Origin of the sequence: Vibrio sp. T20 (assembly GCF_007858795.1) — a bacterium.
In the GTDB taxonomy this organism is placed as follows: Bacteria; Pseudomonadota; Gammaproteobacteria; order Enterobacterales; family Vibrionaceae; genus Vibrio; species Vibrio satsumensis.
This window is the reverse complement of the sequence record NZ_VFEB01000061.1, coordinates 115,344-230,686: the sequence shown is the minus strand read 5'-3', so window position 1 is coordinate 230,686 and position 115,343 is coordinate 115,344. Positions and strand designations below refer to the sequence as shown.

Sequence of the window (115,343 nt, the reverse complement as noted above, 5' to 3'; positions counted from 1 at the left end):
TCTCACGTTTGGAAAGTGGGTGGGAAAGTGTTTGCGATTGGTGGTTGGGGGCCGAACGACGAGCCTGCATTTATCTTCAAGGCGTCCGATCAGAATTTCGATTTTCTCAAAGAAGAGCCAGGCTATAAACCTGCGCCCTACTTTGCTTCACGTGGTATGAAATGGATTCAACTTTTTGAAAGCACACCAGAAAGGGACGAGGAGCTGAGATACTACCTCACGGAGTCACACCGAATTGTCTCTTTAGGACTAACCAAAAAGAAACAAGCAGAACTCGGGCTCAATCAGTAGCCAAAATTTCTGCTTGTTAAACGCTTACTTCAGATTCAAATGCGGCTTAAGAGCGAAGCAGATATTAAAAACACTGCTCTTTGAACTTAGGTCGATCTTAAGAACTTAGGCAATAAAGGCTCGATTTTCTGCGTTGGAACCACTGGCACCAATAGATAGATAAGACCAGCAAAGGCGATAGACGCCGCCAAGTCTTCAGGTCGATGCATGCCAAGCCAAACTCGGCTATAAGCAACGCCACCAGCCCAAACCAGCAAACCGCCCACTAAGTAAAAACGTTTCGCTTCTAGGAACAAGCCGCCAAAGAACACCAGACACACGCCAACGAAAATCATGTGCCCAGATGGGAAAGAATAGTCAGTTTCACCCAACCAGTGACGCGTTCGCCACTCACTCACCTTATCTTGCACAGATGCAATCGCTGCGTTCTTTTCTACCAATGGCAGTTCGTAAAACAGCTCTGGCATTTCAACAACTTCTTGCGTCACCAAATACTCAGAATAAGGACGGGGGCTTTCTGTAGAATGCTTTAAGAAGGTTTTTGCTGCAAAGCTGAGAACCAACAACAAGCCGAGCTGCAAACAAAGGCTGATCAGCTTAGCTTTGGAAAATTTCATCGTGAGCAAAACTAAAGACAAAACAGCTAGCGTTACCAAGAACCCTTGATTACCTGCTGAGTAAGTCACGAACGTCATAAAGGCGCCATAGAAAGGCAAAACCGCACTTCCAAGGTCGAAGTCGGATCCAAAGATCAAAAAGGGTACGAGGGAATACAAGCTTAGAACAAGCAGTAATAAGCCTTTGGATTTGTTAGAGAACAGAGAAGTCATGGCTAAAATCTTTTAGATGAAGTGGTCGGATGCTATCGCAGCTTAGCATCGTCAATATCAATTTTATGTCAAAACGGTCAGTAAGCCGTCATGGTGTAACGATATTCGATTAATAGACCTATCGAGTATTGATTCGGTGAACAGCCACGCCAACACCAATAACATTCAACATCCACTTATGTTCATAGAGAAAGCAAAGGCCACTGAAACCAGACGAGACAAAGGCATCACCCCACTAAAGACTGCCTGACGCGTTCTGCTGATAAAGTGAACACTTACCGGGTTATACGGCCAGAATCTTAAAAACTTTGCTGTCAGTCCTTTAAATCCACTATTGAAAGGATTACCATCTGGTCTGCTTTCAAAAGCAAAACAGATTATTAATTTTTATTCTCAGGGCGGGGCGAAATTCCCCACCGGCGGTATGTCCTTAGCAAAATCTAAAGATAAGCCCGCGAGCGCTCGATTCGTCGAGGTCAGCAGATCTGGTGAGATGCCAGAGCCGACGGTCATAGTCCGGATGAGAGAGAATGAAAACACACTCGTTTAAGTTGGAAAGGCGCGCCCATTTATTGGGTTCATGCCTCCAACTTAGACGGGTGCATTTCGTTTTGGATAAAACCATAATGAGCTAAAGCCTCTTGTAATGAGTAGGCTTTGTTGTGCTCGGTTGAGATCCCTCATACAGCCCTGATTCTGGTGATATTTTAGGAGTTTAACCATGAATCAGTCTTCACTACTTGCCGAATTTGGCGAACCAATCACTCGCGTTGAAAACGCACTGCAAGCTCTACGCGAAGGTCGTGGCGTACTTTTACTCGATGATGAAGATCGCGAGAACGAAGGCGACATCATCTACTCAGTAGAACACCTAACGAATGCTCAAATGGCGCTTATGATCCGCGAATGCAGCGGCATTGTGTGCCTATGTCTAACCGATGAGCAAGCAAACCAACTTGAACTTCCACCTATGGTTGTTGATAACAACAGCGCAAACCAAACTGCGTTTACTGTCACTATCGAAGCAAAAGTTGGCGTAACAACAGGTGTTTCTGCCGCTGACCGTGTAACAACGATCAAGACAGCTGCAAACCCAACAGCTAAGCCTACTGACCTTGCTCGCCCTGGCCACGTATTCCCATTACGTGCGCGTAAAGGTGGCGTACTTGCTCGCCGCGGTCACACCGAAGGCACTGTGGATCTTATGCAAATGGCTGGTCTTCAATCAGCAGGCGTACTGTGTGAAGTAACCAACCCAGACGGCACGATGGCAAAAGCGCCAGAGATCGTGGCTTTCGGTAAAATGCACAACATGCCAGTACTGACCATTGAAGATATGGTGATGTACCGCACTGAGTTCGACCTCAAGCTTGCTTAACGTTTAACCCTCAATGCTAAACACTTAGCACTGAAGGTAAAGAAACTCAGAAATGAATATTGAAAGGCTTCATTCTTACTGCTTTTTCTAGTTAAAAGCATAAAGGGTGAGGCCTTTTTCATTTCCGTATTTTGAGACGAGTCAACGATGGATCTCTCTACTTATCGGAACCTTCCCAGTTTAATCACTTAGAAAAGCGTAACCTCTCAAAAAATTCTGCAAAATATGAGAAACATTCACTCGAATGGTGAAGTCATGCACCATTATTGGTCATTCATAATTACAAAAAAAACATAACTCACTGAAATATAACACTTATTGATTTTGGCACGGTGTCTGCACTACCACTAAGTAGGTATGCAGATATTAGGAGTTGGATATGTTTGTAGTTATTTCAGTAGGTTTATCGATTGCAGTGCTTGCTGCACTGTTTCACTTTTCAAAAAAGAGACAAACAGCACTATCACATAGGTTCGAAACCTTGGTTCTGCTGAGAAAGTTATTGTTGTTATCACGCAAACATCGCGCGGCAACGCATTACGCTCTGGCTTATAAATTATCTAGCGACTCGATTCGCAAAGTGAATAAAATTTACGACAACATACTTGAGGTGTCTGAACTGCTTCAATCCCATGTGTCGTTCGATAGCCGTCCTATGTATCGCATCTATCACCTCAAGCTCATCGCCATGCACAGCGACTGGCAAAACCGTAGCTTGGTACGTAACCAATCAATTCATGGCAAAACGATTCGTCACAGCATGTTCTTGATGGATGAAGTGATGATCATCTGGCTGATTCAGTCTGAACGCGAAGACATGAGCCGTGAATACCACATGAATTGGCAACAGATCTTAGACTGCATGGATATTCTGACCAAGTTACGAATGTCTATCCCTGGAATAGAAAAGGCAGATATGGAGAAGCCTGAGGAGTATGCGAGATTCAAATTCTACGCCTCTCAGACACACAGAAAACTCAACCAATTATCGATTATCTGCCCGATTAGCAGTGGCTCACCGATTTGTACACGTGCGATGCATGCACTCACAGAGATCGCATCAAGCAACGAAGCGACCCAACCGGCAGATAGCATGTACGAATTAACCAGTGATATCTCTAGCGTCGTGTCGCAAGTCTATGACCAAGTATTATCCGACATTACTAGAAGCTTGTATCAGCCTTTACCAGACACCAATGAAAAGGTGATAAATACCCGATTATCCGTACATCATTACATTTAAAGACTTCGTGAGAGGAGAGCGTGCTGGAACTCTGAATTATTGAGTTCAAATCCGATATCACCTTTGATATCGGATTTTTGTATTTATATGTTTATGCCTTGTGTACTTGTGTACTTGTGTACTTAAGATATATGACCTCAAACATCCCCAGACTTAATATCGCTAGACCAAGCTTCTGCTGCAAAATCAATGAACTGACGAACAATAGGAAGCTGATAACTGCGAGATAGGTACACTGCCCAAAGCACGCTACTCGGTGAAACAAAATCATCCAAAACTCGTTTCAATTTACCATCTGCAATCAATGGATTCGCTAAATCACAAGGTAAGCGAACTATCCCTTTTCCATGCTGTGCGGCGCGAGTTAATACTCCAACATCATTGGCCTTAATGGTGCCAGACACCTCAACCGAATAGTGCTGGTTATCCTTAACGAAATCCCACTTAGAAACACTCAAATGGCGAAAGCAGTTATGCTGTCGAAGTGCTTCGACCGTTTCAGGTTCTCCGTGCTTGTCTAGGTAGACTTGAGAGGCACACACCACTGAATCAATTTCCATTAGCTTTCGAGCAATCAAGTTATCGTCAGGTTGATCCGTATAGCGAAGGGCAATATCGATTCTTTCATCCACCAGCTGCGCAAAACGGTCTGAGGCAAACAGCTCGACCGTGATATTAGGGTGAAGCTCAGTGAATTGCTCAACCACATCCAACAGCATGTTTTGAGTTAAACCAATCGGCGCTGCAATTCGAATTACCCCTGAAAGATCGTCGATTTGATTGAGTGAAGTGACTTCTAGCTCTGCGGTTTCATGGAGAATTTTTTCGCAACGTTGCAACGCAATCTCTCCTGCCGCAGTCAAACTTACCTTACGAGTGGTCCTGTGCAGTAGCCTTTGTTTTAGCCACCCTTCGATCTCTTGAACATGACGTGAAACCTGTAATCGGCTCATGTCCAAATGCTCTGCTGCTTGAGTGAAACTGGCACAATTTGCGACTTCAACAAAACTGCGCATCGCCGTCAATCTATCCATCACACTTTCCCTTATCCACTGAACCAAGCCTATTAGGTAACTATATAGATACAATCTACATCATTTTTCGATATTTATCGCAACCTAGTGAGCTATTAGACTGCAATGGCTGTCGAGAAAACGACTCAATAAATTAGATAATTGGAGAGACATTATGAAAATTGCAGTATTAGGCGCATCAGGTTGGATTGGTAATAACATTGCTCAAGAAGCTCAATCTCGTGGTCACGACGTGGTTGCTGTTGTAAGAGATGCAAGCCGTGTAGAAATGAACAATGTTGAGGTTCGTTCATTTGATTTACAAGATGAAGCAGCAAGCCTTGCAACCGCACTATCCGGCGTTGATGCAGTAATCACTTCGATTGGCGGACGTACTTTGGGTAATCACGACATCGTAAAAAACACAGCAACTAAGCTGCTTGAGACACTGCCAAGCATTGGTATCGAGCGCCTACTTTGGGTTGGCGGTGCAGGTTCATTAGAAGTGGCACCAAACGTACCGTTAGTGACCGTTCCTGACTTCCCAGCAGATTACAAAAACGAAGCACTAGCACAGGGTGAAGCTCTTGAAGTGTTCAAGCAATCAAACAGCGAGGTTAACTGGACGTTTGTTAGCCCTGCAGCAGAAATTTTCCCGGGCGATAAGCTATCAACCTACCGCACAGGTGGTGATCAGCTGCTCACCGACGAAGATGGCAACAGCAAAATTTCAGTCAGCGACTACGCGATTGCGATGATTGATGAGCTCGAAGTTGGCAAGTTCCCACGTCAACGTATTGGTGTCGCTTACTAGTCAATTCATATATAAAAACTAAAAAAGCCGCTTGTTCACAACAATGCGGCTTTCTCATCTTTATATTGAGCATTCCTTTAATCCAATGGCAAGTGACCCGTTTTCACTAGGATAACCGTCTCTTCTTCCACATAAGGGAAATGCTCGCTCATATGAGGGCTACGCATCCAAGTGTGTTTTGGATACACGCCATGTTCATCTTTAAAAGTGCCTGACAACACAAAGATCTCTTCACCACCAAAATGACGGTGTGGCTGAAAGCGCTCACCAACGGGCCATTTCACCAAGGCCACATTTTCGTGCTCAAAACCATGTAGCGGCATCACTTGTAAGCCACCGATGCCCGGAAGCCATTCCGTTTCTAGGGTATTGATACGAACTTGAGTTAAGTCTCTCGCATCAAACTGATTAAGCTTCACCAAGATCGTGCAGCCATCTTTGCTTGATGGAGAATGCGCACTGCCCGGGGGATTACGGATATAAGTTCCCGCAGGGAAATCTCCAGTTTCATCTGAGAACACACCCTCTAATACGAATATCTCTTCGCCTTGCGGATGCGGATGCTCAGAAAACGAAGATTCAGGATCGTACTTCACAACACTGGTCGTGTGGCCCGATTCTTTCTCTTCTCTTTCAAGCGGCTTACGCCAAACCCCTTTGGCAGGGCTTGCAATCCAGTCTAATGATTCGGTTTCAATAACCAGCTTTTCTGAAAAGTCCATGTTGAACATAATGGCGACCTTACTCTTGTTATCGTTTTAATTGTTCTTATTATCTTTCTAGCTTTTATTCTACGCGAATACTCATCAAGGAGGCCATCTCGCTGCTATTTTTCCTACGCGACAGCCACCTAAAAGAATCCTAATTAATTGCGACCAGCAATCACGCCGCCATCAACATCCCAGATTGCACCCGTTACCCAATCTGCACTGTCTGACAATAAGAAAGAGATGCTATTGGCGATGTCTTTCGGCAAACCTACTCGACCAATAGGGTGGAACGCATTAAAGCCTTCTAACGCTTGATCCACTTCTTCCGGTTTAATGAAAGATTCGTAAATCGGCGTTTTAACCACAGCCGGAGACACCGCATTTACACGAATGTTGTATTCAGCCAGTTCCATTGCCATGTGCTGTGTTAATGCGTGTAAGCCAGCTTTAGCCATTGAATAGGCAGAAGATGGCGTCGCTTTGATTGCCTGCTTACCCCACATAGAGCCAACGTTAACCACACTGCCACCGCCGTTCTTGATCATCAATTTACTTATCGCTTGAGTGATGAAGAAGGTTGCTTTATTGAGCTGCATGTATTGCTCGTAATCAGATTCTTGATGCTCGATAAACGCTTTAGGGTTGAAGTAGCCAGCCGCATTAACAAGGTAACCAATACCCTCTTCAAGCGACTCTAGATGCGCAATGAGATTAGCTACACTCGCATCATCATAAAGGTTAGCTTGCCAACCCGAAGCGTGACCGAGCGATTGTAGTTCTGACACCGCTTTATCTAACTTAGTTGGGTTATTGCCGACAACCAACACATGGATGTTTTGAGCGACTAACTGCTTCGCTGTTTCAAAGCCCATACCACTTGTGCCACCGATTACTACTGCAATACCATTTTTAGTGAAGTTCATTTTGTTATCTCCTAAGTCATGTGAACGTGGTAATCTTAGGCCTTGAACTAACACTATGAATAGTAAGTACAAATCGGTTAGGTAGGTACTTATTGGTACATCTTTATGAAAAATCAGGAAAACTTTTTTTCAAGAAAATCAGCACCAGAGCGCTCAGCTCGTATGGTGGAAACCATCTATGGTTGTAAATGGTCGCTAACAGTTTACCAATTACTGGCAAATGGCATTAATCGCCCCGGTGAAATGGTGCGCTCAGTAGAAGGGCTATCGACCAAGGTGTTGAATGAATGTTTGAAGCGAAATGTAGAATTCGGGATTTTAGATAAGCAAATGTTCAACGAACTGCCACCAAGAGTTGAATACCAAGTGACGCCGTTCGGCGAGAAATTCTTACTGATTTTGGACCAGCTGGAAAACCTACAAAACGAAATCGACGAGATGTAAGTTCGAACCAGTCCAACTATTGTCAAAAAACGGAAGACAAAAGAAGGAAGACGGAAAACAGCACGCAGCACTTAACTGACTGGCATTTGCTCAAAGCGACCTTTTACGAAATCAATGAAGGTTCGAATTCGGCTTGGTTGATAGCGGTCTCGATGGTAGATCGCTGAAAAATCGACTTTAGGCACCACCCACTCATCAAACACTTGCAGCAATTGCCCGTCGTTCAGTTCTTGTAAGCAATAGATGGTTGGAACACGAATAATCCCATTACCCGACTTCGCGCCTTGCACCAACACTCGGCCATTTTTACATTGCAGTCTGCCCGTCACATGCACATCGACGGTTTTCTTGGTGTCATCTAGCGCTTGAAAGCTCCACTTACGCACCGAGCCGGTTAAGCAATCATGATGGATGAGGTCTTTGGGGTGACTAGGCTTTCCTTTACGAGCAAAGTACTCTGGGCTCGCGAGTGTTCCCATCTCAATGTCCAGAAGCTTTCTTGCGATAAACCCTGCATCTTCCAAGCTCCCCATGCGAAAAGCGATATCGAAAGCGTCTTCAATCAGATCAACTCGGTTACTACTAAAATCAAGACTGATGCTGATGTCTGGGTAGAGCTGCATAAACTCATTGACCAGATCCGCGATGATCACCTCACCAAGATAACCACCGACACAGTTTACTTTTATATCGCCACGTACTTCTTCGACATCATCCACTGCAGCAATCAGAGCTTGGTCTATATTATCTAAGGCTTGTTCACATCTCGCGTACAGATCTTGCCCCGCGTGAGTCAGCCTTAAGGTTCGAGTAGTGCGGATAAACAGAGTGACTCCCATTTGCTTTTCTAGGCTACTTACTTGGCGTGACACGTGGGAGCGCGACACATCAAGCTCCTCCGCTGCTTTAGTGAAGTTACCTAAACGAGCGATAAGCACGAAAGAACGAATGTCAGACAGGTTAATTTGATTGAGCATGGTCGCCAGCTTACTTGTGAAATTTAAAAGTGATGAAGCTATAGAGTTATGACGCTATAAAGTGAACACCTTTATTGTTGCACCACAGCAACAGTGTTTCAAGTAAAGCGCTATATATCAACAATGCTATTTTCCTTAATATACCTCCATCGCAACGAAGCAAGGCAACAAGCACTTGATTCGAAGGCACTTAAACAACACGTCGTAGCCAACCGACGCAATAAAAGTACAGAGGAAATAAAATGAAAAAACTAATCGTAATTACTGGTGCAAGCTCTGGTATTGGTGAAGCAATCGCTCGTCGTCTAAGCGATGAAGGTCACCCTCTGCTACTTTTAGCTCGTCGTGTTGACCGCCTTGAAGCGCTGAACCTACCAAACTCTCTATCAGTAAAAGTAGACGTAACAGACAAAGCGTCTTTTGATGCAGCAATCGCACAAGGTGAAGCGAAATTTGGCCCTGTAGACGCGCTTATCAACAACGCTGGTGCAATGCTTCTTGGTCAAATCGATACTCAAGACGCTCAAGAGTGGAAGACAATGTTCGATGTGAACGTGATTGGTCTTCTAAACGGCATGCAATCTGTACTTGCTCCGATGATGGAACGCAACACAGGTACTATCATCAACATCAGCTCTATCGCGGGTAAGAAAACATTCCCAAGCCACGCAGCTTACTGTGGTACTAAGTTCGCGGTACACGCTATTTCTGAGAACGTTCGTGAAGAAGTTGCTGCTTCAAATGTGCGTGTTACTACTATCGCACCGGGTGCTGTAGAAACTGAGCTTCTGTCTCACACTACATCTCAAGAGATCAAAGACGGTTACGATTCTTGGAAAGAAGACATGGGCGGCGTATTGGCAGCTGACGACATTGCACGCGCTGTATCATTCGCTTACCAACAACCACAGAACGTTTGTATCCGTGAGATTGCTCTAGCACCAACTAAGCAACAACCATAGAAGCTAATTATCACGCATACCTTTGTGATGCATAAATAGAAAACGCCACTACTTATTCAGTAGTGGCGCTGTTGTTTTTATTGAGTCTAGCTACAAGCAGTAACCGTGATTAAAACTCAACGCGGTAAACTGATGTGCTACCACTCACTTCGTTGCCAACCGCAATAAAGTGGTTACCAGAGCGAGTGAAATACTTGATTGACTCTGGGCCTAGGTCACCCGCTTTTGAGTTGTAAGTATCGTTGTCGCAATCACCGTCTTCATCAACTTTGGTACACACTGGTTGTGTAAAGTCTCGGTTGTTCAAGTAACTGATGAAACTCGCGTTTTTAGGCTGTGTTACGTCGTAAACCATGATGCCACCTTGGCGCTCAAGACCAATAAAGGCATACTGCTTACCGTTAATCTCAGCCACTTCGATAGCCTCAGGTTCAACCCCTTTGTCATCGCTGCGATCGTCACCACTTTGGTTGTTATCATTGGTGCTGTTGAAGTTTGCAGGATCTTGATCAAGAACGATTCGAGCAAAGTCATCACCACTATCAAACACTAATTCGCCAGATTCATCCCAAATAGAGAAAGAACGGCTACCGAATGCTTGAACTTTTTGGTCAGCAGCAAGTGTTCCTTGTGGCTTAATCACCTTAAGACGAGCCAGTTGTTTGTTGTCTTTCAATGCACCAGCCAATGGGTGGTTAGCATCAACATCTAGCTTCTTGCCACGTACTTCATCAACATAAGCGATACAAAAGTCTTTTTCTGTGGTGTAGTTTTCGGTGCCTTGATAGTCATCACCATCCCACTCAAAGCCTTTATCATCACACACTTTTTGCGTTGTCTTGATGCCATACTCGCGGCCATCACCTTCGTTCGCCGTCACGATGTAGGTGTTGCCATCAACACTGTAGCTAGTGATGCTGTCTGGCATGTAAAGTCCTTCTAACATTGCGTAGCTTTGCAGATTGCCGATGTTTTTGTCTTTGTTTGATGCATCCAATTGAGCGGTATCCCAAGGTTTGCCGCCTAATCCAAGAATCGCATCCACCTCTGTGGTTTCTACATCAATAGCTGCTAGCGCATTGTTCTCTTGCAGGGCAACATAGAGTTTGCCGTAATTAGCAAACGTCAGGTATTCCGGCTCTAGATCTTGAGCAACGGTAGCATTCGGAGCCGAGATTCGAACCTTGTCGGTCAGTTCTGCATGGCGAGGCTGACCTTGATTGAATGCCTTGAAATCAATTTGAGTCACTTTTGCTTGTAAAGGACCATTAGCTAAATCAACCAGCGTCACAGAGCCTTCCGGATCAATGCTGTAATCCGCATTCGGCTCACCTTCGTTTGCTGATGCGATGTAACGGCCGTCTTTCGAGAAGCTCACCATGTCTGGCAATGCGCCAGCAGCGTATGTGGTAATCAACTCTAGTGTATCTGAGCGATAAAGCGCAATTATGCCATTTTGTTGCTTGTCAGCATTTTCGATCGCGACAGCAACTAAGCCCTGATGAGTCGATACACTGTTCGCAGCACCGATATTAATACCCGAAGCTGCAGCGGCTGATTGAAGGTCGATAGAGCCCTCAGATGTCGGTGCGCTATCGGCATTCATCGATAACACATCGACTTTCTGCGCTTGAGCGTTAACCACATAAAGCTTATCGGTACATGAATCGTAGCTGACGATTTCGGCTGCAGAAGTATCAAACGGGGCGTCTGCAATAGAGCTACCCACCAGAATAAGCCCAGTTACCACAGCATCGTTCGCGATAGGTTTCTGGATGGATTGGCATTGAAGGCTAAAAGCATCAAGTGATGTTTGAGATGATGTTGCAGGCTTTGAAGTTGATTGAGAACAACCAACGAGAGCCGAGCTTACTGCGATAGGTAGTAATAAAGTCAGCTTATTAAATTTACGATTCATATATCCTCCATAATTTGAATCGCGATCATAGAGGCCGCTTATGACAGTTATCTTTACCTTTTGTTAACAATAGGTGACGACAATCGGTTCCACTTACCTATAACAACAGCAAGTTGGAATGAGCGTTTCATTAACAAGCAAGCAAAAAAAAGCGCCCAAGCTGGCTGGTGCTTGAGCGCCTTTAGTAAACTGAATAGGTGGGTTAGAAGTTGTAACCACCACCGATCATGAATACCCATGGGTCGATATCAACGTCTGTTTTGAACGTGTCTGTAGCCGTTTTGTATGTCGCTGTAGTACCGATGTCTGCGTACCAAACCGATGCGTTTAGGAACCAGTCCTCATTGATCATGTAGTCAATACCAATGTTTGCAGCAAGGCCCCAAGAATCATCCAAAGACACATCCGTTAGGCCTGCATTTTTGCCGTTAGCATTCAATCCTTCGTCAAAGAACACAGTGTAGTTGATGCCCGCACCTACGTAAGGACGGAAGTCGCTGTTCGCTTCACCAAAGTAATATTGAACCATGAACGTTGGCGGAAGGTGTTTAGTATCAGCAATTTTGCCTAGACCGTTGACAGAAATGCTATGAGAAAATGGGCTTGCAGCTAGGACTTCAAAACTGATGTTGTCAGTGAACATGTAACCGAAAGTTAGACCAAGTTGAGTATTAGAATCAACTGAGAATTCTAGGTCAGGATTGTTAAGTACAGCGTCACTGCTGTCGTTTGGAGATACCGTTGCTGCACCTGCACGGATGATGAAATCACCTTCTTTATGAGCAAGAACATTCGTTGACATAAGAGCCGCAATAACCGCAATACCACATACTGTTTTTTTCATTATTATTTCCTTTTGAGGGCTTATTCTTTATTGGTGAATGAGTAATCATTTCTTATTTTGCGTGCAAGGTAACATACAATAACCCTACTTTATTGATGGAAATCAATTTGTGAAAGGTTATGATTATTTGTGTAAATTTATATCGACCCGATCACTTTATTTCTTCATTTTATTGACAGTTTTGTAATGCAACTTTTCCGTGCATCATTTTGTTAACTCTGCCTTTTCACTTTGCTCTAATCTCTTTGGATCAAAATAGAGCAACCCAACATCCCGTACGCATCAATTTGGTGCAGTCTCGCAGAGTTCATTATCACCTCGTTTAATATTCAATGAGTTACATTTGGCGTGGTGCTTGCAAGTCTATGTTCATAATCATAAATACATTGAGGTTCTGACTATGCAAGACACTCTAACAATCGTTCTGGCCGGCGGTGTTGGCTCTCGGCTTTCCCCCCTCACCGATAACCGCGCAAAACCTGCGGTCCCGTTTGGTGGCAAATATCGAATCATCGATTTCACACTAGCGAACTGCTTGCATTCTGGGCTTCGCCAAATACTGGTGCTGACTCAGTACAAGTCTCACTCTTTGCAAAAACACTTACGTGATGGTTGGTCGGTGCTTAACCCCGAGCTCGGCGAATACATCACCAATGTTCCCCCGCAAATGCGAACAGGTGACAGCTGGTATAGCGGCACGGCCGATGCGATTTATCAAAACTTGTATTTGCTGTCTCGTAGTGAAGCTAAGCATGTAGTGGTGTTATCTGGCGACCATATCTATCGCATGGATTACGCCCCAATGCTCAAGCAACATAAGCAGAATGAAGCCGACTTAACGGTAGCCTGTATGGAGGTGTCGATTGATGAAGCTAAAGAGTTTGGCGTGATGGAAATTAACGAATCGCATCAGATAAATAACTTCACAGAGAAACCACGTTACCCTGCATGTGTACCTGGTAGGCCGACACGAAGCATGGCTTCAATGGGGATTTACATCTTTGATAAAGAAATACTGACACAGGCATTATTGGCGGATGCAGAAGATCCGAACTCAAGCCACGATTTTGGTAAAGACATCATTCCTAAATTGGTCGGCAACAACAGTGTTTACGCTTACAAATTTGGTGATGAAGAAGGACGCGTAACCCAAGATACTTACTGGAGAGATGTGGGTACGATCGACTCTTATTACCAATCGAATATGGACCTGTTGAAACCGGCCTCACCTATCGATTTGTACCAACCAGATTGGGCAATTCGTACCTATGAGCCGCAACTGCCGCCCGCACGAACCATTGCTTCGGTCGAAGGTAACCAAGGGATCTTCATCAATTCAATGATCGCGAATGGCGTAGTGATTGAAGGTGGTTCAGCGCAAAACTCCATCTTCTTCCCGAAGGTAAAAGTGAACAATGCGGCGATTGTGATTGATAGTATCCTGTTTGAAGATGTTGAGATTGGAAAAAATTGCCACATACAAAACTGCATCATCGATAAGAATGTTAAGGTGCCTGACGGAACCCAGATCGGTGTTGATAGCCTTGCCGATGCGAAACACTTCCACATATCAAAACAAGGCGTGATTGTGGTGCCATCTTCTTATGAGTTTAATGAGTCTTAACTCTAATACTGGTCACTCAACATTCTTCAGTAACAACCCCTTTACCTACAAAAAAGCGCCCCATAAAAACAGGGCGCTTTTCTAAATTGAATCGAACTACTTAGGTGCTAACTCGTAGTTTTCTTGCATCTCATGAGGGGCAATCCCGTACTCATAATCCCCTAAGTAGCCATCCTTATAGACCTTCATTCCATTCTCATCCCAGCTCACTTTGATCATCGCTGTATTGCCATCTTCACTGCCTAACAGCTCAAGCATTTCTGCATCAATCTTAATGGCTTTGATGGTTTTAATACGCTTAAACGGCGTGAACTCAGTGGTCGACGTTGGCAGTGAGCCATAGCTACTGATCCACGTCTCTTTGGGCACCAACCATTGGTTGAAAACATCATCAACAATCGCTTTCGGCATGCTTGCAATAACCACATCGTCTGTCATTACATTATTGGTTTCTAAACTGTAACCACCCTTTCCATCTGAAACGTAGGTAGGAAAATCATCGCCAATTTCAGAATCAGCAGGCAAACGGCCTAACGTCACCGACTTCTTAACGTAAAGTTCTGCAGTTTCAAATTGCTGCATGATCTCCGGAATTTTCTGAAACTCAACAGGTGCAGCGAAAGCATTAAAGGCAAAAGAAAGTGAAGCCGCGATCGCAGAAAATTTAACAGGCATTTTCATGGTAACGAATCCAAGTTTAACGAAGGCGTTAGAGTACCCCGCACTAACAAATACCTCAATTAACCACTGCTGCCTATATTAGTAATTGTGATAATGAGTGACGAAATCATCAGTAGTTAGTGTGTTACTAGGATCTATTTGAGTTTAGAGACAAACCTCAATATGAAGTGGGCTGCTGAGTGTCTATAAATTAAAGTCTATCGGTAACTTATTTATCAAAAACGAAAGAGGTTAGCCAAGTGACAAGTTCGGAATTATAAAACCGATAAAGAGAGATTCACTGGAATTGAGCGCTACGTTAGAGCAAATTATCAAGGATGGAGTATTTTTGAACATGTCTCGAAAACACGAAACATAATATGCGATCAGTTATTCGGACTTTCAAGGGAGGAAGGAGAGATTATTTGATAACACTGAAGTCAATCACACATGTGTACTTTCTCTATTGGTTAATCTATCCGATGTTTGCTACGTTTAAATGACACAGTCATTGGAAAGGTATGATTTATGAAAATAAACGTTCAAACACATCACGTATCAATTAACGACGACTCACGTAAAGACATCGAAGGTAAATTCGAAAAGATATCTAACCATTTTCCATCACTGATTAGCTGCGACATCATCATTACAAAAGAACATGGTCAACATCAGGTTGAAGTATTCACCAACTACGAAGGTGTACGAGTAACAGCAAAATCTACAGACGATGTTATGTACCCAGCTATCGCTTCAGCACTCAAGAAACTTGAAGCAGGCCTAAGTAACCGTAAGGGACAATTGAAAGCCGACCTACACGAGAAACCAACAAGCACCAAGCCAGAGATTGCTTCGGACATCATCCAAGAGATGAAACTGGTATAATTACTCAAGTAGCTCGAGCTTACTAACGAATAGAAGCTTATCAAGAATTGCAAAGCCAGCACACGTTGCTGGCTTTTTCGATCTAAAAGCCAAATAATTATTCCCTCTTTGCTCCTCTCGAACTTAGAGCAAACCCACATCATTTTTAATTCCGTTAAGTTCTTAGCAGCTATAACAATCACTTGTAGTATTTGATACAGTTATAAACTGAAATTTAGACCACAACGGAGTGTTTATTATGAAAAAAATCGCGCTAATTGTATTTCTGGCAACTCAACTAATGGCTTGTACAGAAGTGGGCAGTGAAGCTTGGTGTGCCGATATGAAAGAAAAGCCGAAAGGTGACTGGACAGCCAATGAAGCCGGTGATTTTGCTAAGCATTGTGTTTTCTAAACACTGCTAAGCGTTAATTGACGACACTAAGTGAAAGACGTGCAACGACGAACTGAGCACTCCACGCAACACAATAACCCCGAATAAGTGAGTTTGAGGATGGAACACCAACTAAGTAATGACTGGAAACGTATCGAATGGCTATTAACCGACGTTGACGACACCCTTACTTGGCAAGGCTCATTGCCTCCAGAAACCCTAATTGCATTACAAAAACTACGAGATAATGGAATTAAGGTGGTCGCGGTGACGGGCGCCTGTGCAGGTTGGTGTGATCATATTGCGCAGCTTTGGCCTGTCGATGCAGTACTTGGAGAGAACGGCGCTTTCTTACTAGAGAAACAAGATAATGCATTACAGCTCTCATTTGAAACGCCGCTAGAGCAAGTACGCCAGAATCAAGCCAAACTCAAACAACAAGTTGAAGCTATCTTGCTGAGTTACCCAGACCTATCCCTAACTCTGGATCAATCTTACCGCTTGTGCGAGGTCGCAATTGATATCGGCCAAAACCGTAAGCCTGTTGATCCTGAAATAGTGCAAGCGGTACTCGAAAGAATACACGCTTTAGGTGCGTACGCAACGGCAAGTTCGATTCATATCAACGCTTGGTATGGCGAGCACTCAAAGAAAAACGCAGTGCACCGGTTTCTGACTAATAAAGGCTTATCGCTCGAACAAATCCACAATCAAGCCTGCTATGTCGGCGATTCAATGAATGATCAGCAGATGTTCGAATCACTTCCACTTACCGTTGGCGTGGCAAACATTAAGCATTATTGGGATAAACTAGAGTATCATCCAAGCAAGGTCATGTCGCAGCCTGGTGGCTATGGGTTTGCAGAATTTGTGGATGCGCTACTGGCAGTTAAAAAGCTAACCCCTTAAAAACGAGTTACGCCCTTCTAACAAGGTCTCAGGTCACTCAATAGACATAAAAAAACGACCGCTAGGTAGACCGAAGTACCTAGGGTCGTTTGAGCTTCAAAATGCTAGATAAGCTCTTAACTTTGACGCATCACACAAAACACGCTGCATTGCACCATCTGTCTAAATAAGCTTGTTACGGATGTGGATCACCGCCGCTTCTGCAACGATAACCACTGCAAAAATACTCACCAATACCATCGACACTTTTTGCCACTCGAAAAGGTTCTGCGCATCGTTTAGCACCACACCAATACCACCAGCGCCCACCAAACCTAGTACCGCAGACTCACGCACGTTGATGTCCCAACGGAATAACACGATTGAGTAGAACGCAGGCATCACTTGTGGCCAATACCCTTTCAGCAGAATACTCATCCACGAAGCGCCCGTTGCGCGTAAAGCTTCAATAGGCCCCATGTTCACTTCGGCAATGGCTTCCGCTAACAGCTTCCCTACAAAGCCGATACTGCGAATTGCAATTGCCATGATGCCTGCGAGAACACCGGGGCCAAACAGTGCGATAAACAGTAGTGCCCATACCAATGAATTCACGGAACGTGAAGACACGAGGAAGAATTGAGCAACCCAGTTCAACGCTTTATTTGGAGTAATGTTTGGTGCATTCAACAACGCCAAAGGAATCGCAAACACCAAAGTAAACAGTGTGCCCAACGTCGCGATATGTAAGGTTTCAATCATTGCAGCGTGGATCGATTCTGGGTAGAAGCCGTAGTCCATTGGCACCATTCGCTCGAACATATCCGCAAATTGAGCGGGCGCGTCATAAAGGAACTCAGGAATCACTTCCACCGTCTGCCAAGACCACACGATGGCACACACAAGACTAAGGTAAACGGCAAATCGAGCCACACGTTCGTTGGGTGTAAAGCGCTGCCACTCTCTATCGATAGATGCAGTTGTCATTAGAAGATTCTCCTAACAATGTTGGAAAGAAATTCACCGACCAGAATCAGTGCGATAATGGTGATCAAGATAGCGGCAACGAAGTCGTAATCGAAACGTTGGAAGGCAGAGAAAAGTGTCCCGCCAAGGCCGCCCGCACCTACGATGCCCACCATGGTTGAGTTACGTAAATTCGAGTCCAACTGGTAGCTAGCGAAGCCAATAAAACGAGTAAACACCTGCGGCATCACGGCATACAGAATCACACTGATGAAGTTAGCGCCGGTCGCTTTAATTGCTTCAACCGGTTTAAAAGAAATCTCCTCAATCGCTTCTGCAAACAACTTGGCGATAAAGCCAATCGATGCGAACACCAAGGTCAAGATCCCAGCCAGAGCACCAAAGCCCACCGCTTTCACAAACAAGATGGCGATGATCACTGGGTGAAAAGAACGGCACAATGCAATAAAACCACGGATTGGTGTTGATACAATTGACGGCATCATGTTTCTCGCTGCAAGCAAGCCTAAAAATAGCGAGATAACGATGCCGAAGAAACTTGAGATAATCGCGATCTGTAAGCTCTCTGCTAAACCACTTAACAGCAAACTAGTACGCGAAAAATCAGGCGGAAACATTCTAGATAGTAATCGCTCACTTTCACCAAAGCCGATGATCAAACGATCAAACGTTAGCCCTAATGTCGAAAAGCTGTAGAACAGGTAAGCAATAATGCCAGCGATAATCGCACGGTTCGTCCATGACACCTTGAACGGGTTTTCGTGCTTCGCTGGCGACTGGTTTGACGGTACGCTTGGCGATGAACTTGGGTTTAATCCAGCCATGATTCACCCCCATAGATAATTTTTAGATCTTCCTCAGAAATACCTTCAGGGCTACCGTCATAATGTACCTTACCATTACACATGCCAATGATACGTTTAGCATAACGCTTAGCTAGGTTCACATCGTGGATATTCACCAATACAGGAATGTTTTTCTGTTCTGCAAATGTCTCCATCAACTCCATGATCTCAACCGCGGTTTTCGGGTCAAGTGATGAAGTAGGTTCATCAGCAAGAAGAATATAAGGGTCTTGCATAACTGCGCGCGCAATGCCAACACGCTGTCTTTGACCGCCCGACAAGCTGTCTGCACGTTGATTTGCAAAGTCTTGCAGTCCAACAAACTCCAGTAACTCAAAAGCCTTCGCTAAGTCCTCAGCAGAGTAGTTACGGCGCCACGCACTCCAAGCGGTCATATAGCCTAAACGGCCACTTAACACGTTCTCGATAACCGTTAAACGCTCTACCAAGTTGTACTCTTGAAATACCATGCCGATATGACGGCGCTGTTTACGAAGTGCTTGGCCTTTTAGTTGAGTCAGGTCTGCGCCATCAAAAATGATTTCGCCTTGGCTTGGATCGTTAAGTCGGTTGATACAACGCAGAAGCGTACTTTTACCGGTGCCCGATGGGCCAATAATCGCGATAATACCCGGCTCATCGATATCTATATTAATGCCTTTAAGGATTGGCTTGCCTGCCACATACTCGTGGAAAAGGTTGTTTATCTTTATTCCTTCATAGCTTGCTACGGCCATACTGCATTTCCTTGTGCGAATTTTAGAATGATCTATGCCCTACCCGCGAGGGCATAGATTTTTAGTTTAGGTAAGTGCTTTTAAAGGACTAAGTCTTTCTAAAACTTAATCTTTTAACAGAGAGAAGAATTAACCGTTGTTTGCTTGCTTCGCTAGCTCAGCGGCTTTTTTCTTTGCGCGTTTAGCGGCGTCTTTTTCAGCCAGTTTTTTCAGACCTGCTTTGGTATAAGCCGTACCTGTCGCGTGGGCAATGTCACGAATCACGTCCCACTCTTCTTTGTAGCTGATTGGCGAGAAACGGTCTGCACCTTTGAATGATTCACTCATCTCTGGAGTAAAGCGGTAGCTAAAGAAGGCTTCGTTGATCTTCTCTACTAGCTCTGGCTTTAAGTTATAAGCGTAACCGAAAGCAGACGTTGGGAAGCGTGGGCTACGGTAGATGATCTTCAGTTCAGAATCGTCGACACGGCCAGCAGCCACCATACGATCGTATACATCAGATGCCACAGGTGCTGCATCATAGTCTCCGTTGAATACACCGAGAATCGACTGGTCATGCTTACCCGAGTAAAGTACTTTGTAGTCTTCATCTGGCACTAACCCTTTAGCAGGGAATAGTGCACGAGGAGCTAGGTTGCCAGAGTTTGATGATGCAGAAGTGTGTGCAACCTTTTTGCCTTTTAGATCAGCCATAGTATTGATACCGCTGTCTTTGCGCACAATGGTGATCAGGTTGTAGCCTTGGAAGCCAGACTCATCGCCCTTCACAGCAATAGGAACGTAACCCGCTAGGTTAACCGCGTAGCCAGTTGGGCCCGTAGAGAAACCAGCTACGTGCAAACGACCAGAACGCATCGCTTCTACTTGTGCAGAGTTCGAGTGCACCGTGTAGTAAATCACTCGCTTACCTGTGATTTTACTTAGGTGAGCTTGGAAGTCGGCAAACGCATCTTTGTATAGCGCAGGGTCTTCTACTGGTGTGTAGGTGAACACAAGCGTACTTGGGTCATTCCACTCGTCTGGATTTTTTGGTGAATCTGCCACCAAATCTTGGTTTTCATCACAGTATCGATCGTCTAACACACCACGGCTAGAGCAGTCGCTTGCCATAGCCATTGAAGGAAGTAGCAATGAGCTAACGATTAACAGTCCTTTAACACTGATTTTCATATTCAAACCTTACTTTTACTTATTGTTGAAAGTCGCTTTCACTATTGCAGCCTTTATGCCATATTTTTATTTATTTAAATTCAACAACTTAATGAAGAAGTCAAATTCAACAATCTATTTTGAGTCATTCATGTCCAACCCAAAAGATTACATTTGGGTCATTTCTGTCCCATCAATTTTAACGGTAAAAAAAGAGCCCGGAGGCTCTTTGGTTCACTACTTTTTCTCTTATTATTCTTCAATAATCCAGATAACTTAGGCGTCGCTGTCCATGCAGTTTGCGTAGTAAGTTACCGTTGCAGGCCAGTCACTGAATACGCCCATCACACCTACATCTTGTGCCAGTACATCGAGCATTTTCATCATATCGCCATCATTGTTTATGCCATCTTTCACACTCTTGTAGTACCAACCGCCTCCTTGCGCGAGTGGGCCTGAACGCTCAAGTGTCCATGCGATAATCTCAAGATCTGCATCTTTAGCAAGCTTCGCGTAGTTTGACGCAACCAATTCGTTATTCTTGTCTAGCTCAACCAAAGCAAACAGAGGTGGCGCGATGATATTCACACCCGCATCGTGCAGCTCTTTCATGTTCTCCACAGACGCAACAAAGTCCGCTTGCTCATAAACACGGTCATCAAGATAAACGGCTTGTTTTCCGAACTTCGGTGTTTCTTTGATCCAATACTTCACATCATCCAAGTTGAATGACTGTAGGTAAGTCTCTGAAGGCTCAAAACCTGCCTCTTTCAGTTCATCCACCAGCTTTTGCGCGTACATTTCTTGGCTGAAACCATTGAAAGGCATTTCGACCGCTGCTGATTTCAATTCAGGCGTTACCTTCACGCCGTGCTCTTTAAATAGTGCTGCACTTTCTGCGTGCGTCATCAGTGTCCCTGTTTGGCTGTAAAGGTCAGTTCTCCAACCCGGTGTGCCATTCATGTACTCTTCGACAGTGGTCGCTTTCGGATTCGCGCCATCCATTTTCCCTTTGAGCGCCTTAAACTCTGCCAACGTGAAATCAGAAGTACGACACTCAACCTGAGCATCTTCACCTGTCGCTGGGTTCGCTGGTTTAAATGGAACTGAACATTTCTTAGCGAGATCAGGGTGTGCCAAGACATCTGTTGTGGTGTGCAGATCACTTTGCGAGTGACGGCATACCAACGCTTTATCTTTAGTAAAAGTGACATCACACTCAACGACACCCGCCCCCATCTGAATCGCCGCTAAGTAAGATTCCTTAGTGTGCTCAGGAAACTGCATTGCAGCTCCGCGGTGCCCAATAGAAAAATCGCTACGATGAAAAGGCCCTTCGCTACAACTCAGCAGCTTGGTTTTCAAAGGGCTCTCATCCATATTGTTGACTAAAAAGAGGGGACGAGGTCCTAGGTTTGCTGACTCTGTAGCTGCCCATGCTGTCATTGAGCTAACGCCAATTATCAGAGCAATCGAACCTTTCAGTATTTGCTTCATGTTTATATCTCCTTGCAACAAGCAATTATTTTTCTAATTTCCTTAATCCGGTCATTTCTACTTTCTGTTAGATGACCTCATGTGGGCTGATGCCACAATGTAGGGATTGCACGCTTTGTGCCAAATATTAAAACTCTTTTATTACAATTACTTGAAACCGTTAGTCATTCAACTAAATGATAAATGGGTCATTGTTGTCTTGTGCTTTTTTCTTCTGGTTTTGGCTTTAATTTGCTACTTGATAACCAACTTCGCGAGTTAAGCCTTGAAGCTCTCTTTATCTAATTGATGTTTCTTCATTTTTCGATAAAGCGTTTTACGTGGTAGATTCAGCTTGCTCGATACCTCATTGATATTGCCAGCACTCTCTATCAACGCTTCGGTCAGTACATTTCTCTCGTACTGCTCCATCTGCTTTTCAAAGGCGAAGTCTTCTCCTGTTGATTCACAAATTGGCGATTGAAGATCAAAGCCATCTCCCACAATACCGAGCACAAATCGATCGGCAACATTGCGTAATTCACGTACGTTCCCAGGCCATTCGTGTCGACACAACTGCTGTATCTGTTCGGGATAAATCGTTGATGGACGCGTCTTATATTTGTGACTCGCTTGAATCACAAAGTGACGGAACAGCACCTGAATATCCTCTTTACGTTGGCGCAATGCGGGAAGGTTTAAGCTAGCAATATTGAGGCGATAGAAGAGGTCGGCTCTGAACTCACCCGTTTCACTCAAGCTCGCGAGATCAGCTTTGCTGGCGGCTACCACCACGATATCAACCGGGATTAACTCGTTACCACCAACGCGCTCAATCATTCGCTCTTGAATGACGCGCAACAGTTTAATTTGCACAGCAATCGGCATGCTTTCTATTTCATCAAGAAACAGAGTTCCGCCATTGGCTTGTTCTATTTTGCCAATGCGTTTCTTGTTGGCACTGGTAAATGAGCCCGCTTCGTGACCAAAAAGTTCACTCTCAATAATACTCTCGGTCATACCACCACAGTTTATCGCGACAAACGGCTTTGCCTTGCGACGGCTAAATTGGTGCAACGCACGAGCAATCACCTCTTTTCCAGTTCCAGTCTCACCATTAATAATGGTATCAACCCCAGTATGAGACAGCGCGAGCACCTGCTTACGTATGGTGTCCATCGCTTTGGATTGGCCGATAACCACAGATTCAATGGGTAGTTCTGTATCCTGATCGTCGTCTAACGTTGCAGGGCTGTTGTGCTGACACTGTGTCAACGCCAAATCTAACTTCTCCACCAACTCACTGGCATTAAGCGGCTTTTCCAGAAAATCGAAAGCACCCAACTTCATCGCCTCTATCGCCATCGGAATATCACCATGCCCGCTCATCAGCAACACAGGAACGTTAGCTGCCCTATGCTGGATTGAGCTAAGTAGAGTCAAGCCGTCTACTTGTGGCATTCTCACATCACACAACACCACCGACTGACTGTTTGCTTTGAGTGATTTAAGGCCAAGGTTTGGGTCGGTAAAGCTAGTGACGCTAAACCCTTCGAGCTCCAACATTTCACTCACTGCTTCAACAACGTCTGTTTCATCGTCGATAAGAACTATATGTTTTTCTGAAGTCATGAGTCAGTGCCTTTTGGTAGAGTGACGATAAAGGTGGTGCCTTGGTGTTCAACTGATTCCACGTGAATCGAGCCGCCAAAGTCTTTAATTATGTTGTATGCGATAGACAAACCGAGCCCGAGCCCCTTACCTGTTGTCTTACGGGTATAAAATGGGTCGAACAGATAAGGGATGTCCTCTTCGGGTATCCCCAATCCATTGTCCTTAACTGCAATTTGAATAGTGTTCGGATGCTCTTGGGTGGAGATGCTGAGCAGAGGCTGCTCCCTATGTTCAACGGCGTCTAAAGCATTGCTGATCAAATTCACCAGTACCTGCTCCAAGCGAATGCTGTTGGCACGAACCATTTGGTCACTATGTGGGGAGTACTGAATCGAGACCCTACTTTGCCTAGTTTCAAACAAGTCGATAGCATCACCAATCACCTTTACCAGTTTTACGTTATCAATCTTGCCATCGCTCTTACGTGAGAAGGCTTTCAAGTGACGGGTGATGGCCGCCACCTTATCTAGCAGGACTTCAATCTTTTGAAGATTCTCTTCGGCTCTATCTGGTCTTTGCTTACCTAACCACAATTGAGCGCTTCGAACATGGCTGTTTACCGCAGTTAATGGTTGATTGATCTCGTGAGTGATTCCAACACTTAATTGCCCCAACGCTGCCAGTTTTCCTGCTTGGATTAACTCATCTTGAGTAACACGCAGTTTGGCTTCGGCTAGGGTTCGCTCTTCTACTTCGGCCTCTAATTTTCGATTTGTTTGTTTCACGACTTTGGCCGTTGTCTGGAATACCTTTAAGTACTTGGCCATTTGTGTCACTTCGTCTTTGCCACGAATCGAAACTTCGGTATCTAAATGGCCGGTAGAAATTGCAAACATGTTGTCTTTAAGCTGTAAAAGCCTTTCCAAAATGCTCTTACGCACGTAGAACCATGAAATAGCCGCTGCAGCCAGTACGCTGAACAAAGAAAGGAAAAGAGAGAGTTGTTGGTTCGATTGTAACGACAGCTGAGCCTGCTGAATCGACTGATCAATATTGCGGTTCACTTGGCTAGTATTGCGCTCGATCTGCACAGTTAATTGGTTAAGATGTTCACGGCTGTTTTGCAGGAAATACTGCTCTTGGTAAAGATGATCGAGCGCTTTGTTTTTCAACCCATACAAGCTGCTATCACTTGAGGCTAGGTTGTAAATTACGGTGAGTTGGTGATCTAATTGGGGAAATTTGCTTCTTAAATCACCATTTACCCAAAGCTGCCACCACTCTTCTCCAACCTGCCCTAGTCGTAAGCTGGTGTAATCCAACTCATTAAAGCTAGAGTCGTTATACAGCTTTTCGACCAAGCCTAATTGGTAATACAGCAGGGATTTTAACTGCGTGTATTGGATCTGGTCTTTGGCTGATTCAGGTAAGCTATCGAGTGAATCACTGGCTTGTTGCAATAGAGGATAAAAGCCTTCAAGCAAATTACGAAGTTCTTGATTGAGTTGTTCTGACTCAATCTCACTTTGATACAACAGGCTCAGACTATTATTAACTTGGGCGATAAGATCTTTAAAGTAGGCGTGATAATCAGGGAATTGCACCATAACGCTATTCATCACGGAAATAGCGTCTTCGATTTTTAGCATCGCTTGTTTGCGTTCTAAATTCGATTCCGCATCACTGAGCTGAGAAGACGTTGTGATAATCACTCGCACCATATCATTCAGGCGAGCAGCGTTATCTAAAGCAGGGATTTCACTCTCTTTTAATTCGACAAGCCTTTGATTTAGGTTGTCAAAGGTGAAGCTGGAGACAACAGAGAGAAAGATGGTAGTCATCGATAGCATGGCCAATGCCAACACTAACCGTAGCTCTATACCTTTCCAACCAAACCACCTACGACGCGGAATTTTGATCGGAAATGGACGTTCAAAACGATCCTTGCTATCTATCACCTCTGAGACACGACTACTCACTCGCCCCACCTTTTTCTCATCAAAAACCATTAGGAAAGGTCAATGATTCAATTAGTTATGGCATGAACCTTACTTAGGCTTGCATCGAATAGCTTTAGTGAAACTATTAAATGAAGATTAATCATTAACATTTCACATAAGATATCATAACAATTATTTTATAAAGCTTGCATGGTCTATTTTGCGATAATAGAAAGTGACCGCACCGACAGAAACGTGATTACTCTATCAATACTAACCAGTAGAGGATAATTAATAACTCTCGATCAAATAATAAAACTCTCATGTAGTTAGTCAGTTAAGGATTATTGACGCCAAAAAAAAATCGCACAAGCTTTCACTCATGCGATTTCATTTAGATTGTTGCTCCAACTAGACAGTGCTAAACCATCTCAGAGAATGATCATCCCATCTCGATAAGTCAGTGCTGGCGAAACATCTTGCCCAAGTAATACAGGGCCGTCGAGGTCGACAATTTCAGATTGAACCGCGATAGGCAGCGCAGCACGCATCGCCAATGAGGTACCAAGCATACAGCCCGACATCAAAGTAAATCCGAGCCTTTTCGCTTCTTCGGCGAGTGCTAATGCCTCTGTTAAACCACCGGTTTTATCTAGCTTGATGTTGACCATTTCATACTTACCTACCAACGATGACAGTTGTGAAGTGGTATGGCAGCTTTCATCAGCACACAACGGAATCGGATGCTTGATGTGTGCCAACGAGGCATCATGCTGCTGTGGCAGAGGCTGTTCGATCATCGCAATGTCAAACTCTGCCAGTTGATTAAACAGCTCTTCAAGGTTGAGCCCTGTCCACGCTTCATTGGCATCCAGAACAATTTGAACACCTTCGGCAGCTTCTCGTACCGCACGAACACGTTCAATCACCTGCTCGCCATCTAGCTTTACTTTCAGTAATTTCGCGCCATTCTCGACATAATCATGCGCTTGTATTGCCATGGCTTCTGGTGTGCCAATAGAGACCGTCATTGCGGTAACCATTTGCTCTGGCAACTCAAACAAGCTATTTGGGAATAACTGATCATTTTGCTTCGCTTCAAATTCCCAAAGCGCACAATCGACAGCATTACGCGCCGCCCCTCCAGGTAATAAAGACAGAAGGTGCTCTCTTAGCTCTGCGGGATCGGTCATGCCTCGCTCAAACATGGCTTCAAGTGCGCTAGACGCCTGTTGGATTTGCGCCAGCACAGACTCCGATGACTCGCCATAGCGTGGGTAAGGCGTACACTCGCCTTGCGCTTGTTTGCCGTCATGTTCAATGTAAACACGAACAACGTGACACTCAGTACGGCTGCCTCGAGATATTCGGAAAGGCGTTTGCATCGCGATAGTAATGGGTTCTGCTGTAATCTTCATAATTTCACTCGGTTGATGTTCGCTTTAACAAATGGAAACGTAGAAATGATGAAACCGTTAAAGTGAATGTCGCAAATGATCAGTAATATGTTGTACACCAAAACGAACTGGATCCGTCACTGGTACTTGATAAAGTGTGGTCCATTCTTGGCACAATATCTCAGCCTCTTCAACGCTAATCGCCGATGTGTTCAGGCAGATACCCACCAGCTTCACATCTGGATTTGTCAGTCTCGCGGCTTGCAAGTTAGCTTCAATGGTCTGTTCAATCGTTGGCAATTGCGCGTGAGGAAGGTTGCGAATATGTGGTCGCCCTACTTCGTGACACAACACCAAAGCATCAGCTTGTGCACCATGCAACAAACCCAAACTCACTCCAGCAAAAGACGGATTAAACAAAGAGCCTTGCCCTTCAATGATGTCCCACTCGTGGTCGGCAAAATCGGGGCTAATCGCTTCGACCGCGCCGGAAATAAAATCTGCAACCACAGCATCAATCGAAATTCCGCTGCCTTCAATCAAGATACCTGTCTGGCCTGTCGCTTTAAACTGGGCTGATGTGCCCGCTTCTTTAAGCGACTTCTCAATGGCCAACGCCGAAAACATTTTCCCGACCGAGCAATCCGTTCCTACCGTTAGAAGACGCTTACCTTGACGAGGTTTGCCATTACCCACGTTCAGGTCACCATCAAAATGGCGTACATCATGAAGCTTAGTCAATCCTCGCTGTTGCATGTCAGCAAGCGGTGAAAATTCACTCAGTCGTTGGTGCATTCCAGATGCAATCTCAAATCCCATTTCTGCTGCTGCCAATATGGTTGGCTGCCACGAATCAGGAATAACACCGCCAGGGTTCGCTGTACCAATCACTAGCGTTTTCGCTCCCTGCGTTTGTGCCTCTTGCAAGGTCATATCGGTTAAGCCAAGAGAAACAGTTTCGTCTGTTAAACGCAGTTGGCCTAGACAGATTTCTGGTCGCCATTGGTGAATACCACGGGCTGTTTTTGCGGCCAATGGGTCAGTAACATCCCCAAGAAAAAGAAGGTAAGGTTGAGCGATAGACATGAGCATTCCTAATTAATAAGTCCTTGTATGGAATTACTTTAATTAAGAAGTTAAAGGCTGCCGAATACCTATTTATCGACACCCTATAACCTTAGGTTATAGGGTGAATATTGCTCTTCAATGAAGCTCTGAACTGCTTAACAGAAATAGACTGAGGAGTATGCTCTGCGCAAAGCATAGAAACCGAGAATTGAATATCAGGTTGCAATGGCAACACACAAATCGACTCATCGTTTTGATAGTGCTCCGCAGTCCAAGGGTCGACAATCGCAAACCCCGCTTGATGCTTGACGAGCTCTGCCGCTGCGCTATAGCTACGAACTGAAATAGGGTGATGATAACGGCTATCACGAGCAGAAAGATTCTGATGGAGAAGCAAACCAATAGGGTCCCTGCTATCAAGCCCAATGATAGGCAAAGGGTGTTCGATAAGCTCTTCGAGGGTCGGTGCTTCAGATAACGATTCAACCATACCTGCCGGAGCTAACACCTTGAGAGATTGAACCAACAACACTTCACTTAATATCGCGGGCGGCGTTTCATCACCAAAAGCAATCGCAATATCAAGTTCATGCTTGAGTAAACCTTCACACAACTCATCTCGGTTTTCGGTCAGCAACTCAAACGAAAGTCTTTGTGTGCCGGACTGTTGAGCCCGTGACATCTGGGCTACTACCGGAGTCAGCAATTTGGTAGCAAGGATAGGAGGCGCGCCAATACGTAAGTGCTGTTGCCCTTGTTTAACTTTATTGGTCAGAGAGCGAAATTGCCCCAATTGCTGATACACCTTCTCGGCTTCTGGCAGTAGCGCTTTGGCTTCAATGGTAGGAACTAAACGCCCTTTCACCCGTTCGAATAATCCAAACCCAAGCTGCTGCTCAGTATGAGCAAGAATACGAGTAACGTTGGGCTGAGAAACGTGCAGATTACGTGCAGCACCAGATACCGTGCCTGTCTGCATAATGGCGTAAAAGACTTCCAGTTGTCTTAGGTTCAAATCAATATCCTTTGGATTCAAAAGCTAGATTAAGCAGCTAGAGATACTAGCATATAGCAAGTATGCATCCAGATAGAATGACACCAAATACAAAAAATCGCATAGGCCCCCGCCCATGCGATTTTTATTTAAAATCCTCTCAGTAAAGTAAGGGTTATTTCCCCAAAACAACCATCACTTTACGTTTTTTATCTCCAGAGAAAGGACGGCGACCATGCATAGCAAGGTTATTGTCAACTAGCGCTACATCGCCAGCCTGCCAGTTAAGGTCAAATGACAACTCTTCGGAGATCTTGGAAATCGTCTCTAAAAATGACTTAGGAATTTCAGAATCATCTCCAAAGCACAGTGCTTTTACAGGGTTTTCTTTAACACCTTCCCAACCCTCAAATGCGGCGATAATTTGGTTGAAGAACACTTTACGACCGTCAGCGACAGTTTTGATCCCAGCTAAAGCCCCCGTTTGAGCCAGCAAATCACCATGGTCTTGCCATGTCCACGTGTAACCTAGCTCTTTCAATTTAGCTTCAGCTTGTTGCTCGTTTTCCACGCTTAGGGTACTTAGCCAACTACGACCTTGTGCTGACTCAGCACTGTCACCACCCGGCATAGTCGTTGTGTACTTAATTCCAACTTCTTCTAGCTTATTTGTTAGTTCAGGCTCAACTTTGATTAGCTCGTTGTAGATCATATCTGAACGACATAATACGGTTGCTCCGCCCTGCTCTGCAGGACTCTCACAAAACAATGAAATACGGTTTGGATAAATAGGTGTTTGTGCCATTTCGTTGTGCAAGTTAATCGCAACTTCTTTAGGTCCTTCATTGGCTGTGAAGACTAGCTCTGTAAAGTTGATACGCACTGCATTCGACAATGACTCTTTATATGTAAAGTTCTCGTAACCGAACGATGCAAAAAATGCATCATAGCTTTCAGCATCAACAACAGGAAAACCACGAAATAGAATAGCCCCTGTGCACAGTAGCTCTGCTTCCAAGTGCTCACGGTGCTCTTCAATCCATGCTTTCGCTTCTGCTAGTGTTGTCACTGAGCCATCGTTTTCAATGATCGTTGGAAAATTGCTTACTTCAAACTCTAGTGTTTCTGTGATTTTATTTAATACACCCATGATTAGTCCCTTAATCGTAAATTGGTGAAAAGTGGTTGAATGCAGCTTCGCAGAAATCGCCAGGATCATTGAATCGGCGGTTAATGTTCAAAGCTGAAATTGACTCCATTTCGCGCTCTGTTAGCTCGAAATCGAAAATAGAAAGATTCTCTTTCAAACGCTCCACTTTTGAGCTTTTAGGTATAATGGTGCAACCACGCTGCACTCCCCAACGCAACGCAACCTGAGCGGGTGTTTTTCCATGCTCTTTCGCCGCATTTACTACAACTTCTTGCTCCAAAACAGATTCCAGTTTGTCTGCCATATTGAGCTCTAGGTACGATAAAGCGCCAAGTGGAGAGAAGGTTGTTACCGAGATACCATAGCCTTTCGCAAGCTTGATCAAACGCTCTTGCGTTAAGTATGGGTGAGACTCAATTTGTAATTCACTAGGCTTAATCTTTGCGTAAGCCATTAAGTCATTCAGCAAACCTGAATTGTAGTTACATACGCCAATGTTCTTTGCTAGCCCGGCTTCAGCCAGTTCTTCCATTGCTTGCCAAGTTTCGAACAAAGGCACTGGCTCAATCATCATCTTCGGCTCATCCGCTTGAGGATCAAAGCTCCACTCTGGCGGGTAACGAGTTTCAAATGGAACATAGGGCTGTGCGATTGGAAAATGCACAAGATAAGAATCTAAGTAATCCACTCCAAGATCTTGAAGTGTGCGCTCTAGAGCTGGACGCACGTGTTCTTTCTTATGGTAGGTATTCCAAAGCTTTGACGTTATCCAAAGATCCTCACGCTTCACTATGCCATCTTCAATCGCGCGCTTAATACCCTGGCCCACTTCTTTCTCGTTACCATAGTCACATGCGCTATCAAGTAATCGATAACCAATTTTAATCGCGTTATAAACCGTTTCGGCACATTGATCTTTTTCAATCTTCCACAACCCTAAACCTACTTTAGGGATTCCGTAGTTGTCGCTCATTGTTCTTCCTTTTTACTTATGGCGCTCTATTTTTATTTTTGAGCTTATTTTAGGTATGACTTTACTTTCAGGCTTAAGCATTAAACTACCGCCTGTCTATTTATTTAGTTTTTAATAACGAGTTAATGTATTACTGCCCTGATATTTTTCTTATTTCATCGGCAATAACATGAACATTCAAAAATACAACTTGGATATGATTATCTGGTAGTCGGATAAAACCGAGAGCACCTTGTCGTCGCAATAAACTTTCATTAACTGTTTCAATATCTTTCACTTGTATACGTAATCGAGTAGCACAATTATCAATATGCCCTTCGACGATATTATCGACACCACCAAGACCTGAAATTATCTTATTTGCTTTGGCTGTCAGGTTACCTTTATCTCTGATCATATTAATCTCACAGTTAAAACGATATGATTTAAGAGCAATACTTCACATAAAAGCCAAGTATCGCTCTATAAGATATTTATTAAATTAAACTGGGGTTACTTCATCGAAACTTCATAAGAAGCATTGATCTGAGCTTCACAAGTCTGGATTTCAGATTGGAAACGTTCTAGCCACTGTTTGCCTTCAGCATCTGCATTGTTTGCCCAGTTATCAACAACCGGTTGAGTCGCATCTTTGAACGCCTGTTTTTCCGCAGCTGTTGGGTTATAGATCTCGCCGTCCGCTTTCTTGAACTCTTCGTAAGACGTGTATTCATTGTGTTTAGGGTAAGACATCAGGTATTGCTGCTGTGCTTGAATACCATCAAGTACAACTTTCTTTAATTCAGGAGAAAGTGATTTAAACTTCATATCTGACATTAGCCATGCACCGCCCATGTAGGCGTGGCCGTCCAATGTTAGGTAATCTAGGCTTTCATGGAATCGACTTTGAATAATATCAACAATACCGTTCTTAGTACCTTCTACAACACCCGTTGATAGTGCCGTGTATACCTCTGGCCATGCGATTGGTGTTGGTGAGCCGTCAAGCTGCTTAACCAAATCCTGCTGTACTTTTGCAGGAACCGTACGAATCTTCATGCCTTTTACATCTTCAGGGGTTTTGATTGGCTTCTTCGTTGTCGCAAAGTTACGCCAGCCACCAGAGTTCGCAACCATCATCAGGCGTACGTTTGGAGCCTTTTTAAGAACGTTACCGCGAACGTCAGAGATGAACTTGTCATTACCGTAAACACACTCAGCTACGCGGTCATTCGGTAGTAAGTAAGGAAGGTCAAATGACTCTGCCGGTTTCCAGTAATAAGCAATCTCAGAAACTGTCGTTGGGAAGTAGTCAAACATGCCAGCTTGTACGCCCGCAATACACTCTTTACCTGAGCCACATAATTGACCTGACCCATAAATTTTTACTTTAATTTCACCATTTGAACGTGTTTCTAGGTGATTTTTAAGCACCAATAATGATTGGTGGTTATAACTTTCAGGTGAAGTTAGATGAACCACATTAAATTCAGTTGCTGAATATACTGCACCCGATGTTAATAATGCAGTGGTAGTTGCTAAGTTGATTATTGTCTTTTTCATAATATGTACCAGTGTAGGGTTTATTTACAGCATCAGTAAGTGCTGCATTTATATTGTTATCGGTTAGTAATTTTATTGAAAATATTTAATCAGTTATCACATAATCCCAAATAATTGAGGGAGACCAATTACTAATTGAGGGAAGCATGAGATAACAAAAATAAGAGCCATCTCTACAACTAGGAATGGAATTATCTTCTTAGAAATTTCAGAAACTGAGACTTTCGAAACGCCAGATGCGACAAACAAAACCAAGCCCATTGGGGGGGTCGCTAAACCGATTGATAGGTTTGCACACATCACAACACCAAAGTGAACTGGATCGATACCCGCACTGATCATAATTGGCGCAAATATCGGAGCGAAAATTAGAATTGCAGGACCCGCATCTAAGAACATACCGATAGCGAACAATAGAACGTTAATAATTGCGAAGAGTAAGTACGGGTTGTCCGTAATACCATTCATAAAATCTGCAACCATGTTCGATACACCAGACAAGCTGATGAGTGAAGCAAAACCACTCGCGGCCGCAACAATAATTAAGATAGACGCTGCATTTACCGCGACTTTAGCAAACAGTGCGTATGTTGCTTTTACGTTGGTTACTCGAATGATAAACAGAGACACACAGATAGCATAAGCCACTGCAACTGCTGCCGCTTCTGTTGGAGTGAATATACCCCCATAAATACCGCCTAAAATAATAACCGGAGTCATCAATGGAAGAATCGCCAGTTTGAACGCTTGGTGACGCTCCATTGCCGGTGCTCGCTCCATTGGCTGTACCGCCGGGTACTTGCGAATCTGGTAGCGATTCATCAGCATCAAACCAATACAGAAAATGATGCCTGGAGTAACACCCGCTAGGAACATCGCAGCAACCGATGTGTTCATCACAAACGCGTAAATAAGCATGATGCCAGAAGGCGGGATGATATTGCCTAATACAGTTGCCGCCGCAGTCAGTGCTGCTGAATAGCCGGTGTCGTAGTTATATTTTTTCATTTCTGGGATTAGCATTCCGCCAATCGCAGAAGTTGCCGCTACCGCAGAACCAGTTAGCGCACCGAAAATAGTTGCCGCAAGAATCACCACATGCCCTAAGCCTCCACGAAGGTGCTGAACCATGGTTTGAGCAAAAGCAATGATACGTGGTGTGATGCCACCAGCCGTCATGCATTCGCCAGCTAACATAAAAAATGGCAGAGCTAAAAGTAAAAAGCTGTCTAGCCCCGAATACAAACGCTGATAGAGCATGTTAGCAAACAGCATTTGATCATTTTGAAACAGTGTGATGATTGGTGACAGTCCCAGAGTGAACAGAACAGGTACACCTACAATCAATAACGCAAGAAAATATACTAAGAAAATTGGGGAAACCATGTCCTACTCCTTATGACGCAGATTTCAATTCAAACTGCTCTTCTTGATCAGCTGAATCATCTTCGGTTTGACAAGATTCCAGCATCTCTGCGGTTTTACTTGTCTGAGATACATCTTCAAAGTCACCCAGGATGGCGCGCACGCAAGCAACACTTTTTTGTAGCGCGTACAACATAGTCACAACCATCATGACCGGTGGTGCGATGTACACGAAGTACATTTGGATAGGCAAACTGTCTGCCATCACCGAACCTGTATTGAAGAACGTCCAACCGAATTTAATCCAAACGGAGAACACAAGAATCGCTGCGATATGACCTAAAAGAGATAACAGAGCGAAGAAACGAGGGGACTTCTTCTCGACAATCTCAGTCACAAAAGTCATCGCAATATTTTTATCGGTTAGGTACACAAATGGCAGGCACAGATAAGTCATATAGATCATCAGGAATCGAGAAGATTCATCCGTCCAACTTAATGGAACATTGAATACATAACGGAACAGCACTTGCGCTACTACGATCACAGTCATCAAAAGCAGTAAGATACCCGCCGTATGACGGAGCAACTTAGCTAGAGGAGTTGTTATCGTATTCAATGCTTTTTCAATGGCTCTTAACATAGAATCACCATAATAATTATTATTGGTCTATTTATAAAACGACACACGGTTTATTGGGTGTGTATTGATAACTCAGTTAATTATTTAGAACCGTGATATTTTTCACACAGATAAATAATGTGTCGTTTTTGTAAGGTTTATGTCACATAAGTGACAATCTATGCCTTTCCGTTTGAACCAAACAGACGGATTTTGTGTTGTACAACTTCTTTCATTGAAGAGATACCTGTGTTCATAACGTCAGCAAGAATGTAGTCTTTTTCATTGTCTTTCCAATGTGCTTGAACACCGTGGATAAAGCCTTGGCGTAATTCAGTATCGACATTTATTTTTGCCACGCCACGCTTAACTGCTTCCATTACTTGGTCATCAGGTACTCCTGAACCACCGTGTAATACGATCGGTTTTTTCACAGCTTCTTTAATTTCTGACAAACGATCAAACTTAAGCTCAGGTGTTGTTTTATATACACCGTGAGCAGTACCAATAGAGACAGCTAAGTAATCAACACCTGTACGCTCAGAGAAATCTAATGCTTCCTCGACCGTAGTGATCATCGCATCCTTCTCATCAACGGTGATGTCATCTTCTGTTCCACCAATCTTACCTATCTCACCTTCAGCCCCAAGGCCCAAGGCATTAGCAACATCAACAACCGCTTTAGTGATACGGATATTCTCTTCGAAAGGAAGCGCTGAACCGTCAAACATTAGCGATTGGAAGTCACGTGTCGCCGCTTCCATACATTGTTCGAATTTACGGCTGTGATCTAAATGGATACAGATTGGAACAGAAATTTGATGATGTTGAATCAGTGAATCTACTGCATCACGCAATGGTTTCATGCCCATTTCATTAATTGCTTTTTGACCAATCTGAATCATGATTGGCGACTGTTCTTCTTGAGCTGCCAACAATACTGCTTTAATCGTTTCTAAGTTGTGAGCTGTGAATGCACCGATAGCGTAGCCATTGTTCCACGCTTCTTTGATCATTGTTTTTCCAGACACGTAAGGCATTAGGTTGTTCCTTTTTTATTCATTTGTTTGTTCGTTGTTGTAGTTAAATTATCAGCCACCAGCTTTCATTTCTGTTAGTTATGTATCACTTTTCAACACAAATGGACAAAAATAAACAAAATGAGTGAAAAGTCTTTGAGCAAAAAAAAGGTGACAGCCAAAAGCCATCACCTTCTAAAAGTTTTCTAATTAGCCTAAACGCTAGACCTTTCTCTAGTTAACACCATGGTCAAGTAAGCCTGCAGCGAGAGCCGGTGCTAAGCCAGGTGTTAATGGAAGCCTAGGGATCACTAAGCAGTGCATTAAATGATAAATATCTTGCTTACCATCCCACACCTTGCTGGTCCCAGCTTGATTGTTTGTGTCCAGTTCTTGCCACCATGAGCATCCCTCGTAATCAATCAGGTATGTACGGCAGTAATCCCACCAAGTTTGGTAAAACTCTTCGTATTTTTTGTCACCCGTCACTGTATACAGCGCATAAGCTGTACCGATGGCTTCTACTGGTGCCCATCGAATACGCTCACGAACCACTGGTTTTCCGTCCCAATCAACGGAATAAACAAAACCTGGTGCACCATCGACAGACCACGCATCACGGACGGTTGCATCGAATAAGCCTATCGCATCCTCAAGCAGCCAGTCCGGGGTGTTCGCACCAATCTCTAATAAAGTCGCACGAAGGTGGCAGATTAAACGCCCCCACTCGATCCAGTGACCCGGCGTACCGCCGTAAGCTCGGAAATGGCTTGCTGGCGTTTCTTTATTGTAATCTGGCAGCGGGTTCCACTCAGAATCAAAGTGTTCATTTACGCGGTAATGAAGACCTTTTGCCGTTTTATTGATCATGAATTCAGTAATATTAAGCGCACGGTCTAACCATTTTTTGTCTTTCGTTACATCGTAAACAATCAGGAATGCTTCAACCGAGTGCATTGCAGCATTACCCCCTCGGTAGTCTTCAGTCTCTGAGAACGTTTCATCCCAAGACTCAAAGCACATCTGTTTTTCTTCGCTCCAAAAGTGATTTTCGTACACGTTAATCGCTTCATCTAGTAACGCTTGCGCACGAGGGTGACCTGTTGTCGCCGCACTCGCAGCAGCTAACAGTACGAATGCGTGTTGATACCCTTGCTTAGACGCATCAACGATACCTTCACCTTCATTATCTATGGTCGCGTACCAACCGCCGTGCTTGTTATCTTTTAAAGGTCCTTCTAAGGCAGCAATACCATGCTCAACAAGGTCATAGGCACCAGGTCTCCCCATCAAAGCAGCTAACGAATAACAGTGCAGCATGCGCGCGGTAATCCAAAGGCGGGTTCCCATCTCATCGCGGATATTACCGTTATTGCCTACCCAACCAAATCCGTTAGGTACGACAGATTTTCTTCCAAATTCAAAAATACGATCTGTTTCAGTTTCCAACCAAGAGTTATGAGATTTGGTATTGATCCATTTCATACGATCTTTCCTCGTTATTATTTTTTATTGCTGCTGAAACTATCAGGCAGCGGATTTGAATTCTGTTAGCTAAGTTCTACTTATTACAAAACCAATCAAAATTGGACATTCTTGATCACCAGCACACAACCAATGACCAGAAGCAATCCATGTACGATGTGGTGATAGTTAATTTTGTATTTCTGTAAGAAGTGGTATCCGACCATGCCACTTGTCATTCCGACTAAAAATGCCGGCATTGCCGATCCAACGAGACTGCTGACCTCTGGTGTAATAAGTCCTTCAGTCCAAAAACTGGCTATCGCACCTATCATCTGTAACATGAAGAAGAACACTAATGTCGATTTAGCCTGATCAGCAGTCCAAGGCTGCATTGAGGTATACGCAATAACCGGGGGCCCCGCTTCACCAACGCTTGCCCCAAGCACGCCAGAAGCAAACCCTGTTCCCATTGTGACTGGCACTGAGGTTTTGGAGAACGCTGGTTTCGTGCTACGCATGGAGTGAATACTCGATAAAATCAGCACAATACCCATCGTTATTAAAATGTATTGAGATGGCAGGCTAGCCAGTAACTTAGCACCCACAAATGACGCAGGTAACGAACCCGCTACGAGAATCAGACCAGCTTTATACTGAATCGAGTGACGCATTTTCCACACAATAGGGAATGTTACTAACCAACCGAAAATCCCCGCGATCGGCACCGCCATCTTTGCGTCGACAACGAGCGAGAGTAACGGCACAGAAACAAGAGCAAGGCCAAACCCGGTCAAGCCTTGCGTAAAGCCCCCTAATGCGATGATCAGGGAGACTAATATGACAGTCATATCCATAGTAGCGTCCTAATGAAGGGCGATGGTTCACCCTAATATGGTTGTTGAAAGGAGGTATTACTTCACTGAGAAGCGATGAAGTGTTTTCTCTTCAAACACATCACCAGGGTTTAGCCGAACACTTGGAAAGTGAGGTTGATTTGGGCTATCTGGGAAATGTTGTGTTTCTAAACACATCCCTTCAAATGATTGATATTGATGACCATTTCGACCTAGCCAAGTATTATTAGATAACTTCGAAGCGTTGTAGAACTGAACCGCAGGTTGCGTAGTTAACACTGTCATTACTCGGCCGCTTTTTGGGTCGTAAAGCTCCGCAGCATAATGGTACTCACCTTCATTATTAGACTGGTCGAGAATAAAGTTATGGTCATAGGCTCCATCGAGCACTTTCTTTTTGTTGTCACCGATGACCGTCGAAGACGTAAAATCTAAACCCGTACCTTTAACACTCAGCACTTCCCCTGTCGGGATCATATCTTCAGTTACCGGTGTATAAAATTGAGAGAATAACGTGAGATGATGGTTATCGACTGAGCCGGAATCGTGACCACCAAGATTGTAGTAACCATGATTGACTAGGTTGACTACCGTAGGCTTGTCAGTGGTTGCTTTGAAGTTATAGTGAATCTGATTCAATTCATCTAAACCAATGGTATGCGTGACATCCATCGTGCCACCATAACCAGCTTCACCATCCGGTGAGGTTCGGCTTAGATGTATATAAACCGCTTCGGGTTGTTGTTCGACTGCATAATTCCATACATATTTGTCGAACCCCCGGATGCCACCATGCAGGTGTGTACGCGACTGCTCATTGGTATCAAGTTGGACGACCTCACCATCAAGCTCGTAACTCCCGCCTTTAATACGATTGGCAAAACGCCCCGCCACCGCACCAAAAAAAGGATGCCCGGCAAGGTATTTATCTAAGGTTTCATAACCCAATACCACGTCAGCCTTATTGCCTTCTCTATCCGGTGTTTCTATCGATGTAACAATACAACCGAAATTAGTCAGCTGTACCTTCATACCCTGACTGTTTTCTAGGGTAAATAGCTTAACGGGCATCGCTTGACCATCTACTTGCCCCCAGTTTTCGACATCTAGTTTCACGTTATTGTCTCTATTCTAATTATTGTTTTATTTTTGCTTCTAAGCCTGACGTAACACGAAGTTGTTCAAAGACAGATGTCCAGTCTTGACGACCACGCCCTGCAGCTCGAGCAATACTGTAAAGCTCACGAGATGCAGCACCACACGGCATTGGTACATTCACTTGGTTAGCTAAGTCCAAAGCGATACCCAGATCTTTATGCGCTAAATCCACCATAAATGCCGGAGTCAAATCGCCTGCTAGCACTTTACCCGGCCAGGTTGTCGTAAAGTGTCCTTTGCCAGCCGGTGTACCACTCATCACTTGCAATGCCGTTTCGAATTCAAGACCAATTGCTTCAGATAAAGTAGCGGCTTCTGCCGACAACGCATTAAGCGCGATACTCATGTAATTATTGATAATTTTTACGCGAATACCTTTACCCGCACCGCCACAATCTACAGTCTCGGAACCCATGCAATCAAAAAGAGGCTGTGCTCTCTCTATTTGGGCTTTGCTACCACCAGCAAGAATCAGTAACTCGCCTTTAACCGCGTGGTCTGAAGTGCGCCCTACCGGAGCTTCCATCATCTGTAGACCTCGTTGATCCATATCAGAAACCAACTTATCCGTTTGGAATGGGTGAATAGTAGACATATCAATCAACAACGTTTCAGGCGTCATTACTTGTGCAATCCCCTGCTCACCAAACAATACATGACGCACTAAGTCGCCATTCGGTAGCATAGTGATAATAAAGTCGACATCTTTTGCAGCGTCTAGCGCTGATTCCGCAGCCGTTGCTCCCAACTCAACCAGTCCGTTTACTGCATCTGCATTTAAGTCAAAAACCTTTACCTCATGGTCACCTTTTAGAATGTTTGAAGCCATTGGGCTTCCCATTTGACCAAGACCAATAAAACCAACGCGACTCATAATTCCTTTCCTTTTATAAATACCAACACACTTTGAGTGGGTTAACTATAAACAAATGAACAAATTGAACTGTTGACCATGTCACACTTTGTCTATTTTTGTTGTTTAATGTAAGTTTGTGAGCATTATCGAAGTATTAGGTGACACAGGAAATATAATTTACTCTGTACTTATATTTAGATAGCTGTATTGGCTAAAAAGGAAGAAAGATGAAAATTGCTTGCCTAGGTATTACCGTTCTTGACCGTGTTCAGCTTGTTGAAAAACTGCCAACAACAGGGGGGAAGTATGTATCAAAAGACTACTTTGAAATTGGCGGAGGCCCAGCGGCAACAGCGGCTGTCGCCGTTTCTAAGTTAGGGCATGAAGTAGAGTTTGTCGGTCGTGTAGGGAGTGATAGCGTAGCCAATACCATGATCGAAGAGCTCAACAGTTACGGTGTTAAAACAAATCATATTGTTCATATAAACAATGCATCTTCATCTTTCTCTAGTGTTCTTGTTGATGATGAAGGTGAACGTATGATCATCAACCACCAAGACCCTATGCTAAGCCGTGACATTCGCATGTTGATGGATGTTGATTTTAGTCAATTTGATGCAGTGCTGTGTGACGTACGCTGGCCTGAAGGCGCTAAGTACCTATTAGAGAAGGCAAAAGAGTATGGAATACCGTCAGTTCTAGATGCTGATTTATCACCGGATCCAATCGATGAATTGGTCAAATTGGCCGATCATGTCGCATTTTCAGAGGAAGGATTGTCAACTTTTGTACAAAATTCAGAGGTTGAAGCAGGATTACGCTTAGCAAAACAAGAAACTTCTGGCAAAGTATACGTCACTGTAGGAAAACACGGCTGTTATTGGTTAGAAAACAACGAGCTGCAACATGAAGCAGCCCCAGTGATTGATGTTGTCGACACAACCGGAGCGGGCGATACATTCCACGGAGCTTTGGTTGTGGCTGTAGCTGAAGGGATGGATACCCGTGCTGCAGTCAAATTCTCAAATATTGTCGCTGCAATCAAATGTACTAAATTGGGTGGCCGAGAAGGTATACCAACTCGCTCAGCAGTGAATAAACACATAAATGAATAATAAGAAGGTTTAGTATGACTAATCCTAGACAAGATAAATTACTAAAGTTAGTTATTGATGAAGGCTACTATACCGTTGAAGATTTAGCGGAAAGCCTAAATGTCTCTACCCAAACCATTCGCCGAGACATCAAAAAGCTCAGTGATGATAAGCTGTTGATTCGTCATCACGGCGGCGCTAGTTCGCCAGCAAGCAAAACGAACTTGGATTACGAGCTACGCCGAAGCGCTGAAACTGACGAGAAAAATGCAATTGCGAAATGTATTGCTGAGTTAGTTCCTGATAATTCGACTATCTTCATCACTATTGGTACAACGGCTGAAACTATCGCTAATCACCTATTAAAAAAGAGCAACTTACAGGTGATTACTAACAGTTTACGCGTTGCAAACATCCTACACTCAAATCCATCATTTGATGTGTTGATACCTAGCGGTAAAGTAAAAGCATCAAATGGGGGTATTGTCGGCACAGAAGCTATCGATTTTATCTCAAAGTTCCGTTTTGATTACCTATTAACTAGTGCCGGCTCACTTGATACTGACGGTACTCTGCTTGAATATGATCTCAACGAAACCGAGTTAGTACAAACTGTCATGAAGTCTGCAAGACACATGTACGTTGGACTCGATTCAACCAAGTTTGTACCTAAAGGTTCAATAGCGCTTTGCCATATTCGTGAAGCAACAACGTTATTTACCGACAAAGCATTACCAAACACTCTAGCCAAAAACCTTCAACACGAAAACATTCTCATTGAAGTGTGTAAGCCAGAATAGCTTGGTTATCCTATCTAGCAAAAAGCTCCCAAATTAAGGGAGCTTTTTAGTCTTAACAGTATGTAAGCACTGCTATTTAGCTATTCATGAAGACACTTATCTAGCATCGGTATCAGAACCTCAGCCCACGCCTGATAAGCCTTGCCATTCAAATGTAAATCATCACACGTGTATTCATTCGACAAGTGTTGATTGGGCGCTAATACCGCATTCACATCTAAAAACTCGATGCCATGCTGCGCACAGTAACCTTTTAGCTTTCTATTTAAAGACTCAACACTTGGATTTAAGCTTTGCAGCTTAGTACCAACATAAAGCGTTGATTGCACCAAGATTCGAATATCGTTTTCTTGCCACACTTCAAGCATATCAATGTAGTTCTGGTAGATATGGTCGACATCATAACCTTGCGCTAAATCGTTTATCCCCGCCATGAAACAGACTAACTGGGGATTCACGTTTAACGTGGTGTCAATACGTCGCAACATACCTGATGTGGTATCACCAGCCAAGCCGCGGTTAACCATAGAAATATCACGGAAAATATCAGCCCATGGCGCCCACTCAGTAATCGAATCGCCAAACATCACTAGATCGGCTTGAGGTGAAAAATGGCGATGATTGTCGGATGTCATGATGTAACGGCTCATGCTGTGGCCTCGTTGCTGAATCTCTGACTGAAGAGCAACTGCCTTGAGGATTTCACTGTCAGGTGTGGTGCTATCGAATTGAGCCAGTAACCCTTCGATGTGAGGCTTAAAGAGACTGAGACGTGTGCTCAGTTGATGATGTTCTTTAAGGGAAGATAGCCTCTCTAACAATACGTACAGAGAGCTGTTTTGACCAACTTCTTGGAATAACTGATATAGATCGAGGACAGGGTGCTGTTGTAGCGCGGCAAGTAATTGCTTGTCTTCCATGGTGTTATCTACCCCTTCAATTATCTGGCGATGAACTCAAGATAATATCCGATTGCGTACGAGATAGATAACACTAGAAACAGAGATTTACTTCTCTTTGATAACTAAATGGTTGCGGTTATCACGGCTTTTCTTAATCAGCTCGTTGCTCTCGTCCATTTCATCAGATTTTGCAAGGCGATCGTAAAGCAGCACATTCACTGTTGCCGCCAAGTTCATGCAACCTACCGTTGGAACGTACACCACGTGATCCGCTCTATCGGCAACATCTTGAGAAATCGAACCATCTTCAGGGCCAAAGATATAGATTGCGTTTTCTGGGTGTTTAAAACGTGGCAGTGGTGTTGCACCTTCTGCTAGTTCTACACAAACGATCTTAGTTTCTGGATCAAGATTGTCTAAAAACGACTCAACACCAGTCAACGGGATAGTACGCGCAGCACTCTTAGTATCGGTGTGAAATTTCGCGGCTTTTTCGTAGCGTTGCCCTGTGTATTTAACTTCGTCGACTTGGTAACAACCAGCCGCGCGCATAACAGCACCAACGTTTGTCGGGCTCTTTGGGTTAGTTAAACCAATAGTCACATGGCTTTTGTTCATGAATCTTTCTCACTTAACGAATAGACATAGCAGGGTGCTACAAAGCGTCGCATTCTAACAAAGCAGCGTCGAATTCAAAAGCATCGATACACACTCACTTTTTCGCGCTTAAGCCTCTAGTTGCAAGGCTTCTCACCAAAAAAATCTAACCGCCATCATATTTATAAAACAAAAACACGCTAGGGTAACAATTAAACAACAAGCCCATTTACATTTTGAAACCACATTAATAATGTGTTGAAAATTGCATGAGACAATCACACAGGAAGCGTGACATGACCCTAACCATCAAAAACCGCCTTTATATTCTCTCTTTCATTCCACTACTACTAATGGCAATTGGGATGATGAGCGTGACGTATATGAAGAGCACCGAGCTAACCGCACAACAAGTAGAATCGACGCGTAGCAATATGATGGCGATGAAAGAAAAGGAACTCAAAGCGTATCTGCAAATGGCTCAATCTTCTATCAGCCCGTTCTTGGAAAGAGGTGCAACATTAGAAGAAGCCTTACCAACGTTAAGAACACTCGAATATGGCGAATCTGGCTACATCTTTGGCTATGACTCTAAAGGCGTTCGAGTTGTTGTTGGGCAAAATAACGATGGCATTGGTAAAAACTATTACGACCTACAAGACAAAAAAGGCAATTACCTGATTCGTGACCTCATCAAGAACTCAAAGCTTGGCGAATTCACCACTTACTACTTTCCAAAACTTGGTCAATCTGAAGCCTTACCAAAACTGAGCTACTCGATATTCATCCCACAATGGGATTTGATGCTCGGCACCGGTTTTTATACTGACGATATTGATGCGGTCATCGCAGAAATGAAAGAGAGCTCGAACGCTGCGCTGCAAAGCTCACTCACTGCCATTGCTATTTTCTGTGGCTTAATCGCTCTTGTGGTTGCCGTGTTTGCAGTCGCAGTGAACCGCACAATTATGAAGCCACTTGAACAGTTTGACCGTTCAATCAGCGCGTTTGCGAGTGGTGAAGCCGATTTAACCGCGCGAATGGAAACCTTCAAAGCACCCGAGTTCACTAAGCTCAGCGAGAACTTCAATGCCTTTGTAGCAAGCCTGCAAACCATCATTCGCAGCGTCAGTGATGTAGGCCAGCAAGTGGTAGCCGAAACGTCTAGCATGTCTTCTCGCGCAGCTCAGGTGGACGAAATTGCCACAGGCCAACGTGAAGAAACAGAACAAGTTGCTACGGCGATGACTGAGATGACCACAACCGCGCAAGAAATCTCAAGCAACGCAAGCCAAGCGGCGGATTCAGCGAAGCTTGCAGAAGGCAACGCAAAAGAAGCACAACAAATCGTAAACGCAGCTGCAGATTCGGTGGCCGGACTTGCTAGCGAAGTCTCAGAAGCCAACACTGTGGTATCGCGTTTAGAAGGCGATGTTCAGAATATCTCATCTTCATTGGCGGTTATCCAAGACATTGCAGAACAAACTAACCTACTTGCATTGAATGCCGCAATTGAGGCTGCTCGTGCTGGTGAACAAGGTCGTGGTTTTGCAGTTGTTGCGGATGAGGTTCGTAAGCTGGCAAGCCGAACTCAAGAGAGCACGGGCGACATTCACAAGATGATTGAGCAGCTCAAAGCCGCTTCAGACGCCGCGGTAAAAGCAATGGATTCAAGCCAAAACCGTAGTGCTCAAACGGTGGAAGAAGCAAACGCTGCTGCCGCGGCGCTGGCGAAAATCCAAGAGTCAATCGATACCATCATGGACATGAACTCGCTTATTGCTACAGCAACTGAACAGCAAAATATTGTGGGCCAAGAGATATCTCAACGCATTGTGGTGATTTCAGATCAAAGCTCGCAATCGGCTGCACTAGCAAACCAAAACCGTGCAGGTAGCCAAAACCTCAACAGTCGTGCCAATGAGCTGTACCACTTGGTGGATCGCTTCACAGTCTAATGTCGAGCAGGTGAACACTCCTCAACGTTCAAAGCTATCCTCTCTAAAGTAATCGGGCTTCAGAATCTCTATTCTGAAGCCCGTTTTTTATCGGTGGAGGCTTTAGGTCATAAACTAATCCAACTGCTCAGAAAGGAAGTCCACCAGCAAGCGCACCTTAGAAGATAAGTTACGATTCTGTGGATAAAGTGCCCAAATACCCTCTTTGTCATCACGATAATCAGACAACACTTCAACCAACTCACCAGACTCAAGGTCTTCACTCACATAATATTCTGGTAATTGCACTAAACCGATGCTTTGCTTGGCTGCATCTAGCAAAGCCAAACCACTATTGCACTTGATACGTCCATTAACTCGCACTGCTCGTGGACGTTTGTTTTCTTTAAAACGCCAATGCTCAAAGCCACCCACTAGACATTGGTGGTTACTCAGCTCCGAGAGTGTATGAGGCTCACCATAGCGTTCGATGTACTCAGGGCTAGCACACACATAAAGTTGTCGTTGAGATAGCTTTTTGGCTACGAGGCTAGAATCTTCTAATCGACCGAGACGAATTGCCACATCAACACCTGAGTCGATAAGATCAAGCTTTTGGTTTGTTAACATAAGTTCTAGTTCAACTTGCGGATACAGTTTTAAAAACTTATGCAGAATCGGAGCCAGTTGACGTTCACCATAAGTCACTGGTGCCGTGACTTTCAAAAGCCCTTTTGGGGTGGATTGCATTTGAGTAACAGCAAGCTCAGCAATTTCTAATCCTTCAACCAATAATTTACATTGTTGGTAATAAAGTTGTCCGGCTTCAGTTAGAGAGACTTTACGTGTAGTTCGATTCAATAGTTTGACCGCTAGGCGCTCTTCTAAGTTAGCCACTCTTCGGCTGATTTGAGCAACTGACGTAGCAAGCTTCTGCGCCGCTCCCGTAAAGCTTTCACGCTCCGCCACGGCAACAAACTCACTTACCCCTTCCCAATTGGCCATACTTTTACCCTATGTTTAACGATGGTTACCCATACAGTGTATTGAAGATATATATCAGTGTCACCTTACTTGATATGCGTTACGCATAAATATTCGCTAGCCACAACTGATTAAAATAACGCCAACCAATACCTGACATTTCTCAAAACTCCTTACTGAACACTAACAAAATCGTATTGTCCTCTGACACTCATCCAACCACTTAATTGGTAAGTTGGTTCTGTACCGGAACACAGGTACTTCAATAAAGTAAGGGGTACTCCTATGAAAAAATTAATCATACTTGCGTCAACTCTTGTTCTCAGCACTACAGCGTTTGCAGCAACTAAAACAACGATTCAAGAAACAACGCTAAAATCTGATACATTTGTTACTGAAGCGGAAGCATACGATGCAGGCACGAACCTTATGGATGAGTTAAGCGCAAAAACACCTTTTGAGCTTTCAAGAGAACTGCCACAGTTCCAACAAACAACCAAATACGATTCGTTCAAGATTGATGATGCGAATATGGAAGTGAAGAAAATCACTAACATGAGCGGCGACATCCACTACCAAGCGAACGTAAAAGTTGACTACCGTTACACATATAAAGACGGCCGTAGCAGCTAATACCGAACGATTAATTAGGTCTCAAAACCGACCTAGCATCTAAAAGAAAGCCCGTACTCATTGAGCACGGGCTTTTTTGTCGTTCAGCGCTGATTAATGGAATTCAAACGAACAACCAGTATCAGCTCATATTCGTCTGTTTAGCTTTGAAAATTAAACTTCAAACTGAGAAACAAGGCTATCAAGCGCTTCACACTGTTCTGCCAACGCCATACATGCGTTCTCAGCACTGCTCGCCATCTCTACCATTTGCACGGTGCTTTCTGCGATACGTTGGACGTTTTGATTCACTTCTTCCGACACTTGAGATTGCTGGGAAGCCGCTGTGGCAATCTGCGTGTTCATCTCATTCATCTTGCCAATTGAGTTACGAATCTCACTCAAGGAAGACGCCGCCGTTCCGGCTTGAACAATGGTTTTCTCGCCACTCACTTTGCTTTCAGTCATCACGCCAACCGCATGTTTCGCACCCACTTCTAAGCGTTCAATCATTGATTGGATTTCACCGGTGCTGTCTTGAGTTTTGCTCGCAAGCGCACGAACTTCATCTGCCACAACCGCAAAACCACGACCTTGTTCACCCGCACGTGCCGCTTCAATCGCCGCATTCAATGCCAACAAATTGGTTTGCTCTGCAATGCCTTTGATAACTCCCAAAATAGAAGCGATGTTCTTCACATCGGTATCCAACTCTTGCACCACACCACCCGCATTTTCAATATCTTGCGCTAAACGCTCAATTGAAGTGACGGTTAAACCTAATGTAGTATCCGCAGATTCCACTTCATGGTTTGCTACATTGCTTGCTGTGGCCGCATCCAGTGCGTTACCGCTGACCACTTCACTGGTCGCTTGCATTTCATGTACTGCCGCAGCCACTACTTCACTTTCTTGTTGTTGATTAGCAGAGAAAAGAGCAACACTTTGAGTCAATGATTTGATGTTTTCCATCTCTGAACGAACCGCATTTGACGCTAAGATAACTTGCTCAACTGTCACGTGAATCTTACCGACAAATTGATTAAACGCAGAGCTCAAACGTGCAATTTCGTCATTGCCCTCAACATGCATACGCTGTGATAAATCGCCGTCGCCAGAAGCAATCTCGCTCATCGCTTTTTCGACATTTTGAATTGGACGAATAATAAAACGATTCGACAGCCACATCGCAAACAACGCCGCTAAGATAGCAACCGCCATACCCACTTCAATGATCAACTTACTTGATTCAATCGAATCGTCGGCTTGTTGGCGAAGCTCTTTCTGCTTCAGTTCAATCAGAGTTCGGATATCACGCAGTTGCTTACGAATAGTTGCAAACTCAGCATCTAATGCAGGTGAGTAATCAATATTGTATTGGTCTGCGTTTGCTGGATCAGCGAACATTGGCTCGTGCAGTGCCACCCACTTGCTCATCGCATTAACAAGCTTTGATAACTCATCACGTGAAGATGGATCCAACACGCCCGCTTGATATAAGGTTTCAACACTTTGAAAACGAGGAACCGCTTTGTAAGCGTTGTCTTTAAATTCAAACTTTTGGTACTCGATCGCCGCTTGGTCTTTAGCAAGCAACAGACCTTGTGCCGAAGCGATAATCTGGTAGATATCTCGGTAGCCATCTTCTAGGTTATCTAGGACTGGCTGAACCACATTATTGAGCTCGTTATTAATCGCAGCTTGAGCATTTGATCTGATAACGTTGAGCACAGTAACAGTAGAAAAAACAATCACAATCACAAACAGCGGGATCGCGATTTTACTCTTAATCGAAAGATTATTGATATTCATTGGGATTAATAACCACACTTCAAATAGGGATGCGCGCGCAATATACAGCACACATATGAAGTCTCGCTAAGGATTTGTGAGCCTCATCTCATAGCAAACGATATCGTCAAATTTCGTGGTGATTATTCGACCATAGCTCAACTCCCAAACGTTAAGGCATGCTCTGATTTAGACTTATTTTCCGCTGATACACGCAAATACTGGAGAAGTGTGAGAAATAACACCATAATGTAGGGCTCTAAAATAAGTAGGTAAGAACATGAAAATTTGTGGTGTTGAAATCAAAGGTAACGATGCAGTCATCTGTCTTCTTTCTCTATCAGATGGTGTATTTAACATTCCTGATTGCCGAGTTTCTAAAGTTTCAATTAGCGACGCAAACGACACACAGAATATGAAAGACTTTCAATTCTCTTTTGCAAAGTTAATGGAAGATTACCAAGTAGATAAAGTTGTAATTCGTCAGCGCCAAACTAAAGGCAAATTTGCTGGTGGTGGCTTTGGTTTCAAACTAGAAGCAGCAATTCAACTGATCGACGGCCTAGACGTAACCGTTGTATCACCGGCTGACATCAAAGAGAGCCTTAAACGTAACCCTCTAATGATGAAGTTCAAAGAAACTGGCCTTAAACAATACCAAGAAGCGCCGTTTACTACGGCATACGCTTGCTTGATGAAGCGCTAATAAAAAGTCGCTAGCCAATATTTGATACAGAAAGAGCCTGAATATTCAGGCTCTTTTTTGTTTCTAGTAATCAGCTTTAAGTAGAATTAGTTTGCTATACAGACTACCTCTCTAACGCTGTTCGTCTGCGGACCTTAATTAACTCCGGCTTCCTCACCACCAAATACACAGCTGTTGCTGACAACGCGAAGCCCATTGCCCCGTAGAAGTCGAACGATTCCCCAAAGATGAGCCAGGCTTGAATTGCTGTCGTCGGTGGCACCAAGTAAAACACCGATGCCACACTTGAAGATGCACCGTGCTCTACCATGTAAAGCAGTAAAAGGATGGCAACACAAGACAGAACTACCACCAGCCAGATTAGAGTCAACGTGAATTCTACAGTCCAGTTCACTTGCATCGTTTCGTAGCGCATTGCGAACGGTAGAAACAGAGCAGCAGAAGCCAAATATTGGACCATCGCACCGCCGACCATATCTGTCCCCTGACAGAAGCGCTTCTGATACAGAGTGCCGCAGGTAATACCCACTAAAGAAACCAAACACAATAACGTTGCCAAGCCTTTTTGGTCGTCTGACTGCCATTCAATATTGCCCATCAACACCAAACTGATACCCGCAAAACCAAGCGCTAATCCCAACCACTGTGCAAAATTAAAACGCTGCGAAGTACAGCTGATCATAATCAATGCGGTAAGAATCGGTTGCAAGCCAACAAGTAGAGAACTCAGCCCGGCGGGCATACCCATATCAATCGCCAGATAGGTGCCACCAAGGTAGAAACCATGAATCAAGATGCCAACCACACAAGCGTGGAAGAATGCGCGACCACGAGGGATACGACGCTTAAGGATTGCAATCAAAACCAAGAACAGCGCCACGTTGGCTACCATCCTCAGTGAAAGTAATGTTGCGGGTTCGGCGTATTCCACACCAAGACGTGCGCCAACAAAGCCTGACGACCACAATATTACAAACACAAACGGAATCATTTTAATCAGCATTACAAACCTCTGGTCAACTCTTCATCAATGCTGCTACCTTAGTTGGGTACAGATAACTAATAAAGACACAGATATAACACTTTAAATGGTTACAGATTAAAAGTGAGCACGAGGGAGAATAACGTGGAAGCAGAAGTCAGCGGCAATAAATACCTTGCTACCGAACAACATATTAAGGCTCAGATCGATAAAGGACTCTTTCATCCAGACGATCGCCTTCCCTCAATTCGTCAGTTAAGCGAACAGCTTGGCGTGAGTAAAAATACCGTGATTCGTGCCTACCAAGAACTGGAAGCGACAGGCTGGGTTTACTCAGTACCTAAATCTGGCTATCGCGTGAAAGCACCCAACACCACAAGCTGGGATTCGCCAAACCAACCTCAAAAAGTTGACCTGTTGTCGGTCACCAAGTCTGTACTCTCTCGTCCAAAAGGTCGTCTGAAGTTGCTGGCAGGCTCAGCACACCCGAACATCAACAACCCTGCGATTCGTAGCTTGTACGCCGAAATCGGTCGGCATAGCCGTTTGCAAACTCAGCTTCCCGGTTATTACCAACTGCCTCCTGGAGACGAGCAGTTAGTAAAGCAATTGTTAAAGATCACCCATGATCTTGGTGTGCCTGCGGGATCGAAAGAGATTGCGATTACTCATGGTGCTCAACAGGCGATCAGCCTGGCTCTGCGTGCGCTCACCAAGCCCGGCGACATAGTGGCCGTCGAGTCACCATGTTACTTCGGTAATCTACTTTTACTTGAATCGCTTGGCTTGCAAGTCCTTGAAATTCCAAGCAGTGTTAGCCACGGTATTGATATTCCATCACTACAGAGCGCGTTAGACAAATGGGAAGTGAAAACCTTACTGCTAACGCCAAACTTTACCAACCCGACAGGCTCTAGAATGCCTCTTGCTAATCGAAAATCCTTGTTGGAGATAACCGGATCTTTGCCTATTATCGAAGATGATGTTTTCGGCAGCTTAGCGTTTGACGCACCAATTGCCAGCCTCAAAGAGCTTGATGATCAAGATAGAGTTATCTACGTCAACTCATTGTCTAAAACCTTAGACTCACGCTTGCGAATCGGTTGGTTGCTGTCCGGGCGCTACCAACCTTTGGTCGAAAAGTACCTTTTATGCGACAACATGGGCAGCTCAAACCTGATGCAATCGGCAGTGGGGCAGTTCCTCACCACAGGCAAATACCGCAGTCACCTTTCGAAAATGAAACGGCTTTACCAAACCAATCAAAAGCAATTCCAAAGCCTTTTAATTCAAGCATTAGATAGCCACCCTCACCTTGTCGGGCGCTACCACTTATCAAGACCTGAAGGCTCTTTTTTAAACTGGATAACACTGCCTGAGTCAGTCGATAGCTACGCGGTCTATCAAGACTGTTTAAAGCATAAGTTGGGGATTTTACCCGGCACAGTGTTTGGGACGAATGACCAATATAAACATTGCCTTCGCTTCACTGTCGCCAATATTGAAGAGAGCAAAGAGTGGAAAGAAGGGGTAGTGACACTAGCGAAGATAATCGCTAAGCATACACACTAGAGAGTGTCAGGCCTGCCCTAGATACCGTGATAATCATTAATAAGGTTTGACCTTATTAACATTTTCAACAGCAAAGATTCGCTACACTCGCAGCCTTTCTATGCCTAGCGGAGTCCGACGTGGCAACTATCAAAGATGTAGCGGCACTTGCCGGAGTTTCAACAGCAACCGTTTCACGAGTAATGAACCGTACCTGCTATGTCGAACCAATCACGTTAGAACGTGTAGAACGAGCAATCAAAGAACTCAATTACCATCGTGATGCACGAGCAACCGCTCTGGCGAATCGAAGTAGCAACACCTTAGGTTTATTAACCGGCAATTTAGCTGACCCTTTCTTTGCACTAGTTGCAAAAAGTGTTGAAGAAGTTGCCCGCACCAACGGCTATCAACTGGTTGTAGTTAGCGGCGGCCACAATGCTCAGCGCGAGAAAGAAGGTCTCGACTTTCTTATCAGCCAAGGCTGCGAGGCGATGGTGGTTCACTCAAAAATGCTCGATGACGCGACGCTATTACGCTACACCGCTCAGTTACCCGCGATGGTACTACTCAACCGCACCATCGCCCAAGTATCGAACCGCTCAGTATGGGTAGACAATAGACTAGGTACTCAAGTATCAGTGCAACACCTGATCAAGCTTGGGCACAGAAAAATAGCTTATGTGTCCAGCGACCTGCCCATTCAAGACAGAACCGATAGATTGGAAGGCTACCGAGAGGCCATGAAAGCGGCCAATATCGAAATACAACCCAACTGGATCATCAGCCAAAACTTTAGTGAGTCAGGCGGTGAAGCGGCTGGCGACATCTTGGCGAGTCAATGTCCTGAGGTTACCGCAGCTGTCACCTTTAATGATGTGATGGCCGCAGGCTTAATGACCAGCCTGCAAGACCAAGGTATCTCTGTACCCAACGATATTTCGGTGATCGGCTTTGATGACGTCTTACTCGCTCGCTACCTTTATCCTCGATTAACCACAATGCACAATCCTATTGATGAAATGTCGACCTACGCAGCCAACCTCGCAATTAAGTTAAAGTCAGCGGGTTACGTACCGCCAACACAACATAAATTCGAAACAACCTTGGTTGAAAGGCAGACCGTTAAGCCAATCAAGCGCTAAAATCAGACAAAACGTGACCGAAATCTCATGTACGAACCTCATGTAACCGCTTACATGAAAACAGTATTGAAGTCGCACTTTCATTGTTAGAGCCCACTTATTATCCATTCCGAACAAACCCTACATTCACCTGAGGACAACAAATATGAATAACTCAAAGCCTCTACCATCGTTCGGATTAGCACTAGCACCTATAGCCGTTATGTTTGCGTTGCTTGCTATTGGATACGGTGTTTTAGGACTTCGCATTGAAGTGCTACTACTGATTTCTGCAACTTTCACTGCATGCATTGCTTGGAAGATGGGCTATAACTGGGATGACATCATCAACGCCATTGTTGAGAAACTTGCTAAAGCCATGCCCGTCATTTTGATTTTAGTTTCCGTAGGCGGCCTCATTGCCAGTTGGATGATCAGCGGCACCATCCCATACATGGTTTACTGGGGGCTTAAAGTCATCAGTGCTGAATACATCCTGATCGCCGCATTCTTCGTAACTTCTATCGTCTCGGTATGTACTGGTACTTCATGGGGTTCTGCAGGTACGGTTGGTGTTGCATTGATGGGGGTTGCGGCAGGTTTAGACGTGTCACTTGCTGCCGCAGCGGGTGCTGTTGTATCTGGTGCTTACTTTGGCGACAAGATCTCGCCTCTTTCTGATTCCACAAACTTTGCACCTGTCGTTTCAGGCACCACACTGTACGAACACATTCAGCACATGCTTTACACAACACTACCGGGGTTTGTGATTGCTTCTGTTGTCTTCTTCTTTGCAGGACAAAGCGCTGATGTGGCAAACATTGGTCAGCCAGAGAAAGTAACGCAAATCCTTGCGGGGCTAGATAGCCTTTATAACTTCAGTATCTTCCTTATCATCCCACCAGTTATGATCCTATGGGGTGCATTAACTAAGAAACCCGTTCTACCACTAATGTTAGGAGCTTCAGCACTAGCGATTGTACTGGGAATGGTTCTACAAGGATTCTCTCTACAACAAGGCTTCCAAGCTTATGTCGACGGCTTCAATGTTTCATTGTTTGAAGCAAAAGGAACAGTGACTGATGGGCTAATCCCAGACGTATCAAAACTGCTTAACCGTGGTGGCCTGTTCTCAATGATGAGCACCATTCTACTGGTGTTCTGTGCCTTCTCTTTCGCTGGTATTTTAAGCCTGACGGGCGCGTTGAATGTGGTACTGGGTCGATTCCTACATCTCATCCACTCAACAGGCCAACTTATCGCATCAACTGTGATTGCAACCATCACAGTAGTCTTCACGACCTCTGACGGTAAATTAGCACTTCTTATTCCAGGCGAACTGTTCCAAAACGCTTACCGCAAGATGGGCCTCGACACCAAAAACCTATCTAGAACCATCGAAGATGCAGGCACAATCATCGAACCACTGGTTCCTTGGACTGCGGCAGGTATTTACATGGCAAGCACACTAGGTGTTGCGACGCTAGATTACCTACCTTGGGCAATCCAATGTTACACCGGTGTCGTTTTCGCTCTGATTTATGGCTTCACTGGGTTTGGTATTGCACGCGCAAAGCCTGAACAGTCAGAAAACTCCGTAGAAACTTTTCTAGCTCACAGCACTAAATAAGGCTCACATCCTATGAATTCTTTCGACAATACGATTAACCGCCGAAATACAGGGTCGGTAAAGTGGGACTTTATGGAGCAGAAGCTTGGCTTAGAAGGCTCCGAGTTGCTGCCAATGTGGGTGTCTGACTATGATTTCCAAGCACCTCAACAAGTATTAGATCGCTTAGCTCAAGATATTTCGCATGGTATTTTTGGTTACTCAGAACGTCAAGACGACTACTACCAAGCCGCGATTGATTGGTTTAAAAAACAACATCAAACAGAAATCAAACGAGAGTGGATCACCACGATACAAGGCGTTTTGCCCGGTATTGCTATGGCGTTGCAAATGCTCACACAAGTGAATGACCAAATCGTTATTCAAAGCCCGGGCTACGGTTCATTCCGTAAGATCATCGAACTGAATGATCGTAAGGTGTTGAACAACCCATTGATTGAATCAGAAGGTCACTACCAGCTTGATTTCGCACATTTGGAAGACTGCTTTGCGAGTGGAGCCAAAGCGTTGATTTTCTGCAACCCACACAACCCAACAGGCCGAGTATGGAGCGAACAAGAGATCCTGCAAGTTGCCGAGCTTTGCCAAAAACACGGTGTATGGCTAATCAGTGATGAAATTTGGAGCGACCTAGCGCTAGCATCCAACATATTCAATTCAACATTGAAACTACCAAGTTCGCTAACCGACAAACTTATTGTGGCGACTGCGGCCAGTAAAACTTTTGGCTTGTCATCATTAAGAATCTCTAACTTCATCATTCCAAATGCAGAATTGAAAGAGCAGTTTGTTCGCCGTTTAGATGCTCATGGCATGGATTGCTTCAACAACCTATCAATGTCCGCTGCGACCACGGCATATCAAGAGTGTGATACTTGGCTAGCGGACTTAAAGCAATATTTGCAAGGCAACATCGAAACGCTGCATGGATTCTTGAAAGCAGAACTACCTCATGTTCGCTTTGTAAAACCTCAAGCGACTTACCTCGCATGGCTTGACTGCCGAGCAATGGAAATAAGTGACACTGAGCTTGAGAAAAAACTCATTGCAGCCGGAATTGTACCGAGTATGGGTTGTGCCTTTGGAGAGGAAGGTTCTGGGTTTATCCGTTTGAACCTAGGGTGTCCTGCTGAAGTATTAAATGATGCATTGGTACGACTTAAGGCAGCATTAAACGCCAATTAATAGGCAATGAAATTACTTAATCCGATCAATCAACAAAGCCCAATAGGAAACACCTATTGGGCTTTCTCTACTTCTCAATTTTTATTTCAAGCAACTACCAATATTCAGCATGAGCCAAGCCTTTAACGCAATTCGATTTTTCACTTGTTACTTTAACTTCACCGCCAATCAACGACTGAGCCAACCAACCGTGAGGGAAACTCAATTTAAATGGCGCAGGGATCTGCTCAACGGTAATTTGCCCAAAGCCAACTTTGGAATAGTAACTAGGGTCACCGTATGTCACAGCAAGTTCAACGCCCTGCTCCTTAAGAACCTGTAAACCAAAGTTAATCAGCTTTTGGCCAATACCACGTTTTTGAACCTGAGTACTCACCGCTACTGGTGAAAGCAAATATGCCTTCGTTTCATCGTCAAATGAAAGTGGTGTAAAGATAATCGCGCCTATAATCGTGCTATCCGTATCTGACTCACTAGAATCATCTGCAGCAACAAAGCAAAGTAGCTCTGTCGAATCCGTGATCGTTAAAAGATCGTTAGCAAGCTTACCCACTGTTTTACCTTCGTTCTCGCCTTCTGCATCGGTAAAGGTTTGAGTAAAAAGGCGAGTGATAGTTTCGATCTCGCTTGAATCATATTGTCTAAATTTCATGGTGTTCTTCACTTAATGTACTTTCTTCAACACAAAAAAATGATAATCAAAATCACGCGGCCCAGAGCCTTGAGAACCTTCTGAAAGGTCACTCTTAGGTTTACTGTTATTGAAGAATTGTTTAATTTCATTGTCGCAATCTGCGAGCGCTTTAGAATTCGGCATCGTCGCTTTCAAAGCCTCGACTTGCTTTTGTAAAGGCAGGTAATAGGCGAGCCAACCGGCGTCGCTCATCGCGAAGTCATCCAATACTTGATAACCCTCTGCTTTTGCTTGTTTAATTCGCTCAGGTACCGTCGTCATGTCTGGGTATTCTTTCTGCCAGAATGCTTTGACTGGTTCGCTCGGGTTCTCGGTGTTCCACACCAAATCATTCACGACCAATATGCCCTCATCAGTAAGTAACTTTCGCCACTGTTTAAGTGCTTTCTGGACACCCATGATGTAGGCACTGCCTTCTGACCAGATCAGGTCGAACGACTTCGCTTCAAACGGTAAATCCATCATGCTTGCGCACACGGTTTGAACATTACTTTCTAAGCCAGATGCCTGTGCTTGCTGAGTCAGAATATCTAAACTAGGTTGATCGTTGTCTACCGCTGTTATCTGCACATCCGCTTGATGTTCTTTAATGGCTCTCGCTAACACAGTTGTTGCAATGCCCTTGCCACAACCAATCTCAAGTACCTGTTCCGGTGAACTAGGCACTTTGACCAATACCTCTAAGGTATCTTCAGCCGTTCCTGGTCCTAAGCGCTCTAAGCCCTCGAAGATGGCGCCAAAATCCGCCATATATTGTTCATGTTCATTCATGTCTTTCGATAACCACTTCAATCGCAGCGCCTGTTTCTCATCAAAACCCTGCTTAATTAACCAATCGAGGTGTGCATCTGGCGCAATTTTGTCCATCGACTCATGCCACTCTTCTAAGCCGCTCTCACCCAGCATTGCTGCTAATAAATCTCGTGAACGTTGTTTTTGCACAAGCTCTTCGTCCAGTTGCTTAAGACGATTTTCCAACAAGCCACGTTCTATCTTTGCATCTAAACAAGCTTGGCACTCTTTAAGCGTTAACCCGCCCGCTTGCAGCTGCTGTAACAAACGAACACGCTGCAGATCCTTTTCAGAAAAAAGGCGATAACCATTACTCTGGCGTTGAGCTTCAATCAAACCTAGCTTGCCGTAATACAACAATGTGGAGCGACTCAGGCCAACAAGTTCAGCTAATTCAGATATGCGATACATGCACTTCTCCCTCATTTCTATCTATAAGGTAAACTATGAAGCTATAGTCAGGTCAATACGAAATTATACTTCATGCCCCTCTTTTCCTAGTTTCCCGCCCTTAAGCTCAAATTGGAAAGGTCTCTAAGTACCTATTTCAACCATAGAAGGCTAGTTACCAACATTACTCAACCAGACTTAGAAAAAGTAAGATATGAACTTGATGAAATAAAAACAAACCATTCAAAAAACATACTTTTTACTAGCTAAGTGGATCTACTTCTAAATCGTTCAATAATTAACAAATGTTAACCAAGCGCTAAATAAAATCACCAGACGAATACATACAGGGAGCACCAATAACAAGTAAAAATCTCTTCGTAACTTTTTTAGAAAAAATCAAAATTTATTAGAAATTAACCCCTAATTTTACTGAGTAATTTGTTAGGCTTGGCAACAAATATTTACAATCCAAATAAAAACTAATTGGATAGCTAGAGGTTGTTTTTCTTGAATATGAAATTATTCGGCAGTTCCCTAATCCTTTCGGGAACTGCATTAGGGGCTGGTATGTTAGCCATCCCAATGGTATTGGCCCAATTTGGGTTCATGATCAGCTCGGTGCTGATGCTACTTATCTTTATTGGCACCACCTACTCTGCACTTCTGCTGGCAGAAGCGTGTACAAAAACCAAAGACAACAGTGGAATGAGCAGTGTTGCTTACCTAACTCTGGGCAGCAAAGGGAAACATTTTATCAATGCACTCTTCTACCTGCTGTTGGTATGCATGCTCATCGCTTATATCTTGGGTGTTGGTGACATCATTCACAAACTACTACTCGATGTTGGCGTAGACGTATCTGCATCTGTTGCCTATACCATTTTCAGCCTATTAATGGGTGTAATTGTAGTATCGGGTAAATCCTACATCGACAAACTGAATCGCGGACTATTCATCATGATGGTAGTCATGCTGTTTATTGTGATTGCTTCTCTATTTAGCAACATTCGTTTGGATTACCTAACTCAAACTAGCAACTACACAGCCAACGATGTCGTTCAATACAGTGCGGTTATCTTTACCAGTTTTGCCTCTATGGTGGTAATCCCGTCACTGGTTATCTACAACCGAGAAGCCACTCAAAAGCAGATCCGCAATATGATTTTGCTAGGCTCTGTGATCCCGCTAGTGTGCTACCTAACTTGGTTATTCGCGATTATCGGTAACCTTGGCACAGATGCGATCAGCCAGTTCCACAATATATCTGAGTTGATCTCTGCGTTTAGCGGGCAATCTGCTTGGCTAAAAGTAGTGATTGCACTGTTCTCAGCTCTAGCGTTAGTGACCTCTTTCCTTGGTGTATCTATGGCGCTTTACGACCAAAACAAAGATGCCGTCACCAACAATAAAGCGTTGGCTTATGCTCTAACCTTCATCTTACCTTTGGTATTAGCCGAGCTGTTCGCTAGCCAGTTTGTAAGCATGTTGGACTACGCAGGTATGGTGCTGGTGTTCCTAGCTATCTGGGGCCCACTCGCAATGGTGGTTAAAGTTCGTAGACCTGACTTCCCTCATCTACAAACTGAAGGCAGCTATACCGCAGCCGGTGGCGACACGGCATTGATGGCAACATTCGGCTTTGGGGCGTTGATTTTTATCTCTTGGTTTATGGGGTAGAGCTTATGGGTTAGCCCAAACATTGCTGATAAAAAAACCCGTGAATCCTAAGATTCACGGGCTTTTTAGTTTTTACTAAGGCGGCTCTAATCGAACCGCCGTTGGCTGTTTTTAAAAGGTTAACTCTTAAACGTATTCGAGAGCTCTTTCAGCGATGTTGCCAATTCAGCTTGTTCTTTCGCTGTCGCAGCAATTTGCGTTGCACCGGTCGTAGATTCTGTCGACTTCTGTTCGACAGCCACAACGTTCTGAGCAATATCTTGAGTCACTACCGCTTGCTCTTCGGTTGCAGTCGCAATCTGCTCTGTCATACTGAATATCTCGCTCACAGCGCCTGAAATATCTTGCAGCGTCTGCTCTACGCCTCGAGAATCCTCCACCGCTCTTGAAGACATCTTCTTGCTATTATCAATTACATTAAACGCAGTTTGTACATCTGATTGTAGAGAGCTAATGAAGCCTTCAATCTCCAAGGTAGATTCTTGGGTACGTTGTGCCAAAGTACGTACTTCATCTGCAACCACGGCAAAACCACGGCCTTGTTCACCAGCACGTGCTGCTTCAATCGCTGCGTTTAGTGCGAGTAAGTTGGTTTGGTCAGCAACCGACTTAATCACATCAATCACGCTGTTAATGTTATTGCTACTTTCGTGTAGATGAGTGATTTTTTCAGCGAGGCCGTTAATCTCAGAAGCCAAGATCTCAATCGATTGGTAAGAGTGCTGAACCGTGCTCAAACCTGCTTGTGATTGTTCATTAGCCAATTTAGCTGAGCTTGCTGTTTGCTGAGTTTTAGCCGCGACCTCGTTCACCGTTGCCGATAGCTCCTCTGTTGCTGTCGCAATCAAACCAATTTGGTCTTGCTGCTCAACCAAGGTGTTGGAGTTGTATTGGCAAGTTTGCGCCGTCTCTTCAGCTGCAGAAGCAAGTGTCAAGCTAGACTGAGACAAGTTATCTATTACCTGAGAGAATTTCTCTAACGTTTCGTTGAGAGACGAAGAGATATGCCCTAGCTCACTCTCTCCTAAATACTTAGCTCTCACCGTTAGGTCATTATCATCACGAACAACAGAAAGTACTGAGGTTAGATTTTTTACTCGGAGCGTTAGGTCTGTAATCACTTTAAAGCTAACAAAGGTCGCAAAGAAAGTAATTGCAACAAATACCGCAATACTTGCAAACATCGCAGATTGAGCTTCACTCGCCTTGTTTTCAGTCAACGCGATAAGTGATTCAGCCAGTTGATTCTCCGTTTTCTTTAACTGAACAATACGAGCAGTTGATTGCGCGAACCAATACACAGGGTCTACATCAAAACCTCTCATTTTTGATTCAGCCACATCACGAAGCTTCTCGACTTCCGCGACCGAACGGTCATTTAATTGTTGTTGAAAGAAGCGAACGTTGTCTGGGTTACCCAGAACTTCAAAGTTCGAGAAATACGTGTTTTGCTGTGTCACCAAAGAGATGAACTTAACCAGCATACCTGGGCCAAACTCATTTTTAGAAAAAGTGTTATTTAGGACAGCACGCTCGATACCAGCTCGCTCTTTGCCTTGCAAGAAGTTGTAATAAGCGATGGTTTCCGTAGTGATGGTAGCATCGGAGCTTAACTCAGCAATTAAAGCTGATACGCTGAGCAGTTTTGCATTCAGTTTAGTGTAGTAACCTAAAGCCTCTGAAAGTGGGATCGACTGAGAATCAACACGATTACGAATAGACGTAATTTGATTTAGGCTTTGGCTGATTTCAGTGTTCAGACGGGAGATCTGGGGTAAGTCGATTTCTGCAGACTGCCAGTACTCAGCTCTCTGATTGCGTCTGTTATCCGCACTTGTTCTTTGCGCTCGCAGCTCACTAACAAACTTCGTACCTTGTGAGCCGATAAAACCTGCCGTCATACCGCGTTCTTTTTGTAGCTCATGTACAAGTTCGCTGTACACAACCGACAAACGAGTCAGTTGGTTTAATGACGACATTTCGCTGGTCGTTTCTACGCTTTTAGAAATCGTAGAAGCACTCAGCCATAGAAACCCTAAGATCGGTAAAATAAGCAAAGCGATGATTTTTTGCTTAAAAGACATATCGGTTAATTTCATTGTTATTTCCTAGCAGCTAACGAATCTTTATCTGTAATGTAATTAGACACACTTCTAAAACGGTGTACTTTTACTAAGATCATATAATCTTTAGTTTTATCAATTACCGTGTCATGTTATCGGCAATCGATAACGCTAGCATTTAACCTTACAAAATTCATTGGTTTATTTATAAATCTGTTAGCTATGCAACCTTATCGAACACAAAAACCGTGCAACAACATATTCCCGACGCAAGTGACTGAAAAATGACGCTTTTTATTAATACTAAAGGGGTAGGGAAACACTCAGGTTCGGCTGATTACTCACTACATATTAAGCAGCAACTATGTATAATGCCGCCCCGAAAAGTTAACAATTCAATCAACTAAAAAGCATAACCTGAGGTATTTATGGACTGTCCAGCTTGCGAAGAACACATTGGATGGGAGTGGGTAGAAGAGGAAGCCATCGAGCCCAATGAAGAGTTCGACTGCCCTGAATGTGAAGCAACTTTGATGTACACCATCGACGAAGGCACCTATTACGGTGCGCAACATAAAACCGTCGAAGTTGTCGACGACTAGCCTTCATCAGACATTGAGAAATATTTCACCGTAGAAGCTGTCAAAGCTCGTCATAAATTGCATTCAATCAAGCGCCTTATGCACCAGTAAGGTGCAAGACCGGCAATTAAGTCGAGCAAAACATACCTTTACTGGAACGAACGTTCAGCATAAAATATTGAACATATGTTCAGACTAATGAAGTAGATGTTATGGCCAAGACCGCGAAGTTCGATAGACAGGATGTAGTAGATAAAGCAACGAACCTGTATTGGGAAAAAGGCTTTCATGCGACTTCTATGCGTAATCTGCAAGACGTGATAGATATGCGTCCGGGTAGCATCTACGCGACTTTTGGCAGCAAAGAAGGTTTGTTTAAAGAGACGCTGGCTCGCTATACCGAACTTGGCATTCTTAATTTGAACCGCTTCCGCAGTGAAACTGACTCACCAATCAAAGCGCTAGAAAACTTCGTAAAACGTGCGGTGGTTGAATCTAAACAAAGCGCGCCAAACGGCATGTGTATGTTGGCTAAAACGGTAGCCGAGCTGACCGATGAGCACGCAGAGCTATTAGCAGAAGCGAAGAAATCACTTAAGATCATGGAAGGCGAATTCGCCAAGTTGATTGCAGAAGCACAAGATCTTGGTGAGATCAGCAAAGAGCGCGAGCCGACTCAACTAGCTCGTCATGTTCAGGTTCAAATCGCAGGCCTGCGTACCTACGCGAAAACCTGTGACGACATCGATTTACTTAACTCAATGGTTGAAGACGTATTTAAGTATCATCCTTTCTAAAAGCTGAGCTTGTTTTAGAAGCCATACAAAAAGACTCCACTGTTAGCCAAATGCTAGAGCGGAGTCTTTTTAGTTTTGATCTACTTAACTTTATAGATGATTAACTTTAGTGTTTAAGGGTTATACCTTTCTCATGATCAGCGCCTGTGCATTAAGCATCGCCTCTTTGGTGCTGACATCTAAGGTTTTCACATTCGCAAAGCGCTCGACTTCCTTAATCGCCACGTCATGAGCAAAGATCACCAACCTCGCCCGCTCAATGTCTTTCTGTGTAATGCGATTGCCGATTCCGTTGGCCCCCTGCGTTTCGACTTTAATCCGTACCCCAAGATGATGAGCCGCCTTTTCCAAAGACTTAGCCGCAAGAAACGTATGAGCAACACCAGATGGACAAGAAGTGATCGCGAGTACATCCGCTTGCCCTTCTTCGGTCACCGAACCACCCGCAAACTGATTAGAGCGAGCCTCACCTTCGACCACATTCTTTTTCAGCAATATTACGATTAAAGCCGTGGTAAGAGCCCCCGCGAGTGTGCCAATGATATAGCCAATCTTGCCATCCACAACAGGTAGAACAATCCAACCGCCCCATGGTGCATGGTTTACCACATGGAACATAAAACCAACTACGTTACCGACAATACCACCAGCCACAACTGCAGGTAGAACACGTGCAGGATCGGCAGCAGCAAATGGAATCGCACCTTCACTGATGCCGATCATTCCCATGATGCCTGCGGCTTTGCCGGCTTCGCGTTCGTCTCGTTTAAACTTCTTCGGCGATATAAAAGTCGCCAGAGCCATGCCCAGTGGTGGCGTACAAATCGCAATGCCAACGCCACCCATCAACCAAGGCTGGGTATTTACCTGCGTTTGAGCAAACAGCGTTGCGACCTTGTTGATTGGGCCACCCATATCAAAGGCCGTCATAGCGCCTAAAATACTGCCGAGCACCATTTTTCCCGAGCCTGCCATGCCAGTCAGCATCTGGTTCATCTCAAGCATCACTTGTGCAATCGGCGAGCCAATCACCCACATCACAGCGCCACAAGTGACGAAAGTGCCGACGAGTGGATAGATGAAGATAGAGCTCAACGAGATCATACTGTCTGGCAGTTTGATCTTTTTCAGTAGGTTAACCACAAAACCGGCAAAGAAACCGACCACAATCGCACCGAGGAAGCCGGTATTGTATTGATTCACCGCCACCCAAGAACCAATCATGCCCGGAGCTAAACCGGGTTTATCAGCCATTGAGTACGCGATGTAGCCGCCTAGAACGGCAGTAAACAGGGTTAAGCCTGCGATCCCCATCTGTGCGATGTCTGCTAACACACCACTTTCAGGCACAGCACCATGACCCGACATCATCACCGACAAAGACAGCAACACCCCACCCGCGACCACAAAGGGAATCATATGCGAGGTGCCGTATAACAAGTGTTCTTTGAGACGATTCAGAGACTGCGCCCAAGGGCTGAGCGGCTCGACATACACTTCATGATAGCTAGAGGCATAGCTATCGAAAGAGTCAGAATTGACTTCGAGAAACAGTTCTTGAGCCTCTTCAACCGACTCCACTGCCTTTAATTTTGTAACAAAGCCATCTTCAATCAGTTTGGTAGAAATCTGTGCCAGCACCTCAATATGATGGTCGTCGTTGTTATCAGGTGAAGCGAGCATAAAGAACACATCAGACAGTTCACCGCCATCAGCACCATAATCTATGCCCGTTCGGCTGATGCCCACAGCAACAGCAGGCTTTGCAACGGCAGTACTTTTCGCATGTGGAATCGCAATACCATCATCAAAACCGGTATTACCAATAGCCTCACGCTTCCAGATATCATCAAGGAATTCACTTTTATTCGAGAGCTTACCAGCGCGATCGAGTAACTCGACTAGCTCTTCAAATACTGCCTGTTTTGAGTCTGCTTGCAAATCTAAGCAGATAATCTCGGGCTCGATAATGTTAGTGATATCCATGTTTTACTCTGCCTCGCCTGATTTCAGACTGAAGTAATTAGGTTCTTCCGACCTAAATTAAAATTCGATGTTAATAGGATGAAAAGATTAGCGGTGTGTCAGCGATCATCATATAGGACGAAAGGTGCATTAACTGGATTATTGTAACCAAGAACTCAGAGTGTGACGTCCACCTTAGAATAAAAAACGCCAATCCATAAAATCCACAGAACCCATAAACGTATCGCCCCTACTGTATGCTCCCGGTCTATACTGGGTTTTCCCATACGAGAGAGTAAAGTGGCGAGATTAAGCCGAGAATAATAATGAAAATTGTAGCGGTAACTGCGTGCCCTACAGGCATTGCGCACACCTATATGGCAGCTGATGCATTAAATAAAACAGCCCCTAAATTCAACGTTTCAATCAAGGTTGAAACACAAGGCGCTATGGGTATTGAAAACTTACTCTCTGCACAGGACATTAGCCTCGCAGACAAAGTGTTGATCGTCTCTGATATCGACATTGAACAACCAAGCCGCTTCGACCCTGCTAAAACCTTATTCATTCCTATGGAAGAGGTGCTGTTAAGCGTCGACAAGGTTTTTATTAAGCATTGTCGAGCTTAAACCTTTCATGAATGAATATCAGATTACCTTCTTCGTTGACGATCCTGCCGCGAACTCACACGTCGCGCAGCCACTTAGCCGCTTGGCTAAAAAATTCAAAAGTACCATCCGTATTATCAACATCACTCAAAACCGAACCGCCGATCTCTCCAAATCTGTCGCGATGTTACAAGTGGGTTTACTCCGAGGGGATTTGTGCCAGATTACCGCTGTGGGTATTGATGCAGAGCTGGCCTGTTTCGTTCTTAAAGACGTGATTGCCGAGCATTACGCTATGGTTGGTTCGCAAGTGAATCATGAGTTCTCCAAGGATCTAATCCAGCGCATGCCGCAGATATGTCCACCTTGTGAGATCAATTGGCATCATGCTAAAGCTCAAACCCAACTGACTAAATTTGAATGCCTAAAAGGGCTCGCTCATCTAGTGTATCCACAAGATCCGGATGAACTGATTCTGGCGTTTATTAAACGAGAAGAACGCTCCTCTACCTGCGTTTCACCGGGGATCGCGCTGCCACATGTGATGTTTGAATCAACGCAGGATCTTTCGATTGCCGTCATAGTCAGTGACGACCCGATTGATTGGGCCTCACGTATTGGCGAAGTACACGTTGCTATCGCGTTAGTGCTTCCAACTAAGCCACAACGAGAGCACATTGTGGCGGCCACTAACCTAACCAGAAACCTGCTTCACGATCAGGTTAATGAGCGTTTACAAAAGACTCGAAGCAGTGTCGACCTACAGGCCCTATTGATGTACATCTCTTCACGTCTGATTTAGTTCATCAAATAGCTTGGAGCTAGATAGACCCTCGATATTCGGTTGGGGTTTTTCCTGTTCGGTTTTTAAAGACTCGACAGAAGTAGTTCACATCTTTGAAGCCGCAACGAACTGACACTTCATTGAGTTTGAAGTTGTACTTTTTGAGCATGAACTTGGCGCGGTCAACTCGGACACGAGTGATGTACTCGGCCAACGTCATGTGGCCTTGTTGGCGGAACATTCGCGACAAGTGGTTCGATGAAATGCTAAAGCGCGAGGCGATGCTGTCTCGGGTGATTTGGCGGTGGAAGTTCTCTTGAATGTAGATACAAATCCCCTGATACACATCCTGAACTCGGCTGTGAGATTTTTCGACAGGCGCATCCAACATCGTCTTACTGTATTGAAGTAGCGCTTGCAGCAATAACTCATCCATAGGCTGCTTGTTACTCTCCCTCGCGAGTGAGCTGAGCGCTTCTAGAATGTTATCAATCGCAAAACCAGAGCGAGTCTGAATACTGTGCTTTTGAATATCGTAAAAACTCTCCTCACCTTTGCGTTTTCTCACCAAACTTAAACCCAGCTGACGACGACCAAACAACATACTCAATACCGAACAGTCGGTGTCCCAATTGGGTTTATTCCAACAGTTGGGTGGGATGAAAATCGCGTCTCCGGCTTTGGCTATAACGTTGGTGATCTTGCGGTCATGGCTTTCCATTTCATTAATATACTCTCCGTCTAGCACCAGCTCTAAGCGCGGAAAGTTCACCTGATAACTACACGCTGAAGGTGTATGAAAATCTCCAGCAAACCAGATGTTATGAAACGGTTCTCGCTCATTTAACACAGACGAGATTAAGTCATGAAATATCATTATTCGAACTCTAGTGGGCAGCAATAAGGCTACGGGAATAGATATACCCCTTAGTGAAACATAGCGCTATTGAGCAAAATCACAATTTGAGATCTAGGTTACAAAAATCCAGTCACGGAAATAAATTTCCAGTAACGAAACTGACCTAGCACGTTCCTGCCCTGATAAACAAATACGCTACAGCCCTTATAAATAAAAGCCTCAACACATCTTAAACTCTGTCAACACCGCCCTAAAAATGCCCATTCGACCGATCAAAATCACACTCCATTTATAACGCAACAATCATCCAGTAAATGCATTTTTTCTTCACTACAGAAGGTAAGCCGTAGATTCCAGAATACCCCTAACAAAATAAAAACAGAGTAGGGGTTCATTATGATCACGACATTGATCAATCAAGATTTGATTAAGCTTTCGCTTAGCGCTGATTCAAAAGAAGACGTATTTAAAGAGCTGATAGACGTGCTCTACGCACAAGGCAGAATCTCAGACAAAGCACAGTTCCTTGCCGACATTAAAGCTCGTGAAGAACAAGGTAATACCGGGTTTGAAGAAGGCATTGCTCTACCACACGCGAAAAGCAGCGCGGTGATCAAACCCGCCGTTGTTATCGGCGTCCACAAGCAGGGCATAGAGTACGGTGCCGATGACGGTCAGCCATCAAAACTGTTCTTCATGATCGCTTCTCCTGATGGCGGCGATAATCACCACATCGAAGTACTGGCAGAGCTTTCTTCAAAACTGATTGAAGAAGGCTTTATCGAAAGCTTCATGAATGCTCAATCTGAAGAAGAAGCACTAGAACTACTTCTTAGCAAACCTGAGCCATCAGAAACGGAAAATAACGTTGAGAAACAAGGCTTCATCATTGGTGTGACAGGCTGCCCAGCCGGCGTTGCACACACTTATTTGGCAGCTGAAGCGCTAGAGAAAGGCGCGGCGGCTCTTGGCTACGACATCAAGGTCGAAACTAACGGTTCTATTGGTGTTAAAAACAGCCCTACTCAAGACGAAATCGAACGTGCAGACGCGATTGTCGTCGCTTGTGACAAACAGGTCGACATGGCTCGCTTTGCCGGAAAACGCGTTATCAGCACCAACGTAAAAGCGCCAATCAAAGATGCGCAAGGCTTGATTAAACAAGCACTCAACGCACCTAGCTACCAAGCCGAACAAACGCCGACCAATCAATCTGTTGTAGAGAAAGCATCACAAGCGCGTTCTGACCTTTATCGTTACTTGATGAATGGCGTATCACACATGATTCCATTCGTGGTGACTGGCGGCCTATTGATTGCCCTTGCACTGGCGATTGGCGGCGAACCAAGTGAATCTGGCATGGCAATTCCTGCTGGCAGCATGTGGAACCAAATTCTAGAAGTGGGTGTGGTTGCGTTCACTCTGATGATTCCAATCTTGGCTGGCTACATTGCTTACGCGATTGCAGACCGCCCTGCCCTAACCCCTGGCCTTATCGGTGGTTGGATTGCTAACAACGGCTCTTTCTATGGCGCTGACGCGGGTACTGGCTTCATTGGCGCAATCATCGCAGGCCTATTAGTGGGTTACTTCGTTAAATGGATCACCTCGTTTAACTACCACAAATTCGTTCAACCGCTTGTGCCTATCATGATCGCTCCGATCACTGGCTCTTTGTTCATCGCAGGTCTGTTCATTTTTGTTATTGGCGCACCTATCGCTGGGCTGATGGATGCTCTTACTGCACTACTAACGAGCATGAGTACAGGCAACGTGGTTCTGCTTGGCATCGTCCTTGGTGGCATGGCCGGTTTCGATATGGGCGGCCCATTCAACAAGGTGGCATTCCTGTTCTCGGTCGGCATGATTGCCAGCGGTCAAACTCAGTTCATGGGTGCAATGGCATGTGCAATCCCTGTAGCTCCACTGGGTATGGCTATCGCAACCAGACTTGGCCGCAAGTTCGACCTGTTCGAATCTTCTGAAATTGAAGCAGGTAAGGCCGCTGGTGCGATGGGCTTAGTGGGTATCTCTGAAGGTGCGATTCCTTTCGCGGCTCAAGACCCAATGTCAGTTATCCCTGCCAATGTGCTTGGTTCAATGACTGCAGCGGTTATGGCGTTCTCATTTGGTATTACCAACAGCGTTGCTCACGGTGGGCCAGTTGTGGCTCTACTAGGTGCAATGAACTACCCAATGCTGGCACTTCTTTGCATGGCATCAGGTGCAGGTGTGACTGCGGTTACTTGTATCGCGCTTAAAAATCTACGTAAAGCCAAGCTAACAGCAGCAGCGGCTTAAGCCATTTCAACTCCAATGGCTTGAGCCCCTCTACCCTACTGTTTTTAGTAGCTAATAGTTTTTTAGGAACGAATAGAGCTCAAGCCATGTTTCCCTTCATGGTGATTTCGATGTCTGATTTTTCTTTAGCGAACGATTCGTTCGTACAACGCTTTTTCTACCCTATGACCAACGTGATTCAGAACTACGCATGGGGTAGCCCTTCTTCGTTCAACCAACTGTTTGGCATTGATAACCAGTCTGGTGAGCCACAAGCAGAGATCTGGATGGGCGCTCATCCAAATGGTTGCTCAATGGTGACCGACAATGGTCAGCAAACCACGTTGTCGAACTTGATTTCTAAGAATCTAAACCTGTTTCTAAGCGAGAAAGTCGCGAGTCGTTTTGGCGAGCTACCATACCTTTTTAAGGTGTTAGCCGCTGAAAAAGCACTGTCTATACAAGTACACCCAAACAAACAACAAGCTGAATCTGGGTATGCTCTAGAAGAGCAGCAAGGCATTCCGATGACAGCTGGCAACCGTAATTACAAAGACGCCAATCATAAACCAGAACTGGTGTATGCCCTAACCGACTACACGGCGATGAATGGCTTTAGATCGATAAGCGAGATCCTCGAACATTTTCATTACCTCGATATCCCAGAGTTGCATTCGATGGTCAACGATCTCGAGGGTGACCAAACTCCCAATGGATTAGCCTGCTTTTTTGCGAGCTTATTGTCTTTAGAGGGCGAGCAAAAAGGAATGGCGCTTACTATGTTGATCATGAAGGCCAAGCTTTCTGATAAACGTGTATTCCAATTGATTTCAGAACTGGAAGATCAATATCCAGGTGATGTCGGCCTATTTGCACCGTTACTATTGAACGTAATTACCTTAAAGCCGGGGCAAGCCATGTATCTGGATGCCGAGACTCCCCATGCTTACATCAAAGGGACAGGGCTAGAGATCATGGCGAACTCAGACAATGTGTTACGTGCCGGGCTGACGCCTAAATACATGGACGTGAATGAACTGGTTTCTTGTACTCGATTTAATGAAAAGCCCGCGGATAGATTACTGCTAAGCCCGATAGAGCAAGGTGATGTGATGGAATACGAAATTCCAGTCGAGGATTTTAAGTTCTCTATCGTGCAAAACTCACATCAACGCAAGATCACTACCGAAGGCGCAGAGATCCTACTGCCACTCGACGAATCCATGGTGCTCACTCACCAATGCGGTGAAACCTGCGTGATAGAGAAAGGCCAATCGGTGTTTATTCCTGCTTACGCTGAGAGTTACAAACTGGACTGCGTTGGACGTGTAGCGCGCGCTTACAGCTAGCTCCATCACCACTAATCACACACTATCCATGCCCTTCTTTTGCGGGGCATTTTTGTTTCTATAGCTTTTGTTTTCCTAGAGCTTTTTTGTCCCTACAGCTCTTTTATTCCTAAAGCTCTTTTATTCCTAAAGAAAATTATTTCAGCACCGAAATACGCCATCAAATATGACCCATCTCACACTGGATGAATGATGCAAATCACACTTAATTTTGCTTGGTACAAATGTACAGCGAAGGGCTTTTATTTGCTATTTCGTGAATCGGGTTAATCCATTAATTTTAATTCAAGAACTTCAATAGTGAATGAGTTAATAAATGATCACACAGCTAACTAACGTCAACTTAATTAATAACAACCTTCAAGCGAATAATAAAAAAGAACTGTTTGAAGAGTTGGCAGGCATGTTATTTGAGAACAACCGAATCAGCAATAAAGAAGCCTTCTTGGCAGACATCGAAATTCGTGAATCTCAAAGCATCACTTCAATGGACGGCATCGCTTACCCACATTCAAAAAGTAAGGCGGTAACTGAGCCGGCAATCGCTGTTGGTGTTAAGCGTGAAGGTATCGAGTATGGCGATGAAGACGGCATTAACCCAAGCGTGTTTTTTATGATTGCCTCACCCGATAACGGTGCTGACCATCATATTTATGTACTACAAGAACTATTTGGAAAATTCAGCGATGAATTTATTCAAGATATCCATAACGCAAAAGACGAACAACAAATCCTTAATATTTTAATTAATTCATAAGGCGTAGAAAATTATGAGCACCCTAACAACTCAAGCTACGAATACCAATAATAAAAATAGTAGTAGCGACTTTAAAAAAATCCTTAGTACCATGAAAGGCCACCTGCTTTTCGGAACCTCACACATGCTACCTTTCATCGTAGCCGGTGGTGTTCTGTTGGCGTTAGCGGTAATGGCATCAGGCAAAGGTGCGGTTCCAGCAGACGGCTTGCTGGCAGACATCTCTAATATCGGTATCAAAGGCCTTGTTCTTTTCCCAATCATTCTTGGCGGCTTTATTGGTTACTCCATTGCAGATAAACCAGCACTAGCACCTGCGATGATCTCTTCTGGCATCATGGCAGACATGGGCGGCGGCTTCCTTGGTTGTATCGTGGCAGGCTTTATCGCTGGTGGCGTGGTGTTCCAACTTAAGAAGATCCCGCTTTCTGCGAACATGACGGCGCTGGGTGCTTACTTCATCTACCCGCTTCTAGGCACGTTAATCTCTGCAGGTATCGTTCTTTGGGGAATCGGTGAGCCAATCAAACTGTTCATGTCTTCTATGAACGAGTTCTTAGCTTCAATGGCTGGCGCATCTAAGATGGTTCTAGGCACGATCCTTGGTGGTATGACTGCGTTTGATATGGGCGGCCCTATCAACAAAGTAGCGACCCTATTTGCTCAAACTCAAGTAGACACACAACCATGGCTAATGGGCGGCGTAGGCATTGCGATTTGTACACCACCTCTAGGCATGGCACTGGCAACGTTCCTATTTAAAAACAAGTTCTCTAAACAAGAACAAGAAGCAGGTAAAGCGGCTGCAATCATGGGTTCTATCGGTATCTCTGAAGGCGCTATCCCGTTCGCAGCGAACGACCCAATGCGCGTACTTCCTTCAATCGTTGCCGGTGGTATCGTTGGCTGTGTGTTCGGCTTCATGACAGACGTTCTACTGCACGCACCATGGGGCGGCCTAATCACTGCGCCAGTATCAAGCAACATTCCTATGTACGTAGTAGGTATTGCACTTGGCTCATTAACTACAGCGGTTATCGTTGGCTTCTGGAAACCTGTCGCGGTAGAAACAGACGAAGACATGACTGAAGCGCCAGTACAAGCTCAAACAGCGCCTGTAGCAGGCGAAGGCGAGTACGACATCGTAGCAGTAACATGTTGCCCTTCTGGTGTTGCACACACCTTCATGGCGGCGAAAGCACTGGAAAAAGCAGGCTTAGCAGCAGGCCTAAAGATTAAGGTAGAAACTCAAGGTCAAAACGGTATTCAGAACCGCATCACCGACCTAGATGTAGCGAACGCGAGACTGGTTATCTTGGCACACGATATTCAAGTGAAAGACGCTCACCGCTTTGCAAACGCGAACGTGATTGAGTGTTCTACTAAGGAAGCGATGAAGAAAGCCGCAGACATGGTGACTATCTAAAACAGAAGTTATCGAATACGGAAAGCTATCTAAAAGAATCAATAAATTAGTGAATACTCACTATTGATAAAGTAACTACCCCCTACTAAGAAAAATCCCTATTCGTTTTGTCAACGAATGGGGATTTTTATTTTTACTAGCTCAAACCTTCCGTCATTTTACGGCCTAATATCAAGGCTAAACGTGTTTAAATAGCGCTCTAGCCTAACTGAATAAAAGTCTGATAATTCTTCGTCGTCTTCATCGTGGCAATCAGTACAAGTGTCCTTAGGATCAAATTCTTCGTGGGGAAGATGACACTCGACGCACTCCATCTCTTCGCTCTCTTTGTGCTTTAGATTATGCTGGAGCCCTTCGAGGTGGCCAAAATCATCATGACACTCCACGCAGCTGTTATATTCAAACTCAAGATCGTCAGAAGGCTCTTCGTCTAGATGGCACTGCCCCGCACATGTTTCATCCTTTAGGTGAATATTCGCAAGATTATGCTCATCTGGATTAGGTAAATCCTCAGCGACCACCAGTGCGCATACTCCAGCAAGTAACACACCAATTAAATATTTAGTCGTACTCATAAACTGGCTCCTTCTTACTGATGCGACTTAAGCTCTTTCTCACGCAGAATAGCTTCATGGCAGGTTGCACATAACCCAATGCGAAACTTCTTACTGATACCGATAATCGGGTCTGAATCGCGATGTAAATTATGACAATTGGAACATGTCAATTTGGTGGCATGTACATCGTGAGTCCACTCACTGACCCTCAAGCTTTCAGGAGAATGACAGGCGATACACTTTTGGTTTTGCTCGAAAATTGGCAAGTCGATATGATCATCGAATGGAATAACACTCACCACATCAGAATCTTTGGGGTGAGAACCTTTTCTGCCATGACAAGCTGTGCAGTTGTTGTAAAACTCGGTACTGGCATGTGCGCCTACAGAAGCGATGGCATCAATATTTTTAAGCAGACGCTTTTTTTGATGGCACCGTATACAACGCTTATTTTCCTTTACTAAAATCTGCATTTCCGCTTCATTGGTAATTTGGCTAGAAAACGGTTTTACATTATGGGAAGCGGAATCCTGAACTGTTGACTCAGAACAGAGCGATAGGGGCATAAAGAATATACTCAACGTGGTCAACAAAAATAAATAAGAAACATATTGAGTAACTGTTTTGACCATAATAGTACTCTTCTGTGAAGAAATGATTTGAGCCGATTATTTCGACACAAATCATTTCAGTTAGTGACGAGTGTTATACTTATTTAAACTCAAGGTTTAACACACCACGATGGTATATGTGGTTAATTTGAGAGTTATCAAAAACCGCAACACCAAATGGATATGATTGGCTCAAATCGTTAAATTGCACATCTTGCGTTTCTGCATTTTCACCCTTAGTGACAAGCTTACGCTTCATTTCCAAAGTCCAAACACCTTCTTTCCAAATAGCACCAACTTCGATATCACCACGGGAACCGGTAAATGGCTTACCCGTTAATCCTGGGATTCGGTCTAACTTATTGTAGTCAGTTGTAAACGGCTTCTTCTCTGAGTCTAAAATAAGTAATGTTTCATTGGTTAAGTTATCTGATACATAGGCTGGCTGGCCGTCTTTTACGTTATTAACGTAGCCACCACCGGTTTTGCTGTCTCCTTTACGTCCCCAACCTTTGTTTTGTTTTGGATCGGTATTACTATCAACATATTGATCATCGAGCTGATTATGTACCGCGGTTCTCACACCTTTCCAATGCCACATATCAATAAACTCGCCTTCCTGCTTGGTGTATTTACGTGCTGGGTTCTTATCATCACGCCCTGCGTTTTTACCCTTTTTAGCTCTGTGACATGCAGCATTACACCCTTTCTCAGAAAAGCCTTCAGCATTGATGTCCCAATAGACCGCAAATTTGTCTTCGTAGTAGGTATTGTCATGCCCGGTGTCATCTTTATTTTTTAACTGTTTCCAAGAACCATCCTCTTGCTTAATCCAAGGAAAACGGTCAATACTTTTGGTCGGGTCGGCATAAGTAAACAAGAAGTAAATGTATTCACTGTCATACATCGACTTCATTTCCACACTGGTTTTTTTAATACCCTCATAGCCATTATTTGGCTTATACGGTAATTTATTCACCTTTTGAGTCAGCGGTTTAGCTTGATCCCAAACGGCATCAACGCTGCCATCGATAACTATATTTGAGGTAAGCTTACTGCTCTCTAGTATCTTATCTTTTGCGTGAACAGCACTGACTGGAATGATCGTAAGTACAGCCACGGTTGATAGTGTAATTATTGAGTACTTCATTGTTACTCTCCTAACTTCCATTGATCTGTTTATACAATTAAGCGTAGGAATGAATGAGTTTATTTCAATTGATCGATATCAACTTAAACACAAATAGACTAAATAGAAAAATAGGCATATAGAGCTCGATAAATAGGGATTTATTTTATTGTCAAGAAAACAAACATCATAAATATCAACAACCTTATCTCAGGTATCAATGATAAAATTAAAAATAATAGGAATTAGTATCAACTTTAAGATCAATTGTTCATTTATCGACAATTTAAATCGCCCATAATTAGATTCATTACAAATATGAAAATAATAAAGGGACGTTAATCATATATTTATGTTCAACGTCCCTTTTCTTCTGTTTTTGACCTTTATGCGCTATTTACTAGCTCTATCATATTTTGGACCTGCTATATCTGAACTCGCATTTGGCCTATCTATTCTTTGATGTAAAGATCCTTAGAATAGATTCGCCCTTCTACGTTGTTCTTAGCAAAGCCACCCACACTTGGTCGTACTAGACGAGCCTGCATATAGTAGTAGATTGGTGCGATAGGCATATCTTCAGCCAATAACTGTTCTGCTTGGTCATAGAAACCTTGGCGATCTTGTTCACTGGTTGCGGCTAAAGCGCTGTCCATAGCTAAATCGTACTTGTCACTATTGTAGCGCGCAAAATTGCCTGAAGATCCCGAGCGTAATAAGCTTAAGAAGGTTGAGGCTTCGTTGTAGTCACCACACCAAGAAGCGCGCATCACATCAAAATCACCTTGGCGACGCGATACTAGGTAAGACTTCCACTCTTGGTTTTCTAGCTCAACTTGCGCACCTAGGTTGCCCTTGAGCATGGAAGCGATCGCCACAGCAATCGACTTGTTCGACTCACTGGTGTTGTAGAGCAGCTTGAAATCTAGTGGATTAGCCGCATCGTATCCCGCTTCTTTCAACAGCTCTTTCGCCTTTTGGTCGCGCTCTTTTTGTGTCCATGTGCTGTATTCAGGCTGAGTCGCATCAAAGCCTGCCGTGTATTCATGAGCAAAGGTATAAGCAGGTAGGTTACCCACCTGAGTAACACCATTGGTGATCACATCACGCATCATGGAATAAGAGACAGCCTTACGGACTCGTGCGTCATCAAAGGGTGGTCGTGTTGTATTGAATGCGTAGTAGTAAGTACACAGCAAAGGCACCGCGGTAAACGCATCTTGGTATTTGGTTTTAAGCTGCTGCGCCATATGTGTCGGCACGTCCGAAGTAATATCGACCTCGCCCACCGCATAACGGTTAATCGAGGCATTCTGATTCTCAAACGGAATATATGTCACTTCGGTTAGGTGGGTATCTGAGCTGTCCCAGTATTTCGGGTTCTTCTTCAGTTCAATGCGCTCGTTAACCACCCACTCGTCCAGTACAAACGCGCCATTCCCTACAAATTGCTTAGGATCGCTCCACGGCTTGTCGCTGTTTTCTAGCGTTGCCTTATGAACTGGCATCATTGAGGTGTGGCCTGTCATCGCCACAAAGTAAGGCACTTTACTATCAAGTTCGAACTTAACCGTGTGCTTGTCAACGGCAGAGATACCGAGCTCTTCAACGGGCTTCTTGCCTTCGGCTACGTCTGCAATGTTGCTGATTTGAGTAAGTTTAAGATACCAAACATTCGGCGAAGCGAGTTTCGGGTCGACCGCGCGTCGTATCGCATACACGAAATCATCGGCCGTCACCGGATCGCCATTCGACCATTTAGCATCTTTGCGTAGGTGGAATACAAAGGTCTGGTTGTCTTCGGTTTCCCAAGATTCCGCAACACCTGGAGTGATGTTGCCATCGCGATCTTGAATCACTAAACCTTCAAACAAGTCACGTAGAATGTGCATTTCAGGAAGGCCTTCAGCCTTTGCAGGGTCTAGTGTCGCCGCTTCTGCATCATTCGCGCGCACTAAGTGTTGTTCTTTCGCCAGAGAAGTTCCCGCAGGCAATGTGTCAGCAACGGCAGTTACTGATATAAAAGGGGTCAATAGAGATGAAATGATTAAAGCCGTTGAATGTTTCTTAAAATCCATGTTTTTTTGCTCTCCTAGCCTATCTTTGAAGCAAAGTAATAAAATTAACAATGCGACGGTTGACGTGTTTTGACGCTATGGTTTATTTAATAGAGGTCATCTAAATAGTAGTTATACCAATCACAGTAAGTAAGTGTTCAAAAATAGCGCAGGAAAAAAGCTTGAGAACAAGGCGGATCTTTTCGATAAGTAGTTATTCTACAATCAAAAAATCTAACGACGTTATCGAGATTTTTAACAAGCTAGGGTGAACAGTTATTTACTACGATTGGTATTACTTATTTGATAGTACTTGATCAATCAGGAGATTAAGGTGAGTTTAATTCCAAGAACGGAAAGAGCTGCGTTTTCGATAAAGCCGCTGTCATATGGAAAATCGGTGTTGGGTGCACCCTTGCTCTATTTCCCCGCGCAAGTAGAAAGCGAATCTCGCGGGCTGATTTTAGCGGGCACACACGGCGATGAAACCGCTTCTATCGCGGGTTTGTCTTGCGCGCTAAGAAGCCTACCAGCCGCCAACTTGCGACATGATGTGATCTTGTCGATGAACCCAGACGGCAACCAGCTAGGCACTCGCGCTAACGCTAACCAAGTCGATTTGAACCGCGCCTTTCCGACTAAAAACTGGACAGAAAACGGCACCGTCTATCGCTGGAGTTCTCACACCCCTGTCAGAGATGTAAAAGTAAAAACGGGGCAAGCCAATCAGCTTGAACCGGAAGTGCAGTCGCTCATCAACCTCATTGAGCAGCGCCAAACCAAGTTCGTCATCTCTTTCCACGAACCACTCGCCATGGTCGACGACCCAACTCAGTCAGAACTCGCCACTTGGCTAGGTAAGCAGTTCCACCTACCACTCGTTGAAGACGTTGATTACGAAACCCCAGGCTCATTCGGCACATGGTGCCAAGAAAGAAGCCTACCGTGCATTACCGTAGAGCTGCCGCCCGTTTCAGCGGATTTGACTATCGAACAGTATTTGGAGGCATTTGTGGCAGTGTTGGGGTGTGAGGGGATTGGTTAGACAAACACGTTTTTGGACAGAAGTTTGCCACCGACTTTCCTAAATTAGCAATTCATGAATAACTTCAGGTATTGCAAACCTCCCATCAAGTGGCAAAAGTCACTCAGCCACTACAGAGTTACCTGCTCAATTTGATAATTTAACGTTCAAAATAACAATCTCTGATTTCTTTAAAACTAACCTGTTCCTTAGAAAACTGTTCTTCTAGATCGTTAAGTTCTTCAACTTTCGGCAAGGCACTTGTAGGTGAAATTACGATAGTAAACATTTCATTATATTGGCGACCGATTCGGGTAAGCTCTCTACCTATTTGATCCAATATATCGTCACGAAATATTAACTGGTTTTTCCTAAAACGGAGCATGCGGTAATAATCGAAATATACAGAGCGCTCCGATTCCCCTAAATTCCTAGCACTCCAACCAGTTTCACGTGTTGCGATATGTAAGGCTTTATGCTGCGTTTTTGACCAACAATTAAAATCAAAGTAAGTTTTTGGACTAGGTTCATCGTATGTTGCTTGAGGGTAAAACTGTAGGTTGTTGTCTTTATATTTATCTAAAAGACCTAATGTTCTATTTTGGCGAGATAAAAGCTTATTAAGTTTGTGGCATATATTAAACCTTATTAACTTATTTTCTTCTAAAATTCGCAACTCTCTCGGTAGTAATTCTTCATCACTTTTCCAAGGACGTTCGAATCGCTTCGGCACTAATTGAAAATTTATACCTAATACGTTGAATATATCATCAAAATTCAAAGGAATTATTCTAGATTCGTTTTGTGCCTGAACATCATAAACAAAGTAGTAAGCTGTTTGTGACCACAATAAAGACTGAGCTATATCTTCAATCCATTCGCGTATAATTTCATCACTATTTTGATATCCATGTTGGCTCTTTAAGCCAAGAAGTAGCCTTTTAGCAAGCTCATCATCATTTGATGTTATGTTGAAAAGTGAATGTTTCACACTGGAGGCTCTAAATATCCTAGAAAAATCCTCATTAAACATTCTCTGATAGAACCCTTCTACCCTTCTCTTCTTCCTAGTAACGAATCGTTCAATAAAGTTTAAATTTTCGTCATCGTAACGATAATGGTGTAATGGTTCACCTTTAGTCACCCTCATTAATACTACTCCTCTGAGCTTTCAGTCAATCTATCAGAAAGACTTGAAATAGAGTGGTTTATTTCAAAGTCAACAGGTCCTAATTGTGGAAGAATATGAACCGCGATAAATAGATGAGACACTTCAGAGAGGGAACTTCGAATAAATTCTCTAATAATTTTGTTCGTATGTTCCTTACCTCTACTTCTAGTTAACCTATCGCTGTACCCATCCTTTCTCATACGTTGCTCAAAGGACATTTTCCAATTCAATCTAATCATGTCTCTAGGTGATGCACTAAAACTAAACTTATGTGGGTCTGAAAGAACTACCATCCTTTTCAAGTACAATCTTTTATCTGGAGCACTATCAACTCTGGCATTGAATTGTTTCAGAGCTAACTCAGATAACTGAGTATTCTCAAAGTAAGAGCTGTACAAAATAGCAAGTCCTAATATGGACATTATATCAATCAAAACAGACGAAACGAGATGCACTCTGTACTCTTGATTTACATCTAAATCAGGATCCAAAAATTTAGAATCAGAAGCTTGGAATGCCAATACCATGAACATTGGAAAAATTCGGTTTAACTTTTCATGATCATTTTCTTCAAGAGCATCTCTACAAGCTTCAGCTAGCTCGAAATATACATGCCCAAAATAATCAGGTAGCTCATCATTATGTCCATTCTCAAATACATGGCCCACTATATCAGGTTTACTTAACATCTCTATTGCAGTGGCTCTCGAATTACTTAGTCGTCCATTCATGGCCGTAATATCAATTTTAGGAAAAGCATTCACCTCTTCAGAATGGTGTGCCAATAAATTATATCCATCAATCAATGTAGATATATCACCGTACCATCTTGGTAATTTCCAATAGTTATGAAGGCTTGATAAGATCACCTGAGTTGCTGCTTCCTGCATTTTCAGTTCTATTAACGACTGTATAAAGCTCGGTACCATAGTTGTATAAAAGTTATCGACGTCATGTAGAATTTTCGCATAATGTTTTAGTAGCTTCTGAACAGCTAATTGTTGAACAAATTTAGGTTTCGATAACCGCTTTCCTTCGATACTTATTTCAAACTCTATAGATTTAATAATAAACCCCAGCTCAACTTGCAGTAAAGCGGGTAGAGATTGTAGCGATTTTTTTGTCCAAACATCATTATCGAAAAACTGTGACAACTCCTTCTCAAAATTGATCATTCGTCTCATTGTTTCAAGGCATAAGCTGCTACCTAGTGCAGCCCACATATCAGCTATACCTATTAACATCTTTTTATCATCTTCATTATCAACTTGTTTAGTTATTGAGAATGCAGTGACCAAAATTTCTTGTACTCTTTGTACTTCTCGCATTCCTATTTCGAGCTGAAGCTGCCCCGCATAAATAGAGATCCTAGAAGATAATTGACCAAGAAGATCCAACCCTAATTTAAAATCACCACTATTAAATGCAAGTTCTATATGTTGAGCTAGCCTTTCAATAATTTCGGTTTCTAACCACTGATAATTTATTTCTTCTTCTGTTGCTAGTTGGCTGCTTGTTTGCAATGCAGAATGAGTTGCAGTATCGCCTGAAAGAAACCATTGTTTATGCTTCTGTAGCCTAGGGAACCAATAGCTTTGGTGGTTGATTCGATGCTTTTCACTAAGATAGTGCTGGAGTAACGAGGAATAATCATGACTCAAAGCAGGTAAACTATCCCCAAGCCTAGTTTTATCGATCTTTACCTGTTCATCGATATAACAAAGCTGTTTAAAAGCAATCTGTGCTTTCTTTGAGTGATGGTTAGCTAGAGAAATTGAATTACTTGATTTGGCAGCGTTTTCGATATGACGTGCGATTCTTGGTATAACTTCAATGTGGGTTAGTTGGTTTAAATCAAAAAAGTTGAATAGTCGCTGACCCAATGGAAACAAAGTAAGTGTGCTTACAACAGTTAGCAAAGTACCAGTTACGTAAATCATTAAACTAGGATTAAAGTCAAAAGATTTAAAAACAGTTGCACAAAGGCAGAACATTGCTGAAAACACCAAAAGTCGAGAATAAACATTGCCTACTTGTTCAGTAACCAGCAATTGTATTATGTCTCTCCGTAGCTTAGTGTAACCAGAGCTTAATATTATGCCAATTGTAGCAAAGTATATTGAAAAAATAGCAGTTAATATTTGAGCATAGAGCCTAAGTTGCTCGAGATGGAAATCTACTTTTTCTTCACTTAAAGGAGTTAGAAAATTAGTATTGGACCTGATGTAACCTTCCATTGAGCCGATCGCAAATAATAAGAGAGAGATCCACCCCAAGCTTTTTAAGCCAATCCACGCTATCGACCGTAGAATGGCAGCATTGCTCCTAGCTTTAGAATAAGATTCTTCACAGTTGTACGAGGTTCGCTCAATTAGGAAATTAGCCCGATCATATTTGGATTTCAACTTCCAAAACCATAGTTTGGACTCTAGTAAGGTTTTTATTACTTCAACCACGATTAACATACCTTCTTCAACAATCACCGAGTATCATAACAGCAGAGCTTAGGTATATGAATTATTAAGAAAAAAATCTGTTTGATTCGCTATCACTTTCTGGGTCAGAAGTCGCCGCAATAACTTTTCTTTTCAGTCCATGCTCCCCTTACCTTTGGTTCAGAGTAAGAATCTCCCAAATGATACCCGTCAGACTTTTAAAGGATCTAATTTAGAGATTCATTTTTGTTTATAGCAACCAAAACAGTATATTAGAGATAGTTGGCTAACATAACTTATAGACAGGATGAGCATGAAAACACCACTAGAAGTAAAGCTACGTATGGCTAATGCTCAATACGCGACTATTGAGATGGCATTACATTCGCTACACCTTTACAGAGAGATCCCTCCAGAGGCTCACCACAGCTTTAATCATGTTGCCGAAGTTTTGATGAATGACTTGATAATCAATTGGCACTCTATTTTTTGTAAGGCGAATACCAACAAAATTAGCTTTACCAAGAATAACTTTAACCATGATGATTTAGGTAAATTTGATGCCTCAATAATGTTAAGAGACTTAGGGCTGACAACGGATGAGTGGGGGGAAATCAAAAAAGCAGTGTCAACAGCAAGAAATAGATACGTAGCGCATGTAGATATAGACGTAGAGGGCGCAGACCCAAGTTTTGAACTACAGCCGCTTGAGGATACTTTGTTCTATTACAGAAATTGGTTAGTAAAGACAATTAATCTACATACTCCTAAGCCTTTATTGGAGAAGAGCATAATCTACGATAACGCTACCTTATCAAGTCTTCTTAATGAAAGTAAGCAGCACATACGCAAGTCATTTTAGTGATCAATTTTGGTCTGTGAATAACTGTTCGGCCTGACTTTTATTGATTAGAAAAAGTCAGGCATTTGTCACCCATTTTTGTTTGTTGACATTTCCCTCTAAAAGACAAAGGGGCAGAAATGAGTTAGAGCCCTTAATAACTCACAAACCTCAAAAACAAGTTGATGGCCACCACACCAAATCACATAGCCTACTAACTTACGCCCCATTTGTTTCCAATTAGTGTCTTCCATAGAAAGCTACTCAGAATGTTCTTACATTTTCTGAGTAACGACCCCCTCTCTGAACTCCTCTGAATACATCAATTATTACACATACGTAATAATAATTTTCAATTTAAGGGGATTATCAAAACATGCACTCACACCTATACTAGCTCCAACAAAACGAGAGAGCGGAAACAATTAAGCTCAACTACGCTTAACGGGTTGAATTTAATTGCACGGTTATCCGCTGTACTGACATATATAGGAAATATCCAATGACAATCGAAATTAAACCTGGTCAAACTCATATTAAATCAAAAGCAATGGTTGCATGGGCAGCTGGTGAACCGCTAAAAATGGAAGAAGTTGATGTACAACTTCCCAAAGCTGGTGAGGTTCTAGTTCGTATCGTTGCTACTGGCGTTTGTCACACTGATGCATTCACTCTTTCAGGTGACGATCCAGAAGGTATCTTCCCGTCAATTCTTGGTCACGAAGGTGGCGGTATCGTTGAGATGATCGGCGAAGGCGTAACAAGCGTTGAAGTTGGCGACCACGTTATCCCACTTTACACAGCTGAATGTGGCGAATGTAAATTCTGTAAGTCTGGTAAAACTAACCTATGCCAAGCCGTTCGTGAAACGCAAGGTAAAGGCCTAATGCCAGACGGTACTAGCCGCTTCTCTGTAAATGGCGAAACTATTTTCCATTACATGGGTTGTTCTACTTTCTCTGAGTACACAGTACTTCCAGAAATCTCACTAGCGAAAGTAAGCAAAGAAGCACCACTTGAAGAAGTTTGTCTTCTAGGTTGTGGCGTTACAACAGGTATGGGCGCAGTACTGAACACAGCTAAAGTTGAAAAAGGCGACAACGTTGCTGTATTCGGCCTAGGCGGTATCGGTCTATCTGCAATCATTGGTGCTCGCATGGCTGGTGCTGACCGCATCATCGGTGTTGATATCAACGAAAGCAAATTCGAGCTAGCGAAACAACTTGGCGCGACTGACTGCATCAACCCATTGAACTACGATAAACCAATCCAAGACGTTATCGTTGAGATGACAGACGGTGGCGTTGAATACTCTTTCGAGTGTATCGGTAACGTTAACGTTATGCGTCAAGCACTTGAGTGCTGCCACAAAGGTTGGGGCGAATCTGTAATCATCGGTGTTGCTGGTGCAGGTCAAGAGATCTCTACTCGTCCGTTCCAACTAGTAACAGGTCGTGTATGGCGTGGTTCTGCTTTCGGTGGTGTTAAAGGCCGCTCAGAGCTTCCAGAAATCGTAAACCGTTACATGGCTGGTGAGTTTGGTCTACAAGAGTTCATTACTCACACTATGGGTCTGCAAGATGTAAACGAAGCATTCGACCTAATGCACAAAGGTGAATCTATCCGTACTGTTCTACACATGGATAAGTAATTCTCCTTGGTCTCGATACCTCGGTATCGAGACCACAGTTCTGACTTAAACATCAGGGCGAAACTGTCTTCACCACCTCCTGCCCGGTGGGTGGTGAAACCTTTAGCTATAACTTTGGCTTTAGTATTAAACAACCCAAACACATTAATTCCGAAACCATCAACCTAACGGAGCACAATAAATGACAATCGAAAACATTAGCCAAGCAAAGGTTGCTGGTGGTTGGCACAAACAATACACCCACTTTTCAGCAACGCTTGACTGCAACATGCGTTTTGCGATTTTCTTGCCACCCAATGCAAGCAAAGAAAACCCAGTTCCTGTTTTGTATTGGTTATCAGGCTTAACCTGTACCGATGAAAACTTCATGCAAAAAGCCGGCGCTTTCAAAGCCGCTGCAGAGCAAGGCATCGCTATTGTTGCACCAGATACAAGCCCACGTGGCGAAGGCGTTGCCGATAATGAAAGCTACGATCTAGGCCAAGGTGCAGGATTCTACGTGAATGCAACTCAAGCACCGTGGGACAGCCATTACCACATGTACGATTATGTAGTAACAGAGCTCCCAGCACTGATTGAATCTTTCTTCCCAGTAACGTCTGTGAAATCGATTTCTGGTCACAGCATGGGCGGACATGGTGCACTAACAATTGGCATCAAGAACGAAGACAACTACCGTTCTATCTCTGCATTCAGCCCAATAACAAACCCAATGCAATGCCCTTGGGGGCAGAAAGCATTCAACCAATATCTAGGATTAGATATTGAAGAATGGAAACACTACGATGCTTCTGAGCTTTTAAAAACCAAAGGCACTAAGCTGCCAATGTTAGTAGACCAAGGCGAAGCTGATAACTTCCTAATTGAGCAGCTAAAGCCTGAACAATTAGTTGAAGCCGCTAAGGTAACGAATGCCGATTTAGAGCTACGTATGCAGCCAGGTTACGACCACAGCTACTACTTTATCTCTAGCTTTATTGATGAGCATATTGAGTTCCACGCTGCTTACCTAAACAAATAGTCACATCTATTTAGCCCACACCTTGCAAAAGCGTGAGGTGTGGGCTTTTTTGTGCCTGCAATATGAGCTAATCCGCGATTAGCATCGAATACCACTTTCAAACACTCTTGCTATACCAACACAAACCATACAACGATAAAGGTACGAATATGAGCTGGTTTTTCTTGATGATGGGCGTAATGGCTGAAGCACTTTCTCACGTTGCACTTAAGGCAACCGATGGTTTTAGTTTGTCTAAACCTGTTCCTGCTTTACTGGTTATTTCAGGCCACTTGGCGGCATTTCTATTTTTGAGCCAAGCGATGAAAGGGATGCCGGTTGGTGTGGTGCACTCTTTATGGGCAGGTTTAGCTATCGTGACAGTGAGCCTGATTTCTACCTTCGTTTACCGCCAGCACCTAGATACTATGGTTTGGATTGGCATGTTATTCGTTGCAGCTGGTGTTGTGATGATCAACCTATCTCAAGGTCACTCGCACTAACTTTAACCGAGAGTTGTAAACAGAAGCTTGTGAACTCGGGGTGGCGAACAATAAGTTATTAACAATGTGTCAATTCGTTCAAATTTTCTAACAGACAGGTGATGCCTTCACTTATTCATACTCTTACAATCCGCAAATCAAACCTGTTACCATAGCGCCTTCAACATTACCTATTTTGAAGGTTGCTATGAAAGCAATTAAAACTCTGTTCTTCCTGATGGTTTTACTGAGTGGTCTGTTTACCGCTTGGCTGTTTATCCCGATTCCAGCGACCATGGACAAACAAACACTCGACGTACCATTAACGGAACCATTCAAGCTGGTGGCGTATCGCAGTAATCCGAACGATGCGAGCAAGCCGCTGACCTATCACTACTATGTGATTTCCGATGTGGTTGGCGTGGACGACATGGACCCGTTTCTGATTACGACAGACCAGTTTGTGAAGCTTGGCGAATTCGACGAGAACACATTCAACCTTACGGTTAACGGCAAGATTGAGAGCTACACCAACGATTTGTGGATCAAAAAAGCCGATGGCAAACTGCAGCACTGGTATGTGAGTATTAATGCCAACTACGTTCGTTAAAGTCGGTACACAATAGAATCTATGATTAGACAGCGCTTGGCTTCCAAGCGCTGTTTTTGTTTCTAACAACACACTCCACTTATTCCGCCCCAGTCGACATAAACTGCATTGCCTACTTTTGATTCACTGCTACCCTGCTCTCAAGGTGTTATCAGTTCTCAAGGTGTTATAAGCTCTTTAGATACGATAAGCTCATCCAATGCTCACGCCCAATAAATCAAAAATAATAAAGGATCACCCGTGGAATTTACGCTCGACAAATTTAACGGCATCATCATTGACCCAGCGACAGCACCTCAAGATGCTGATGCATTTTGTGCCGAACTTAATGAAATCACCGAATTTTCAAAACAAAACAACAAAGGCATTATTTGGATTAGTTTGCCTATTTCGCTATCGCATCTTATTCCAGTAGCCACTGAGCTAGGCTTTGTGTTTCACAACTGCCTAGAAGATGAAATCACGCTGATCCATAAATCCGAAATCGTTGAGTTTGTGCCTTTCATTCCGACTCACACCTTGGGCGCAGGTGCATTGATCACCAACGAACACAAACAAGTGCTGATGATCAAAGAGCATGGCATGACAGGCTACAAATTACCTGGCGGCCACATTGAACTTGGCGAGGGTATTGAAGAGTCTGTGGTTCGAGAAACCTTGGAAGAGACGGGTATCAAAGCGGAGTTTGTATCGGTGGTTGGCATGGCAACGCGCCACCCATATCAATTTGGCAAATCAAACCTCTACTTCGTTTGTCACCTGATTGCTCAAAATCAAGAGATTGCGATTCAAGACACCGATGAAATTGCAGAAGCCAAATGGGTAGATGTAGAAGAGTTCATCAACAACGCTGAGAACTACCCGTTCAACCGTCAAATGGTTGCGTCTTTGATTGGTAAACAAGGCTTGGAGCTGACTCAACTCGAAAGCAATTCAGGCCCAACCCACAAGCCAGAGATCTTCTTTTCACAAAACTAGAACGATTCAAGCATAAAAACGCCCAACTCAAATGAGTTGGGCGTTTTGGTTTCTAGCTTTTGTTTTCTTAATTAAGCCAACTGCGTTGTTAGTTATTCTTTGTACCCATGATTCATTCTCATACTTTTTGTATTAGAAGAAACCTAGCGGATTGGTATCGTAGCTGATCAGCAGGTTCTTGGTGTTTTGGTAATGGTCGAGCATCATCTTATGTGTCTCACGGCCAATGCCTGATTTCTTGTAGCCACCAAACGCCGCGTGTGCTGGATAAGCATGGTAACAGTTAACCCAAATACGACCCGCTTCGATATTGCGCCCCATTCGATACGCTAAGTTTGCATCACGTGTCCATACCCCTGCACCCAAGCCATACTCGGTATCATTGGCAATTTCTAACGCTTCCGCTTCATCTTTAAAGGTCGTCACCGCGATAACAGGGCCGAAGATCTCTTCTTGGAAGACACGCATCTTGTTGTTGCCTTCGAGCATGGTTGGTTGAATGTAGTAACCATTACCTAAATCATCTGGTTGCTGCGCGATTTCACCACCTGTCAGCACTTTCGCGCCTTCTTGGCGGCCAATCTCAAGATAGCTCAGAATCTTATCGAACTGCTCTTTAGAAGCTTGTGCGCCAACCTGAGTATCGGTATCTAGCGGGTTACCTTGTTTGATGGTTTGAGCACGCTCAACCACCTTGGCGATGAACTTGTCGTACACCGATTCATGGATCAATACACGTGATGGACAGGTACACACTTCACCTTGGTTAAAGAACGCCAACAACATACCTTCGACACACTTATCTAAGTATTCATCTTCATGGTTAAAGATATCCGGGAAGTAGATGTTTGGAGACTTGCCGCCAAGCTCAACCGTTGATGGAATTAGGCTTTCAGCGGCGCATTTCAAAATATGATGACCAACTTCAGTTGAACCCGTAAATGCTAACTTAGCAATGCGATTACTGGTCGCGAGAGCCTGACCCGCTTCACTACCAAAACCATTAACGATGTTGACCACACCAGCAGGCAGAAGGTCAGCGATCTTCTCCATCATCACCAAAATCGAGGTTGGCGTTTGCTCGGCTGGCTTCATCACTACACAACACCCCGCAGCCAGTGCGGGTGCCAGTTTCCAAGCCGCCATTAAAATCGGGAAGTTCCAAGGGATAATCTGACCTACCACACCAATTGGTTCTGGGAAGTGGTAGCTTGCCGTGTTTGAATCGAGCTCAGCTGCACTGCCTTCTTGCGCTCGAATACAACCCGCAAAGTAGCGGAAGTGATCGACAACCAAAGGAATATCTGCCGCTAAAGTTTCACGCACAGGTTTGCCGTTTTCCCACGTTTCAGCAACCGCGATTTCTTCTAGATTCGCTTCAATACGATCGGCAATCTTAAGCAGGATATTCGAGCGTTCAGTCACACTCGTTGCTGCCCAACTCGCACGAGCTGCATGCGCTGCATCGAGTGCCAAGCTAATGTCTGCCTCGGTTGAACGCGCGACTTGGCAATACACCTGACCATTAACTGGGGAAGTGTTATCAAAATACTCGCCGCTGACAGGCTTCACCCACTCACCACCGATAAAATTATCGTATTGAGCTTTAAAGTTCACCACTGCGTTATCACTACCCGGCTGTGCGTAAATCATAGTTAGATCCTTCTTAGATTTTTAGTCGTTGTTCATTCGTTATTGAGCTTATGTTGTCGAGCTAGCATGGCGGCTTCCCTTGAGAAGAGAACCCGAGAAGAGAACTCAAAAAAAGAGCCGCCATGTTTATACTTTCTGTTTAAAACACTGATACTTCGTGTTTTCTTCACAACAGTAACAACGCAAATCACACGCCAGAACTTCAAAACTTGTTGTTAATAAATTGTAAAACTATGATTACCAAACGTTTACAACCCAAAGTGAGTTGGCATTGAACGGACGTATGGAAAGCACTCCAGTGTTCAACTGTTCCAAATTGGTACACCCTCACTGTTACGACATGGAACAGTCATGCACCTTCAACAAGCAAACACCTCAGATTGGCTTTCATCCTCTTGGCACCGCAGCACAGAAGCGGGTCTTAAACAGAGACGACTTCCCGAAGACATTCGCCTGCCACAATCGATTCTTAAACAGCGACGTCATCAATCATCGAGCTTGATTCAAATCGTCGAACGTAATGCGCTACCTCTGTTTAATCAGATGTTTGCACGCACTGACAGTCGTTTGATTTTGACCGATATTGAGGGCGTCATTCTGGCAAGTTGGGGACAGGAGCGGTTTAAAGAGAAACTGACGTCAATTGCACTCAGCTCAGGGGCGTGTTGGCAGGAACAACTTAAAGGCACCAACGCGATTGGCACCGCCATTGTGGAAGCCAAACCAGTGACTGTCATTGGCGAACAGCACTTCATCCACCAGCATCGGTTTATAAGTTGTTCAGCAAGCCCTGTGTTTGATCATCAAGGCCAGATGGTTGGCGTATTGGACATCACCAGTGAACAGCAACAACACGACAGTTCGGTGCAGCTACTCGTTCAAAACATGGTTCAGCTTGTTGAAAACCAGCTATTGAGTCATATCCCACAAGGCACGACTCGTATTGATCTCGCGTGTGAGAAATCGTTATTGCACAGTGGTTGGCAAGGGATCGTAATAGCGAATGAGGCTGGTGAGGTGGTGGCGCATAATCAAGTCGCCTCTCAATTGCTGGATCAAACCTCGATCGTTGGTGCATGCATTGATACCCTCTTCAACCGAACTTCATTAGACACCTCATTTGTGTTTGAAAAACAGCACCTCAAACGCACGACAACCAAACGCACACGTTCTATTTCAGCATCGTGTGATTTGCACCATGGCGAACAACAGATAGAACACGCTTGGCAGCAAGCTAATAAGGTCATCGATAAAAGGATCAGCTTGCTGATCTTAGGTGAAACTGGCGTTGGAAAAGGTGAGTTTGTTAAAGCCTTACACAAACAGAGCCAGCGTAAATCCTCACCCTTAGTTGCCGTCAATTGTGGAGCACTACCGAAAGATCTTATCGAATCTGAATTGTTTGGTTACGCGCCGGGCGCCTTTACGGGAGCAAGCCACAAGGGCTTCCAAGGCAAGATCCGCCAAGCAGATAAAGGGATTCTATTTCTAGATGAGATCGCCGACATGCCTTTGGAGGCTCAGTGTCGACTGCTGCATGTTCTGCAAGATAAATCCGTAGTACCTGTGGGTTCAAACCAGAGTTACCAAGTTGATTGTCAGATCATCGCTGCCACACATAAAAACCTCGAGCAGTTAGTTGCGACAGGAGAATTTAGGCAAGATCTGTATTACAGATTAAATGGCTTGGCCTTCACCTTACCAAGCCTGCAATACCGACAAGACAAGCACGCTTTAATCAAAAATATTCACCGAAAATACGCAGAAGATGGACAGACAATCTGCCCTCACTTGATGAGCTTACTATGCGCTTATTCTTGGCCGGGTAATATCCGAGAATTAGATAACTTACTGAAGGTTACCGCCCTACTCGCGAGCGACGAACCACAAGTCACTCTAGAACATGTACCAAGCCACCTTGCTCAGCACCTCACCTCTTTAGCTCAAGATAGTCATCATCAGATTACTGCTTCTCGTATCATCGAAGGTAAGTCAAATGCTGACTTAAGAAGTACCGTTGAAGAGACCTTGCTGCAAACCTATCAAGCCAACCAAGGTAATATCAGCAAGACATCCCGAATACTGGGCATCAGCCGTAATACTATTTATCGAAAACTAAAGAGTTTGGGGATTCTTCAATGAAGGAAATGAACCAAGCTTTGGCTGCCCTAAATTGATAAAACAAACATAAACACTCGTATAAATAGGGGGAATGAATGACTTTGAGTAAAATTAAGTGTGACCATTGTCATATAATGAATAATCCACATTCAGTAACGAGCGAAAAAAACACAGTTCTCACCTAACAAAAGACCACTTTATCAATAAGGTTTAAAGATCAATAAATACAATTGGTTACTTAACCTTAAGCAAGCATTTATTTATCTTTCATAACCCACACATCAAATATAAATACAAGCCCAATGCAATCCTGTTTATAAATTTAATCTGTCTATTCTTTTTGTATTCATTATTTTGAATTTTTCATTCATTTATCTTGTTTAAAATCTCAGCAAATTTAAAATATTTGGCATGAGATCATATGTTTAACAGTATACGTACACGAATTGCGGTAAGTGCAGGCGGGGCAATGGCTTTCACCCTGTTAATCGCAATGGGGATGACGACCAACGCATTTACCGATGTGAATGAGCAAGTCACTAAAAAAGTCAAAACGCAGCTGACAGACGCCACGACATCGGATTTACAAAACACAGCACTTCAACAAGGTTTAAACATCGCTAACCAGCTTGACCCTGTATTGGCCAACCTAAAACAAGTACGCTCAATAATTGAGTTGAGTTCAGAAAGCAACGCAAGCGCAGACCTTGTTGTTAAACAGTTTACTGCCGCGCTAGAAGCACAAAACAAAGCCGTATTTGCTGGCTACATGGTGTGGGAAAACAAAACATGGCCACAGCAAACCGATCTGAATGGCGAGATTAGCTTGAACAGCGAATTAGGTTTCAACAGTCAGGGCTACCTTGCCCCGTTCTTCTCTCCCAATGACCAAAACAGCTTTGATGCAGTCGCGATGGAAAGCTTTAGCAATACTGAACTCAACAGCAACGGGGAGCGAAAAGACGACTGGCACTTAATGCCTTACCAAACCGGTAAGACATTTGTGATGGAACCGTATTTCTACCCGGTTCGAGGTAAGCAAGAGCTCATCACCACCATCAGCCAACCAATCAAACAAGACGGGAAAATCATTGGCTCAATTGGCTTTGATTTGTCTTTGTTCGAGCTTCAAAGCCAGAGTGAATTGTTTGCGCGTGACCTGTTTGATGGCAAAGGCAAGATCCTCATCACTTCCTGGAAAGGCATTACACTGGCCAACAGCAGTGCTGGAAAAATGGTTGGTAAGAAAGTCTCACCAGAGCTAGAAAAAGAGTGGTCGCGAGTTCAGTCTATCGCTAAACAGTCTGGGGCTGGGTTGGTTACATTTGGCGGAGATGAGTACGCCATTACTGCTATCGAGACTAGCGACGCACCGTGGGTAGTCATGGTGTCGGTTCCCAGTAGTCACCTTGCAAAAAGTGTCGATGAATACACCCAGTGGAGTGATGAGCAGAATTCAAAAGCACTTGAAAAAGGTGTGTGGGCGGGGATCATCGCAGCTCTTCTAGGCATTGCCTCCATGGCATTTATCGCCAACTCTTTAGGCAAGGTTCTGAACAACTTAGTGGAACGTTTCAAAGATGCAGCACAAGGCGAGGGTGACTTAACTTATCGCATTGAAGTGAAAGGTAAGGATGAAACTGCTCAGCTAGCACATTGGTTCAATACCTTCCTATCTCGCATACAAGAAATGCTCCTAACCGTTATGGTAACGGCAGACCAAGTAGATAAAAATGCCGCTGAAGGCCAAGCTCGCGCTGAAGTTTCTCGTGATCAGTTGAATTCTCAAGTTAACGAGGTGAACTCACTTGCAACAGCCATTAATGAAATGAGTGCGACTGCACAAGAAGTGGCAAGTTCAGCCGTTCAAGCGGCCGCAGCTGCGAGCCAAGTGCAAAGCAACAGCCTTAATGGTATGGCACGCATGGACAATGCCGCCAGCGCGGTAGATAGCTTAGCGGTTCAAGTAAATGATGCGCAGCAACAAACGCAAAACTTGGTCGATTCGAGCACTGCTATTCAAGGCATTTTAAGCGAGATTGGTGGTATTGCAGAACAAACTAACTTGCTTGCACTGAATGCTGCCATTGAAGCAGCCCGCGCAGGAGAAGCAGGACGAGGCTTTGCCGTGGTGGCCGATGAAGTACGTAACCTAGCAAACCGTACTCAAGGTTCGACCGAAGAGATCCGCTCAATGCTAGCGCGCCTGGAGCAAGAGACCCAATCTATCGTGGTGTTGATGGAGCAAAGCCAACAGCAAGCGAACGATACCAAAGGCGAAACTCAAGCCGCCCATTTAGCGCTGTCTGAGATTAACCAAGCCATTGAAGTGATCAACGACATGAACAACCAGATTGCTTCCGCTGCTGAGGAACAAAGCTCGGTATCAGAAGAGATTAACCGTAATGTGGTGATCATCAATGACACTGCCGTTGAGGTGATGGGCACCATGACATCCTCGGTAGAAATCAGTAATGAGCTGACAGTAAAAGCCGGAGATTTGCACGGGGAGTTGAGTAAATTTAAGCTATCTTAATTCGCTCTCTCTTCCATAAAAACAAGGCCGAGAAACGCAATGTTCTCGGCCTATCTCTTATCCACCTTATCTCATCGTAAAAAGCTCAACTCCTGAGTGAGAAAACAAAAGTCATTTAGAAAAAAGCTAATCAGAATCCAACTCGACAAGTTGATTGAGTACCTCTTTGTCCAATACTGGATGATGCTTACTCGCGAGCAACAGTACGATGTCTACCGCAGGTAACGGCGGCATATCATCGAGAATCTTCAAATCAGGCGTGACACTGAGCTTGCCCATCGCACCAATTGCCAACCCAGCTTTGACGATTGCACGCTGCGCTGAAGCCGTATTACTACAAGCCAAAAGCTGATATGGCGTGTCTTGTTTAGTTAAACCATTCACCGCCGCAGCATGGTATTTACAATCCGTCTGGAACAGAGCAAGTGGGACAGGTTTAGAATCATCAAACACAAAATCAGGGCTGCTTATCCAAACGCCCACATCATTGGTTAGCCAATATCCCTCTTCACTATCGGGAGCGCGGGTCACGATAGCAGCATCAAGCCTACCATCATCAAGCCACTCTCTAAGCGTAATGCTCGGCAAGCTAAATATTTGAATGGAGCACGTGGGTTCTGCGTTCTGCAACAGCTTAATCACTTTCGGCAAGATACTGTCGTTATAGTCTTCAGGGCAACCTAATCTCAGTGGCTGTTTGTCCTCATAACGTTTTACTTGTTTCAACGCCGTATTGTGGAGTGCGACGAGTTGCTCCGCATGAGAACGTAATGCCAAGCCCGCCTCAGTCAAAACCAGGTTGCGTCCTTCCTTTTGAAACAGAGTGACGTTAAGTTCTTCCTCTAACTTGCGCATCTGAGCACTAAAGGCTGATTGGGTGCGATTAATCTGCTTTGCAGCGCGTGTGAAACTGCTGGTCTCCACAAACGCGAGAAAGCCTCGCAACGCATCAATATCCATATTGAAATCACCACCCATCGTTTTTATTAATGTATTGCATCAAAATTATCCGTTAGTGCGCCGTAATACAATCCCTTAAGCTCAAATGCATACCCACCAAACGCAAGGAAGCATTTATGCAGCTTTATATCGCTAATCAGAACTACTCCACTTGGTCACTGCGCGCATGGCTAATATTTGAACACTACAACCTCAACGCAGACGTCATCAAACTTAAGCTATTCACGCCAGATTTTTACGACACGTTAGCGAAAGTTACGCCCACCGCAAAAGTGCCGACTCTAGTTGATGGTGACGTTGCAGTGTGGGATTCACTCGCAATTCTCGAATACGTTAATGATACCTACCTAAACGGCGCTGCCTGGCCAACATCCGTTGCAGAGCGCGCCTTAGCCCGAGCTATCTCGGCAGAAATGCATTCTGTTTTTTTCAACATCAGAAATGAATTACCAATGAATTGCCGAGCCAAAAGAAAATTGGTTTTGAGTGAAGGTGCACTAAAAGACATCGCTCGCATCGATGCCATTTGGTCAGAGCAAATGGAGCAATACCCAGAGGGCTGGCTATTTGGTGAATGGTCGATTGCTGATGCGATGTTTGCACCTGTAGCGCTGCGAGTCGAAACCTATGGCATCAAGCTTTCGGACAAGGCCCGACAGTATCAACAACGAGTGTTGAATAGCCCGTCTATAAAAAAATGGTTGGCGGAGGCGAGTTTAGAAAAGGATATCGTTGAAGAAGACGAGGCGGGAGAACCTGTTTAGTTTGGAGAGAATGAGTCTCGAATAGCGTCGAGACTCATTGTTGTTACTAGTGAATACGATCCGCTGACTCGCTACTCGGAAGTAACGCTGTCTTGGTGAACATTCGCTTCAAATTCCAATATGTCACCAGGTTGGCACTCTAACACTTCGCACAACTTATCAAGTGTCGATAGCCTTACCGCTTTGGCCTTGCCATTCTTTAACACCGACAAGTTGGCTTCTGTAATCCCTACTTCTTTTGCCAATGTCTTCAATCGCATTTTCCGCTTGGCCATCATAATGTCTAAATTAATGCAGATAGTCATGACAAGTCCTTTAAATCGTGTGGCTGTGTTCGTCGGCCAAAATATAACCCTCTTTCATCACCCATGAGATGATCAAGATAATCATACCTAATATAAGTGTCAAAAAGTCCATACCCACAAAACTAATCTCAAAGATACGCTCACCTGGTGGATTATTGAACGACAAAATCACTGACATCAATGAACCATAGATAACCGACCCAAATACCCAATAGAAAAAGCTATACCCGAGTTTCTGGTATGACATTGCGTTTTCCAAAGAGAAGATTTCGCCTCGCTCATAGTTGCGAAATAAACGTATCAGAACCATTAGTGCGTATATCAGGATGCTGGACATCGCTAAACTTGTGAACGCAGCAACCATTCTTGTTGTCATAGTAAGCGGCAACATCGTGTAACTCCCGATGTCATAGGTGAGATAAAAAATACCTGTCGCACTTATAAAGTCATAGGGAGTCTCAGCGGTTAACCAGAAGTAGCACACCATGATAGGAGTAAGTACAAGAAAGAACTGCAATAGCATGCGAACACGTCGGCTCTGTTTTTGGATGTTAGACATAATGAATATTCCTGTTAAGTTGACAGGAGGATACTAAGATCAAATTAAATGATGATCAATAATAAATTATCGTTTTTCGATAATTTATTACCTTTTAACATTTTAATTAAGAAGCAAAATAGCGTTAGATTTATCAGTTAATGATCAAGGCCCTAGCTCGCTCTCGAGTCGATTCACTTAACCACCAATCACCTGAACCTTTACCCAAATCGCAATAATTTTGTCGACTGTGATCACCGAACCACAATGTGCAGACCTGATTGTTTATATTCAACAAAATCCAATTCGTTAAGATAAACATCATGTTACGAACCTCTATCGCATTCCTCAGTGTCACAAGCTTAGCTGTATCTGCCAACGTCACCCCTCCCTCTGGACAAGACTGGATCAATCATGCTTCTGAAGGGCTTGCGCCTTATTGGATGATGCCGAGCGCTCAGGGCGAACCGATAGGCAACTTCCCTACTTTTCGTTGTGATGATGGAACATTGCTTGATGTGACTAATGTTTGTCCTGAATTGAACAGAGGCTGGATCACGCCACACTTTGGCAAAGAGTTCACTCGGATGAAATCACGCCAAACCTACGCATATGGCGTGCTATACCACCTGACTGGTGATAAGCAGGCATTAGCGCTCGCTAAGCAAGGGGCTTACTACCTTATTGAACACTTAGAAGATAAACAAAATGGCGGTTTCATCAGCTTTACCAAAGGTGGGAAATCTGGGCTTGAGTGGCAACAGCGAACGGCTCAAGATCAAGCGTATGCACTAGTTGGATTGGCAATGTACTACTACCTAACCCAAGACAAGCAGGTAGAGGAAGCGCTCATTGCCCAACAAGCATTTATCTTTAATAAATATCGACTTAACGACAACAGCGGCCTAGCGTGGGTACTTACTGACGGCGTAGATGGCAAAGCCACTCAGCGGGAGTTGGTTGCACAGCTTGACCAGATTAACGGCTACATGCTGTTAGTAGCACCCCTGCTACAAGAGCCCATCAAGACACAATGGCTTGATGACCTGAATTGGCTAACCCAAACCATGGTCGATCATTATCACTCTGAAGATGAACAACGCTTCTACGGTGCCATTCACAGCAAAGCAGCCATGATGCCGAACGCCAATCACAACGATTTTGGGCACACCATCAAAGCGTATTGGATGACTTATCTGACAGGCCAAACATTGAATAACTCTGAATGGTCGCAATTTGGCATCCAAGGGATGAAACACACCTTAGAGCAAGCTCAATACCAGAAAGAGTTCGTGAACGTCTCCCAATATTTTGGCGAGGAACTTCAGAATACGTGGAAAGGACAAGAGATTACTGGGTGGCAAAGCAAGCCAAACACTAATTGGGCGTCATCATGGGAATGGGCAGAGCTCGATCAAGCCGCAATGACGGTATCGCTTGTTGATGGTTCAATGAAAGAAGTTCTGCAATACACCCTGCCAACCTTTCATGATGTGTGGGTTGACCACAAATACGGTGGCGTAGGGCTTGAACCTAAGCGTACTAAGGCTTTTCATTGGGGCAACGGCTACCATCAATTTGAGCACGCGTTGATTGGTTATTTGTACGCGCAGCAAGTTGAGGACCAACCCGCGGTATTGCACTACGCAAGGCCAACCAACAGCAAGATGCCAATGGAACCTTACTATTATCAAGGTGATGTGGTGGAGTTGGAGAGTCAAGTTGATGGAACGCAGAAGGTCAGTTTCAATAACATTCGACCGTAATATATGAAATTCGCTAATCGATACTTTTAGCAGTGATTTACGGTTAAGACGGAAAAGATGAGTGACTAGCCGTTAGCAAAGCCTGAGAAGAGAAGACGCTTTTCAGGCTTTTAAAACACAGTTGAACGGCATTTATTGGTAGGGTTTGAAATTGGTATTTGAGCGATGAAGCCTTATCACTTATCACTTATCACTTATCACTTATCACTTATCACTTATCATTTATCATTTATCATTTATCACTTCAAAAAGCATAAGGCATTGCGAAAATCACTTCTTCTTGTTCTGCTCAACCAGCTTTTCATTCCACGCTACGTTACCGTCCCGCTTGCTAACATCATATTCAGAACAAAACTGCGATATGGTCATGTTGTTGTCGCCAGTTGCTAGCTTTAGCGCTAACTGAACTTGCTGAAGCTTGCTTTGCAGACGAAGGTTTTGGCCTGCCTTCGGGCTTTTTTCTTTGGCGAACTTTAAGGCGGCATGTTTACGCTCGGCAGCGCCAGCTCGGCGATCGGCTTCTGATAATAGATATTTTAGCTGCGCGACACTTTTCCCTTTTTTGAAAGCAGGTTCAAGCAGTTCGACACACTCATCAAATGATGGATTTATAACATATGGATCAATTCTATGCGCTTGTTGACGCATCCACTCTAGCGCGAGCTTTTCATCTGACATTTTGCAATCTTTACCAATAAAACAGCCGTACATGGTATCGCTCAATAGCAAACCGCTGCAATAAAAAATTGAGTAACTTTTGCCTTTTTAATTAGAGCTTGTAGTTAAGTATCAATAACGCCAAATCAGACAGCTCCCCCAACACCGCAACGAAGAGCCAAACTTGACGCTATTGATACCTCATTCGGTCTTTTTAACGCATCACAAACAGCTCTTCGTGATAATTCTGGTCAACATTGAACTTGCACGCATCGAGTTCTTTTTTAAGCGATGTTGAGAACAGCTCTGGCCCGCAGAAATACAGTTCATAATCGTTTAAATCACCACACTGATGAGCAATGCGTTCAGCGCTTAATCGAGGTGAATGCAAGGTGTCTATCACGTTCAAATTCACTCCAACTTGATGTGCAAGGTGCCATAACTCATCCACTAAATGCTCATCGACACCACGAGTACAATAGAACAGCTCGATGTGAGAGTGAGTCTTCTCTGTTTTGAGCGCTTCAAGCGTTGCAAAAAATGACGCTATCCCGACACCACCCGCAATCCAAATTTGTGGCTTACTTAAGTCAAACTCAAGTCGACCATAAGGCCCTTCCACCGTAACCGCATCGCCCGCATTTACTCGTTCATAAAGACCATTAGTAAAGTCACCCAACTCTTTAATCAAGAAGCGCAGTTCTGAATCTTCGCTGCCCGAAACAATGGTAAACGGGTGCGGGTCTTCATTGCCGAAGCGCAAGTACGCAAACTGCCCTGCTTTGTGTCCTCGCCAAGATGTATCGGGCTTTAGCACCAACTCCATCACTTCGGCTTGTGGAAAATATCGAGTGGAAGAAACAGCAGCAGAGTGACGATTACGACGCCCTACAAAACCAAACAAACTGTAAATCGCCGCGATAGACCCAACCAAAGCAAAAGTCACAGTTAGGTAATAAATAGGCTGGCCCCAATAGGCATGTTTGAGCAGTAATACCGAGTGAAACGCGATCAACAGATACGCGACAGACATCAAGCGATGTGACAATTTAAACGGTTTGTATTTCACTGCCGCCCACAACGACGCCACCAGTAAAACAAGCAATAGATAGAAACCCCACTCGCCAATATTTTCAGCGAAACCGTGTAGCCCATTGACCCACGCTTCCCAACCAGACAAAGTTCTTGCCGGGCCGGAACCATCATGGCGAACAGGCTTAGCCAACACTCCAGACATCACTAGCCACTTAGGGATCTGGTACCACAACCAGTGTGTCACACCCAGAGCTACGCCACCGATACCCAACCATTTGTGGACTCGATACGCTTTATCCATGCCGTTGAGCCAATTCTCAACCATAGGCAAACGCATCGCCAAGATCATGGTGATGGACATTAACATCAGAGACAAAATACCCGAGTACTGAATCATGGCGGAGCGCCATTCAAATACGTTGCTTGAAGCGAAGAGTTGCGGTTCCATCGCAAACCAAAAGGCTGACATTATGGCAATCATTGCCCAGAGGATATTGCGGACTGTTTTCATTTTTTAACACTCATAAAGACGACATCATTACTTTAGCTTGCGTGATGTAAAGCGACGTCAACATACGTAAATCTATGCAAAGGCACACGCTCAGCTGATCGTTAGAGGGGGCTTCCGCGTAAATATAATTTGGTTAGTAAACAAATCGTCGAAAACAAAAATGAGAAGAAGAGAAGATATGAAGGACATGACCCTTTCAAGACAAGATATACAAACGATGGATCAGCGAGAGCGCGCTCGCTTAATTAACTCCTTATCGGGGTTCAAGAGCGCAAACCTGATTGGTACGTGTGATAAACAAGGGCTAGAAAATCTTGCTGTGGTGAGCTCTGTGGGTCATCTAGGGTCAAACCCACCTTTGTTTGGCTTCATAGTTCGGCCAGCAGAGAGCCGTCGCCACACATTAGAGAATATCCAAGAAACTCAGCACTTCACCATCAACAGCATCAGCGCTGACTTTGTTCAAAAAGCGCATCAAACCTCGGCTCGTTATCCAAAGTCGGCATCCGAATTCAAAGCCGTCGGGCTCACCCCTTATTATGACGACATGTTTCCCGCGCCGTTTGTATTAGAAAGTGCACTCAAGATAGGGCTGGTTTTGAAAGAACAGATATCAATAGAGAGTAATCAAACCCAGATGCTGATTGGAGAGGTTATTACGATTCAAGCACCCAAGCGTGCCGTGATGCCGGATGGCTACCTTGATTTAGAAGCGCTAGATTTAGTCACGATTTCAGGGCTCGATAGCTACCACGTCACGCAAAGGCTTCACCGATTGAGTTACGCCAAGCCAAATAAGTCTCTGTTTCCGCTGACCCACGAAGGCACCCCAACCTCATGGGAGGCTTTCGAACACAACCTAACTCATTTTGTTCGGTAATTTAGTCACAAAGGTGTTAACTTTCTAAGCTTAACCTAATGCGCACACAACAGTTCTAAACTGCATCTACCACCATTTCCAAGGACTCTTTTGAAGTTAACCCACTTTAAATACAAGACTCGCAAAGGCCCAGACTATCGCCATGGTGATCAGGTGTCTTTCATGGACATCAAGCAGACCTTTGGTATGGGCAGTATTCGCGTGGGTGCTTGGGTAACCAAAGAAGAGAAAGAGCTGGCTGCGAATCTGATATTCGACTCGCTTGCAGACTTGGCTTACATCTTGGCTCTGCCGCCAGAAGCCATTGGCCTGCGCGGCACATTAGGCTTAGCGTTTGGCAGTGGTGGCAGAAAAGGCGTGCAAGCACACTACGCACCGAACCAACGAGAATTAGCCCTTGCCAAGAACGCTGGTGCTGGTGCACTCGCCCACGAGTTTTGGCATGCGTTTGACCACTATATTGCCGAAAAAGCGTTTGAGATTGGTGACACATCAGGTCCTCGAAAACACATCTTGTTCGCTAGCAACTGTTGGTTACACGATAGAAAGGTGCGACCTCACCCATTAAACGAGAGTTTGATGTCTCTGTTCGATGCCACACTACTCAGTGACAACAACCTGGATAAGCACGACTACGTTGCGCGCAGTGTTATTGCCGACAAAGCGACATCTGCTCGTTATTTCTCGTTACCAACAGAGATGATGGCGCGCGCTTTTGAATCTGCGATTGAATCCTGCTCAGATATCGAAAACAGTTACCTAGTTGATGGCACAACCAAACCAGATATGTTCCCTCTGTACCCCGACCTCGCTCATAGAGAGGAAATCTACAATGCGATGCTAGACTATTTTGCACCATTAGGGCGGTCTTTAAGTAAGTAACGTTTTGAACAGTCAGGACAATAGGTGATCCAAGGTTCAAAACTGTTTATAGTCGACACAAACTTCAACACACATGATTTAGAGGCAGTAATGATCAGTTGGCCATCTTTAGTAAAACTCGACGGTGATGATGAACTTATTTACGTCGCATCCGAAAAAGAATTTCAGGCAGAATGCTCAGATATGATCTTGGGCGAAGATGATTACCTCATCGATTCTGAAGGCGACAGCTACTCACTTGAATCAAGATCAAATCAACTGTCTCTAGCTAAACGAGCTGAGCAGTATTCAGTTGAAAACGTGACCAAACTGATTCGAAATCACGAGTTCGAGAAAGCAGAAGTATGCCTGATGAAGATCCACTTCCTGACTGTCGAAGAAGCAATTCAGTCTTTGGCTTTTGAGCCACGTTAAGATTGGTCGCTGATACAAATCAGGCTCGTTAAACAGTGGATACAAAAACAGCGCCGAATAAGCGCTGTTTTTCAAAATCAAATCGAGTATCCAATAAATTCAGTACTCAAACCATAAACGCCATGGTTACTTCAGCGGTGTCTTTTACCGATTCTGCGTACTCTTCGTACTCAGCCACCAACTGATTAATCAAGACGTCGACCAAAAGCAATGCACTTACTTTTGATGCGAATGCACCGCCAGTTAAAGGGCCTTCTGGTCTAGCGGCAACCAACACTTCATCAGAAGTCACTGATAATGGGCTATGGCGAATGTTAGTTAAGCTCACAACTGGAGACTGTTGGCTCTTCGCTCTTGTCGCGGCATACACCACATCTTTCGTTGAACCCGAGCTTGAAATCGCAAACCACAGATCACTTGTTTTCGACTTAACGGCACGCATCGCTGCAATATGAGTGTCTTCAAACATGGTCGAGCATTTACCTATTCGAGTTAAGCGAAAAGATAAGTAACGACCAACAATGCTCGATGCCCCAACACCGACACAATGAATATTGTCGGCTTCATGAATCATCTGACAAATACGATCAATCTGCTTTCTATCTATCAGTGTACTGGTGTCTTGCAGGCTGGTAATCGCACTTTGGGTCGCGCTGTCAATTCGATCTGCATTCTCATTAAGGGGTTCATTTGCTTTCTGTGATCGCGGCTGGCTTAGCTCAATTGCCAATCCCATTCGAAAGTCAGAGTAACCTTTAAAGCCCAAGTCTCGACACAAGCGAATCACGGTCGCTTCACTTGTCGTAGTATCTCTTGCTAACTCTGTAATGGTTAGGTATTGAGCGCTATCAGCGTTAGATACAATAAAATCAGCCACTTTCTTTAATTTAGGGCTGTAACCTTCCATGCCATAGCGAAGGCGAGAGAGTAAATTGACTTGAGATTGTGCGTTCATAGTGCTCTTGATTCCATAACTAACGCAGTGAGTATAACGTAATTTCCAAACAACAAGAACCTAGCGATTGCTAGGCTCTTATCTCAATTAATTGTTATAACTGATATTTTTCGATTATCTGATTCTTATAGGTTTCAGCCTGAGTTCCGTAAATCAACTGAATACCATTGCCGGAGCGAATCACTCCTTTGGCATCCAACGATTTCCAAACCTCATCACTGGCAGGTAACTCACTGTCTTTCACAGTAATTCGCAGGCGAGTGATACAAGCGTCAATCGAAGCAATGTTCTCTTTACCACCTAAATTCGTCACGATGTCATCAATCAGCCCACCTTCTTTACCGCTATAGTCTTTACGTGTGTAAAGTTTGCTCTCAGCATCGTTACGGCCCGGTGTTGAATAATTGAACTTGCGAATCATAAAGCTGAACACAAAGTAGTAAATCACAGAGTAAATCGGGCCAAGGATCAGAATCCATTGATACGATGTCTTCGCTGTTCCTTGTAACAGACCAAAGAAGGTAAAGTCGATGATACCGCGAGAGAAAGTAATGCCAACCGCGACGTCCAGCATGTGCATCAACATGTAAGCGATGCCTTCTAGCACTGCGTGTACCGCGTACAATGCTGGTGCAACAAACAAGAAAGTAAACTCTAGTGGCTCAGTAATACCTGTCAGGAACGACGTTAACGCAGCTGAGAACAAGATACCTTTTACTTTGGCTTTATTCTTATCGTCTGCACAGCGGTACATAGCTAAAGCTGCGGCAGGCAGGCCAAACATCATTGGTAAGAAGCCACCGGTCATTGTGCGTGTTGCTTCAGAGCTAAAATGTACCGTCGCTGGATCAGCGAGCTGAGCAAAGAAAATCTTTTGGCCACCAGCGACCATTTCACCGGCAACTTCTTGTACGCCACCTAATTCGGTATACCAGAACAATGGGTAAATCGCATGATGGAGACCAAATACGTTCAATAGACGCATCAATGAGCCGTAGAAGAAAGTACCGATGTACCCCATTGCAGAGAAGGCTTCACCTGCAAAAACGATAGATTTAAAAATTGGTGGCCAGATGAATGGGAACACAAATGCTAACGGAATAAAGAACACCATTGTCATGACGGGTACTAAGCGGTTTCCGCTAAAGAACGCCAAATAATCAGGTAGTGTCACGTTTGAGAAACGGTTAGTGATAAACGCCGATAGTAGGCCACACGTAATACCGCCAAAAACACCTGTTTGTAGGGTAAATATGCCAAGCTCTTTGGTATACAGAGAGGCTAAACCCACCGCTTCATCCGCATTGGCGCCAGCCGCAATAAGCCCCTCAATACTGGTAGTCTCTGGTGAGAATCCCTGGAAACCAAGTACTGCACCAATCACTGTGTGAAATAATAAGAAGCCAAGTACTGCGGAGAGTGCCGCTGTTTCTTTATTATTATTCGCCATACCAATCGCAACGCCAACTGCAAATAGCAATGGTAGGTTTACAAACACGAATAGACCCGCTTGGAAACAGAGTACCAAAAACTGATTGGCAAGCGTTCCTGGAGCTAAGAAGGTCAGATTATAAGTTTCAATGAGTGGCCCACTCGTAAATGCCCCACCAACCCCAAGTAAAATACCCGCCATTGGCAAAACAGCAATGGGCAACATAAATGCCCGACCGATCTTTTGTAGTACAGAAAAGATACCGTTCATGTACCCTCCAAACCCTTTGATTTATTAAAATTGTATTTAAACCGCTATGCAGCTCCCCTTAATCGAGTCAATTATCAACACAATAAAAATTTTCTTCAAACACCATAAAGAAAATCTGTGATCGGTATAAAAAATATAATCTTCACTGTGGATGAAGATTATTTTCAGTAGTATAACTGCCTCATAAATAAGTTCTGAAGAATAAAGATCATATTAAGAGGCGAGTAATGAAGAACTGGGATATCACTAAAATAGCCAAAACACTGGCCGACACTATTGTCGTTTCTATCCAACCAGTTGAAGGAAGTCCACTCGACACCACTGAGTTTGTTGTTGCTATGGCAAAGGCCGCAGAAATGGCAGGTGCACCAGCGTTAAGAATAGAAAGTGCTGAACGCGTTGCTGCTGTGGCGAAAGCCGTATCCATCCCTATCATTGGCATCGTAAAGAGAGATTTACCTGACAGCCCGGTGCGTATCACACCCTTTGTTGATGATGTGAAAGCACTAGAAGCAGCCGGTGCAGCGATTATTGCTTTCGATGCGACCGATCGAGTTAGACCGGAAACCCGCCAAGTCATTGCGCAAGCTATTGTTCAATCTTGTTGTATTGGTATGGCCGATTGTGCCGAGTTTGCAGACGGCTTCTGGGCGCATTCCCAAGGCATTGAATTGATCGGTTCTACGCTTTCTGGCTACACTGGTGAAACAACTCCAGAAGAGCCAGACTTTGAACTGGTTACCAAGTTTGCTCAAGCAGGCTATCTCACTATGGCAGAAGGAAGATTCAACTCTCCAGAACTATGCAAACAAGCAATCCAAGCCGGTGCGCTTTCAGTGACTGTTGGCTCCGCACTAACGCGTCTAGAAGTTGCAACATCGTGGTACCTCGACGCAGCCGCTAGTGCAAAAATAGCGAAATAAGAAAAGGATAGCATCATGTTGAAAGCCATTACCGCACGCACATTATTTGACGGTGAACGCTATCTAGAGCAACACGCTTTAGTGTTTGATCACACCGGGATCCTCGAAATAACCCCAATCGACAAACTCGATTCAAGTGTCGATTTGATTAGTTACGGTGACGCTATCATTACCCCAGGCTTTATCGATATTCAAGTCAACGGCGGTGGTGGCATGATGCTCAATGATGCTCAATCCGTTCCCACGATTGAAACCATCATAAAAGCACACCGCAAAGGCGGCACTGCGTATCTATTACCTACCCTAGTGAGCGAAAAGCCATCCGCTATGACAGCGGCGCTAAACGCAATTGAGCAAGGGATAGAGAAAAAAGTTGATGGTTTGCTAGGCATTCACTTAGAAGGTCCATGGTTAAATCCTGTAAAAAAGGGGGCTCACGATGAAAATAACTTCTACAGCCCGAGCATTGAACAGTTGGACGCTTTTCCGTGGCTAACGCAAGGCATTAACTTCATCACTTTAGCGCCTGAGCAAGTGGACTCAGCATCCATCAAATGGCTATCAGATAAGGGTTGCATCATTGCAGCAGGACATACCAACCTTACCGAGCTAGATCTGATTGGTAAGCGTAAGAACATCCATGGTTTTACCCATCTATATAACGCGATGTCATCACAAACTGGTCGTGAACTTGGCGCAGTCGGTATCGCACTAAGTGATGATGATTGTTGGGCATCTTACATTGCTGATGGTATTCACGTTCACCCACAAAACTTGTTAATGGCTATCAAACTCAAGCCCAAAAATAAAATGGTGCTGGTTACCGATGCAATGGCATCAGTAGGAAACCCTGATGAAAGCTTCATTCTTGATGGCCAAAAGATTCGAGTCAAAGATGGTAAGTTAGTTAACGAAGCAGGCAACCTCGCAGGCGCGCATATCACCATGGCTCAGTCCGTAAAAAACCTTATTGATTGGGGCGTTAGCCCAGAACACGCTTACCAAATGGCTAGCACTAACCCAGCCCATGCGATGAATCTTGAAAATGAACTAGGCTACCTAAAAGTAGGATACCGAGCATCTGCAACAATTCTTGATAAAAACGGCGAACCAAATTCCGTTCTAGTCGATGGGAATTTATACTCCTGCTAAAAACCCAACCTAAACTCCTGAAGGTCACTCACCCCCCTATTGAGTGGCCTTTTTTAATGTCCTCTCAGATCATCGATACTTCAAAACTCAGTTAACCCACCTGTTCTTTAAGAGTCATAAATATCAAAACGACTGACGACACCTCCTTAATCACAACTAAAAACAGCGCCAATTCAGGCGCTGTTTTTAGTTTCTTACTTAGCTAATACATTAAGCGATAAAAATCTGTGCCAGTGCGTAGCCTAAGCAACATGCGCCGACCACACCGATCAAACCAACCGACATGAATGAGTGGTTGAAGTACCACTTACCAATCTTGGTGGTGCCTGACACATCGAAGTTCACTGTTGCGATATCTGATGGGTAGTTCGGGATGAAGAAGTAACCGTACACTGCTGGCATCAAGCCGATGAGCAAGGCTGGGTCTAAACCTAGACCGAGGCCAACAGGTAACATCATACGTGCAGTAGCCGCTTGAGAATTCACTACAACCGATACGATGAATAGCGCTAGTGCAAACGTCCATGGGTAGTTGGTCACCATTTCCACGATGCCAGATTTAAACTGAGGCATTGCGTATTGGAAGTAAGTATCTGACATCCAAGCGATACCGAAGATAGCAATCGCTGCCACCATACCTGATTTGAATACCACACCATTTGGTACATCACGCGGGTCGGTTTTGGTTGCCAGCAAGATGATACCGCCGAAGCAGAGCATCATCATTTGGATGATCACCGACATCTTGATTGGCTTGTCGCCGTCTACGATTGTTCTGATCTCTGGCACCATCGCCACGATAACAATCACCACAATCGACAATAGGAAAATCAATACCGCATTACGAGCCGAAGTTGGCAGTACTTCATCCAAAGAAGTCGCAGTAGTGCTCTCGATGCGTTTTTTCCACTCAGGATCTTTTAAACGAGCTTGATAATCAGGATCGTCGTTCAATTCTTTGCCGCGCTTCAAGCTGTACAGAGAAAGTAACAACGTACCGAACAAGGTTGCAGGCACCGTCACCAATAGAATTGAAAGCAAAGTAATGGAATGTTGGATATCTGAAAGTTGCGCTAGGTAGTACACCACTGCCGCCGAGATTGGCGATGCTGTGATTGCAAGTTGAGACGCGACTGAAGCTGCCGCCATCGGGCGTTCAGGACGAATGCCATTCTTCAATGCCACATCACCAATGATCGGCATGATTGAGTAAACCGCGTGGCCAGTACCCAATAGGAAAGTCATCGAATAAGTCACGAACGGGGCTATCAAGGTAACACGTTTCGGGTTCTTTCTGAGCACCCTTTCCGCAACTTGCAGCATGTATTTCAAGCCACCAGCCGCTTCGAGGATCGAAGCACAGGTTACCACGGCGAGGATAATCAGCATTACGGTGACAGGTGGAGACGTTGGTGGCATCTTGAAGACAAACACCTCGATAACCAAGCCAATACCAGAAACAACCCCTAAACCAATACCACCATATCGAGAACCGATATAGAGAACGACAAGTAAAAATAGAAACTCAAAATACAACATAAGCAACCCTGCTAAAAATGTGGACTAATTCTATTTTGTCCGTAAGTTCCACCATTTACTTTTTGCTTGGTCACACTATGATTGCAGGCTTCCGCGAATTGTTTTTTATAAGATTATGGTCACGCTAACACGCCTGTAAGTTTATGAATTGTAATAGGAAGCTAGGTGCTCAACCTAGATTTGTTATGTATGATAATCATTCTTGTGTCTGTTAGAACGGTATGACCTATAAAATATCAGGCTCATAACTTAACGATATCATTCCAGACCAAATTAATTACATCACAGCTCATCCAGAGGCATATTACTGAGCCAATTCTGCATATTCTCACGTAACACTGACTCGCCTATCTCCAGACACTATGTCAAAATACTCGCCCTCACCACGACAACACAGAAAGAACCACGGATATGAATTTCCAAGCTGCTATTTTTGATATGGATGGACTGTTGCTCGACACCGAGCGACTTTGTATGCAGGTTTTTGAAGAAGCATGTCACGCGCAAGGTGTTCCGTTTTTGCAGGATGTTTACCTAGGCATCATTGGCTGTAACGCAAAAACCATCGAACAGATCTTTAGAAATGGTTACGGCGAAAGCTTAGATTACCCAGCATTGAACAACGAATGGCGCACTCGCTACAGTGCGATTGTTAAGCACCAAGCTATCCCAGTTAAAGATGGCGTGATCGAACTGCTTGAATGGCTAAAATCAAACGACATTCCAATCGCGGTGGCGACGTCAACTCAGCTTGATATCGCGAAGAAGAAGCTTGAGCTGGCTGGCCTAGATTCTTACTTCACCTCACTAAGCACAGGCTGCGAAGTTACCAATGGTAAGCCTCACCCAGAGATCTACTTACTTGCAGCAGAACGCCTAGGTGTTGCGCCTGAAACTTGCTTGGCGTTTGAAGATTCAAACAACGGCATTCGCGCTTCTATGGCAGCCAACATGATCAGCTTCCAGATTCCTGATTTAGTAGAGCCATGTGACGAAGTAAAAGCGCTTGGACACACCATCAGCCCTTCTCTGCATGATGTGTTAGCACAGCTTCAACAAGCTGCGGCTTAGACTCTCACTACCGTTGATAATGCTTTTATCAACGTAGACAAGCTTATCTATTAAGCCGACTCACAGAGTCGGTTTTTTTGTGGGTATTCCTTTTATAAAAGATAAAAACTCGCGCTTGAAACTGTTAAAGTCGATGTGAAATATATGCTAAGTAATAAGCAAGATTGCTAACGTCTAAATATGGAGAAAGAGACGCGTGAAGGAAAAGTTTGAAAGCCAACTGCTTGATTTTGCAAAACAAGAAATGACACAAGATGCGGCGCACGACATCAGCCACATCAAACGCGTAGTCAAAACCGCCAAGGCTTTGTGTGCTAAAGAACAGGCTAAGCTTGAGGTCGTTCTACCCGCCACTTATCTTCACGATTGCTTCACCTTTCCTAAGAATCACCCAGACAGAGCCAAAAGCTCACAAATGGCGGCAGACAAGGCGATCTCTTTCCTCAAATCTATCGACTATCCAGCGTCCTACCTTGATGAGATTCATCACGCGATTCTCACACACAGCTACAGCGCCAACATCACACCAGAAACCATAGAAGCGCAAATCGTCCAAGATGCGGATCGCCTTGATTCTCTCGGTGCAATTGGTATTGCTCGCTGCCTGTACGTAGGTCAAAGCTTTAACGCTGAGCTTTACAACCACGAAGACCCGTTCGCGACGCAACGTGACTTGGACGACAAGCATTACAGCGTCGACCATTTCTACGTGAAGCTGTTTAAGCTGGCTGAAACCATGAATACAGAATCCGCCAAGTTAGAAGCTAACAAGCGCACTGACTATATGCGTGGCTTTCTCGCTCAATTAGCGACAGAAGCTTAAGCTCCTTTTCATATAGAAATTAGTCCCCATATCATAAAGATTCGCTTTAATTTGGAACCTTCAATGACCCAAGAAAAATTCGACACCATTTATCAACGTGCAGCTCACCGTAAAGGCGGAGCGGCCGAGCTCGAAAAGATTGTTCGTGCGCCTCTTTCACAAGCTGAATTATCACAGATCACAGACGATCGTTGGTTGGCCGCCTTTACTGAAAAGGTATTCCAGTGTGGTATTTCATGGAATGTAGTAAGAAAGAAATGGCCGCAATTTGAAGAAGTGTTCTTTGAATTCAATATCGAAAAAATGCTGATGCTGCCTAATGAAATGTGGGAACAAAAAGCACAAGACCCGCGTATTATTCGCCACCTCACTAAGGTGATGACCATCCCAGCTAACGCCACCATGATCCACAATGCCAAGCGTGAAGCCGATTCATTTTCGCAAATGGTTGCCGAGTGGCCATCAGAGCGCATCACCGAGCTTTGGGATTACCTGAAAAAGCACGGCAAGCGTTTAGGCGGTAACACGGGCGCCTACACCTTACGTCAAATGGGCAAAGACACCTTTATCTTGTCTTCTGACGTTGAAGCGCACCTGCGTAGTACAGATGTTATCGATAGCGGTCGTAACACCAAGCGAGCACAACTGGCGGCAGGTAAAGCCTTCAACGAATGGCAACAACAATCAGGCCGTAGCCTGAGCGAAATAAGCCAGATCGTTGCGTATAGCTGCGGTGATAATCGCGTCTAGTTTTAGGGCTAATGACTTAAAGCTCTAGATTGCACACAGTTCACTGCAAACTAAATGTTATAAGTCATTAACAAATAAGCGTGCATCGCACTTTCATCCGGTGGCATTGTATAGATAAATGTATACAATATAGAGTAACTCTCATGAATTATTCTCGACTTACCCAACTCGACTAAACAAGGGCCCTTATCTCTATGACAGCTCTCAAAAATTCTGTCTCCAAAGGTGTAAAAACGAAAGTAACAGGCCAGACTCAAGACGATGTTGTTTACTGCCATATCTTCGACGCGATATTAGAACAAAGGCTGCCACCAGCCACCAAATTAAGCGAAGAAGCGCTAGCAGAAATCTTTAGCGTTAGCCGCACCATCATCCGTCGTGCCTTGCTACGTCTATCTTTAGAACAAGTTGTGGTGATCCGCCCTAACCGAGGGGCAATGATTGCTGCGCCTACAGTAGACGAAGCCAAACAGATATTTAAAGCCCGTGAAGTGATGGAAATCGCTATCACCGAACTTGCAGTGAAAAACGCAACCAAAGCTCAAATCGAAGAATGTAGAAAATTAGTAGCGAAAGAGAATTGCGCCTTTGACCAAGGTGATTACGGCTCTGGCTTACGGCTGTCTGGTGAGTTCCACATCAAACTGGCTGAAATGGCAGAGAACGCACCACTTCTCGCCTTCCAGCGCAGTTTAGTGTCACAAACTTCACTGCTGATCGCTCAATACGAAACAGGTAATCATTCAAACTGTTCTTTAGATGAGCATTCTGGGTTACTTGATGCGATTGAATCTGGTAATGAAGAACAAGCGGTAGAATTGATGCAAGAACACTTAAGCCACATCCGCTCAAAGCTCAATTTAGACAGCAGCACAGCTTCTAGCGACCTACACGTTGTGTTCTCTGATCTGCTCAAGAGCAAATCATAATCGTATCAACGATATAGTGATGCTAAGAACATTACAGTACAAACATTAGTTACCACCTGTTAACAAATAGAGAGAAGTGAGCGCCTGTGCTCACTTCTCTTTTTTATGCCCCACCTTCTCTAACTCAGTACAAAAATCGATACCACTTATTCTTAAAGCCCTATCAAACCTGGCCTGAACCGCTAACTTAGCCTCAATAATGCATTTCCCGCCTACCCCACAAACCCCGCCGTTATTTTGTATACATCGCTATCAATTCATTCACACTATCAAACTGATTGATACTTCGAACAACCCTTTATAAAACAACCAAATAGAGTCGATAATTTATTGTATACAATTTCAATTGGCGCCTCTTTGTTGCATTTTTGTAAATAAATAGTTGACCACAGGGTCAGGATGGATAATTATTGACCTAGAAGTCAAAAAGAATACACATGGAAATATGTCGATATACAAGGAGGTCTCTTGATTACTTTTTTGCTCAATCAGGAAATAAGACGTGAAGACAATCTGTCACCTAACATGACAGTGCTCAACTACCTTCGTACCAAGATAAATAAGACGGGTACAAAAGAGGGATGCGGTTCAGGCGACTGCGGCGCATGTACGGTCGTTCTAGGTGAAGTAGTTGATGGGCAACTGCAATACCGTTCGGTGAATTCTTGCCTAACTTTTGTATCAGCGCTGCATGGTAAGCAACTGATCACGGTAGAAGATTTGCAAAACAAAGACCGCTCTCTGCATCCAGTGCAAAAAGCAGTGGTTGATTTTCACGGTTCACAGTGTGGTTACTGCACTCCGGGCTTCATCATGTCGATGTTTGCGCTAGGTAAGAACAAACCCGATGCGAGCAAAGAAGACGTCATGGAATCACTGGCGGGTAACCTATGTCGCTGTACTGGCTACCGCCCAATTGTTGATGCTGCGATGTCACTTTCAACAGACCAACCTTTGATAGACCAATTTGCTGAACTTGAACGCAACACCATCAAGAAATTAGAAAGCATTCAAGACACTGAGGCTAACTTACGCCTTGGTCACCTCACGGCTTTTTCCCCGAAAAGCACCGATGAGTTGGCCAAGCTTTTTCAAGCACATCCGAACGCTAAGCTGGTTGCTGGCGGTACGGATTTAGCACTGGAAGTGACTCAATTTCATCGTGAGATTGAAACACTGATCAGCGTAAACCTTGTTGAAGACATGAAGGTATGTGAAGAGACAGACACCGACTTAATCATTGGTGCCAACCTTCCAATCAGTGACTCTTACTCACTACTGAAAAAACACTACCCAGATTTTGGTGAGCTACTACACCGCTTTGCTTCGCTGCAAGTACGTAACCAAGGAACCATTGGCGGTAATGTTGCTAATGCTTCGCCTATCGGTGATACACCTCCTCTGCTGATTGCACTTAACGCGAAGATCAAACTGCGTTGCGGTGATGAGTCACGCATCATGCCGATCGAAGATTACTTCATCAGCTACAAAGTGACGGCGCAGAAAGAGAGTGAATTCATTGAGCAGATTATTATTCCTAAGCCAACTAACGACAGTTTCCGAGCTTACAAACTGTCTAAACGTTTAGACGATGACATCTCCGCGGTGTGTGGTGCGTTTGATATTCAAATCGAAGATGGCAAGGTTTCTTACGCTCGTATCGCTTTCGGCGGTATGGCTGCAACACCTAAGCGCGCGGCGCGTTGTGAAAATACGTTATTAGGCAAACCGTGGACAGACGCTAATATTAAGTTAGCGATGCAGGAACTGTATAACGACTTTGAACCGCTATCTGACTTCCGTGCAAGCCAAGAATACCGTTCATTGTCGGCGGCCAACATGCTGCGTCGCTACTTCATTGAACAACAGAACAAAAACAACCAAATCGAAACAAGGGTAACGTCTTATGTCTAAATCACACGAGCATGCGATGACCCACGAAGAGATGGTTACCATTGCAAAACAAGACCTAAAAACTGGCGTAGGTAAAAGCGTTAAACACGACAGTGCAGCCAAGCAAGTCACGGGCGAAGCAGTATACATCGATGACCGCCTAGAATTCCCAAATCAGCTGCATGTATACGCACGCCTGAGCACGCAAGCGCACGCTAACATCACCAAGATAGATTTGTCACCGTGTTACGAATTTGAAGGTGTGGCGATTGCTATTCAAGCCAAAGACGTACCGGGTGAACTGGATATCGGTGCAATCCTACCGGGCGATCCACTGCTTGCGGATGGCAAAGTAGAGTATTACGGCCAACCAGTAATTGCTGTGGCAGCTAACGATTTAGAAACCGCACGTAAAGCCGCACACGCCGCCATTATTGAATACGAAGAACTACCTGCCATTCTTGATGTGAAAGAAGCGCTAGCAAAAGAGCACTTCGTGACAGAAAGCCACACTCAACAGCGTGGTGATTCAAAAGCAGCACTGGCAAAAGCAAAACACGTGATCTCTGGCGACCTAGAGATCGGCGGCCAAGAACACTTCTACCTAGAAACCCAAATCAGTAGCGTAATGCCAACCGAAGACGGCGGCATGATCGTGTACACCTCGACTCAAAACCCGACCGAAGTTCAAAAACTGGTTGCGGAAGTGATTGGCGTACCGATGCACAAAGTGGTGATTGATATGCGTCGTATGGGTGGTGGTTTCGGTGGTAAAGAGACCCAAGCGGCCTCTCCAGCGTGTATGGCTGCGGTGATTGCCCACCTAACAGGCCGACCTACCAAAATGCGTCTGCTGCGTAATGAAGACATGCAGCAAACCGGTAAACGCCACCCGTTCTACAATCAATACACAGTCGGTTTTGACGACAATGGTGTGATTCAAGGTGCCGACATTACCGTTGCTGGTAACTGTGGTTACTCACCAGACTTATCAAGCTCTATCGTCGACCGCGCGATGTTCCACTCAGACAACGCCTATTACCTAGGCGATGCAACAGTGGTCGGTCATCGATGCAAAACCAACACAGCATCGAACACCGCATACCGTGGTTTTGGTGGCCCGCAAGG

Annotated in this window: 104 protein-coding genes and 1 riboswitch (2 of these 105 cut by a window edge); of the genes, 50 read left to right on the top strand and 54 right to left on the bottom strand. The window is 44.3% G+C overall.

Annotated elements, in window-relative coordinates; translation table 11 throughout:
• Positions 1–291, top strand: the 3' portion of a protein-coding gene (locus FTW16_RS05465) for an MmcQ/YjbR family DNA-binding protein (RefSeq protein WP_065111929.1). The gene continues 72 nt to the left of window position 1, outside the view; 291 of the gene's 363 nt are visible here — the last part of the coding sequence; its start codon lies off the left edge, out of view; it ends in the stop codon at positions 289–291.
• Between the two features lie 86 nt (positions 292–377).
• On the opposite strand, the gene FTW16_RS05460 is transcribed toward FTW16_RS05465, so the two are convergent.
• Positions 378–1,121, bottom strand: coding sequence for a phosphatase PAP2 family protein (locus FTW16_RS05460; RefSeq protein ID WP_146490361.1), 744 nt, complete (start codon positions 1,119–1,121; stop codon positions 378–380).
• Positions 1,122–1,506: 385 nt separating this feature from the next.
• A riboswitch (FMN riboswitch) is annotated at positions 1,507–1,657 on the top strand.
• 185 nt (positions 1,658–1,842) lie between these two features.
• Here FTW16_RS05460 and ribB point away from each other — a divergent pair.
• Both ribB and FTW16_RS05450 read left to right on the top strand, forming a co-directional pair.
• Positions 1,843–2,499, top strand: a complete 657-nt coding sequence (gene ribB / locus FTW16_RS05455) for a 3,4-dihydroxy-2-butanone-4-phosphate synthase (protein ID WP_004733029.1) — start codon at positions 1,843–1,845, stop codon at positions 2,497–2,499.
• Positions 2,500–2,878: 379 nt separating this feature from the next.
• Complete coding sequence (locus tag FTW16_RS05450; RefSeq protein ID WP_146490360.1) at positions 2,879–3,742, top strand: hypothetical protein; 864 nt, start codon at positions 2,879–2,881, stop codon at positions 3,740–3,742.
• 137 nt (positions 3,743–3,879) lie between these two features.
• Here FTW16_RS05450 and FTW16_RS05445 read toward each other — a convergent pair whose 3' ends face one another.
• Positions 3,880–4,776, bottom strand: a complete 897-nt coding sequence (locus tag FTW16_RS05445; RefSeq protein WP_146490359.1) for a LysR family transcriptional regulator — start codon at positions 4,774–4,776, stop codon at positions 3,880–3,882.
• 154 nt (positions 4,777–4,930) lie between these two features.
• Between FTW16_RS05445 and FTW16_RS05440 the strand changes: the two genes are divergently transcribed.
• The gene (locus FTW16_RS05440) at positions 4,931–5,569 is read left to right on the top strand and encodes an NAD(P)-dependent oxidoreductase (RefSeq protein ID WP_146490358.1); all 639 of its coding nucleotides are present in this window, start codon (positions 4,931–4,933) and stop codon (positions 5,567–5,569) included.
• Positions 5,570–5,646: 77 nt separating this feature from the next.
• On the opposite strand, the gene FTW16_RS05435 is transcribed toward FTW16_RS05440, so the two are convergent.
• Together FTW16_RS05435 and FTW16_RS05430 are read right to left on the bottom strand one after the other, a co-directional pair.
• On the bottom strand, positions 5,647–6,300 hold the full coding sequence (locus tag FTW16_RS05435; RefSeq protein ID WP_102279749.1) for a cupin domain-containing protein: 654 nt from the start codon (positions 6,298–6,300) through the stop codon (positions 5,647–5,649).
• 134 nt (positions 6,301–6,434) lie between these two features.
• Positions 6,435–7,202, bottom strand: coding sequence for an SDR family NAD(P)-dependent oxidoreductase (locus tag FTW16_RS05430; protein WP_146490357.1), 768 nt, complete (start codon positions 7,200–7,202; stop codon positions 6,435–6,437).
• Positions 7,203–7,307: 105 nt separating this feature from the next.
• Between FTW16_RS05430 and FTW16_RS05425 the strand changes: the two genes are divergently transcribed.
• Entirely contained in the window at positions 7,308–7,646 is a 339-nt protein-coding gene (locus tag FTW16_RS05425) for a winged helix-turn-helix transcriptional regulator (RefSeq protein ID WP_004733017.1), read from the top strand.
• 71 nt (positions 7,647–7,717) lie between these two features.
• Here the strand turns inward: FTW16_RS05425 and FTW16_RS05420 are convergent, their stop codons facing one another.
• Positions 7,718–8,623: a LysR family transcriptional regulator gene (locus FTW16_RS05420; RefSeq protein WP_017111536.1), complete on the bottom strand. Its 906-nt coding sequence runs from the start codon at positions 8,621–8,623 to the stop codon at positions 7,718–7,720.
• 242 nt (positions 8,624–8,865) lie between these two features.
• On the opposite strand from FTW16_RS05420, the gene FTW16_RS05415 reads away from it, so the two are divergent.
• Complete coding sequence (locus FTW16_RS05415; RefSeq protein ID WP_010433036.1) at positions 8,866–9,585, top strand: SDR family oxidoreductase; 720 nt, start codon at positions 8,866–8,868, stop codon at positions 9,583–9,585.
• A gap of 109 nt (positions 9,586–9,694) precedes the next feature.
• Here FTW16_RS05415 and FTW16_RS05410 read toward each other — a convergent pair whose 3' ends face one another.
• Both FTW16_RS05410 and ompW read right to left on the bottom strand, forming a co-directional pair.
• The gene (locus FTW16_RS05410; protein WP_146490356.1) at positions 9,695–11,503 is read right to left on the bottom strand and encodes a choice-of-anchor I family protein; all 1,809 of its coding nucleotides are present in this window, start codon (positions 11,501–11,503) and stop codon (positions 9,695–9,697) included.
• A gap of 202 nt (positions 11,504–11,705) precedes the next feature.
• Entirely contained in the window at positions 11,706–12,347 is a 642-nt protein-coding gene (ompW, locus tag FTW16_RS05405; protein WP_146490355.1) for an outer membrane protein OmpW, read from the bottom strand.
• Positions 12,348–12,747: 400 nt separating this feature from the next.
• On the opposite strand from ompW, the gene glgC reads away from it, so the two are divergent.
• On the top strand, positions 12,748–13,971 hold the full coding sequence (gene glgC, locus FTW16_RS05400; RefSeq protein WP_146490354.1) for a glucose-1-phosphate adenylyltransferase: 1,224 nt from the start codon (positions 12,748–12,750) through the stop codon (positions 13,969–13,971).
• A gap of 96 nt (positions 13,972–14,067) precedes the next feature.
• Here glgC and FTW16_RS05395 read toward each other — a convergent pair whose 3' ends face one another.
• The gene (locus FTW16_RS05395) at positions 14,068–14,652 is read right to left on the bottom strand and encodes a hypothetical protein (RefSeq protein WP_146490353.1); all 585 of its coding nucleotides are present in this window, start codon (positions 14,650–14,652) and stop codon (positions 14,068–14,070) included.
• Positions 14,653–15,159: 507 nt separating this feature from the next.
• On the opposite strand from FTW16_RS05395, the gene hpf reads away from it, so the two are divergent.
• From hpf to FTW16_RS05380, 3 genes are all read left to right on the top strand, one after another.
• The gene (hpf, locus tag FTW16_RS05390; RefSeq protein WP_146490352.1) at positions 15,160–15,516 is read left to right on the top strand and encodes a ribosome hibernation-promoting factor, HPF/YfiA family; all 357 of its coding nucleotides are present in this window, start codon (positions 15,160–15,162) and stop codon (positions 15,514–15,516) included.
• 238 nt (positions 15,517–15,754) lie between these two features.
• Positions 15,755–15,910: a DUF3012 domain-containing protein gene (locus FTW16_RS05385; protein ID WP_081090158.1), complete on the top strand. Its 156-nt coding sequence runs from the start codon at positions 15,755–15,757 to the stop codon at positions 15,908–15,910.
• A gap of 99 nt (positions 15,911–16,009) precedes the next feature.
• On the top strand, positions 16,010–16,798 hold the full coding sequence (locus FTW16_RS05380; RefSeq protein ID WP_146490351.1) for an HAD family hydrolase: 789 nt from the start codon (positions 16,010–16,012) through the stop codon (positions 16,796–16,798).
• A gap of 162 nt (positions 16,799–16,960) precedes the next feature.
• Here the strand turns inward: FTW16_RS05380 and phnE (FTW16_RS05375) are convergent, their stop codons facing one another.
• From phnE (FTW16_RS05375) to yihU, 21 genes are all read right to left on the bottom strand, one after another.
• The gene (gene phnE / locus FTW16_RS05375) at positions 16,961–17,764 is read right to left on the bottom strand and encodes a phosphonate ABC transporter, permease protein PhnE (RefSeq protein ID WP_146490350.1); all 804 of its coding nucleotides are present in this window, start codon (positions 17,762–17,764) and stop codon (positions 16,961–16,963) included.
• Positions 17,764–18,588, bottom strand: coding sequence for a phosphonate ABC transporter, permease protein PhnE (gene phnE, locus FTW16_RS05370; protein WP_146490349.1), 825 nt, complete (start codon positions 18,586–18,588; stop codon positions 17,764–17,766). Before phnE (FTW16_RS05370) ends, phnE (FTW16_RS05375) begins: the two co-directional genes overlap by 1 nt.
• Positions 18,576–19,346 carry a phosphonate ABC transporter ATP-binding protein gene (phnC, locus tag FTW16_RS05365; protein ID WP_146490348.1) on the bottom strand — a complete coding sequence of 257 codons (771 nt, stop codon included), beginning with the start codon at positions 19,344–19,346 and terminating at the stop codon, positions 18,576–18,578. The genes phnE (FTW16_RS05370) and phnC overlap by 13 nt, the downstream gene beginning before the upstream one ends.
• A gap of 129 nt (positions 19,347–19,475) precedes the next feature.
• Complete coding sequence (phnD, locus tag FTW16_RS05360) at positions 19,476–20,516, bottom strand: phosphate/phosphite/phosphonate ABC transporter substrate-binding protein (RefSeq protein WP_146490347.1); 1,041 nt, start codon at positions 20,514–20,516, stop codon at positions 19,476–19,478.
• Positions 20,517–20,771: 255 nt separating this feature from the next.
• Complete coding sequence (locus FTW16_RS05355; protein WP_146490346.1) at positions 20,772–21,992, bottom strand: glycerophosphodiester phosphodiesterase family protein; 1,221 nt, start codon at positions 21,990–21,992, stop codon at positions 20,772–20,774.
• Positions 21,993–22,250: 258 nt separating this feature from the next.
• Positions 22,251–23,603 (bottom strand): sigma-54-dependent transcriptional regulator, encoded by a 1,353-nt coding sequence (locus FTW16_RS05350; protein WP_146490345.1) that lies wholly within the window; start codon positions 23,601–23,603, stop codon positions 22,251–22,253.
• The gene (locus tag FTW16_RS05345) at positions 23,600–25,594 is read right to left on the bottom strand and encodes an ATP-binding protein (protein WP_146490344.1); all 1,995 of its coding nucleotides are present in this window, start codon (positions 25,592–25,594) and stop codon (positions 23,600–23,602) included. The genes FTW16_RS05350 and FTW16_RS05345 overlap by 4 nt, the downstream gene beginning before the upstream one ends.
• Before the next feature lie 362 nt (positions 25,595–25,956).
• Positions 25,957–26,943, bottom strand: a complete 987-nt coding sequence (gene dgcA, locus FTW16_RS05340; RefSeq protein WP_146490343.1) for an N-acetyl-D-Glu racemase DgcA — start codon at positions 26,941–26,943, stop codon at positions 25,957–25,959.
• A gap of 57 nt (positions 26,944–27,000) precedes the next feature.
• On the bottom strand, positions 27,001–28,008 hold the full coding sequence (dgcN, locus tag FTW16_RS05335) for an N-acetyltransferase DgcN (RefSeq protein ID WP_146490342.1): 1,008 nt from the start codon (positions 28,006–28,008) through the stop codon (positions 27,001–27,003).
• Positions 28,009–28,099: 91 nt separating this feature from the next.
• Positions 28,100–29,005 (bottom strand): LysR family transcriptional regulator, encoded by a 906-nt coding sequence (locus FTW16_RS05330; protein WP_146490341.1) that lies wholly within the window; start codon positions 29,003–29,005, stop codon positions 28,100–28,102.
• A gap of 154 nt (positions 29,006–29,159) precedes the next feature.
• Entirely contained in the window at positions 29,160–30,134 is a 975-nt protein-coding gene (locus FTW16_RS05325; RefSeq protein WP_146490340.1) for a TauD/TfdA family dioxygenase, read from the bottom strand.
• A gap of 10 nt (positions 30,135–30,144) precedes the next feature.
• A complete protein-coding gene (locus tag FTW16_RS05320; RefSeq protein ID WP_146490339.1) occupies positions 30,145–31,107 on the bottom strand; it encodes an aldo/keto reductase in 963 nt (320 codons plus the stop codon).
• A 130-nt stretch (positions 31,108–31,237) separates the two neighbouring features.
• Positions 31,238–31,504 (bottom strand): PTS transporter subunit EIIB, encoded by a 267-nt coding sequence (locus FTW16_RS05315; RefSeq protein ID WP_060981082.1) that lies wholly within the window; start codon positions 31,502–31,504, stop codon positions 31,238–31,240.
• Positions 31,505–31,599: 95 nt separating this feature from the next.
• Entirely contained in the window at positions 31,600–32,649 is a 1,050-nt protein-coding gene (dctP, locus tag FTW16_RS05310) for a TRAP transporter substrate-binding protein DctP (RefSeq protein WP_146490338.1), read from the bottom strand.
• Positions 32,650–32,745: 96 nt separating this feature from the next.
• The gene (locus tag FTW16_RS05305; RefSeq protein ID WP_060981080.1) at positions 32,746–34,035 is read right to left on the bottom strand and encodes a TRAP transporter large permease; all 1,290 of its coding nucleotides are present in this window, start codon (positions 34,033–34,035) and stop codon (positions 32,746–32,748) included.
• A 10-nt stretch (positions 34,036–34,045) separates the two neighbouring features.
• The gene (locus FTW16_RS05300; RefSeq protein WP_060981079.1) at positions 34,046–34,657 is read right to left on the bottom strand and encodes a TRAP transporter small permease; all 612 of its coding nucleotides are present in this window, start codon (positions 34,655–34,657) and stop codon (positions 34,046–34,048) included.
• A gap of 158 nt (positions 34,658–34,815) precedes the next feature.
• Complete coding sequence (locus FTW16_RS05295; RefSeq protein WP_060981078.1) at positions 34,816–35,676, bottom strand: ketose-bisphosphate aldolase; 861 nt, start codon at positions 35,674–35,676, stop codon at positions 34,816–34,818.
• A 213-nt stretch (positions 35,677–35,889) separates the two neighbouring features.
• Positions 35,890–37,140: an AGE family epimerase/isomerase gene (locus FTW16_RS05290; protein WP_146490337.1), complete on the bottom strand. Its 1,251-nt coding sequence runs from the start codon at positions 37,138–37,140 to the stop codon at positions 35,890–35,892.
• 95 nt (positions 37,141–37,235) lie between these two features.
• Positions 37,236–37,976, bottom strand: a complete 741-nt coding sequence (locus FTW16_RS05285; RefSeq protein ID WP_146490336.1) for a sulfite exporter TauE/SafE family protein — start codon at positions 37,974–37,976, stop codon at positions 37,236–37,238.
• A gap of 57 nt (positions 37,977–38,033) precedes the next feature.
• The gene (locus FTW16_RS05280; RefSeq protein WP_146490335.1) at positions 38,034–39,092 is read right to left on the bottom strand and encodes an aldose epimerase family protein; all 1,059 of its coding nucleotides are present in this window, start codon (positions 39,090–39,092) and stop codon (positions 38,034–38,036) included.
• Between the two features lie 19 nt (positions 39,093–39,111).
• Positions 39,112–40,008, bottom strand: a complete 897-nt coding sequence (gene yihU, locus FTW16_RS05275) for a sulfolactaldehyde 3-reductase (RefSeq protein WP_060981074.1) — start codon at positions 40,006–40,008, stop codon at positions 39,112–39,114.
• Positions 40,009–40,217: 209 nt separating this feature from the next.
• Between yihU and FTW16_RS05270 the strand changes: the two genes are divergently transcribed.
• Together FTW16_RS05270 and FTW16_RS05265 are read left to right on the top strand one after the other, a co-directional pair.
• Entirely contained in the window at positions 40,218–41,105 is an 888-nt protein-coding gene (locus tag FTW16_RS05270; RefSeq protein WP_146490334.1) for a sugar kinase, read from the top strand.
• Between the two features lie 14 nt (positions 41,106–41,119).
• Positions 41,120–41,884, top strand: a complete 765-nt coding sequence (locus FTW16_RS05265) for a DeoR/GlpR family DNA-binding transcription regulator (protein ID WP_086714314.1) — start codon at positions 41,120–41,122, stop codon at positions 41,882–41,884.
• Positions 41,885–41,964: 80 nt separating this feature from the next.
• Here the strand turns inward: FTW16_RS05265 and FTW16_RS05260 are convergent, their stop codons facing one another.
• The gene (locus FTW16_RS05260) at positions 41,965–42,804 is read right to left on the bottom strand and encodes an SGNH/GDSL hydrolase family protein (RefSeq protein ID WP_146490333.1); all 840 of its coding nucleotides are present in this window, start codon (positions 42,802–42,804) and stop codon (positions 41,965–41,967) included.
• Positions 42,805–42,891: 87 nt separating this feature from the next.
• Complete coding sequence (locus FTW16_RS05255) at positions 42,892–43,404, bottom strand: RNA methyltransferase (protein WP_146490332.1); 513 nt, start codon at positions 43,402–43,404, stop codon at positions 42,892–42,894.
• Positions 43,405–43,679: 275 nt separating this feature from the next.
• Between FTW16_RS05255 and FTW16_RS05250 the strand changes: the two genes are divergently transcribed.
• Positions 43,680–45,341, top strand: coding sequence for a methyl-accepting chemotaxis protein (locus FTW16_RS05250; protein ID WP_146490331.1), 1,662 nt, complete (start codon positions 43,680–43,682; stop codon positions 45,339–45,341).
• 114 nt (positions 45,342–45,455) lie between these two features.
• On the opposite strand, the gene FTW16_RS05245 is transcribed toward FTW16_RS05250, so the two are convergent.
• The gene (locus FTW16_RS05245) at positions 45,456–46,325 is read right to left on the bottom strand and encodes a LysR family transcriptional regulator (RefSeq protein WP_060981068.1); all 870 of its coding nucleotides are present in this window, start codon (positions 46,323–46,325) and stop codon (positions 45,456–45,458) included.
• Between the two features lie 264 nt (positions 46,326–46,589).
• Between FTW16_RS05245 and FTW16_RS05240 the strand changes: the two genes are divergently transcribed.
• Complete coding sequence (locus tag FTW16_RS05240) at positions 46,590–46,937, top strand: DUF3316 domain-containing protein (protein ID WP_017076504.1); 348 nt, start codon at positions 46,590–46,592, stop codon at positions 46,935–46,937.
• A gap of 153 nt (positions 46,938–47,090) precedes the next feature.
• Here FTW16_RS05240 and FTW16_RS05235 read toward each other — a convergent pair whose 3' ends face one another.
• Positions 47,091–48,728 (bottom strand): methyl-accepting chemotaxis protein, encoded by a 1,638-nt coding sequence (locus FTW16_RS05235; RefSeq protein ID WP_146490330.1) that lies wholly within the window; start codon positions 48,726–48,728, stop codon positions 47,091–47,093.
• A 259-nt stretch (positions 48,729–48,987) separates the two neighbouring features.
• Between FTW16_RS05235 and FTW16_RS05230 the strand changes: the two genes are divergently transcribed.
• Entirely contained in the window at positions 48,988–49,413 is a 426-nt protein-coding gene (locus FTW16_RS05230) for a DUF3010 family protein (RefSeq protein ID WP_017069797.1), read from the top strand.
• Positions 49,414–49,516: 103 nt separating this feature from the next.
• On the opposite strand, the gene FTW16_RS05225 is transcribed toward FTW16_RS05230, so the two are convergent.
• Positions 49,517–50,416, bottom strand: coding sequence for a DMT family transporter (locus FTW16_RS05225; RefSeq protein ID WP_146490329.1), 900 nt, complete (start codon positions 50,414–50,416; stop codon positions 49,517–49,519).
• 123 nt (positions 50,417–50,539) lie between these two features.
• Between FTW16_RS05225 and FTW16_RS05220 the strand changes: the two genes are divergently transcribed.
• The 4 genes from FTW16_RS05220 (at position 50,540) to FTW16_RS05205 (ending at position 55,885) form a co-directional block, all read left to right on the top strand.
• The gene (locus tag FTW16_RS05220) at positions 50,540–51,967 is read left to right on the top strand and encodes a PLP-dependent aminotransferase family protein (RefSeq protein WP_146490328.1); all 1,428 of its coding nucleotides are present in this window, start codon (positions 50,540–50,542) and stop codon (positions 51,965–51,967) included.
• Between the two features lie 119 nt (positions 51,968–52,086).
• Positions 52,087–53,091: a LacI family DNA-binding transcriptional regulator gene (locus FTW16_RS05215; RefSeq protein ID WP_019821382.1), complete on the top strand. Its 1,005-nt coding sequence runs from the start codon at positions 52,087–52,089 to the stop codon at positions 53,089–53,091.
• 145 nt (positions 53,092–53,236) lie between these two features.
• The gene (gene nhaC / locus FTW16_RS05210; RefSeq protein WP_146490327.1) at positions 53,237–54,700 is read left to right on the top strand and encodes a Na+/H+ antiporter NhaC; all 1,464 of its coding nucleotides are present in this window, start codon (positions 53,237–53,239) and stop codon (positions 54,698–54,700) included.
• Between the two features lie 12 nt (positions 54,701–54,712).
• Positions 54,713–55,885 (top strand): MalY/PatB family protein, encoded by a 1,173-nt coding sequence (locus FTW16_RS05205; protein ID WP_146490326.1) that lies wholly within the window; start codon positions 54,713–54,715, stop codon positions 55,883–55,885.
• A gap of 94 nt (positions 55,886–55,979) precedes the next feature.
• On the opposite strand, the gene FTW16_RS05200 is transcribed toward FTW16_RS05205, so the two are convergent.
• Together FTW16_RS05200 and FTW16_RS05195 are read right to left on the bottom strand one after the other, a co-directional pair.
• A complete protein-coding gene (locus tag FTW16_RS05200; protein WP_146490325.1) occupies positions 55,980–56,549 on the bottom strand; it encodes a GNAT family N-acetyltransferase in 570 nt (189 codons plus the stop codon).
• Positions 56,550–57,782: a MerR family transcriptional regulator gene (locus FTW16_RS05195; RefSeq protein WP_146490324.1), complete on the bottom strand. Its 1,233-nt coding sequence runs from the start codon at positions 57,780–57,782 to the stop codon at positions 56,550–56,552. It abuts the gene before it with no gap.
• A 495-nt stretch (positions 57,783–58,277) separates the two neighbouring features.
• Here FTW16_RS05195 and FTW16_RS05190 point away from each other — a divergent pair, with 495 nt between their 5' ends.
• On the top strand, positions 58,278–59,441 hold the full coding sequence (locus FTW16_RS05190) for an amino acid permease (RefSeq protein WP_146490371.1): 1,164 nt from the start codon (positions 58,278–58,280) through the stop codon (positions 59,439–59,441).
• Between the two features lie 119 nt (positions 59,442–59,560).
• Here the strand turns inward: FTW16_RS05190 and FTW16_RS05185 are convergent, their stop codons facing one another.
• A complete protein-coding gene (locus FTW16_RS05185; RefSeq protein ID WP_146490323.1) occupies positions 59,561–61,540 on the bottom strand; it encodes a methyl-accepting chemotaxis protein in 1,980 nt (659 codons plus the stop codon).
• Between the two features lie 392 nt (positions 61,541–61,932).
• On the opposite strand from FTW16_RS05185, the gene FTW16_RS24455 reads away from it, so the two are divergent.
• Positions 61,933–62,106: a hypothetical protein gene (locus FTW16_RS24455; RefSeq protein ID WP_186728027.1), complete on the top strand. Its 174-nt coding sequence runs from the start codon at positions 61,933–61,935 to the stop codon at positions 62,104–62,106.
• A 191-nt stretch (positions 62,107–62,297) separates the two neighbouring features.
• Positions 62,298–62,882, top strand: a complete 585-nt coding sequence (locus FTW16_RS05180; RefSeq protein WP_146490322.1) for a TetR/AcrR family transcriptional regulator — start codon at positions 62,298–62,300, stop codon at positions 62,880–62,882.
• Between the two features lie 120 nt (positions 62,883–63,002).
• Here FTW16_RS05180 and FTW16_RS05175 read toward each other — a convergent pair whose 3' ends face one another.
• The gene (locus FTW16_RS05175; RefSeq protein ID WP_146490321.1) at positions 63,003–64,868 is read right to left on the bottom strand and encodes a fructose-specific PTS transporter subunit EIIC; all 1,866 of its coding nucleotides are present in this window, start codon (positions 64,866–64,868) and stop codon (positions 63,003–63,005) included.
• A 305-nt stretch (positions 64,869–65,173) separates the two neighbouring features.
• Here FTW16_RS05175 and FTW16_RS05170 point away from each other — a divergent pair, with 305 nt between their 5' ends.
• Both FTW16_RS05170 and FTW16_RS05165 read left to right on the top strand, forming a co-directional pair.
• Entirely contained in the window at positions 65,174–65,476 is a 303-nt protein-coding gene (locus tag FTW16_RS05170) for a PTS fructose transporter subunit IIB (RefSeq protein WP_146490320.1), read from the top strand.
• 7 nt (positions 65,477–65,483) lie between these two features.
• Positions 65,484–66,257: a PTS sugar transporter subunit IIA gene (locus FTW16_RS05165; protein ID WP_146490319.1), complete on the top strand. Its 774-nt coding sequence runs from the start codon at positions 65,484–65,486 to the stop codon at positions 66,255–66,257.
• A 19-nt stretch (positions 66,258–66,276) separates the two neighbouring features.
• Here the strand turns inward: FTW16_RS05165 and FTW16_RS05160 are convergent, their stop codons facing one another.
• Entirely contained in the window at positions 66,277–67,116 is an 840-nt protein-coding gene (locus tag FTW16_RS05160) for a helix-turn-helix transcriptional regulator (RefSeq protein WP_146490318.1), read from the bottom strand.
• 378 nt (positions 67,117–67,494) lie between these two features.
• Between FTW16_RS05160 and FTW16_RS05155 the strand changes: the two genes are divergently transcribed.
• The 4 genes from FTW16_RS05155 to FTW16_RS05140 all read left to right on the top strand — a co-directional run bounded on the left by FTW16_RS05155 (position 67,495) and on the right by FTW16_RS05140 (position 72,910).
• Complete coding sequence (locus FTW16_RS05155) at positions 67,495–69,399, top strand: fructose-specific PTS transporter subunit EIIC (RefSeq protein WP_146490317.1); 1,905 nt, start codon at positions 67,495–67,497, stop codon at positions 69,397–69,399.
• Between the two features lie 110 nt (positions 69,400–69,509).
• A complete protein-coding gene (gene manA, locus FTW16_RS05150; protein WP_146490316.1) occupies positions 69,510–70,727 on the top strand; it encodes a mannose-6-phosphate isomerase, class I in 1,218 nt (405 codons plus the stop codon).
• Between the two features lie 316 nt (positions 70,728–71,043).
• Positions 71,044–71,484, top strand: a complete 441-nt coding sequence (locus tag FTW16_RS05145) for a PTS sugar transporter subunit IIA (protein WP_146490315.1) — start codon at positions 71,044–71,046, stop codon at positions 71,482–71,484.
• Between the two features lie 13 nt (positions 71,485–71,497).
• Positions 71,498–72,910, top strand: a complete 1,413-nt coding sequence (locus tag FTW16_RS05140; protein WP_146490314.1) for a fructose-specific PTS transporter subunit EIIC — start codon at positions 71,498–71,500, stop codon at positions 72,908–72,910.
• Between the two features lie 158 nt (positions 72,911–73,068).
• On the opposite strand, the gene FTW16_RS05135 is transcribed toward FTW16_RS05140, so the two are convergent.
• The 4 genes from FTW16_RS05135 to FTW16_RS05120 form a co-directional block, all read right to left on the bottom strand.
• The gene (locus tag FTW16_RS05135; protein ID WP_146490313.1) at positions 73,069–73,485 is read right to left on the bottom strand and encodes a cytochrome c3 family protein; all 417 of its coding nucleotides are present in this window, start codon (positions 73,483–73,485) and stop codon (positions 73,069–73,071) included.
• A 14-nt stretch (positions 73,486–73,499) separates the two neighbouring features.
• The gene (locus FTW16_RS05130) at positions 73,500–74,099 is read right to left on the bottom strand and encodes a cytochrome C (RefSeq protein WP_146490312.1); all 600 of its coding nucleotides are present in this window, start codon (positions 74,097–74,099) and stop codon (positions 73,500–73,502) included.
• A 79-nt stretch (positions 74,100–74,178) separates the two neighbouring features.
• On the bottom strand, positions 74,179–75,228 hold the full coding sequence (locus tag FTW16_RS05125; protein WP_146490311.1) for an ethylbenzene dehydrogenase-related protein: 1,050 nt from the start codon (positions 75,226–75,228) through the stop codon (positions 74,179–74,181).
• A 431-nt stretch (positions 75,229–75,659) separates the two neighbouring features.
• Positions 75,660–77,285 carry an ABC transporter substrate-binding protein gene (locus FTW16_RS05120; protein ID WP_146490310.1) on the bottom strand — a complete coding sequence of 542 codons (1,626 nt, stop codon included), beginning with the start codon at positions 77,283–77,285 and terminating at the stop codon, positions 75,660–75,662.
• 313 nt (positions 77,286–77,598) lie between these two features.
• On the opposite strand from FTW16_RS05120, the gene mpaA reads away from it, so the two are divergent.
• Positions 77,599–78,309, top strand: a complete 711-nt coding sequence (mpaA, locus tag FTW16_RS05115) for a murein tripeptide amidase MpaA (RefSeq protein WP_146490309.1) — start codon at positions 77,599–77,601, stop codon at positions 78,307–78,309.
• 139 nt (positions 78,310–78,448) lie between these two features.
• Here the strand turns inward: mpaA and FTW16_RS05110 are convergent, their stop codons facing one another.
• Positions 78,449–79,438, bottom strand: a complete 990-nt coding sequence (locus FTW16_RS05110) for a hypothetical protein (RefSeq protein WP_146490308.1) — start codon at positions 79,436–79,438, stop codon at positions 78,449–78,451.
• Positions 79,439–79,443: 5 nt separating this feature from the next.
• Positions 79,444–81,942 (bottom strand): hypothetical protein, encoded by a 2,499-nt coding sequence (locus FTW16_RS05105; RefSeq protein WP_261383412.1) that lies wholly within the window; start codon positions 81,940–81,942, stop codon positions 79,444–79,446.
• 265 nt (positions 81,943–82,207) lie between these two features.
• Here FTW16_RS05105 and FTW16_RS05100 point away from each other — a divergent pair, with 265 nt between their 5' ends.
• From FTW16_RS05100 to FTW16_RS05075, 6 genes are all read left to right on the top strand, one after another.
• On the top strand, positions 82,208–82,756 hold the full coding sequence (locus FTW16_RS05100; protein WP_146490307.1) for a hypothetical protein: 549 nt from the start codon (positions 82,208–82,210) through the stop codon (positions 82,754–82,756).
• A 481-nt stretch (positions 82,757–83,237) separates the two neighbouring features.
• A complete protein-coding gene (locus tag FTW16_RS05095; RefSeq protein WP_146490306.1) occupies positions 83,238–84,386 on the top strand; it encodes an S-(hydroxymethyl)glutathione dehydrogenase/class III alcohol dehydrogenase in 1,149 nt (382 codons plus the stop codon).
• A gap of 181 nt (positions 84,387–84,567) precedes the next feature.
• Positions 84,568–85,407 (top strand): S-formylglutathione hydrolase, encoded by an 840-nt coding sequence (gene fghA / locus FTW16_RS05090; protein WP_146490305.1) that lies wholly within the window; start codon positions 84,568–84,570, stop codon positions 85,405–85,407.
• Positions 85,408–85,556: 149 nt separating this feature from the next.
• Complete coding sequence (locus FTW16_RS05085; RefSeq protein ID WP_132763055.1) at positions 85,557–85,889, top strand: DMT family transporter; 333 nt, start codon at positions 85,557–85,559, stop codon at positions 85,887–85,889.
• Between the two features lie 187 nt (positions 85,890–86,076).
• Positions 86,077–86,478 carry a hypothetical protein gene (locus tag FTW16_RS05080; RefSeq protein ID WP_146490304.1) on the top strand — a complete coding sequence of 134 codons (402 nt, stop codon included), beginning with the start codon at positions 86,077–86,079 and terminating at the stop codon, positions 86,476–86,478.
• A 240-nt stretch (positions 86,479–86,718) separates the two neighbouring features.
• Positions 86,719–87,456: an NUDIX domain-containing protein gene (locus FTW16_RS05075; protein ID WP_146490303.1), complete on the top strand. Its 738-nt coding sequence runs from the start codon at positions 86,719–86,721 to the stop codon at positions 87,454–87,456.
• A 132-nt stretch (positions 87,457–87,588) separates the two neighbouring features.
• On the opposite strand, the gene FTW16_RS05070 is transcribed toward FTW16_RS05075, so the two are convergent.
• Positions 87,589–89,109, bottom strand: a complete 1,521-nt coding sequence (locus FTW16_RS05070) for an aldehyde dehydrogenase family protein (protein ID WP_146490302.1) — start codon at positions 89,107–89,109, stop codon at positions 87,589–87,591.
• A gap of 351 nt (positions 89,110–89,460) precedes the next feature.
• Between FTW16_RS05070 and FTW16_RS05065 the strand changes: the two genes are divergently transcribed.
• On the top strand, positions 89,461–91,251 hold the full coding sequence (locus FTW16_RS05065; RefSeq protein WP_146490301.1) for a sigma-54-dependent Fis family transcriptional regulator: 1,791 nt from the start codon (positions 89,461–89,463) through the stop codon (positions 91,249–91,251).
• A 400-nt stretch (positions 91,252–91,651) separates the two neighbouring features.
• A complete protein-coding gene (locus FTW16_RS05060; RefSeq protein WP_146490300.1) occupies positions 91,652–93,766 on the top strand; it encodes a methyl-accepting chemotaxis protein in 2,115 nt (704 codons plus the stop codon).
• A gap of 126 nt (positions 93,767–93,892) precedes the next feature.
• On the opposite strand, the gene FTW16_RS05055 is transcribed toward FTW16_RS05060, so the two are convergent.
• Positions 93,893–94,744, bottom strand: coding sequence for a LysR family transcriptional regulator (locus FTW16_RS05055; RefSeq protein ID WP_146490299.1), 852 nt, complete (start codon positions 94,742–94,744; stop codon positions 93,893–93,895).
• 98 nt (positions 94,745–94,842) lie between these two features.
• Between FTW16_RS05055 and FTW16_RS05050 the strand changes: the two genes are divergently transcribed.
• The gene (locus tag FTW16_RS05050) at positions 94,843–95,490 is read left to right on the top strand and encodes a glutathione S-transferase family protein (RefSeq protein ID WP_146490298.1); all 648 of its coding nucleotides are present in this window, start codon (positions 94,843–94,845) and stop codon (positions 95,488–95,490) included.
• A gap of 71 nt (positions 95,491–95,561) precedes the next feature.
• Here the strand turns inward: FTW16_RS05050 and FTW16_RS05045 are convergent, their stop codons facing one another.
• Both FTW16_RS05045 and FTW16_RS05040 read right to left on the bottom strand, forming a co-directional pair.
• The gene (locus FTW16_RS05045) at positions 95,562–95,795 is read right to left on the bottom strand and encodes a helix-turn-helix domain-containing protein (protein WP_146490297.1); all 234 of its coding nucleotides are present in this window, start codon (positions 95,793–95,795) and stop codon (positions 95,562–95,564) included.
• A gap of 10 nt (positions 95,796–95,805) precedes the next feature.
• Positions 95,806–96,354 carry a DUF2975 domain-containing protein gene (locus FTW16_RS05040; RefSeq protein WP_146490296.1) on the bottom strand — a complete coding sequence of 183 codons (549 nt, stop codon included), beginning with the start codon at positions 96,352–96,354 and terminating at the stop codon, positions 95,806–95,808.
• Positions 96,355–96,656: 302 nt separating this feature from the next.
• Here FTW16_RS05040 and FTW16_RS05035 point away from each other — a divergent pair, with 302 nt between their 5' ends.
• A complete protein-coding gene (locus FTW16_RS05035; protein WP_146490295.1) occupies positions 96,657–98,099 on the top strand; it encodes an N-acylglucosamine 2-epimerase in 1,443 nt (480 codons plus the stop codon).
• Between the two features lie 270 nt (positions 98,100–98,369).
• On the opposite strand, the gene FTW16_RS05030 is transcribed toward FTW16_RS05035, so the two are convergent.
• The gene (locus FTW16_RS05030; RefSeq protein WP_065206759.1) at positions 98,370–98,777 is read right to left on the bottom strand and encodes a hypothetical protein; all 408 of its coding nucleotides are present in this window, start codon (positions 98,775–98,777) and stop codon (positions 98,370–98,372) included.
• Between the two features lie 193 nt (positions 98,778–98,970).
• Positions 98,971–100,302, bottom strand: a complete 1,332-nt coding sequence (locus tag FTW16_RS05025; RefSeq protein ID WP_146490294.1) for a ferric reductase-like transmembrane domain-containing protein — start codon at positions 100,300–100,302, stop codon at positions 98,971–98,973.
• A 178-nt stretch (positions 100,303–100,480) separates the two neighbouring features.
• On the opposite strand from FTW16_RS05025, the gene FTW16_RS05020 reads away from it, so the two are divergent.
• From FTW16_RS05020 to FTW16_RS05010, 3 genes are all read left to right on the top strand, one after another.
• Entirely contained in the window at positions 100,481–101,182 is a 702-nt protein-coding gene (locus FTW16_RS05020; protein WP_146490293.1) for a flavin reductase family protein, read from the top strand.
• A gap of 90 nt (positions 101,183–101,272) precedes the next feature.
• The gene (locus FTW16_RS05015; protein ID WP_146490292.1) at positions 101,273–102,064 is read left to right on the top strand and encodes a CLCA_X family protein; all 792 of its coding nucleotides are present in this window, start codon (positions 101,273–101,275) and stop codon (positions 102,062–102,064) included.
• A 90-nt stretch (positions 102,065–102,154) separates the two neighbouring features.
• The gene (locus FTW16_RS05010) at positions 102,155–102,478 is read left to right on the top strand and encodes a DUF4144 domain-containing protein (RefSeq protein WP_146490291.1); all 324 of its coding nucleotides are present in this window, start codon (positions 102,155–102,157) and stop codon (positions 102,476–102,478) included.
• A 106-nt stretch (positions 102,479–102,584) separates the two neighbouring features.
• On the opposite strand, the gene FTW16_RS05005 is transcribed toward FTW16_RS05010, so the two are convergent.
• Together FTW16_RS05005 and FTW16_RS05000 are read right to left on the bottom strand one after the other, a co-directional pair.
• Positions 102,585–103,433: a MurR/RpiR family transcriptional regulator gene (locus FTW16_RS05005; RefSeq protein ID WP_146490290.1), complete on the bottom strand. Its 849-nt coding sequence runs from the start codon at positions 103,431–103,433 to the stop codon at positions 102,585–102,587.
• Between the two features lie 94 nt (positions 103,434–103,527).
• Positions 103,528–105,135 carry a PTS transporter subunit EIIC gene (locus tag FTW16_RS05000; RefSeq protein ID WP_146490289.1) on the bottom strand — a complete coding sequence of 536 codons (1,608 nt, stop codon included), beginning with the start codon at positions 105,133–105,135 and terminating at the stop codon, positions 103,528–103,530.
• 227 nt (positions 105,136–105,362) lie between these two features.
• Between FTW16_RS05000 and FTW16_RS04995 the strand changes: the two genes are divergently transcribed.
• Together FTW16_RS04995 and nagA are read left to right on the top strand one after the other, a co-directional pair.
• Positions 105,363–106,058: an N-acetylmannosamine-6-phosphate 2-epimerase gene (locus FTW16_RS04995; RefSeq protein WP_146490288.1), complete on the top strand. Its 696-nt coding sequence runs from the start codon at positions 105,363–105,365 to the stop codon at positions 106,056–106,058.
• 15 nt (positions 106,059–106,073) lie between these two features.
• Positions 106,074–107,210, top strand: a complete 1,137-nt coding sequence (gene nagA, locus FTW16_RS04990; protein WP_146490287.1) for an N-acetylglucosamine-6-phosphate deacetylase — start codon at positions 106,074–106,076, stop codon at positions 107,208–107,210.
• Positions 107,211–107,420: 210 nt separating this feature from the next.
• On the opposite strand, the gene FTW16_RS04985 is transcribed toward nagA, so the two are convergent.
• On the bottom strand, positions 107,421–108,749 hold the full coding sequence (locus FTW16_RS04985) for an anaerobic C4-dicarboxylate transporter (protein ID WP_146490286.1): 1,329 nt from the start codon (positions 108,747–108,749) through the stop codon (positions 107,421–107,423).
• Positions 108,750–109,160: 411 nt separating this feature from the next.
• Between FTW16_RS04985 and FTW16_RS04980 the strand changes: the two genes are divergently transcribed.
• The 6 genes from FTW16_RS04980 to xdhB all read left to right on the top strand — a co-directional run.
• The gene (locus FTW16_RS04980; RefSeq protein WP_102448156.1) at positions 109,161–109,820 is read left to right on the top strand and encodes an HAD family hydrolase; all 660 of its coding nucleotides are present in this window, start codon (positions 109,161–109,163) and stop codon (positions 109,818–109,820) included.
• 196 nt (positions 109,821–110,016) lie between these two features.
• Entirely contained in the window at positions 110,017–110,643 is a 627-nt protein-coding gene (locus tag FTW16_RS04975) for an HD domain-containing protein (RefSeq protein ID WP_146490285.1), read from the top strand.
• A 63-nt stretch (positions 110,644–110,706) separates the two neighbouring features.
• On the top strand, positions 110,707–111,393 hold the full coding sequence (locus tag FTW16_RS04970) for a DNA-3-methyladenine glycosylase I (protein WP_146490284.1): 687 nt from the start codon (positions 110,707–110,709) through the stop codon (positions 111,391–111,393).
• Between the two features lie 194 nt (positions 111,394–111,587).
• On the top strand, positions 111,588–112,322 hold the full coding sequence (locus tag FTW16_RS04965; RefSeq protein WP_146490283.1) for a GntR family transcriptional regulator: 735 nt from the start codon (positions 111,588–111,590) through the stop codon (positions 112,320–112,322).
• A gap of 468 nt (positions 112,323–112,790) precedes the next feature.
• On the top strand, positions 112,791–114,236 hold the full coding sequence (gene xdhA, locus FTW16_RS04960) for a xanthine dehydrogenase small subunit (RefSeq protein ID WP_146490282.1): 1,446 nt from the start codon (positions 112,791–112,793) through the stop codon (positions 114,234–114,236).
• Positions 114,229–115,343: the 5' portion of a xanthine dehydrogenase molybdopterin binding subunit gene (gene xdhB, locus FTW16_RS04955; protein ID WP_146490281.1), read on the top strand. Its footprint extends 1,276 nt past the window's final position; the window shows 1,115 of its 2,391 coding nt (coding positions 1–1,115); the start codon lies at positions 114,229–114,231; the stop codon falls past the right edge of the window. Before xdhA ends, xdhB begins: the two co-directional genes overlap by 8 nt.

Excerpts from the sequence above, each read along its gene's own strand:
- FTW16_RS05230 (WP_017069797.1), top strand. The coding sequence starts at position 48,988 with ATGAAAATTTGTGGTGTTGAAATCAAAGGTAACGATGCAGTCATCTGT.
- FTW16_RS05420 (WP_017111536.1), bottom strand. The coding sequence starts at position 8,623 with ATGCTCAATCAAATTAACCTGTCTGACATTCGTTCTTTCGTGCTTATC.
- phnC (WP_146490348.1), bottom strand. The coding sequence starts at position 19,346 with ATGGCCGTAGCAAGCTATGAAGGAATAAAGATAAACAACCTTTTCCAC.
- FTW16_RS05165 (WP_146490319.1), top strand. The coding sequence starts at position 65,484 with ATGAATGAATATCAGATTACCTTCTTCGTTGACGATCCTGCCGCGAAC.
- FTW16_RS04980 (WP_102448156.1), top strand. The coding sequence starts at position 109,161 with ATGAATTTCCAAGCTGCTATTTTTGATATGGATGGACTGTTGCTCGAC.
- FTW16_RS05235 (WP_146490330.1), bottom strand. The coding sequence starts at position 48,728 with ATGAATATCAATAATCTTTCGATTAAGAGTAAAATCGCGATCCCGCTG.
- FTW16_RS05255 (WP_146490332.1), bottom strand. The coding sequence starts at position 43,404 with ATGAACAAAAGCCATGTGACTATTGGTTTAACTAACCCAAAGAGCCCG.
- FTW16_RS05080 (WP_146490304.1), top strand. The coding sequence starts at position 86,077 with ATGAAAGCAATTAAAACTCTGTTCTTCCTGATGGTTTTACTGAGTGGT.
- FTW16_RS05085 (WP_132763055.1), top strand. The coding sequence starts at position 85,557 with ATGAGCTGGTTTTTCTTGATGATGGGCGTAATGGCTGAAGCACTTTCT.
- FTW16_RS05385 (WP_081090158.1), top strand. The coding sequence starts at position 15,755 with ATGAAAAAAATCGCGCTAATTGTATTTCTGGCAACTCAACTAATGGCT.
- FTW16_RS05025 (WP_146490294.1), bottom strand. The coding sequence starts at position 100,302 with ATGAAAACAGTCCGCAATATCCTCTGGGCAATGATTGCCATAATGTCA.
- FTW16_RS05035 (WP_146490295.1), top strand. The coding sequence starts at position 96,657 with ATGTTACGAACCTCTATCGCATTCCTCAGTGTCACAAGCTTAGCTGTA.
- FTW16_RS05425 (WP_004733017.1), top strand. The coding sequence starts at position 7,308 with ATGAAAAATCAGGAAAACTTTTTTTCAAGAAAATCAGCACCAGAGCGC.
- dctP (WP_146490338.1), bottom strand. The coding sequence starts at position 32,649 with ATGAAAAAGACAATAATCAACTTAGCAACTACCACTGCATTATTAACA.
- FTW16_RS05160 (WP_146490318.1), bottom strand. The coding sequence starts at position 67,116 with ATGATATTTCATGACTTAATCTCGTCTGTGTTAAATGAGCGAGAACCG.
- FTW16_RS05345 (WP_146490344.1), bottom strand. The coding sequence starts at position 25,594 with ATGGTTTTTGATGAGAAAAAGGTGGGGCGAGTGAGTAGTCGTGTCTCA.
- FTW16_RS05145 (WP_146490315.1), top strand. The coding sequence starts at position 71,044 with ATGATCACACAGCTAACTAACGTCAACTTAATTAATAACAACCTTCAA.
- FTW16_RS04995 (WP_146490288.1), top strand. The coding sequence starts at position 105,363 with ATGAAGAACTGGGATATCACTAAAATAGCCAAAACACTGGCCGACACT.
- FTW16_RS05260 (WP_146490333.1), bottom strand. The coding sequence starts at position 42,804 with ATGGAAGACAAGCAATTACTTGCCGCGCTACAACAGCACCCTGTCCTC.
- FTW16_RS05185 (WP_146490323.1), bottom strand. The coding sequence starts at position 61,540 with ATGAAATTAACCGATATGTCTTTTAAGCAAAAAATCATCGCTTTGCTT.
- FTW16_RS05290 (WP_146490337.1), bottom strand. The coding sequence starts at position 37,140 with ATGAAATGGATCAATACCAAATCTCATAACTCTTGGTTGGAAACTGAA.
- FTW16_RS05320 (WP_146490339.1), bottom strand. The coding sequence starts at position 31,107 with ATGAGCGACAACTACGGAATCCCTAAAGTAGGTTTAGGGTTGTGGAAG.
- FTW16_RS05020 (WP_146490293.1), top strand. The coding sequence starts at position 100,481 with ATGAAGGACATGACCCTTTCAAGACAAGATATACAAACGATGGATCAG.
- FTW16_RS05265 (WP_086714314.1), top strand. The coding sequence starts at position 41,120 with ATGACTAATCCTAGACAAGATAAATTACTAAAGTTAGTTATTGATGAA.
- FTW16_RS05435 (WP_102279749.1), bottom strand. The coding sequence starts at position 6,300 with ATGTTCAACATGGACTTTTCAGAAAAGCTGGTTATTGAAACCGAATCA.
- nagA (WP_146490287.1), top strand. The coding sequence starts at position 106,074 with ATGTTGAAAGCCATTACCGCACGCACATTATTTGACGGTGAACGCTAT.
- phnD (WP_146490347.1), bottom strand. The coding sequence starts at position 20,516 with ATGAAAATCAGTGTTAAAGGACTGTTAATCGTTAGCTCATTGCTACTT.
- FTW16_RS05240 (WP_017076504.1), top strand. The coding sequence starts at position 46,590 with ATGAAAAAATTAATCATACTTGCGTCAACTCTTGTTCTCAGCACTACA.
- FTW16_RS05300 (WP_060981079.1), bottom strand. The coding sequence starts at position 34,657 with ATGTTAAGAGCCATTGAAAAAGCATTGAATACGATAACAACTCCTCTA.
- FTW16_RS05305 (WP_060981080.1), bottom strand. The coding sequence starts at position 34,035 with ATGGTTTCCCCAATTTTCTTAGTATATTTTCTTGCGTTATTGATTGTA.
- FTW16_RS05125 (WP_146490311.1), bottom strand. The coding sequence starts at position 75,228 with ATGAAGTACTCAATAATTACACTATCAACCGTGGCTGTACTTACGATC.
- FTW16_RS05410 (WP_146490356.1), bottom strand. The coding sequence starts at position 11,503 with ATGAATCGTAAATTTAATAAGCTGACTTTATTACTACCTATCGCAGTA.
- FTW16_RS05170 (WP_146490320.1), top strand. The coding sequence starts at position 65,174 with ATGAAAATTGTAGCGGTAACTGCGTGCCCTACAGGCATTGCGCACACC.
- FTW16_RS05040 (WP_146490296.1), bottom strand. The coding sequence starts at position 96,354 with ATGTCTAACATCCAAAAACAGAGCCGACGTGTTCGCATGCTATTGCAG.
- ribB (WP_004733029.1), top strand. The coding sequence starts at position 1,843 with ATGAATCAGTCTTCACTACTTGCCGAATTTGGCGAACCAATCACTCGC.
- FTW16_RS05055 (WP_146490299.1), bottom strand. The coding sequence starts at position 94,744 with ATGGGTGGTGATTTCAATATGGATATTGATGCGTTGCGAGGCTTTCTC.
- FTW16_RS05060 (WP_146490300.1), top strand. The coding sequence starts at position 91,652 with ATGTTTAACAGTATACGTACACGAATTGCGGTAAGTGCAGGCGGGGCA.
- FTW16_RS05110 (WP_146490308.1), bottom strand. The coding sequence starts at position 79,438 with ATGAGGGTGACTAAAGGTGAACCATTACACCATTATCGTTACGATGAC.
- FTW16_RS05140 (WP_146490314.1), top strand. The coding sequence starts at position 71,498 with ATGAGCACCCTAACAACTCAAGCTACGAATACCAATAATAAAAATAGT.
- fghA (WP_146490305.1), top strand. The coding sequence starts at position 84,568 with ATGACAATCGAAAACATTAGCCAAGCAAAGGTTGCTGGTGGTTGGCAC.
- FTW16_RS05070 (WP_146490302.1), bottom strand. The coding sequence starts at position 89,109 with ATGATTTACGCACAGCCGGGTAGTGATAACGCAGTGGTGAACTTTAAA.
- FTW16_RS05355 (WP_146490346.1), bottom strand. The coding sequence starts at position 21,992 with ATGAAGCAAATACTGAAAGGTTCGATTGCTCTGATAATTGGCGTTAGC.
- FTW16_RS05000 (WP_146490289.1), bottom strand. The coding sequence starts at position 105,135 with ATGAACGGTATCTTTTCTGTACTACAAAAGATCGGTCGGGCATTTATG.
- FTW16_RS05005 (WP_146490290.1), bottom strand. The coding sequence starts at position 103,433 with ATGAACGCACAATCTCAAGTCAATTTACTCTCTCGCCTTCGCTATGGC.
- ompW (WP_146490355.1), bottom strand. The coding sequence starts at position 12,347 with ATGAAAAAAACAGTATGTGGTATTGCGGTTATTGCGGCTCTTATGTCA.
- FTW16_RS05350 (WP_146490345.1), bottom strand. The coding sequence starts at position 23,603 with ATGACTTCAGAAAAACATATAGTTCTTATCGACGATGAAACAGACGTT.
- FTW16_RS05135 (WP_146490313.1), bottom strand. The coding sequence starts at position 73,485 with ATGAGTACGACTAAATATTTAATTGGTGTGTTACTTGCTGGAGTATGC.
- FTW16_RS05315 (WP_060981082.1), bottom strand. The coding sequence starts at position 31,504 with ATGATCAGAGATAAAGGTAACCTGACAGCCAAAGCAAATAAGATAATT.
- FTW16_RS05395 (WP_146490353.1), bottom strand. The coding sequence starts at position 14,652 with ATGAAAATGCCTGTTAAATTTTCTGCGATCGCGGCTTCACTTTCTTTT.
- phnE (WP_146490349.1), bottom strand. The coding sequence starts at position 18,588 with ATGGCTGGATTAAACCCAAGTTCATCGCCAAGCGTACCGTCAAACCAG.
- FTW16_RS04965 (WP_146490283.1), top strand. The coding sequence starts at position 111,588 with ATGACAGCTCTCAAAAATTCTGTCTCCAAAGGTGTAAAAACGAAAGTA.
- FTW16_RS05460 (WP_146490361.1), bottom strand. The coding sequence starts at position 1,121 with ATGACTTCTCTGTTCTCTAACAAATCCAAAGGCTTATTACTGCTTGTT.
- nhaC (WP_146490327.1), top strand. The coding sequence starts at position 53,237 with ATGAATAACTCAAAGCCTCTACCATCGTTCGGATTAGCACTAGCACCT.
- FTW16_RS05415 (WP_010433036.1), top strand. The coding sequence starts at position 8,866 with ATGAAAAAACTAATCGTAATTACTGGTGCAAGCTCTGGTATTGGTGAA.
- FTW16_RS05205 (WP_146490326.1), top strand. The coding sequence starts at position 54,713 with ATGAATTCTTTCGACAATACGATTAACCGCCGAAATACAGGGTCGGTA.
- FTW16_RS05245 (WP_060981068.1), bottom strand. The coding sequence starts at position 46,325 with ATGGCCAATTGGGAAGGGGTAAGTGAGTTTGTTGCCGTGGCGGAGCGT.
- FTW16_RS05380 (WP_146490351.1), top strand. The coding sequence starts at position 16,010 with ATGGAACACCAACTAAGTAATGACTGGAAACGTATCGAATGGCTATTA.
- manA (WP_146490316.1), top strand. The coding sequence starts at position 69,510 with ATGTCTGATTTTTCTTTAGCGAACGATTCGTTCGTACAACGCTTTTTC.
- FTW16_RS05190 (WP_146490371.1), top strand. The coding sequence starts at position 58,278 with ATGAAATTATTCGGCAGTTCCCTAATCCTTTCGGGAACTGCATTAGGG.
- FTW16_RS04970 (WP_146490284.1), top strand. The coding sequence starts at position 110,707 with ATGACCCAAGAAAAATTCGACACCATTTATCAACGTGCAGCTCACCGT.
- FTW16_RS05010 (WP_146490291.1), top strand. The coding sequence starts at position 102,155 with ATGATCAGTTGGCCATCTTTAGTAAAACTCGACGGTGATGATGAACTT.
- FTW16_RS05130 (WP_146490312.1), bottom strand. The coding sequence starts at position 74,099 with ATGGTCAAAACAGTTACTCAATATGTTTCTTATTTATTTTTGTTGACC.
- FTW16_RS05065 (WP_146490301.1), top strand. The coding sequence starts at position 89,461 with ATGCACCTTCAACAAGCAAACACCTCAGATTGGCTTTCATCCTCTTGG.
- FTW16_RS05120 (WP_146490310.1), bottom strand. The coding sequence starts at position 77,285 with ATGGATTTTAAGAAACATTCAACGGCTTTAATCATTTCATCTCTATTG.
- FTW16_RS05325 (WP_146490340.1), bottom strand. The coding sequence starts at position 30,134 with ATGGGTGTATTAAATAAAATCACAGAAACACTAGAGTTTGAAGTAAGC.
- FTW16_RS05225 (WP_146490329.1), bottom strand. The coding sequence starts at position 50,416 with ATGCTGATTAAAATGATTCCGTTTGTGTTTGTAATATTGTGGTCGTCA.
- FTW16_RS05045 (WP_146490297.1), bottom strand. The coding sequence starts at position 95,795 with ATGACTATCTGCATTAATTTAGACATTATGATGGCCAAGCGGAAAATG.
- FTW16_RS05295 (WP_060981078.1), bottom strand. The coding sequence starts at position 35,676 with ATGCCTTACGTGTCTGGAAAAACAATGATCAAAGAAGCGTGGAACAAT.
- FTW16_RS05050 (WP_146490298.1), top strand. The coding sequence starts at position 94,843 with ATGCAGCTTTATATCGCTAATCAGAACTACTCCACTTGGTCACTGCGC.
- FTW16_RS05270 (WP_146490334.1), top strand. The coding sequence starts at position 40,218 with ATGAAAATTGCTTGCCTAGGTATTACCGTTCTTGACCGTGTTCAGCTT.
- FTW16_RS05155 (WP_146490317.1), top strand. The coding sequence starts at position 67,495 with ATGATCACGACATTGATCAATCAAGATTTGATTAAGCTTTCGCTTAGC.
- FTW16_RS05030 (WP_065206759.1), bottom strand. The coding sequence starts at position 98,777 with ATGTCAGATGAAAAGCTCGCGCTAGAGTGGATGCGTCAACAAGCGCAT.
- FTW16_RS05095 (WP_146490306.1), top strand. The coding sequence starts at position 83,238 with ATGACAATCGAAATTAAACCTGGTCAAACTCATATTAAATCAAAAGCA.
- FTW16_RS05440 (WP_146490358.1), top strand. The coding sequence starts at position 4,931 with ATGAAAATTGCAGTATTAGGCGCATCAGGTTGGATTGGTAATAACATT.
- glgC (WP_146490354.1), top strand. The coding sequence starts at position 12,748 with ATGCAAGACACTCTAACAATCGTTCTGGCCGGCGGTGTTGGCTCTCGG.
- FTW16_RS05195 (WP_146490324.1), bottom strand. The coding sequence starts at position 57,782 with ATGTATCGCATATCTGAATTAGCTGAACTTGTTGGCCTGAGTCGCTCC.
- FTW16_RS05445 (WP_146490359.1), bottom strand. The coding sequence starts at position 4,776 with ATGGATAGATTGACGGCGATGCGCAGTTTTGTTGAAGTCGCAAATTGT.
- yihU (WP_060981074.1), bottom strand. The coding sequence starts at position 40,008 with ATGAGTCGCGTTGGTTTTATTGGTCTTGGTCAAATGGGAAGCCCAATG.
- phnE (WP_146490350.1), bottom strand. The coding sequence starts at position 17,764 with ATGACAACTGCATCTATCGATAGAGAGTGGCAGCGCTTTACACCCAAC.
- hpf (WP_146490352.1), top strand. The coding sequence starts at position 15,160 with ATGAAAATAAACGTTCAAACACATCACGTATCAATTAACGACGACTCA.
- FTW16_RS24455 (WP_186728027.1), top strand. The coding sequence starts at position 61,933 with ATGGACTGTCCAGCTTGCGAAGAACACATTGGATGGGAGTGGGTAGAA.
- FTW16_RS05180 (WP_146490322.1), top strand. The coding sequence starts at position 62,298 with ATGGCCAAGACCGCGAAGTTCGATAGACAGGATGTAGTAGATAAAGCA.
- FTW16_RS05450 (WP_146490360.1), top strand. The coding sequence starts at position 2,879 with ATGTTTGTAGTTATTTCAGTAGGTTTATCGATTGCAGTGCTTGCTGCA.
- FTW16_RS05175 (WP_146490321.1), bottom strand. The coding sequence starts at position 64,868 with ATGGATATCACTAACATTATCGAGCCCGAGATTATCTGCTTAGATTTG.
- FTW16_RS05250 (WP_146490331.1), top strand. The coding sequence starts at position 43,680 with ATGACCCTAACCATCAAAAACCGCCTTTATATTCTCTCTTTCATTCCA.
- FTW16_RS04985 (WP_146490286.1), bottom strand. The coding sequence starts at position 108,749 with ATGTTGTATTTTGAGTTTCTATTTTTACTTGTCGTTCTCTATATCGGT.
- dgcN (WP_146490342.1), bottom strand. The coding sequence starts at position 28,008 with ATGTCTATCGCTCAACCTTACCTTCTTTTTCTTGGGGATGTTACTGAC.
- FTW16_RS05285 (WP_146490336.1), bottom strand. The coding sequence starts at position 37,976 with ATGGATATGACTGTCATATTAGTCTCCCTGATCATCGCATTAGGGGGC.
- FTW16_RS05430 (WP_146490357.1), bottom strand. The coding sequence starts at position 7,202 with ATGAACTTCACTAAAAATGGTATTGCAGTAGTAATCGGTGGCACAAGT.
- FTW16_RS05100 (WP_146490307.1), top strand. The coding sequence starts at position 82,208 with ATGAAAACACCACTAGAAGTAAAGCTACGTATGGCTAATGCTCAATAC.
- dgcA (WP_146490343.1), bottom strand. The coding sequence starts at position 26,943 with ATGAAGATTACAGCAGAACCCATTACTATCGCGATGCAAACGCCTTTC.